The organism is Halovenus halobia (genome assembly GCF_051414135.1).
Lineage (GTDB): Archaea > Halobacteriota > Halobacteria > Halobacteriales > Haloarculaceae > Halovenus > Halovenus halobia.
Genome location: NZ_JBLKOA010000007.1, coordinates 1 through 113,203, shown reverse-complemented (window position 1 = coordinate 113,203; position 113,203 = coordinate 1). Strand labels below are relative to the sequence as shown.

The window sequence follows — 113,203 nt, the reverse complement described above, 5'->3', positions numbered from 1 at the left end:
GTTTCTTTGACCTCTCTGACAATCGGATTCCCGTCGTACTCGTCGAGGCGGTCTGTGATTTCGGTCAGGTCTCTGACACCGCGGGGCTGAAGATATCGGAGACATTTGAGCCCGATCTCGTGCAGTTCCTGTGTTGGGGCTGCTGTTGCCTGTTCGGCGACGCTCGACGCGGCGGCCGCCCCGGTACTATACCAGCGGGCACGTGCGTCGAACAGCGGCACCGAGGTCTCATTGTAGGACCTGTCTAATAACCGCCATTTCGTGTGAATTCGAAATATCGTCAGTATCCCACTGTGAGACAGTCTCGATTGCTGAATCCACGGCCGCATCGATCTCGTCCCAGTACTGTTCCGGAGTCCCGTTCCGGGTGGCGAACCGTTCAGTGTAGAACTGGTCGAACAGTTCCCGAACCTGTTCAGTCTCTTCGCCTTCGCTGCGTACAGTAGTACACCAGCGGTTGAGCGTTTCTGAGTGGATGTCCAAGTACAGAGCGCTGAGAATCGCATTCAAGCTGGTCTGTAAGGTCGTTACGTGTTCTGAACGGTCACGGTTGGAGTCGTGGTGCAACTGTCGTGCCAGCGTGAGCACCCACGCGAGGTGGGCCACAGCAGTTTCGATGGTAGCGGAGACCGCTGGGATTGGGATCGGCTTGGAGTACTGACCGTCCATCACCCGCGCACTCTCTGTTGTTTCTGAGAAAATTGCTTTCTGCAGGTAGTAGGAGGCACATGGGTGGTTTAGTGCTGCGTAGACGAATGCGATCTCTTCCGGTGTGCTGTCCGCGAGCGGCACATTGACGAGTTTCTCCGTGCCTACTACCTCTCCATTTGCGTCGATCCACGCCCGGAGTCGCGTGCCACGAAGGACCTTTAGCATGACGCGAGGAACGGCGTACTCGGTAACGGACTCCTGGTAGTCACCGAGGTCCCTGTGCCAGATATCCTCCAGATAGAACGCCTGAACCCACGGATTTTTGTTGATATAGTGGTCGTCCCCACCGTTCAGTTTCTTCTTTGTACTGTCCGGGATGTACAACTGCCTCGTCGTGTCTTCGGTGGACATTACGTCGCCAAGACGGCGGTCGTGAGAGCGCAGGCGTTCCAATACATCGCTCTGGTCGTCAGTTATCGGTCGGAAGATGATGGTTTTCGAGTCCATCATGAACTCTTGGTCCACCCACCCGAGATGGACTGGCTGGTTCGCAGTCGTACTCTGGAGGTCTCGACTCCGGTGCACGGTCGGGATACTTGCTCGGCCATCACCACCGAGAGTATTGACTATGGCAATCGTTTCGAGGTTTACCCCAACGAACCCCAATCCGACGTCGAAGACGTGCTTGAATTCGGTCTCTTCCAGCAGGAGTTCTCGAATGTCGGACCACGAACTGTAGAAGGCGATGCTCTTGCTGACGATGTACGAGATGACTCCTTCGTTGTGAACGAGTTCCAGTGCTCGTTCGTAGAACCACTCACAGGAGTCGTTCGTCCCCTGGCACTCGTAGTTGGCTTCGTTCTTCAGCAAGGGTTCCGCTTCCGGGCTCACGGACGCCCCGTAGGGTGGATTGCTAATGATGACGTCAAACCCGCCGTATTCCATGAATACGAGCGGGAATTCGAGCGGCCAGTGGCACGCGTCCAGCTTGTCTTCTCGGAAGTCTTGTCCGGCGTACTCTCGCTCGATGAGAACACTCCAATCGTCTGGGTCTGCAAAGTGCTCTCGGAGTTGGCCGAAGATCTTCTCAACACCCTGCTTGTTGAGTGTCGGGCTGTCCAACCGTGCTTTGTATTTGTACGTGGTGAACCCCTGGCTTTCCAGATATTCGTCGATGGATTCAGGTATCCCATCCGAGATTTTGATGCTGAGTGTCGTGGAGGTTTGCGGGGCCGCGTTCAGACTGTCCCACGCTTCGTTCACGTCATCAACGTGGTCGTCGATTGTGAGACGGTTGTTGTTCGAATCACTCTGTGCTCCTGCGTACCACTCGTCGAGGTCTTCTTTCAGGTCGTCATGCCGACGTTCAAGCTCACGCTTCGTCTCTTTCTCGGGGTCACTGGATTCCCGATAGTCACGAACATCCTCCCCGTACTGACGTAGTTGGTCCTCCATCGTGGAAGACCCTCGGGTGTGCTGCTGGCCGGTTACTGCAGCGGTTTCAGTAAACCCGAGGAGGCTGTTTCCGGTTCGGATGTTGAATGTGATGTCCGGCAAGGGTGGGATTTCGTCACGTTCGTCTACGGGTGCACCGTCGGTCGTCTCTACCGGAGTCGCGCTGATCAGCCAGAGCCACAGCCGTAACTTACAGATCTCCGTTGCCCCTTTCAGGATGTCCACACCGAAGATGTTCTGTGCAATGATTTGCCGGCGGAGTACGTACTCATCAGTGTTCGGTCGACACATCGACCGCCACTCGAACAGTGTGTTCGCGACTGCGAGCGCAAATGAACCACTCCCAACTGCGGGGTCACACACCTTCAATTTCTGTAGCCTCGAATCTAGGTACTCCAAGATTTCTGGGGAGGTCTCGTACTCCTCGTAAAGGACGTCGAATCCGTCCTTCTGGTCAGATTCGATTGACCCAATTTGATTTTCACTAGGCCGGTACAGGTCGTCAGGATTGAGGGCTGTCGGTGCCTCCCCCTGCTCAATGTCTCGGTCAATCTTCTCCAGTAAGCCTTCCCACAACGCTCGGCGGGCTTTGAAGTCGGTTATGTCTTCACCGGTGTAGTACGCACCGACCTCACTGTTCCCCTCGGAAAGCAGGTCGTTCCGCTCGGAAGCATCTAACTCACTAAGCCGGACGTCATCGCCGACTTTACTCACCGAAATGACGAACTTCTCGTAGATATACCCCAAGACGGCCGGGGTGAGATTTCCGACAGTATCCGCTTCATCTTCGTCTGTTCCTTCCAGCCCGTCCAGGAGCCAATTGTACTCATTAAGTTCGCTGATTAGTGCTTCCCAGTCAAAATCCTCAACAACGAGTTCTTCGTCCTCAGAGACAATGGTCCCGTCCCTCGTGGTGAGGTCCTCCGGCTGGAAGAGCCCCCCGTTCAGGTGTGGAATGTGGAGCCAGTACGAGCCGGTGAATTTGACGTCATTGGCGTCTCGGGAGTTCAGGCGGTCGAAGAAGACCGTTCGAAGCAGCGTCCAGAAATCGTCGTGCTCGTCCACAAGCGTATTGAACACGCGACCTGTTGTCCCCGGAACCATCTTCTTGGAGTCGTTCACCGGGATGACGACGCCACGTTCGACGAGGAAGTAGAGGAAAATCAGGCGGTCGATGATTCGCTGAGCGGACAGAAGCTCCTCCTGCTTGCTGAGCGTGTATCCGTTTTCAGTGGTGAGGGAGCTTGCGAGATCGGACCGGTGGTCCCACAACTCCCGGTAGAAGCGGTCAACAACGTCCGTGTAATCGAAGAGAGCGTTGATGTCCTCAGAAACCTGTTCCAGTTTATCGAGCTTGGTTTGTGCCGTCGTACCGGTGTGGATAGTGGGATTGTAGATGAACTGAAAATTTCCACGGGACGCGCGAAATACCTGTACTCGATTGGTTTCTGGGTCGAAAAACCAGAAGTACTGTAGACGAGTTCTCCGCTTCAGTTCCTGTGCGATCTTCTTCGGCGTATCCTGCGGGACATCTGCCATCGGGAATTCGAAGTATGCGATACGAACAGAGCTCTGAATACTGAAGCGGTACGTGACCTCGTGGTCTGAATCGTACGTTACGGTGTCCGAGGTAGGTTCTTCGAGGTATTCAGCATTGACCAAGTGACCGTAGCCATAGCCGTCAGGTTCGTCGCTCTGTGGCGTAGCGTCCAACGTCTTCGGATAGTTCGTAGTATCAGTCATTTACTGTGGTATTTAATGACCGCCTTCACCTCGCTCTCTCCGGACGTACTCACCTCTTTTTCGGACATTTGAATAATTGTTTGCCATTCTGGTGACCTTCGAGGCTCATTGTCCGGGTTCGATATCTAACCCCTTCTTGAATTGACGACAGACTGTCTTCCAGGATGTTCCGTTGGGGAAGCGTGTACGTGTCCGCCTCCAGTTGCTCACGAACCGCTGAAAGTCTCTCTGTCATATCGGAGGTAACACGTCCTCTCCTTGGCCAACTAACTGTGAGACAGCACGGCCTTATTGACCTGCCGCAACTCTCAGTCTACGTCTGTACCGAGAGTTCGATACCGAGTGGTCGAGTCAAGACTCGTACACCTGGCCGAGGCCAACCGAACCGACCAGTTCAGTCAAGCGAGAGCGCTCGACCGCAGGCTGGGCAGCGTTCGGTGACGATTGTCACCTGACACGCACAGTCCGGGCAGTGGTCTCGGTAGCAGGCACGGTCGCCCATACGTAAAGTTTCCCCTCGTGTGACAAAAAACCTGCTGTCAGCCCGAATATATTCGCAACTAACTGTTAGGCTCGGCCCGACAGTGAACGAAATATGGGTGACCGACGCGAAACACTGGTAGCGGTCACGGAGCAACTACAGGAGTACGACGTGATCACCGACGCCTTTCTTGCCAAGAGTTTCACAGACCGCCTGCTGATTGTCGACGTAACAGAGGGTGAGCAGCTACCAGCGGACGCGCTGGAACTGATTCGCGAACACGACTTCCAGGCTATCGACAGTCTCGACACCGACGACAAGCGACCCCGCTCTGCTGTGGGCGACGTCGGTGGAGCGACCCGACACCACTTCGTCGACATGCAGACGCGAGGCACACACCAGTCCTACGTAGTGAGTTGATAGCGGACGCGACGGACTTCGTTTAGGTAATAGCGGTATCTGTGTGTAGCCTCTTTGTGGTGGTACAGACGAACAGTACCAGCAGGGACTCGACCGCCGAACCCGAACGTATTCAGGACAACAGTATTCTTCATTATTAATAATCCCCTATCTTGATTCAGCGAGAGAATCCCGCCCTTCCCGTGAGTGACGAGTGTTCCGACGCTCAGTCGGAACCGAGGAGCGAACAGGGGCATGGCAAGACCGACGGTCTTGCTGCACCCGAAAATCTTCGATTTTCGAGGACGGGAGTGAATCGCGTAAGCTCTGTGCAGCAAACCACTCGGTTTCTCCCTGCTGAATACATCACGTCACAAGAATTATTTGTCTTGGGTGTATCGTATCTGCTAAGGCCAAATGGAGTATCATCTGCAAACCGGGTCGCACACAGTGTACGCGCTTCAGTATCACTTCGTGACCGTCACAAAGTACCGTGCCGATATTCTCACGGATGAGCGGCTGGAGCGTGTCGCTGAAATCGCCCACGACATTGCAAATGACTTCGAGGCCGACATCAAGAACGTGGACGGCGGAACCGACCACGTTCACATTCTGTTTCGGACCAAACCAACCACAGACCTCACGAAGTTCATCAACTCGCTCAAAGGCGTCACGTCCCGCCGGATTCGGTCGGAGTATCCCGAAGTAACACAGACGCTCGAAGATGCGTTCTGGCAACCGGGGTACTTTCTCGCCACGACCGGCCAAGTGAGCATTGACGTGCTGATGGACTACGTGGACGACCAGTAGCATGACCGCAACAACCACGAAAACGCTGGAAGCTACGCTCGCCCCGCCGACAGCACACAAAGAGCGGAAACTGTGTGACCTGCTCGAAACCTACCGTGAGGGACTTCACGAGGCGTTCGACGCCGGGTGTGACACGATGAACGCAACCAGCGACGTGGTGACGCCCTACGACCTCCCATATCAGGCGAAAGCGGCTCTGTGCAACTACGTCCCACAACTTCACGACACCTACGACGCACAGGAGTTGGACGACGACCACCCGGTTCGGCTCACCAACCAAGCCGCCGAGTTCGACCACTCGGCGGCGCGTGACTACGAGTTCACATGGTGGGCACCGCAACCCGGTCGCGGGACGAATTTCTGGATACCGCTTCGTATCAACCCCGAACAAGACGGTCTGTGGCACGACCTCGTACACGGTGACGCATCGGCGGGACAACTCCGACTGCAACGCCACCGCACGTCGTGGACACTCCACGTCACCGTTGAGTTCCCGGTCGAACAACCGGACTACGAACCGACAGACGACGATGTAACACCAGTCGGCTTCGACATTGGCGAAGCACACCTGCTCGCGGGCTGTGCCTGCGAGCAGGGGACTCCGACTGACCCACTGCTCATCAACGGTGGTCGCGCTCGTCACCTTCGCAAAGAGATGTTCACGACGCTCAAGCGACTCCAAGAGCGTGACGCCGCACAGTGGCGGATAGACGAGCGATTCGACCACTACCAGAACGCACTCACTGAAATCATCGAGAAGGCGTCTCGACGTGCCGTCGAGTACGTCTGTCGATTCGAGAAGCCAGTCCTTGTGCTGGAAGACCTTTCGGACATCCGCGAAGACCTCGATTACGGCGAGTGGATGAACCGACGGCTCCACGCATGGGCGTTCGCTCGGCTTCAACAGCGTATCGAGGACAAGGCACGAGAGGCAGGGCTTCCGGTCGAATACGTCCGACCGGAGTACACGAGCCAGACGTGTCACGAGTGCGGCCACGTCGGGCACCGGAACGGCGACGAGTTTCGGTGCCAGAACGACAAGTGTTGGGTATCGGAGTACCACGCAGACATCAACGCGGCGGTCAACATCGCTGACCGCCACGACCCGTGGGGTGAGAGCCTGCCAGTGAAATCGGCGGGCGATGACATCTCACGGGATGGGAGCGCCTGTGACAGCGCCACGACCCACCGAGAGACGAGCGAGAAACCCTCGCAGATGACGCTCTCGACTTTCCACGGGTCGGAACCCTCTGCCAGCAACAGCGAAACGTAGCTGGTATTCCCATGCCGGGAAGCCGCGCCGTTCACGGCGCGGAGGATGTCACCTCTAAATGTGAGGTGATACCGATGGCAACAACAGACGCAGAGCAGGCACAGACGCGTCTGCTCGGTGAAGAGCGTACCGTCGTCGTTGACAAGGAGTGGCTAGCCTACTGGCTGGTCGTACTCCGGTTCGTTGGCGGCTGGTGGCTCCTACACGCTGGGCTGGATAAATTCATGAACTGGCCGTTCGAGGCGGGCTGGTTCGTCGGCGGCGCAGCGCAGGGGACCAGCCTCGGCCCGTTCGTGACGCTGTTTAGCGACGGTGCCCTGTTGACGTTCGTCAACATCGCGATTCCACTCGGGCAGACGATGATCGGACTCGGGCTCATCCTCGGGGCACTTACCAGAACGGCTGCCTTCTTCGGTGCCGTTCTGATGGTGTTCTTCTACTTCATCAACGGCGAGACTGGCGCGTGGGCACACGGGATGGTGACGGGTGAGTTGCTTGGGTTGCTCATCTTCGCGATGATTGCAACCCTCGGTGCCGGACGCGTGTTCGGCGTCGACGCCTATCTAACCGAGACGCGCTTCGTCCAGAACCACCCGCGTCTGCAGTACCTCATGGGGTGATCACAATGACAGAACAACCACTCGCGACGAAAGTTGCACAGTACGCTGGCGGCGGGCTAGTCGTGTTTGGGCTCGTCGGAATCGGGCTCCTCGAACTGGTCGCTGGCGCGGCCAACCCGGTCACCGCCGAGGGTGTAGCCGTCCAGGAGGCGCTGGTCCCGCTGAAGATTCGGGCCTATATCATCCTCGCTGGCATCCTCATCTGGGGATTGTACGCGGTGTACAGAATCACAGCATCCCGGATGGAGACAGTCGGCGAGCAGCGCCGGCAAGTCGACACTGGACAACCAAACCACGTTGACGACTAACGATGCCGAGTCCGTCAGTCGTCAGCTGGTTCTGCCCGCGTCGTCATCTCGACTTCTGGCGCGTCAACCTCTAGTTCGTCGAGCGCTGCCTGTGCGGCGCGTTTCCCTGACACCAACATTGCACCGAAGGTAGGCCCCATCCGTGGGAGGCCGTAAGTTGTCGCCGTCGCCATCCCCGTGACGACCAGTCCGTCGTGTGCAACGCCGGTGTGTTCGACGACAGCGTCCTCGCTCTCGCCGACCCACATCGAGTCGTGGCCGGGCGAATCGTGACCGGGAGCACCGTACTGGTCGGAGTCCGTGTCGTCCATTCCGGTGTTGTGTTCATCTGCGTGGCCGATTCCCGGTGCGTCGAGGACACCGCGTTCGTGGAGTTTCGTCACCGCAACGGCCTCGTGACCGGTCGCGTCGATGACCAGATCAGCCTCGACAGCAATCGGGTCGACGCAGGTTATCTCTCGTGGGAGTGCGTGAACCGGCGTCCAGTTCATCACGATGCCGCCGACGCGGTGGTCCTCGCGGATCACGATGTCGGTGAACTCCGTCATGTTCTGAATTTTCGCGCCAGCGTCACATGCGGCCTTGATCAGTCCAGAGCAGGCTTCCGGACCGTTGGCCACGTACAGCCCTTCACTGTCCTGTGACTGTTTGTAGGAGACATCAAGTTCCTCGAGGATCTGTTCGGCTGGGTCGCGGACGGTGACCTTGTTCATCAGGAAGCCACCGAGCCAGAAGCCGCCGCCGAGGTAGTTGTTCTTCTCGACGACCATCACCTTCACGCCACGCTCGGCGAGTTCCTTGGCCGCCACAAGCCCCGACGGGCCGCCGCCGACGATGATGACGTCTGATTCTGAGAAGTTCATGAACTCCTCTGTCCATTCCTGCCCAATTGCTCGTGTTACCTCCGCTTCGTCGACATCACTGAACTGGTCGAAAGTATCTTGGCTCATACTACTAGGTACTAATACTGAGTGGTAATAGTACTTTTGCCATCACGAACCAGACGACGCGACCGCTGGTGTGGGAGTTCACCAGAGGCTGGTGCACAGATTCGAGGGCAACTGTGAGGTTGCCTATCGGGGAGTTGAGCGCTGAAAGTACTGAATAACAGAGCCGGTCGACAGTTAGTTGACGAACCGTTCGTCGGCGACAGTGTCCTCCTGAATATCAGTGTCGAGGTCAATCGCCTGGACGAGTTCAACGAGTTCCTGCACCTGGGGGAACGTGTACACTGTCAGGTCGACGTCGGCCTCGGCAGTAGTGATCTGTGAATCCAGCACAAAGACGATTTCTTCGTCCGGCCAGCCACCCATCTGTTCGATAATCTTGTGGCTCGGCCCGTAGCTAAAGGTGGGTGTCCCCATGTTGATTGTCGTATCGAGGACGTTCGCCCACCCGTCGATGTAGCCGGAGGTCATGATGTTGCCAATCTCTTGGATTGCCGACCGTTCCATGTCTGAAAAGCCCGACTCCGCGCTGGTATCCCCGGGCACCATCGACTGTGCCAGTTGCTTGCTGTCGGCCGGGTCGAGCAGAAAGAGCACGTAGCCGTACGGCGGTTCGGTCAGTTCCACAAAGATACCAACGGCTGTTTCGTCGCCGAGATGCGTCTTCACATCGTCCATATGAAGGACGTTGATTTTCGCCACCTCGATTTCGGCGTCCATTCCCGACATCTGGCTGAGACTGTCGGCCACCTGCCGAGAGCCTTCTTTAGAGACTTTGTTGAAAATTTCTAGTTTCCGCACGTCGACCTTGAGGCCCATACCAGCTATAAGGTTGTCACCCAGTGTAAATTCTCCGCTTACAACCGACAAAATAATCCAGCCCTAACTACAGGTCTGCGTCACCGTCTCTGATTGCTGCCTCCGCGGCCGCAAGCGTCCCATCTGCGTCGAATTGCTCGATGATTTCTGCAAGTTCGTCATCGCTTGCGTCCTGCAACTCGCGAGCGTGGGCTGTCATATTCGGCACCGCTCGAATGACGTTGTCGATGATTGGGACTGTCGCCGACTGAGCTGACCGCGAAAGCGGGTTCAGGTCGATGACGAGTTCGATTTTGTCCATCTCACCCAGCGCCTCGGCCCGGTCACCGTCCTCCAGCGGAACGAGCACAACGTCGGCGTCACCAATCCCATCGGCGTCGACTTTCGCCCGTTCGTGGTCTAGGCCCGGAATGCGCCCGTCGGCAGTCAGGCCTTTGACCTCGGTGATGCCGTGGTCGCGCAGGTGTGCAGCAATTGTCTCCATCCGCTCGTCAGTCCGGTTGAACAGGTTAATTTCGATGTCAGCCCCTGTCGCTGCCGCGAGTTCACCCATCTCGCCGGGGACCAGCGCCGCGACATTCCCGTTGATGGAGAGCACAGGGTGGTCGGCGGCCAGCAGGTACGCCGCCGCGACGCGTTCAGCGGCGTCGGCACTCGGAATGGTTTCCTCGCCAAGCAAATAGTCGAAGGCTTCGCCGCGGCCCTGGGCGATCAGTCCCTGCTGGCTGGTGATTCCAGCCGCTACCCCTTCCTCGATTCGGTGGCGAGTCAGCAACGACTCGTATCGCGGGTGACTCTCCGGAATATCGATATCGCTCATAGCCACAGTTCAGCACTCTGCCTCGAAAAGCCGTCGGTTCTCAGTATTCACCAGCTTTCAGTCTCGCGCCGCCAGGGTCGATAGCCGTCACTTCTGGGTCGTAGCCCGCGTCGGAGAGCCCGTGGTCGAGCGCAAAGACTGTCTTGCCGAGCATCGCCATCGCTGCCGTTCCGTCAGCGTTGATAACGTCCTGTATCACGTCGCGAACGTCCTGGGTCAGCAGCGCCGATTCCCGCGAAAACTTGCGGGAAGCACGCATGAACGTCGACATTGTCGGCTCGCCAACCACCGTCGACAGGGCCTCTGTGCCGGCTTCTGAGAGTGGCTCAGTGTTCCCATCCAACACGTCCGCGGTCTCTAGTTCGCCGATAGTGTGGTACTCGACACGCCGTCGCGCTGGAATTTCGTCGATAGTGTTGTCCTGAGGGCCGCCAGGGTCCAATCTGAGCGACACGCCGCCGCGGGCCTGTCCCACGACATCGCCGAGGCCGGTTCCAGCTTGCACCTCGGCACCGTGGGCGACTGTGATGAGTTCGTTCGCCGAGAGCCGTCGGTCGAACACTTCGTTGACCGACAGCGCCGCACCCAGCGCCATTGCGCCAGAGACACCAAAGCCCGACCCGAGCGGAAGGTCAGTCACGCCACGGACCGCAGCACCGGCGTCCAGTGCCTTGAGGACGCGCTCGACAGCCGCCATCTCGATTTGGTCGCCGTTTAACACAACCTGTGGGTCGTCCGCTGGCCGCGCTGTCACGGTGACTCCCTCTGTCAGTGCAACCCCCCCACCGCGCGAGCCAGCTTTCGTCGGGTCCGGGTCCGGATTGCTGGTGAAAAATCCAGTAATATGTCCCGGCACGAAAGCCTGCGCCACGTTCGTCATATCGGCTCTCGGCAGGCCAATGGCTTAAATTGGGCGTCTCGGGACGCGGAGAAACCTGTTGGCCAGACGGACGGTACCCCGGGAACTTATTTGTGTATGCGTTGCAGTTGCCTGTATACATGCCAACTGTCAGCGTTCGGATTCCCGACGATGAGAAGGCCGAGTTAGACACGGTTGCAGAACTGCTCGAACAGGACCGCAGTACGACAATGCGACAGGCACTCAGAGAGGGTGTCAAGACACTGCGGACCAGACACGCAGTCGAGCGCTACCAGAGCGGTGATGTCTCACTCAACGAGGCAGCAGGGCTGGCTGGCCTCTCCATCGCAGAGTGGCTCGAACTGGCACAGGACCGCGGCCTGACGACCCAACTCGACGAGACTGACCTGAGTTTCGACGCCGAGCGTGCGGGGGACCTGTGAATGATCTTCGTTGACGCGACCCCACTGTACGACCTCGGTCAAATCGGTGAACTCGACCTGCTGGCTGTCTTCGACGGTGACCTCGTGATTCCCCAGGCAGTAATCGACGAGATCACCGTCGAACCAGCAGCGACGAATCTCGCCAGATTCCTCGACGAGAACGCTGTCGAAACGGCGCCCGACGTGGGAGAATTTCTCGACGACGCGGCACAGTTACTGGACACCGAATCAGAGACCAGTGACGCGGCACTCATCGCGGGTCTGCTCGCGGCACGGGACCGCGGCGAGGAGAGCGGCTTCGTCTCTGACGACAGGCGACTGCGGGCTGTCGCGGATGGACTCGGAGCCACCGTTACGAGTACATTTGGCGTGACGACCCGCGCGGCCGTCGACAGCAAATACTTCCCGGCGACACAGGCCAAGCGCGTGATTCGCCGGACCGACCACCACGGCGTCCAGATGACGGGTCGCCTGCGCGAACAAGCAATCGGAGAGGTCGACAGCTAGCCAGCCAGCAACTCCCGGACAGCCTCGCGGTCGATGGTCCCCGACTGGGTCCGTGGAATCGAATCGACAACCCGCATCTGTCGCGGGATTTTATAGCCAGCGAGTTGCTCACGGCAGTGGTCCTCGACTCGCTCAATCAGTTCTCGGGCGTCAGTTTGGTCACTCACGAGCGCTGCTGCGACCCGCTCACCCCACTCCTCATCAGAAATACCCACGACGGCAACATCCTCGACGCCGGGAGCAGAGCGAATGACGTCCCCCACAGTCGCTGGGCTCACCAGTTCACCGCCAGTGATGATCGTATCGTCGACTCGACCCACCACCCATAGTCGGCCGTCTTCGTCGCGGTAGCCCAGATCACCGGTATGCAGCCCGTGTTCAGAGAAAGCCACCTCAGTCTGGCTAGCGTCGAGATAGCCCGGCGTGACCGTCGGCCCGGAGACGACTAACTCGCCGCGCTCACCTGCGGAGCGGAGTTTGCCGTCGCTCCCGAGGACAGTGACAGATGTTCCGTACAGCGGTTGTCCAACGGTGCCAGGGTGGTTGTGGTGGTCGCCCGGCCGCGCTGTCGCAATCTGTGAAGCCGTCTCGGTCATGCCGTACGTTGGATAGACGGGAATTTCTGCCTCGTCTGCTCTGTCGAGGAGTTCCGCAGACGCTGGTGCCCCCCCGAGCAAGACTGTCCTGAGATCCGGCACTGACACGCCAGCGGCCAGCAGTCGAGTGAGTTGTGTCGGGACGAGCGAGACGCCAGTAATCCCGGCAGAATCGAGCACTGTTGCCGTCTGTTCCGCGTCGAACTTGGGCTGGACAACCAGCGTCGTTCCGTACAGCGCCGACCGGATAACTGGTGCCAGCCCGCCCATATGGTACATTGGCAGACAGCACAGCCACCGGTCCGAGGGCGTGACGCCGAGTCGAAGTGCCGACGCGAACGCGCTCGCTGTCAGGTTGCGGACTGTGAGTCTGACACCCTTGGGCTCACCGGTCGTTCCCGACGTAAACAGCACCAGCGCCGTCTCAGCCGGGTCGTGGGGCTCTGCGTCAGCTGGTGGAGAGCCTGTCGGGAGTTCCGCAGTGTCGGGCTGTGATGGCTTCTCCACAGTGTAGCGGCGATGGTCGGCAGTCTCGACGTGAGATTGGTGCTCCTGTGCCTCAGCAATCAGGCTCTCCGTCTCAGACGCGCAGAGCACGATATCGGGAGTGAGCCGGTCGAGCCTGTCGGCGAGTTCGGACGCCGAAAGCCGCGTATTCAGCGGCACCAGCTCCCACCCAAGCCGCAGCGTCGCATGAATTGTACTCACGAAGGAAACACCGCTCGGAAGTGCAACTGCAACCCGCGCGGTGTCGTCCGGTCCGACAGCAGCAAGCGAAGCAGCCATCTCGTCGACGGCACTGTCGAGGTCACGGTAGGACCACGTGCTCTCAGCGAGTTCGAGCGCGGTTCGGTCCGGCGTCGCTGCTGCTCGCGTCCGGAGTAAGTCCGTCCCGAACATCTCAGATCGGTGGCTGTTCGATTCCGAGACCTGCGGTCTGGGGCACAGTGATTTCGCCATCGGTGACGGGGGCTGGGTCGCGAGCGAGGTCAGTGGCGAGTCGTTCACCAGTCGCCAGTCCACAGGCGCGCACATCTGGAATTGCGGCAGCGACGTGGACCGCCCCAACGCGTGCCACGACGGCGTCGATAGTCGTCGAGACGACGGGGTCGATACCAGCCTCGCGACAGGCGTGGGCGGCTTCGATAGCTCTGTCTGGCCCGCCCAGCACCATCGGCTTGAGAACGATTACGTCAGCGGCGTCGGCTGAAATAATATCGGCAACGCTGTGGGTTGCCAGAGACTCGTCCAGTGCGATGTCGACGCCGTTGCCACGGAGGCTGGCGTGCGAACTCAACTCTGCGGTTGGGAGGGGCTGTTCGACGTAGGCAACGTCGAGCGCAGCCAGCCCTTCGATGGCCCTGCTGGCCTGGTCGTGGGTCCACGCGCCGTTGGCGTCGACCCGAAGTTCGACATCGTCGCCGACAGCGTTGCGAACGGCGCGGATTCGTTCGATATCCTCTTCGACACCGTTCGTGCCCACCTTGATTTTCACCGCGGAATATCCACCCTCGACGGCAGCGCGGGCACGCTTTGCCAGTGCCGTCGGTTCGTCTGCGCCGAGCGTGGCGTTGACCGGCACCGAGCGAACAGTCCGCTCCTCGGAAGCGAGAGATTGGTACAGCGGTTTCTCCGACGCATTCGCTCTCCCGTCGGCGAGCGCGAGCGAGAGGCCGTGTCGCGCCGCTGGCGCTTCGAGTTTTCGGAGTGCAATCCCCCAGTCGAGTTCGGTCGCGATCGATTCCGCTCGGTTCAATCCCTCGCGACACTCTTCGTACGATTCTGTCCAGCCGACGAGTGGCGTCGCCTCTCCAACGCCGGATAGTCGGTCAGTCTCGACGCGAACCAGAAAGCCCTCACGGGCGTCGATCGTCCCGCGGGCAGTCTCCAGCGGCGCAGCGAGTCGGACGCTGAACTCTTGGATATCGAGCATTCAGACCACCACCGGGGCGATCAGTCCAGCCCCAAAAAGCACTGCGTAGACGGCCAGCAACTGCCCGGTCCGTTCGAGTGCAGGGTTGAGCGCGTCGCCGTTGCGCTCGGTCAGCACAACGCGTGCCACCGAAAGCGCAATCGGCACCGAGGCCAGCGGTGCCACCACCGTCGCGGCGTAGTCGAATCCGAGCCACAGCACCACTGGGACGGCGTAGGCGATGGCAACCAGTCCACAGAACTCGACACGGGAGAGCCGGTAGCCGAGCAAGACTGCGAGTGTTCGCTTTCCAGCTTTGGCGTCGGTTTCCCTGTCGCGGATGTTGTTCACCACCAGAATACAGGTCGCGAGTGCGCCCGCTGCTGCCCCCACGAGGACCGATTCGGGCGTGACTGTTCCGGCCGGGAGACCGGTCACGAAGGGCTCGACTCCCAGCGCCGAAACCGCCTGCACGTAGTATGTTCCTACGACGGCAACAAGACCGAAGTAGACGAAGACGAACAAATCGCCGAGTCCGTAGTAGCCGTAGGGGTAGGGACCGCCCGTGTAGAGTAGGCCGGCAACAATGCTCGACACGCCAACGACGAGAATCGGCAGGCCGCCGAGAGCAACGAGATAGAGGCCGACGACCACCGCGAGGACGTAGGTGGCAATCATCGCCCGTTTGACTGCTGGTGGGTCAATGAGACCACCGGCAGTCACGCGGGTAAATCCTTCGCGGTCGTCGGTGTCGGCGCCGTTGACTGCGTCGTAGTAATCGTTCGCGAAGTTGGTGCCAATCTGGATGAGCAGGGCACCGACGAGCGCCGCGAGGGCTGGCAGTGGTGCGAACACACCGTCAGCAGCAGCGAGGGCAACGCCGAGCACGACCGGTGCGCCACCTGCTGGCAGCGTCTGTGGCCGTGCGGCCATCAGCCAGGCCCGTCGTCGCGTCACCTCCGCGGTCGCTGTCATTAGCGATAGATATGGGCGGGAGACTCAAAGCAACTATGGTTACACGAATATGCGCCGGCCTCAGTCGGCGGCCACTTCGCCGGAGCCAGTCACCGCATTCGGGTCCTGAATCCACAGGTCACCAAAGAGGTCATCCTGCTGGAGTCGGACCTGCCCGCGGTGTGAGAGAAAGAGCAATCCGAGATACGTATTGACTCGTGACCCCCCAGTGGAGTCGACTTCACGGAAGAGTACCTCCGCCCGGCCTTGCTCGTACTGTTCGCGGACGGCAGCGTGGACGTCGTCGATAATCTCGTCGATGTCCTCGCCGTGAGTCTTGCCGGTCACTTCCTCTTCAGTTGGTTCGTCGTCCATCCGGAACTGGTCACCGGAGCGATAATCGAGTTGCTGAGTTTGCTGGCGGCGTTGCCCGCCAGAGTCGCTGGTGTCGTACTCGCGGGACTCTTTCCACCACTGGTCGCGCTCGGCCTCGCGCAGGTCCCGGACGAGTTCGTCGAGTGTCTGTGGCGTCCCGCGGGCACGCTTGCGCTCGAGTCGACGGTCCATCTCGGCTTCCAGCGTGGCAAATGGGTCTGGCTCTTCGATTCGGTCGTCACCGCCCATCGCCTGCTCCCACGGCTCTTGCTGTGGTTCGTCATCGTCGTCTTCGAGCATGCCGTCGCTTTTCATCCGCAGGAGAACGCTCGCGTAAAACAGTGCCCGGCCAGAGGTCCGCAGGTCAGCCTCGTCGAGTCTGTTGAGGAACTTGTCAGTCACGGCCACGATGTCGATATCCCACGGGTCGATTTCGTCGTCTTTCGCGAGTTGGACGAGAACCTCGACCGGTTCAATTTCCTCTTCGTCCTCGTCTTCGGCCTGCTCTTCGGCCGAGTCTGCTGTCTGGCCGTCAGCACCCGGCAGGCTCTCCTCACTCGGGCGCTCGCGGTCATCGTGGCCAGTGATATCGAGGGGAATCTCGTCGTCAGTCATCGGGTATCACCATCGTGACTCGGCGCAGTTACTCGTCGGTCCGACGCCCGAATAATATGTCTTCTGGCGGGCTTAGTCATCGGCCGGCACCTCCGGGTCGTCAGAGAGGTCGATACCCGTCACTGCGGAGACGTTGTTGTCCTGCATCGTGACGCCAATGGCGCGCTCGGAGCGGTCGAGCATCGCCGAGCGGTGGGAGACGACGACGAACTGTGCGTCGCCCGCAAGTTCGTCGACCATCTCGCCGACGAGTTCAGCGTTGGCGGCGTCGAGGAAGGCGTCAACCTCGTCAAGTGCGTAGAATGGTGCAGGGTTGTGTCGCTGGATAGCAAAGATGAACGCCAGCGCAGTCAGTGATTTCTCTCCGCCGCTCATCGCATTGAGTCGCTGGATGGGTTTGTCGCCCGGCTGGGCCTTCATCGTCAGGCCGCCGTCGAAGGGGTCAGACTCGTTTTCGAGATGGAGTTGACCGGTCCCGTCCGAGAGGCGCTCGAAGATATCCTGGAACTGCTCGTCGATAGCCTCGAAAGAGTCCATGAACGTCTCTTTTTTCATGTTCTCGTAGGTCTGGATTCGCTCACGGATGCCGTCGGCTTCCTCGACGAGCGTGTTGCGCTTGTCCTGCAGGTCGTCGAGTTCGTCGCTGACAGTATCGTACTCCTCGATAGCGAGCATGTTGACCGGTTCCAGTTCCTCCATCTCGCCTTCGAGGCGGTTGATTTCAGCCTCGACAGTGTCGTGGTCGGGAATGTCCTCGGGGTCGTACTCGCCGACCTTCGCTTCGAGTTCGTCAATTTCCCACTCGAGTCGGTCGCGTTCCTCGCGCAGTTCGGACAGCTCAGACTCGACGGAGTTGACTGCCTCCTGTGCCTGGTCGCGCTCGCGGTTGGCCTCTGCCAACTCCTCGCGGAGGTCTTCGCGCTCGGCTTTGAGGTCGGCGAGTTCGTCTTCGAGTTCGGCGACTTCCTCTTCTTTCTCTTCGAGTGCTGCTTCTTTCTCGGCGATGGCTTTCTCGAACTCCTCGATGTCGTCTTCGGCCTCCTCTTTGCGTTGCTGGGCGGCTTCGATGTTCTCGTGGAGGTCTTCGATCGCCTCCTCAGCGTACTCTTTCTCCAGGGTGAGTTCGTTGAGTTCGGCGTCGAGTTCGTCCTGTCGCGTCTGGAGGTCGTCGATATCCTCACGAATCGACTCTGCCTCGGCGGTCAGTTCGGGGAGTTTCGAGTCCTCAACTTCGGCTTCGAGGTCGTCAATTGCCTCCTCTATCTCAGCGATGGTCTCGTTCTGTTCGGCAATGGCAGCCTCGAGTTCGTCCATCCGCTCTGAGACCTCAGCACGCTCAGTTTCGATCGCCTCGAGTTCGTCTTCGAGATTGTCGATTCGCTGTTCGGCCGACTCGATTTCTGACTCACGTTTTTCGATTTCGCTTTCGATTTCTCGAACCTGCTCGTTGGCGTCACCTTCGCGGTCACGGGCGTCTTCGAGTCGACTCTCGACATCTCGAACCTCCTCGCGGACAGACTGGCGCTCGTCTTCGAGGTCGTTGATTTTCGCCGCCACTCGTTCCAGTTTCCCGTCACTGCCCGAGAAGGAGTACCGCGAGCCACTTTTCGAGCCACCAGTCATCGCACCGGATTTCTCGACGAGGTCGCCGTCCAGCGTGACGATGCGATAGTTGCCCATCAGGTCACGGGCCGTCTCGATATCCTCGACAACCAGCGTATCTCCGAGCACGTAGGAGAACACGCCGGCGTACTCTGGGTCGAAGTCGACGAGATTGTACGCAAAGTCGATAACGCCGTCCTGACTCGGCGGTGAGGACAGCGACCGATTTTGCATATCTGTGATTGGGAGGAAGGTTGCACGGCCAGCGTTACGCGATTTGAGGTACTCGATACAGCGCTGCCCAATCTGGTCGTCATCGACGACGACGTTCGCAAGCCGCCCGCCAGCGGCCGTCTCGCAGGCGGTCGCGTACTGTCCGGAGACACTGCCCAACTGTGCGACTGCGCCGTGGACGCCGTCGATGCCGGCGTCGAGAATCGACGTGACCGCCCGGCCATAGGAGCTATCGCCGGACTGGTCAGCCTTCGCTTCGAGTTCGGCGTACTCCTGCTGTGCGGCGTTGAGGTCGTCTTCGATGTCGTCCAGTTGGTTCTGTAGTTCGCGTTTCTCGGCGCGCAGGTCGTCGACCACCTCGGCGATGGTCTCCTGATTCTGTTCGGCCTTGTCGAGTTCGACTTCGAGGTCTTCAATCTCAGCCTCTAGGTCTGGAATCGACGCCTCGACGTCCTCGATTTCGGCTTCGAGTTCGTCCTGCTCTTTCGAGCGTCGCCGTGCCTCGTCGAGCAGGCGGTCCTGCTCGCGCTGGAGCTCGTTTTTCTCAGATTTGGCGGCTTCGACCTGTTCTTTCTTGCTCTGGAGGCGGTCTTTGACCTCCTCGAACTCCTCGCCGATTTCGTCGATTTCGGTCTCGACCGATTCGAGTGTCTCTTCCTTGTCCTGAATATCGGCCGCAATCGAGGATTTCGAGACCTTGAGTTCGCGAATCTCGCCTTCGAGGTCGTCGATGGTCTCCTGCTTACGGTCGATTTTGACGAAGGCCTGTCTGCGCTCGTTTTCCGCGTCCTCGACGCGGCCTTCGGCAGCGTCGATTTTGTCCTGCAAGCGGGAGATGTCGCCTTTGATCTCCTCGATTTCTCGCTTGATCGCGAGTTGTTCATCCTCGCCTTTGCGTTCGATTTCCTCGTTGAGGTCGTCGAGGTCGTCTTCGAGACGCATGACCTCACCTTGACGCTTGTCGAGGGTGTCCTGTCGCTCTGTCAGCGTCTCTTCCAGGTCGTCAATTTCGTCCTCGATACCAGCCTGCTGCTCGCGTTTGTCTTCGAGTTCGGCCGCCCGGCGGTAGCCCTCGTAGGTTTCTTTCTCTTCGCGAAGGTCCTGATACTGGAGGGCCGTGTCGCGCTCGTCTTCGAGTTGGTCGAGCCGGTTGGCCTTCTCGTCGATACGGAGTTGGGCTTCTTCGATTCGGTCCTCGACCGTTTCGAGTTCACCCAGCGCGTCTTCTTTCTTTGCGTCGAACTCGGCAACACCAGCAATCTCGTCGATTATCTCCCGACGAGCACCGGGCGTCATGTTGATGATTTCGGTCACGTCGCCCTGCATGACGACGTTGTATCCCTCGGGCGCGATGCCCGCCTGCGCGAGCAGATCCTGAATGTCCGAGAGGTTCACCGAGCGACCGTTGATGTAGTAATACGAGTAGTAGTTCTCTTCGGTCTCCTTGACTCGGCGTTTGATACTCACTTCGTCGATGTCGCCAACGTCGTCAGTTCCGGCCGCGTTGACGACCTGATTGCGGTCGAGCGTCCGGTCGTTGTTGTCGAGAATGACCTCGACGCTCGCTTCCCGTTCGCCCTCGAAGGAACCGCCTTCCTGGTGGCCGGGATTGTAGATCAGGTCAGTGAGTTTCTCCGCGCGGATGCCCGACGTTCTGGCAAGTCCGAGCGCGAACAGAATTGAGTCGATAACGTTCGATTTCCCCGAGCCGTTGGGGCCGGTGACCGTCGTAAAGTCCTCGTAGAAGGGGATACGGGTCTTCCGGCCGAAACTCTTGAAATTGTCTAAGACGAGCTCTTTGATGTGCATAGGCTGGGGGCCGTGGGCCCGTCAGGCGACGATGATATCGCTGTCGGACTCCTCGGCGTTACTCTGGCTGTCGTCCTCTTCCGTGTTAGTTGCTTCGGCCTCCGTTTCCGCTGGAGATTCGCCTGCTTCGATCAGTTCGCCGCCGTCGTCGAGGTCAACTCCTGCTGACGGCTCGGCAGTATCGATGTCGGCTGTCTCATCAGCCTCGTCGTTCGGGCCAAAGCCGAGGTCTTCGTCGACGGCATTTTCCAGTTCACGAATGCGAACCTTGCACTCGACAAGTTCGTCAGTCAGGCCTTCGACCGACGCTTCCAGTTCCTGCACGCGCGATTCGAGCTCTTCGACTCTGTTGGGGCACATACATCCAGAATTTTGTTCCGATTACATAAGCGTACGTCAGACACACATTTTCGAAACGACAGGAACGGGAGCCTGGCCACTCCCGGCGACACCGGTCTCCGGTCGTCCCAGAAGCCTTTAGCCACCGGACGACGAATCGCGGATAATGGCGCAAGTACAGGAAACAGGCGACCTTTCTGTGGTCATCGGGCTGGAGGTCCACGTCCAGCTCGAAACCGACACCAAGATTTTCTGTGGCTGTTCGACCGAGCCGAGCGAGGAGCCGAACACCCGGACCTGTCCGGTCTGTCTCGGCCTGCCCGGTGCGTTGCCCGTCCTCAACGAAGGAGCTGTCGAGGCGGCTGTGAAGGTCGGGAAGGCAATCGACGCCGAGATTCCCGAGACGACTGATTTCCACCGGAAAAACTACTACTACCCCGACCTGCCGAAGAATTTCCAGATCACCCAGTACGATTCACCGATCTGCCAGGATGGTGAACTCTCCTGCACGGTCGAGGGTGACCGCCGGATCATCGGCATCGAGCGCGCACACCTCGAAGAGGACCCCGGTAGTCTCGCCCACCAGGGCGGTTCGATTGACACGGCGGAGTACACGCTCGTCAATTACAATCGTGCCGGGACGCCGCTGATGGAGATTGTCACGGAACCGGATTTCCGCGGAGCAGGGGAGGTCCGAGCCTTCCTCGCGAAGCTGGAAGAAGTTCTCGAATATCTCGGAGTCTTCGACGCCGAACGGGATGGGAGCCTTCGTATCGACGCCAACCTCTCTGTCGTCGACGCTGACGAGATGGATTCTGACGGCACTGTCGACGACGAGGTGCTGGAAGCAGCCAACCGGACAGAAGTGAAGAACATCTCCAGTCACAAGGGCGCAGAGAAGGCCCTGGCCTACGAGGCACAGCGACAGAAAAACGCTGTCAAGCGTGGCCGTGAGGTCGAACAGGAGACACGGCACTGGGACGAGTCCCGTGGCATCACTGTCTCGATGCGCTCGAAGGAAGAAGAGAAGGATTACCGCTACTTCCGAGAGGCAGACATCCCGCCGCTGCAGGTCTCAGACTGGAAGGAGAAAATCGAAATTCCAGAACTCCCCGACGCGCGCCGTGAGCGCTTCCAGTCAGAGTACGAACTCAGCGAAGAAGCAGCAGACAAACTCACGAGCACGAAACAGGTCGCGGACTTCTACGAGTCCGTTGCGAAGACGTTCGACCCCAGTCTGGCAGCAACGTGGGTCGCCGACGAACTGCTGGGTGAACTCAACTACCGCGACATGGCGATTACCGACGTCGAGGACCGCTTCGACGAAATCGAGCGCCTGATCGAACTGGTCGACGAGGACGCAATCACCACCAAGAACGCCCGCGAGACGGTGCTCCGGTCGATGCTCGATGATGGAAAAGATCCCGACGCAGTCGTCGAGGAGGAAGGACTGGGCAAGACTAGCGGCGACGAGGTGCAGGCCGCAGTGGAAGCAGCTATCGAAGAGAATCCCGACGCTGTCGAGGACTACCACGACGGCGACGAGGGCGCCATCAACTTCCTCGTCGGACAGGTCATGCAGGCGACTGGCGGGAGTGCCGACCCCGGCGACGTGAATGGTCTCCTGCGCGAAGAGTTAGAAGAGTTGGACCGTGACTGAGCAGGGGTGGGATTCCGAATCCTACGACGACGACCACGATTTTGTCTACGAGTACGGCGGCGATGTACTCGAACTCCTGGAGCCACAGCCTGAGGAGCGAATTCTGGACCTCGGTTGTGGCACGGGCCATCTGACTGCAGAGATTGCGAGTCGGGCCGATTCAGTGGTTGGAATCGACGCTGCTGCCGAGATGGTCGAGCAGGCCCAGCAGCGCTATCCAGCCCTCGACTTTCGCCAGGCTGATGCCCGTGAGTTCGAGTTTGAGTCTGAGTTCGACGCCGTGTTCTCGAACGCAGCGCTGCACTGGATTCCAGACGAGGACCACGAGTCAGTGATTCAGCGAGTCCGGGACGCGCTCACTGATGACGGTCGCTTCGTCGCGGAGCTGGGCGGCCACGGCAACGTCGAACAGATTGTGAGCGCGACACTGGCTGAACTCGATAAACGTGGCTACGACGGCGCGAATCCGTGGTATTTCCCACAACTCGGCGAGTACGCCAGTCGGCTCGAAGCCCACGAGTTCGAGGTGACGCGTGCGGTGCTGTTCGACAGACAGACTGAACTCGAAAACGAGTCCGAAGGAGTAGCCAACTGGCTCAGCATGTTCGGTGACCGCTTCTTTGGCGAACTGTCCAAGCCCGAACAAGACGCGGTCATCGAGGCTGTCGAAGACAGGCTTCGGCCCACGCTGTACGATTCCGAGACGGAGACGTGGACGGCAGATTATCGCCGCCTCAGGTTCGTCGCTGAGTGTGTCTGAACTGCGCAGTTACTCCCGACGCGCCGGGTAGGACTGTTTTTGACCTGTAGACTTGCGAGCGAGGATACGCGCACTTGCCCGGCTTTTGTCGTCTGGCCGTTGTTCAGTCGTCGCGTCGTAGTGAATGACAGTCAAATCGAGGCAGGCGTTGAGTAGTTCGTTCGCGCCGAAGCGGTAGCGGTCAGAACTCGGGCCGGACGGCGTTCGGTCAGTTGAGCGCAGATGGTGCTCGACGAAGAGATAGCCACCGTCGGTCAGCGCTTCCTTGATATCGGGGAATCGGTCGACAGCGCGGTAGAAACTGATTGTGATGAGGTCGTAGCGGTCGGTAGGAAAGCCGTACTCGGCGAGGTCGGCCTGAACGAGATTGAGTCGGTCAGCAGCGTCTCGTTCGGCCGCGCGTTCGCGGGTGATCCGAAGTCCGCTCTGTGACTGGTCAAGGGCGTCGACGGTGTACCCCGACTCTGCGAGATAGACGGCGTTTCGTCCGGTTCCGGTCGCCACGTCGAGTGCTCGGCCGGTTGGGATTTCGGGGAGGTAGTCACGCAGCATCGGCGACGGGTCGGGGTCGGTCGGGTAGGCACCGCTCTCGAATCGTTCGTCCCACGTGGTCATACTCGTCGTATGAGTCGGCCGGTAAAAAACGCTCTCGCGTCAGGAAGGCTGGGCCGAAACCGTCGTGCCGGTCTCGAACTCCCCGAGCAGTGAGCGGAGTGAGTTCGCGCGCTCCGAGAGGCTGCCGACATTGTGGCTGATTTCCGAGACAGAGGCAGTCTGTTCTTCGGCGGCAGCGGAAACAGTTTCAGCCTCTTCGGCGGTCGATTTACTCAACGTTGCCACCCGGTCGAGCATCGAGACGACCTGTTCGGCGCTGGTGGCCTGTTCGTCGGCGGCACTGCTGATTTCCTTGACGCCGTCGTTCGTCGCGTCGACCTGTTTCTCGACAGCCTCGAAGGCGTCGACGGCCGCCTCGACAGACTCGCTGGCCTCGCCGATTCGGTCGTCAGCAGTGCGAATCTGCTCGACGGTGTCGTTAGTTGTGGTCTGGACATCCGCAATCAGCGTCGCGACTTCGTCGGCAGACTGGCGTGTTTCCTCGGCGAGTTGTTTGACCTCGTCGGCCACGACTGCGAAGCCATCGCCTGTGCCGCCACCACCACTGCCTGCACGTGCGGCCTCGATATTGGCATTGAGTGCGAGCATATTCGTTTGCTCGGCAATTTCGCCGATCAGTTCGACGATATCGTCGATTTCGTCCATCAGCGTTTCGAGTGTGCCGACGTTATCGAGTGCCGCTGTGACTGTCTCCTCGGCCGTTTCGATCTGGTCGATAGCAGTCTGTGCGGTCTGTGCGCCCTCGGCGGTGACCGTCGCAGTCTCGTCTGCGGTCTCGGCAACGGTGTCGGCAGACGCTGCGGCCTCCTCGATTGTCGCCGAGAGGTCAGTCATCTCACCGGAGACGGTGTCAAGTTCGTCCTGCTGTTCGGTGGCGTCTGCCGCGATCTGCTGGACGGAATCGCTGACCTCAGAACTTGCGCGTTCGACTTCACTGGCGCTGGTGGCTGCCTGTTCGCTCGCATCACCAACCTCGTCGGCGAACGATTGGAGATTCTGAATCGTCTCCTCGAACTCCGCAAGCATCGTGTTGAACGAGCGGGCGATTTCTGCCATCGCTTCGTTCTCGCTGTCAGGGTCCATCCGCTGAGTGAGGTCGCCGTCAGCCGCTCGTTCGATTGTCTCACTGAACGACGCCGCCTTCTGTTCGAGGTGCTGGCTCAACTGTTCTGCCTGCTCGCGCTGGGCTTGGGCGCTTTGCTCCGCTGCCTCGGCCTCTTCTTTTGCCTCCTCGGCGGCCGCGCGCTGCTGTTCAGCCCGCTCGATTGTCTCGCCCAGGGAGCGGGCGGTCTCTTCCAGCCCACGGTATATCTCGCCGATTTCGTCGTGGCGCTCGACGCCAAACGAGATGTCGTACTTCCCCGCGTCGACCTGCTGAATCTGCGTGTTGATATCCCGCAGTGCGCGGTACATCTCGCAGTAGCCCAGAAACCCACTGATCGCGATGAGCAGTGAGATGAACATTGCTGCGGTGAGGACGTTATCAAACAGGACAACTGCGATTCCGGGAGCGATGCCGATGGAGACGAGCGCGAGGAGAAAAATCCGCGCGCCGAAGTTCGACCGAAGCCATCCGGGGAGTCGCGGTTCGATTGCCATCGGGACGGCCCCGACAGTGTACAACACTACCTCGAAAAATCCGCGGTCGTTCGCAGTCGGTGTCCCGTCTGCGGTCTCAGTTCCCGTCGCCATTGTGGATCAGAGCCCCAGTCATTGCGTCAATAGTTGGGGGTTAGCTGCGTCATTGATAAGCCTGACCGCAGATTATCAGAAGTTAGAAGCGGACCGGCGAGTGAGCGAATCGCCGGGCGGGGGTACGAAAGCTTTTAGACTGTCTCCCACCCTACAAGACGCTACCAATCCGGTGATTTTGGGAGTGAAGCTGATTATTACTGAGAAAGACAACGCGGCCCGGCGAATTGCGGAGATACTAAGCGATGGGTCTGCGGAGGTGGAGCGACACAACGGCGTCAACGTCTATCGGTGGGGTGACAAGCGCGTCGTTGGGCTCTCTGGACACGTCGTCGGACTGGATTTCCCCGAGGAATACGCCAACTGGCGGGACGTCCAGCCAGCAGAGCTAATCGACGCAGAGATTGTCACCGAACCGACCCAGGAAAACATCGTTACGACGCTCGAAGCGCTCGCGCGACAGGCCGACGAAGCAGTCATTGCCACTGACTACGACCGCGAGGGTGAGTTAATCGGGAAGGAAGCGTACGAACTCGTCGACGAGTATATCGACGGCCCGATACAGCGCGTCCGGTTCTCCTCGATTACTGACGGCGAGGTGACGAAGGCCTTTGCAGACCCCGACGAACTCGACTTCGATCTGGCGGCCGCGGGTGAAGCCCGACAGATAATCGACCTCATCTGGGGCGCGGCGCTGACGCGGTTTCTCTCGCTGTCGGCGCGACAACTCGGCGACGACTTCATCTCTGTCGGTCGTGTCCAGTCGCCAACCCTGAAGCTGATCGTCGACCGCGAACGAGAGATTCAGGCTTTCGACCCCGAGACGTACTGGGAACTGTTCGCCGACCTCGCAAAGAACGGCGACAGCTTCGAGGCGCAGTATTTCTACGAGGACGACGACGGCACCGAAGCCGAACGCGTCTGGTCGGAATCGGCAGCCCAGGCAGTTGACAAGGAACTTCGGAGCGCCGACAGTGCTGTCGTCGACTCGGTGAGCCGACGGACACGAACAGACAACCCGCCGGAGCCGTTCAACACGACAGCCTTCATCGGCGCTGCTGGCTCGCTCGGCTACTCTGCACAGCGAGCGATGTCCCTCGCCGAGGAACTGTACACCGACGGCTACACGACGTACCCGCGAACGGACAACACAGTCTATCCGGAGGACCTGGAGCCAGACGAACTGCTCGACGAGTTCACTGGGAGTGCGCAGTTCGGCGACGACGCCGAACGTCTGCTCGCGGCCGAGGAAATCGAGCCGACCCGCGGCGACGAGGAGACGACCGACCACCCACCAATTCATCCGACTGGCGAACTCCCCGCCCGGAGCGACCTGAGCGACGACGAGTGGGAGATTTACGAGTTGATCGTCCGGCGCTTTTTCGCAACAGTCGCCGAATCGGCCACCTGGGAACACCTTCGAGTCGTTGCCGGCGTTGGCGACAGCCAACTCAAGGCCAACGGCAAGCGACTGGTCGAGGAAGGCTATCACGCGGTCTATCCCTACAGCAGCACCAGCGAGAACCACGTTCCCGACGTCGAAGAGGGCGAAGAGCTAGCGATTACTGAGGTTCGGCTTGACGAGAAGGAGACACAGCCACCGCGGCGGTACGGCCAGTCACGGCTCATCCAGAAGATGGAGGAGATGGGGATCGGAACAAAATGTCTGACCGCGGACACCCCTGTTCTACGCCGAGACGAGGACGGGAAGATGGTTCGAACTCCGGTCGCAGAGTTGTTCGAGAGTGAAAACCGTGTGGTTGCGGACGGAGATACGGATATCGCTGTCGCCGGCACAGACACAACGACAGTTTCGTTCGACGAATTGAATCGACGGACCGTCGAACGCGAACAGACACTGGTCAGCAAGCGGGAACTCGACCCAGACGAACGCGTCATAGAGTTCACGACACGGAACGGAACGTTCTCGGTAACTGAGGACCACCCACTATACGTACACGCTGCAGACGAGATTGAGGTCAAACCAGCTAAGGAGATCTCTACCGGCGATGAACTGCTCACCACTCGTCGAAGTGTCCATCGCGGTAAGAGTGACAAAATCGCCCTATCGTGGAACGAGTTTGCGAATGATTGTGATAAATCCTCGAAATTGTACGGCACAGATTGTGACGAGGAAATCGCCCAACACCGGACAGAAGCGAGCATAACGCAGAGCGAACTCGGGGAACAGCTTGGGATTGACAGGTCTGCAATCAGTGATTACGAGAACGGGCGACGAGACGTACCAGTCTGGATACTTGGAGAACTCGGCGTTCGTCCAGAAGAGCTGCACGGTCTGAATTACGAGACGACGATTGACAATCCGTTTCCGCTCCGATGGTCGCCAGAGTTGGCACGAGTGGTTGGGAACTTACACGGAGATGGTTCGATCCACCGGAATGAGCAGGAGAACACGGTTGATATACGGTACCACAATACTGACAGACGACTTGTTGACCGTTTTGTTTCGGACATCGAGACGCTGTTTGGAACAACGCCGACTGTCAGCGAGCGCCCCGGCCGAAAAACACACCACAAGTCGAAGTATCAGGTTCACCTCTCCGCCGCTGTCGGTCGAATCCTGTGGCGGGTTCTCGGCGCGATTACGAAGGCTGGATATCCGGAGATACCTGATTCACTTGAGCCAGCCTTCATCGGAGCAATGTTCGACGACGAGGGGCACGTCTCTCGCGAACGGAAAGCATTCATATCGAACACGGACCACGAGTTACTCGCTGGCATTTCGGAAATGCTCTCCTCTCAGGGAATTGAGACCAAACTGGCTCCCGAGCAGCACAAATTACACATACGGGGTCGGAAGAACTTCGAGCGGTTCTTCGATATCGTCCCGGTCGCGGCAGACGAGAAGTATTACCGTGCACTCGACGGTTTGGAAGAGTACACCGTGGCGGGTCGGAAAGCACGGCTGCTGGAGGTCACAGCAGAGCAACCACAACAATCCGACGCGCTGGCAGCCGAAATCGGGTTGTCGCAGGGACGGACGAACGCACTCATCCGTGAATTCAAAGAGCAAGGATATATTCAGAAACAGGTCGAAGGTAGCAACCGGAGTGAAGACGGATCGAGAACGGTCCGTTATGCTGCTGTGAACTTCCAAGACTCGATCTACGCGACGCTACGTGGATACCCACACGCAGCGGAGGTGACTGCTATCCACGAGCGCGATTACACGGGTGAAGTGTACGATCTGACGATTGACGAGACGGCACCAAACTTTGCGGTCGAAGGAGGGAACGTCGTCCACAACTCGACGCGGCACCACACCGTCGAGAAACTGTACGACCGTGGCTATCTCGAAGACGACCCGCCACGACCGACGGCGCTGGCAGAGGCAGTCGTCAACGCCGCCGAGGAGTTCGCTGAGATGGTCGTCAGCGAGGAGATGACCGCCGAACTCGAAGCCGATATGACTGCCATCGCCAGCGGCGAGGCGACGCTCGATGAAGTGACTGACTCCTCGCGAGAGATGCTGGAGCGAGTATTCGAGGAACTCCACGAGTCCCGCGAAGCGGTCGGCGACCACCTCCAGGAGTCGCTGAAGGCTGACAGGCGACTCGGTCCCTGCCCCGAGTGTGGCAGCGACCTGCTCGTCCGCCAGAGCCGACAGGGCTCGTACTTCGTCGGCTGTGATGGCTTTCCCGAGTGTCGGTTCACCCTGCCGCTGCCGTCGACCGGCGAACCACTCGTCCTCGAAGACACCTGCGACGACCACCAGATGCACCACGTGAAGATGCTCGCTGGCCGGGATACGTTCGTCCACGGCTGTCCGCGGTGTGCCGCCGCCGAGGCCGACGAGAGCGAGGACCGCATCATCGGAGCGTGTCCGGAGTGTGGTGAAGGCGTTGCTCCGGAGGAGCAACGAGACGGAGACGGTGATAGCGAGGCGCAGAGCGCCTCGAACCGTTCGAGCGGGCACAGCCCGCGAGAAGAAGCCGTCGACGAAGGCGGCGAACTGGCGATCAAACAACTGCGCTCCGGGTCGCGGCTGGTTGGCTGTACCCGCTACCCTGACTGTGAGTACTCACTGCCGCTGCCCCGTCGTGGGGATATCGAGGTCACAGAGGAGTACTGCGAGGAGCACGACCTGCCGGAACTGACCGTTCACGACGGCGACGACCCGTGGGAACTCGGCTGTCCGGTCTGTAACTATCAGGAGTATCAGGCCGAACAGGCAATCGACAGTCTCGAAGATATCAGCGGTATCGGCGAGAAGACTGCCCAGAAGCTGGCGGAAATCGGCGTGGAAAGTCCGGACGACCTCGGTACTGTCGACCCCGACGAAATCGCCAATCAGGTCCAGGGCGTTACGGTCGACCAACTCGAAGACTGGCGTCAGCAGATTGCGGGCTGACGCCGGTACAAAGAGACCGACTTAAGTTACACGACCAGAATATACAGGTATGGAATCACGTACGCGAACAGCAGACGCGACACCGGGCGAGACGGTCACCGTCGCCGGGTGGGTACACGAAATCAGAGATCTTGGCGGTATTGCCTTTGTCATCGTCCGGGATAACTCCGGAAAGATTCAGGTCAAATTCGAGAAAGACGAGATGGACGAGGACCTCGTCGAGACGGGACTGAACGTCCAGCGCGAGAGCGTCGTCACGGTCACTGGCGCTGTCGAAGAGGAAGAACGCGCCCCGACTGGCGTCGAAATCGTTCCCGAGGAGATGGAAGTGCTCTCCGCGGCCGACCCCGAACTCCCACTGGACCCCTCCGGAAAGGTCGACGCCGAACTTCCGACCCGCCTCGACAACCGGACGCTCGACCTCCGGAAAGACGAGGTCAAAGCAATCTTCGAGATTCGCGCGGAGATGCTGCGCTCGGTCCGTGAGGCCTTCCGCGACCTCGGCTGTACGGAGATTAACACGCCGAAAATCGTCGCCACCGGAACTGAGGGAGGAACGGAGCTATTCCCAATCACGTACTTCGGCGAAGAGGCGTTCATGAACCAGAGCCCACAGCTGTTCAAACAGCTGATGGTCGGCTCCGGCCTCGAACGCGTCTTCGAGATTGGCCCGATTTTCCGCGCTGAGGAGCACAACACGCCGCGGCACCTCAACGAGGCGACCTCTATCGACTTCGAGTCTGCCTTCATCGACGAGTCTGGCGCGATGGACGCTTGCGAGGAAATCGTTGTTTCTGCCTACGAAGGCGTCGCCGAGAACGCACAGGGTGCCCTCGAAGCGCTCGGCATGGAAGAGGAGTTCACCGTCCCCGAGCGAGAGTTCCCACGGCTCACCTATCAGGAAGCCATCGAGCGAATCAACGCAACGGGCGAACTCGACGAGCAGCTCGTCTGGGGCGACGACCTCTCGACGGAGGCCGAGCGTGCGCTGGGCGAGGACGTGGGTCAGCACTACTTCATCACCGAGTGGCCCAGCGAGATCAAGCCGTTCTACATCAAGGACAACGACGACGACGAGGAGCTGTCGACTGGCTTCGACCTGATGCACCCGCGGCTGGAACTGGTCTCTGGGGGCCAGCGTGAGCACCGCCACGACCACCTCATCGAAGGGTTCGAGCAGCAGGGGCTCGACCCGGAAGCCTTCGAGTACTACACGAAGATGTTCCGGTACGGCATGCCGCCACACGCCGGCTGGGGACTCGGTGGCGAGCGACTCGTGATGACGATGCTCGGACTGGACAACATTCGGGAAGCTGTGCTGTTCCCGCGGGATCGTCAGCGTCTGAGCCCGTAGGGCGAAGACCTGAGAGCCAGTGGGAGAGCGAGGGAACGAGCGATCCCACAGGACCGGCAGCGCTTGAGTCCGTAGCGAGGGGCGCGAACAGAGTGAGCGGCCCTCGTCTGCGAGCCGAAATGAAGTGAGCAGCTGGAAACACTCGTTCTCACCACCAGTACCCGAAGGACTTTAACAGTGCAATCGACTACGTTTGAGCATATTATGCAGCATGTGAAGGTTCCCGACGACCGAATTGGCGTGTTGATCGGTCAGGGTGGCGAGACGATGCGAGAGATTGAAGAGCAGGCTGAGGTGCGGCTGGATATCGACTCTGAATCGGGCAACGTCAGCATCGAGAAGGTAGGCGACCCGGTACTGGGGCTGAAAGGCCCGGACATCGTGAAAGCAATCGGTCGTGGGTTCTCGCCAGAGGACGCGCTCGCGCTACTGGACGACGACATGATGATGTTCGAGTTGATCGACATCGAGGCAGCCTCACGGAACAAAAACGACCTGCGTCGCCAGAAGGGGCGGTTGATTGGCGAAGGTGGCCGCACACGCGAACTCATGGAAGAGTTGACCGGTGCGTCGGTCGCAATTTACGGCTCCACACTCGGCGTCATCGGTGGCCCACAGCAGGTTGAAGCCATCCGAGAGGCGGCGGAGATGCTGCTCGAAGGAGCACCCCACGGCACAGTCTACTCCTTCCTCGAGGACAAGCGCAACGAACTCAAACACAAGGGGATGGAGTACCACCCCTACCAGGGATAACACGGCAGAGAAATCACGTACGCTTATACTGTACGGCAGTTTATCTCGCGGTATGACAGACCGGACCGACCCGTTTGCAGAGATTGAGGACCTCGTAGAACAGTTTACACAGCTTGGCGACCAGCTCGGCGAGTCACTCGCTGGCGAACTGCCAGTAGATGTCATCGACACCGACGACGCTATTCTCGTCAAGACTGACCTGCCCGGTCGAGACCCATCGAGTATCGATGTGCAACTCGACGACAGCCGGACGCTCCGAATCGAGACTGAAGCTATCGATACCACCGGCGAGGGCAGGTTCATCATGCGAGAGCGAACGAAGCAGGCAGCCAGTCGCTCGGTGACGCTGCCGGCTGCCGTCGAAGACTCGGCAACCGAGGCGAGTTACGACCGCGGCGTCTTGACTGTCCGACTCCCGAAACTGGACGGTGACGGTGAGGGAACCGATATTCCAGTAAACTAACTGGTCAAACCACCGGACAGAACTGAGGCGCGGAAAAAGGTTCAAGTTCGGTCATCCAGTGTATCTATGGTACGTGTTTACCCCCAGAACGATTTCGCCACACTCTCGTAAGTTGCTCCTGACCTCACAGTAGAGCAATGCAGACGACAGAGTGTTCTCCAAGGGACGGTCTCCGGCAGGGAGACCGTCCCGTGTCGTCTGCACTGTCCGGGGGGAGTTGAGATGGTCACTGATGAGAAAGTAGAGCAACTGCTTGAGCGGATCACTGCTCTCGAAAATCGCGTTGATGAACTTGAGCAGGAGAACGCAGAGCTCAAGCAAGAGAATCAGCAACTCCGAAAAGAGAACAAGCGGCTCAGAGCCAAGGTCCGATGGTACGAGGGGCCGCACACACCACCGAGCAAGGACCAATCGGAGCAAGAGGAGTCGTCCTCGTCCGGCGGGGACGAGGACGACGAACAGCCACGTACTGACGGTGGCACGCCTGGCCGAAAGTCCGGACACGACCCGGAATGGCGCGACGCTCCTGACCCAGATCGAGAAATCGAGGTTACCTGTGACTGCTGTCCAGAGTGTGGCGAACTGTTTGACGAGTCGGCGGGCGTCAGCCCCCGACTCGTCGAGGAAATCCCGGATCCACAGCCACCCGAAGTCACACAGTACAATCGCCACCACTACGAGTGTCACTTCTGTGGGTCCGAGACTGTTGCCTCACACCCCGACTGCCCCGATGAGGGGCAGTTCGGGGTGAACGTCATCGCACAAGCGGCGCTCTCTCGGTACGATCACCGCCTTCCCTACCGGAAGATCAGCGACCGCTTCGAGCAACTCCACGGACTGGAGTTGTCGGGCGCATCCACATGGCACGCGACCGAGCGCGCCGCGCGCGCCGGTCGCTGTGAATACGAACAAATCCGTCGCCAGATACAGCAAGCCGACGTTGTCCATATCGACGAGACCGGAATCAAACGAGACGGTGAACAGGCGTGGATCTGGACGTTCACCACCGAGATACACACGCTGTATGCAGTTCGAGAGAGTCGTGGAAGCGATGTTCCCAAAGAAGTCCTCGGCGAGGACTTCGTGGGAACGGTCATCTGTGATGGCTGGACGGCGTATCCGGCCTTCAGCAACCACCTCCAGCGGTGTTGGGCGCACATTCTCCGAGAGGCTGAAGATGCCGCCAAGCAGCAGGCGGAAGGCGAACCGATCTACCGCGCTCTCAGACAGTTGTACGTCGCTCTCCAGACCCGGTTGGAGAGCGACTTGACAGTCCGTGAGCGAGCAGAACTCCAACGCGTGGCGCGGAGAGAGCTAGAATCGCTGATAGAGCGGTCAGTCCCCGACGGACCAGTGGCAACACTCCTCGGAAAGATCGAGGGAGGCCTCGACCACTGGCTCACCTTCATCGGTGAGCCAGCGGTCTCTCCGACGAACAATGCCGCAGAGAGCGCGCTTCGTGAGCCAGTGGTTCTCCGGAAAATAATCGGAACGCTCCGTAATGACCGAGGAATGTTCGTTCACGAGACGGTCTTGTCCCTCCTGGCGACGTGGCGCCAGCAGGGACGCAATCCATACGAAGAGCTTCGCCGAGTCGTCAGCAGCAATGAGATGATCTCACGGGCTCACGCTGTGCCAGCTGTCGAGACCTCGGGGTAAACACGTACTATCTATGTAGACCAACGTGACCAGTCATCTCTTTCTACAGGTGAATCCGGCAGCCGTCGGGTACACCGGAGCCTTTGCGCTCACCGGCCTCACATGTCTGCTCGCAGTCGCTCGAGCACTGGAGGTAGAGGCCAACGCGGTCCGCCGTGGACTGGTCGGCTTGCTCGGAACGACCGGCGTCTGGGCGTTCATGAAAGTCGTCTATTTCACTGTCCCCGACCCCTTTCGGCGACCGGCCTACACCGTCGGACTCGTGTTTGGCTTCGCAACAGTCTGGGCGTGGCTGTACTTCTGCTCAGCCTACACCGGTCGAAACTACCACGAAGACCCGACATTGCGGACCATCGGAGCCAGTATCTTTGCAGGGGTCGTTGCGGTCAAGCTGACGAACCCGGTTCACGGGCTCTACTTCACGACGTCAGTTCAGACGACCCCGTTCAACTATCTGGCAATCGAGCACGGTGTCTTCCACTGGACTGTCACCGGATTTTCCTACGTACTGGCCGGAATGGGGATGTTCATGCTGTTTGAGTTGTATCACAACTCGGGCTACGACACGCGACCGCTTGGTGTGTTGACCGGGTTGCTCGCGCTGCCAGTTATTCTGGATATCGTCGCGTTCCTGACCGAGTCACTGATCAAGGTGATTTACGCGCCGCTGGGGGTTGCGCTGTTCGTGCTGGGCGCACTGTTCGTCTACGAGCGGCGCTTTCTCGCGGTGCAATCGACTGGCGACGACGACAGTGCCGTAATATTTCTCGACGAGCGCGACCGAATCAGGGATAGGACGCCGGCAGCAGTGGATTTTTTCCCCGACCTGGCCGACGCCGTCGGGCAGCCACTCGACAGAGTGTTGCCCCGGGTCGCAGCGATAAGTGAGCAAGAAACCGAAACGATGGAGTACGAGATTGACGGCGAGAGTCGGTACCTACTGGTCTCGGCGAGTTCGGTCAGAGTCGGCGACTCGCAGGGCCGGGTTATCGTATTCTCGGATATTACGACGGCAGAACAGCGTCGTCGAGAACTCAGACGGCATAACGAGCAACTCGAAGGGTTCGCAAGCGCGCTGGCACACGAACTCAGGAATATGCTTCAGATCATCGAGTGGCGACTTGGCATTGCCAGAGACCGGACAGAACAGGGAACCGTCGAAAACGAGTCAGTCGATAAAGCCATCGGCGCAAACAAGCGACTGGCCGCACGGGTGGATGACTTCACGACGCTCGCGAAATACGGCCAGACGGTCGAACGACTGGAGGAAGTCGACTTCAAAACAGCCGTCGACGACGCGTGGTTCAACGCAGAGACTGGCGAGTTGGACCTCGTCATCGAGAACAGCGGGACAATCGACGCCGACCCGGGTCGGCTTCGAGAGTTGCTTGGCAACGTCTTCGTGTTCAACCGGCTAAACGAGGCAGAGACGGTCACTGTCGAACTAACTGAGACAGGCTTCGCGGTCACCGACGATGGCACCCCACCGAATGGCAACATCGAGGGCTACTTCGCCTTCGGTGAGTCCGTCCCGACCGCAGAGGCAGGCATGAAGCTTCCCAACGCGAAGACGTTCGCCCGCGTCCACGGCTGGGAAATCGACATCGACACCTCGTATCAGGACGGCGTTCGCGTGCTCGTCACGAAGGCGCGGACAGAGATTCAGGAGTCGCCGCCGGAAGCGCAATCAGACTGACTCAGGCGAGCCCGACGGCCGAGAGGAACGTAAAGAGCAGGTCGCCGTAGGTGAACGAGATGATGAGTCCGAGAAACAGCGGAACGAGGAACGGAATCCCGGGCGAAATCCAGACAACCTCCGAGTCACTGAGCGTCTCCAGCCCGTCTCGCAGTCCCTCTGGCGTCGTCCCGTAGGCCGAGCTCTCGATATCGTCGAGAAACGCGTCTGCGCCCCACGGGTCATCGTAGTCGACCGCTGCTGGTGGCTCGGTCTGGTCGACACCGCCGTCAGTTTCGATCATTCCGTCACCGGGTGAGTTTGGCTCGTCAGGGAGTGTCTCGGGGTCACGGTACAGTTCGGGGTTCGCTCTGAGTTCGTCGAGTGTGATACCACGCCACTGGAGATACATCCGCAACGCATCGAGGTCGAGCCGTCGCCAGGAGAAATACGCGCTGAGCCCATCCAGCGAGAGGTCGTCAATCAGTCGCCGGTCGGGGAAATCGAGGAGTGTGCCGTACTCCTCGATCGCCTCCTCGGACTGAATCGGCTTGGCGACGAACATCCCGGGAGAGACGTAGCCAGTAAGCGCGTTTTTGCCGGCGAGGAGAACTGGGTACGCCGCGCCAGCCAGCACCGTATTCGAGAGAATCGTGAGCGAGAACACGCCCACAGTGGTCTGGACAACCGGGATCGAGGCGAGCGCGCCGCCAACACCGAGTTCGCCGAGGCTGTACTGCGGGTAGGTCGGAAAGAGCACCGCCAGCACAAAAAACGCCTTCGCGTCGGCACCGCCAAAGCCGCCAATCAGCCAGAAGAGGTAGGTGAGCGGGATAATGAAGCCAATCGAGATAGCAACGCGAATGTAGAACTGTCGTTGCTGGAAGCCGGTGAAGTCGCCGGTTGTGACGACGTACAGCTCCCAGATGAGCAGGACAACAGCGAGGATGGCCACCGGAATCCACGTTCGGTTCGGGACCCGGCGGGTCGCAACGTCACGCCAGGCGAGGTAGCCAAAAAACGGGAGGACGAGCAGACGGAGCAGGTCTGGAATCGTAGCGATAGCAAGCACACTCCTCGATGTGACGCGAACTGAGTTATCCTTTTTGACTCGTCAGTTCGTTTTCGCGTCGTTGGTGTCGTCCTCGCTCGGTGGCTCGACACCTTCGGCAGCGGCGACCGCGTCGGTCTCTTTCTCGGTGTTGACGTGCCACCGGTCGAGGTCGTTGTCGAAGTCGGCGAGTTTGTTCGAGACGCGAATTTTCAGGTCGTCGTCGTTGACGTTGACCTCGAAGGTATACTCTCCACCCTGTCCGCGGCTGACCCGCTGGAGGTTCGCACTCACGAGGTCGTTATCGAAGTAGTACGGCGACATCTGGGTCATCACGTTCTTGTAGACGGTGCCCTCGACTTTCCGCATCGCTTTCCGTCCCGCAGAGTCTGCGGCCCGGGCGACGTAGTCGATGCTCTCACCCCACTTCCCGACGGCCTCGTCGGGTTCGTCGAGGTTCTCGTAGGACTCGGCGAGTTTTTCGCCAGCCTTCTGGAGGTCCTCGTCAGGGTCTTTCCCCTCCTCCTCCCCTTTGCCTTCGCTGACGCTTGCCTGTTCGGCGGTCTTTTCGTTGACGTCTTCCTTGAGACGTTCGTGTGCTTTTGGTCGCCACTCCTCGAACTCCTCGAGTGCCGATTCGTCGACATCGTGGTCTTCGGCGAGTTCTTGCAGTGCGCGAGTCATGCGCTCGCCGTGTTCGACGACCTCGACCCAACTGCCACGGCATTTGTAGCCAGAAACGCTCTCTTCTATCTCAGCCATACCGGATTGGTTACCGTTAGACGCAGGAACGAATAAGCTTTCCTCCCGGTCGACCCCAAGGAGTTTTGGCCGGCCGGCCAGAGGTGGCTGTATGCGTGTCGTCCTGACTGGTGGTGCTGGTGAACTCGGCCGCCGTGCCGTAACTCGACTGGTTGCCAATGACCACGACGTGCTCGCGGTTGACCGCGACGAGGCCGGCCTCGGCGACCTTCCCGACCCCGTCGAGTGCCGGACTGTCGACCTCCGTGACGAGGCCGCCGTCGAGGCGTGTCTGGAAGACGTACAGCCCGACGTGGTGCTCTCGGCGGTCGGCTGGTACGAACTCGGCGCGCTCGAAGACTGCTCGCCCGATGCACTCCGTGAGCATCTGGAGACGAATCTGCTTGCGGTTCATATTCCCGTTCGGACTCTCCTTCCGAAACTCCGCCGTCGCGAGGGACGAGTCGTGGTCGTTGGCTCGATGGTCGGCAGCGTCCCGCTGCCCTATCACGGTGCCTATTCCGCAGCAAAGGCCGGTCTCGACGGCTACACGACTGCACTCCGGCGAGAACTCGGCCCGCACAATGTCGACGTGTCGCTGATCGAACCCGGTCCAGTCCGGACGGGATTCAACGAGCGCGCGAGCGAGGCGCTGGACCGCATCGACAACAGTGCGTACGATGCCCAGTACCGCGCCTTCGAGTCGTACTCGCCCGACTCGACCGACCCCGAGGCCGTTGTCGACGCGATGGTTACAGCAGCGACCGGCGACCAACCGAACGCGCGCTATCGAGTCAGTACACGCTCGCGGTGGTTGCCACGGCTACAGTCAATTCTGCCGCCTGCGCTGTATGACCGACTTATTCGGTCGGGGTTGCCCGGCGGCGTGCTTCACCGACTGGTCGACCGTTAGAAGGCGTTTTCGACGGCTTTGGCGACGGTCCGGGCTTTTTCCGCCAGCTCTTCTGAGAGTTCTCCCGCGGAGACTGCCGCGGCGAGTTCGTCCTCGTCGACCAGTTCTGTCGTGCCGTCGGGGCGTTTGATTACGTCGACGTGCAGATCGACGTATCGGACGCTGTCTGGGAACACTTCGACTGGTGTGCAAATATTCACGTAGGTGCCTTTCGAGGTGCCGTCCTCGCCGCGGTAGACCGTGGGATACCACCACCGCCCTTCCTCGAAGTTCGTCGTTGCCGTGTCACCGGGTTCGCGCTGGGTGCCCAGCGCGTCGTAGCTCCCGCGAGAGCTGATCTCTCGCGTGACTGTTAGTTTGCCGTCGTCGCCGCGTTCGGTCACCTCGCCGGGGCCGAGGTCGATCAGTCGGCCGTCGGGTTTGCCGTGGCCAATCGAGACGCGGTCGCCCGTCCGCGGACCGAACTGCTCGGTAACGACGCCGAATGGGAATTCCTCGGGGTCCGAGCCAAGCCCGGAACAGACTCCCTCGACGAAATCGACGGCCGTGCTCGCCGCGTTCGCGCCCGCCTTGGTTCTGTGGTGGCCCGGCATTGTCGTCGTGACTTCGCGGCGGTGCTCGTCGAGGGCAAACCGACTCTCACGGCCAAACCACAGCCAGCAGGTTGCCCGCTGGCGCGTGTGGGCCGTCGGCGCAGCCTCCGCTGGCGAGTCGGTCTCTGGGAGGGCCTCGTCGAGCGTTGTTGCTCGCTGGCCGAGGTGCTCGACAGTCGAACTCAGCTCATCGAGGTCGGCGTGGTCAGCAACGGGTTCCCAGTCGATTCGCCACCCCTCGGGTGGCTCCTCGGGAAGAATGTCGGCCAGTTCGGGGCCACCGCCACCTGTTGTACTGCCGCGGCGCAACGTTGCCAGCCCACCAGCAACGCGAATATCCGTGTCGAGTACCGGACGGCCATCACTCCACGGCGGTCGGCACTCGGTCACCTGGACACGGAGGGAGTCACCCTCATCGACGCGGCTATCGACGTTCGAGAACGGTAGAAAGCCAGTCGCTCCGCCGGCAGTTGGAAGTTGGTTGTCGAACAGTGAGTTTAGCTGTTGTTCCTCGGGGAGACACCGAACGAGTGCGCCACTTCCGACTGTCTCGGTCACTTCGCCGGCGAAGACGCCGCCACGGGGGAGGCGGGCGCGCCAGACGAGTGTATCCAGCCCCAGCCCGCGGAGTCGGTCGATTGCGGCTGTAAGGGCATCCGGCTCACCGTGGACGGTGACGCCCTGTCGGTCGTCAGTCGTCTCGATAGCGACCGTTGCTGGCCCCATCGAAAACTCCTGTTCGAACCGGTCTTCGATGGCTCTGGAGGGCTGGACGACGTCCTCGAAAAGCTCAGTCAGCGCAGTCGTGTAGATACCGCGGACGCGGACAGTCATTGACCGCAGGTCCGGGCGGCTGAATCAAAGGTGTGCCGACTCAGGCGAAGGCGTTCAGCATTAGCACGAAAATGCCAAGTAGCGTGCTGAAGGCGACGACAGTCTTCGGGTCGACGCGTACACCACGGTCTTCGTCAGAATCGAAATACCGGACGAGACCGGCACTGGACATCAGCCCGCCGTCGGAACTGGAACTCATACGTATATGTGGATGGTGGCCAGTAGTAAACGTTTCGACGGCGTCTCGCCAGCTCAGATTACCGCAAGTGGGAGCATCACTGCCACGCCGACGGCGATTCCCGCGACGAGTTCAGGTTTCCCACCCGAGGGCACATTGTCGCCCAGTTCGAGGGCTTCCGGGATGAATTCAGTAAGCACGAGATAGATCATCGCGCCGGCGGCAAAGCCAAAGCCGAAGGGAAGAAAGTCCCGAGCAACGCGAACGAACGCGAAGGCCATGACGGCGCCAATTGGCTGGGGAAGGCTGGAGAAAATCGCCCACCAGACCATCCGCGGTTCGGAGACGCCCATCGAGCGCAACGGAATCGAGATTGCCGTCCCCTCCGGAACGTTGTGGATCGAGATGGCGACGGTCATAAACACAGCGAGAACAGGCACAGTCAGTCCGAATAGCTGGAGTCCGCCTTCGAGACCCAAATCTGCGAAGGAGACGCCAACCGCGACACCCTCCGGAAAGCTGTGGACCGTCAGAATGCCGAGAATCAACAGCAGCTTCGTGAAGTCGGCTTCCTCGTACTGTCGCGGGTCGACCTCGACATCGACGAGAATCTCGTGGGCAACGACGACGAGAAGCACTCCGACAGCCATGCCAGCAGCAATCTCCAGCGGCCCGCCTGCTGCAAGCCCCTCGTCGACCAGCCCGAACAACGACGCCGAAACCATGATTCCCGAGGACAGTCCCCAGAGGACGACGTTCCAGCGGTCGCTGATCTCGTCGAAAAAGAAAAACGGAATCGCACCCAGGCCGGTTGCAATTGCGGTCAGTAACCCGGCGGCGAAGACAAACCCGATGTTTGCAACGACACTCATCTGTGTTCACCCTGTTGTGGCGAACTGGTGGGGTAAGTAGCTGTCCCCAAAGTTGTGCGGTCGGCGGCGTGTCGGCTCACGATTCGTCCCCGCGCAGAGATTTTCGGCGAATCTTCCCCGTCGAGGTTGTCGGCAGTTGGTCGGTGAACTCGATCTGGTCGGGGTACTCGTAGGCAGCGAGATTCTCGCGAACGAGGTCACGAATCTCAGCCCGGAGCGCGTCTGGATCCTCGACTGTCCGTGCCAACTGGACAACCGCTTTGATCGCTTCGCCGGTGGTCTCGTCGGGTACACCGACGACGCCAACCTGCTCGACTGCGGGGTGGTCGAGAATCGCCGATTCGACCTCCATCGGGCCGACGCGGTATCCCTTGGTGAGAATGACGTCGTCGGCCCGGGAGACGAACCAGATGTAGCCGTCCTCATCACGCTTGACGAGGTCGTCGGTCAGGAACCAGCCATCGTCAGTTTGTTTGGCCGCTGTCTTCTCTGGCAGGCCGAGATACTCGTCGAAGAAGACTCGCCTGTCTCCGGGCCTGACCGCGAGTTCCCCAACTTCACCGCGCGAGACCGGTTCACGAGTCTCGGGGTCGAGCACCTGGACCTCGTAGCCCGGCAGTGGTTTGCCCATGCTCTCGGCACGCGTCTCGAACCACTCGCCGGCGTTGGCGACACAGAGGTTCAGTTCGGTCTGGCCGTAGAACTCGTTGACCGAAACCGAGGGGAGCTCTGCGTCCGCCCACTCAAGAATATCTGCGGTCATCGGTTCGCCCGCGGAGGCAATCACCGACAGCGAGAGGTCGTACTGCTCGGCTGGGTCCTCGACAGATTGGAGCAGTCGGAGCGCGGTCGGCGGCATGAACGTGTGGGTCACGTCGTGGCGTTCGAGACAGGCAAACACCGCCTCGGCCTCGAAGGACTCTCGGGGCCAGCCAACAATCGAGCAGCCGTGGTGCCACGCAGCGAAGAGGGTCCCACCCAGCGCCGCACCCCACGCCCAGTCTGCCGGCGTAAATAGCGTTGCGCCGTCTAACTCCCGGTCAAAGTAATTGAACGCGGCGGCCGCGCGGCCGAGCCACAGCGCGTGGCTGTGGATGACACCTTTCGGCGGGCCGGTACTCCCGCTCGTGTACATCACCGCGCTCTCTGTCTCGGGCGTGGCGTCGTAGATATCGATTCCCGTCTCGCCACGGTCGAGTACCGAGTCGAAGGCCGCGGCGTCACCATCTGCGCCGTCGAGCTCGATGACGTGTTCGAGGTCCGGACAGTCATCGCGAATCGCATCGATATCCTCGCGGACGGCCGGGTCGATGACGACTGCAGTGGCCTCGCTGTCAGCCAGTCGGTACTGTAGTGCGTCGGGACCAAAGAGCACTGTCAACGGAACGGAAACGGCACCGAGTTTCCAGTTCGCGAGATGAGTGATCGGATTTGCTGGCCGTTGCGGAACGACGACACCGACGCGGTCACCCGGGTCGGCGCCGAGGGCAGCCAGTCCAGAAGCGAGTCGGTCAGACCGGCGGTCGATCTCCCCGAAGGTCAGTTCGGTAACATGACCGCCACCATCGGGGTCGTATCGGAGCGCGACCGTCTCGGGGTCGTGTTTCCGGCAGAGGTCCTGTGCGGGGTTGTACGACGCGGGCAACTCCCACTCGAACTCGCGACGGGCCTCCTCGTAGCTATCGTAGGCTCCCATCACCTGCCAGGACATATCTGTGGCTGTGCGAGCGCGGACAAACCGCTGTCGGTTCGCACTACTATTTTTGGGTGTGACCGACATAGGGAGAGCTATGACAACTGCGACGCAGGAGCGCGAACGAGAGCTTATCCGGGAGACAGTTCGGGAGTTCGTCAGCGAAGAGGTCGAACCGCGGGCCTCGGCGGCTGACGAACACCAGGAGTTTCCCGAGCAACTGTGGGACGACCTCGCAGAGTTGGGATTCACGGGATTGACCGTCCCCGAGGAGTACGGTGGGTTCGACGCTGACCAGTTGACCTACAGCGTCATCAACGAAGAACTCGCACGGGGGGACCTCTCGCTGACGACGGCGCTGTCGGTCCACTGTCTCGCAACGTCGTGCATCCGCAACTTCGGTGCCGACCACCACCGCGAGGAGTATCTCCCGGCGATGAACGAGGGCCGACCCGTGGGTGCGTTCGCTCTCTCCGAACCCGGCGCAGGCTCGAACCCCGCAGAGATGACGACGGAAGCCCGCCCCGACGGCGACGAGTACGTTATCAACGGCACCAAGCAATGGATAACCAACGGCGAGCGTTCAGGGGTTGTGATTCTCTTTGCAAAGACCGACCGCGACGACCCGGACTCGATTACGCAGTTTCTGGTCCCAAAGGACACCGATGGCCTGAGTGTCGGCAAAAAAGAGGACAAACTCGGCCTCCGGGCCAGCGACACGACGACGCTGGTCTTCGAGGACGCACACATCCCCGCCGAGAATCGACTGACCGAGGTCGGCGACGGACTCAAGGCCGCGCTGTCGACGCTGACCGGCGGGCGAATCGCAATCGCGAGTCAGGCAGTTGGCCTGGCACAGGCCGCACTCGACGACGCGCTGGAGTACGCAGAGGAGCGCGAACAGTTCGGCACGGAGATTGCCAACCATCAGGCGGTGGCTCACAGTCTCGCAGAGATGCACACCCGCGTGCAGGCCGCTCGGTTGCTCACTCGGGACGCAGCCGAGAAAAACGACGACGGCGTCGACCCACTGTCTGCGTCGATGGCAAAATACTTCGCTAGCGAAACAGCCGAGTCAGTCACGAGTGAGGCGATTCAGATTCACGGCGGCTACGGCTTTACGAAGGACTACGATGTCGAACGGTACTACCGCGACGCGAAGGTGACGACCATCTACGAGGGAACGACAGAAATCCAGAAAGACATCATCAGCCGCCACCTGCGCTCTTAATCATCAGCGGGCAGCACGTCTCTGAACTCGAACTGGGCGCCGCCCGTCGTCTCGGCAAGAGTAACCTCCCAGTCGTGGGCGTGGGAAATCTCGCGAACAATTGCCAGTCCCAGCCCCGTCCCTTCGCCGTCGGTAGTGAATCCGTCCTCGAATATCTGGTCGCGATGGTTCTTCGGGATGCCAGGACCGTTATCTGAGACTCGAAAGCCAGTCTTGGTGGCCGTCTCAAGTGGCTCGACGCGGACGGTGACCTCCGGCCCTGCGTGTTGAATCGCGTTGCGAAACAGGTTCTCGAACAGTCTGAGCAGTCGACCCCGATGGGCCGCAATCTCCAGCTCAGCCTCGACCCGCAGCTCACTCTCCTCGGTCGAGACGTTGTCCCACGCCGCCTGGGCAACGTCTGAGAGCGCAACCGGCTTCGTCTCGACACCCTCGTCGCGCTGGCGAGTGAGCGTCAGTACGTCCTGAATGAGTCGTTCCATCCGCTTGAGCGACTCGTATATGTCGTCGAGATGGTGCTCAGTCTGTGGGTCGACATCGGCGATTTCGGGCAGCATCTCTGCGCGGCCAAGCGCAACGTCCATCGGATTCCGAAGGTCGTGACTCACCACGCTCGCGAACTTCGAGAGTCGCTGTTCGCGCTCTTTCAGCCGCGTAATATCGTGGAAGACAGCAACGACAGCGTCCGTGTCTTCGGTAGTCGGCGGCAACAGCGCCAGTCGACACTCTGTTGGGACGGGAGGGCCGGATTGTGGCGTGATTTCGACTTCGAGTGACTCTGTCGCGTCCCTGTCGCCGTCGATGACGCGGTCGAGTGCCGCCTGAACTCGCTGGGCTTCCGTGTCCCCAAGCAGTTGGTCGAGTGGTTCCCCGATCAGGTCGAGTGTATCGGCGCCAAACTGCTCGCGAAACTGTTGGTTGACGTACCGGAGCTGTCCAGTCTCATCGAGCGTGCAGAGCGGCGAGCCAACCGCCTCGATGATGGCACCGTAGCGTTTCAGTTCCTGCTGGCGCTGGTTCCGGGCCGAGATATCGCGAACGACGCCGAGCACACCACCGTAGCGCCCGTCGGCGTCACGCCGAATCGAGAGGCTAATCTCCGCGTCGAAGGAGTCGCCGTCGCTGGTTTCGAGCGCCGTATCGATGACGACACCGTCGCGGTCTGCGGCCAGTCCCGACCGGAGGCGTTCTCGAACTGAGGGGTAGGCGTGGTCCGGAAAGAGTGTACTCGCGTGTCGGCCTTCGAGTGCCGACTGCTCAGCACCAAGCGCGTCTGCGAGTGACTGATTGCAAAGGGAGACTGCCCCGTCGGTATCGAGGACGAACAGCCCGTCCTGTGTGTTCTCGACGAGTTCGGTCAGTCTGTCGAGACGGTCCTGCTGGGCCAGTTCAGCGGTGACATCCTCGAACAGTTCGAGGCGGTTGCCACTCGGCAATTCGTAACTGTCGTGACGATACTGTCGGTGGCCGTCCGGTCCAGGCACGGTAACCAGCCCGCCGGTCCGTTCGGCGGGCGAGTCCGACAGTTCGAGGAGTTCTGTCACGGACTGCCCCGAGACAGCGAGCGACTGAGAGACCCACTCGTACAGCGAATCCGGTCGAGCGTCGTCCTGCTCGTCAGCGAATACCGCCGCCGGGTCGTGACTCGACCACTCAACTGTCCCGTCGGGAGTGACAATGAAGGCGACAACCGGCGGCGTCAGCGCGTGCGAGTCCGCGACGTGCGCTGCCGACACCGGGTCGCTCGTAACGGTGCGGATTTTCTCAGCAAGTCGCTCAGCGCTGTCCGAGCGTTCACGCTGAACAATCGTTCCCACCGCAGTCAGCGCCTCACGGCCGATGTCCATCGGGTCCGCACGTGTGAACAACACTGTCGGGGGCGACTGCTCGTCCAAAACGTCGCTTGGGTCAGTTACGACGAGACAGTCAGTCGTTGGCGGGCAGGCGTCGGGAGCGTCGACGACAGTGCCCTCGGCCGCTGGCAGGTTCGACTGCTCGGCCAACAGGGTGAGTACTGACTCCTCTGTGCAGGCCACCTCAATTGTCCGGTCTCGGAATGCTGTCCCCTCACTCACAGTCGGCTCACCTAACTGTTCGGGCCGCATCTCCCGCTCCCGAATAAATTATCTACCGATAGTTGGCGGTCACGGGTGATAACGATTGGTGGTTTATGGCGGTTGCCTCACACGTCATGGGGATGTTTTTGTAACTGCTGGCCGAAATTTGTCCCAGCGCGTAGTTTATGAGAAATTCCTTCGCTCGCACGGGTATGATTCTCGTCGGGGTTGCGACGCTGCTGGTCTACACCGGAATTGCGCTCGCCGGCTTCCAACTGTTGCAGTATCTCGCCGCGAACCAGCCGAATCCACTCGTTTTGGTGGTAACGTTCGCAGCCGTGGCCGTGCTTGGCGCGTACGTCGCCTATCGACGCGGCGTCGTTCGCCTCGCAGCCAGCCTGAACGCGACAGAACTTCCCAGAGACCGGGCCCCGGCGGTCTACAGGCGACTGCAGGGGCTCTGTGCCCAGATGTCGGTCGAACAGCCGCCAATTCTCCTGACAGACCTTGACTCACCCAACGCCCTGTCGGTCGGCGGGCCGCGTCGCGGCGCAATCATTCTCGACCGAGGGCTGCTCACGATACTCACTATTGAGGAGTTAGAGGGCATTCTCGCCCACGAACTGGCACACATGGAGCAGTACGATACATTTCTCAACACGCTTGCGATTACCGTTACCCGCCTTCTCGTCGGAGTTGTCTATCTGTTCTTGCTTCCGGTCTTGCTCGTACTCGTTGGCATCGACCGCGCGACGGACTGGATTGCCGGCGAGCCCCAGCGGCGAAGTATTGGGCTCGCTGACCTCTTCCAGTACGGTATCAGTATCGTCCTTGTCAGTGTGTTGAGCGTGTTCACGCTACTATTTCTGGCACACTCGCGCCGACAGGAGTACCGCGCTGACCAGCGCGCCATCTCGGTGACGAACGACCCCCAAGCGCTTGCCCGCGCACTCTCGAAGATTCACCGCGCAACCGAGCACAACCGCGACCTCGCCTCGCTGTTGTACACCCACGACGACCAGCACCGACAGCGCCACCCGCTGTTTTCGACACACCCCCCGCTCGAAGACCGAATTGACCGACTCCTTGCGGAACAGCAAGAGCCGCCAGCCCAGCCACCCCGTCAACCACGGCGCTGACCGAGTAGTCTATACCGCGGGAGGCCGAGTCCGGCAGTATGGACCTGCTGGGACGGCTCTCTGAATCGACTCGAGTCGGGGTGTTCGTCGACGGCCCGAACGTGCTCCGTGACGAGTTTGACGTCGACCTCGATGACTTGCGCGAACTCGGCACCGAGGAAGGGACGGTCGCTACGGCGCGATTGTATCTCGACGAACACGCCACGCCGTCGCTCATCCAGGCGGGCGAAGCGCGGGGGTTCGATGTGATCACTACCAGCGGAGATGTCGACGTTCGGTTGGCTGTCGACGCGACGGCCGCGGCGGTCGATGGGTCCGTCGACGTGGTGGTTGTCGTCTCTCGTGACACAGATTTCAAGCCAGTTCTGGAGCGGGCCGCCCGCGAGGGCGTGCGGACCGTCGCCGTCGCACCGGGAGAGCACGGCCGCTCGGACGCGCTGCGAAACACTGCCCACCGCTCGGTCACGCTCTGAAGGCGAACGGCTTTTTGAGTCCCGAAGCGCAGGAGACTGTATGAACACGGACCTCGATACGCCAGTTCTCGACAACCATCTGCATCTCGACCCGGTCAACGGCGAGGGTGCCGACCACGCCGAGGACTTCGCCAACGCGGGCGGAACCCACCTGCTCGTGCTCAACAAGCCCTCGTGGTATTTCGTCGACGAGGTTGCTGGCCCCGAGGCGTTCCGAGAAACCTTCGAGATTACGTGCGAGGTGACCGCCGAGGCCTCTGAACGCCTTCCCGGGCGCGCCTGGCCAGTCCTCGGTGTCCACCCGGCGCTCATCTCACAGTTAGTCGAAGACGGCTACAGTCCCGAAGAAGCGCGAGACCTGATGCAGGCTGGTCTCGACATTGCGGCGGAGTTCGTCGCCGACGGACCGGCACTGGCGATCAAATCTGGTCGTCCGCACTACGATGTAAGCGACGAGGTCTGGGAGGCCTCGAACGACGTGATGAAACACGCCTTCGAGTTGGGTGGTGAGGTTGGCTGTGCTGTCCAGTTGCACACCGAAGGCGGTGAGGATTTCCGCGATGTCGCGGAGTGGGCAGAAGACCGTGGCCTGCCCCGCGAGCAGGTTGTCAAACACTACTCGGGCGGCTACGTCGACGGGCCGATTCCGAGCATCATCTCGAACAAAGACGCGCTGGAGGATGGCGCACAGCACGGTGACTCCTTTCTGATGGAGACGGACTTTCTGGACGACCCCGACAGACCGGGGGCAGTGCTCGGGCCGAAAACTGTCCCGAAGCGAGTGCGGTGGCTGCTCGAAAATGGCTACGAAGAAGCCGTCCACCGGGCACACGTCGAGACGCCAGCGCGGGTCTACGGAATCGATACGGAAGCGACGCTCGGGGAGTGAAGCTTACTCGTCGTCTTCGGTCGTCGTCATGTCGAGGTCCTTGTCGCCGAAGTAAATCTCCATGCCGTCCTGTGCGACTTTCTCGGCGAGCACAGCGCATTTGATTCGCATCGGAGAGATGTCGACACCGAGCATCTCGACGATATCGTCGCGGTCCATCGCTTCCAGAGTCTCCGTCTCCATACCCTGCAGTTTTTCGGAGAGCATCGAGGCGGACGCCTGTGAGATGGCACAGCCGTCGCCGCGGAATGCGACGTGTTCGATAGTCGTTTCGTCGTCGTCGAGAACGACATCCATCTCGATGGTGTCGCCACACATTGGATTCTCGCCGACGTGGGTGAACGTTGCCTCCTCGATCTCGCCGTAGTTGCGAGGATTCTTGTAGTGATCGAGGATTTGCTGTCGGTACATATCCGAGCCGCCGATTCCCATTGTTGTTCCTCAGTTGGGTCGTTTCGGAAAAAAGGCTTCCGAGTGAGTCGCTGACATGGGGAAGACGATAGAATTAACTGAAGCCGTAGGGTACGGACGGATGCGGGCCCGTAGCTCAGTCTGGTAAGAGCCCCCGGCTCATACGGTAGCGAGGATGTCTCGATGCCTGGGTTACCGGGTATGCGGTGGTTCAAATCCGCCCGGGCCCACTGCTTCTGCGAGGAACGAATGTGACGAGCGAAGGAGTAACGACCGGCGGATTTGTCCAGGAAAGTCGCAGCGCGAGCAAAGCGAGGACGGAGCGAAGCGGAGTCCTCGAAATGCGAGCGGTGAAACCGCGAGCAAAGCGAGCGATCGTCTTTCCGAGGTTCAAATCCGCCCGGGCCCATCCACCTTTTTCCGACTCGGGTGCGCTTCGCGCACCACTCGTCGCAAAAACGTGGGCGAAAAAGGCCGGAGACTCGCTGCGCTCGTCTCCGGTACGGGAATAGTGTAAGCAACGTGACCACAGCTCAAATCCGCCGGAAGAGCAGAGCTCTCCCAAGCCCTCACTCACTTCGCTCACGAGAACGCCCGGGCCCACTGCTTCTGTGACGAACGGTAGTGAGGAACGAAGCAGTAACGACCGGCGGATTTGTCCAGGAAAGTCGCAGCGCGAGCGGAGCGAGGGCGGAGTCCTCGAAATGCGAACGGTCGTCTTTCCGAGGTTCAAATCCGCCGGCAGGGCTCTGCCTTCCCGAGCCCTCGCTCACTTCGCTCACGAGAACCCTCGGGCCAACTCAACTTCAACACTGCACTCTTTATTACCCTCGAGTGAAGAAACACAGTGACCCCTCTTCTGCTGGCAATTCGAGAATCATACCAGACGTGCTAAAAGCGAAGACACAGAGATTTCAGGTATGAATCGGCGGACATTTCTCAAGACTGCTGGGGCAGTGAGTGCACTCAGTGGGGTCGCTGGCTGTCTCGGAAGCGACGACAACACCGATTCGAACGCCAATGTTGTCCTCGCGGAACCAGATCGACCGTTCGAGAGCAGCGACGTTCCCTATCCCGCGTGGGGCGAACAGATTCCCGATGCGACCGTCCCAACACCAGAGCAGTCTCAATCGGTCAGCCTGCGTGCTGTCTCGGAACCGGCGCTTCTCACGTTCTTTTACAGTCACTGCCAGACAGTCTGTCCCGTGCTCATCGCAACACAGCGAAATGTTCAGGCCCACGCACAGAACAACGGCTACGGTGACGCCGTTTCGTTTTTCCCGGTTACGTTCGACCCTAGCCGGGATACCGCTGACCGTCTCCAGACCTACGCCCAGGAGATGAACATCAACGCCGAGAGCGACAACTGGCGGTTTCTGCGGCCAGCGTCCACCGAGCGAGCCAAGACTGTCGTCTACGAGCAGTTTGGCGTTGCCTTCCAGCGCACTGAACCGGAGGATATGGACATGTATATGTTCACACACACGCCGCTCACACTGCTCGTCAACGCCGACGGGTTCGTTGAGCGGGCCTATCGCTCGAAGTCACCGAACGAAGACCAGATTATCTCCGATTTACAGAGGGTGAGAACCGCGTGAACCGCAGGCAGGTTATCGCCGCAACTGCGGGGCTCGGGCTGACTGGCGGAAGTCTGTTGATTGCACGACAGGGAGTTCCCGGGACGGAGTCACGGAGTGAAGACCAGCTTCCGATCCGGGTGGAGACGCTGGATGCCCGCGGCTCCGCGGCAGGCGAGACGGCTGTGCCCACGCCAGAGACTGTCACCGTCGTAGACCTGTTCGCCACGTGGTGTGCACCGTGTGACGACCAGCTTGCCATCCTGAATACAATCCAGGCTGAGTACGACGAGGTGTCGTTCATCTCCGTGACGAACGAACGTCCGAGCGAGACGCTGACCAGAGCCGACATTGCCGAGTGGTGGGACCAGAACGACGGTGCGTGGACAGTTGGTCTCGACCCCGGGAGTGAACTGGTAGCCGCGTTCGGGGCGGGTGGTCTCCCCTACATTGCGATTACCGACGAGGAGGGGCGTATCGAGTTCGGTCACAGCGGGCTCGCAGGTAAAGAGACGCTTCGGAAACAACTCGACTCACTGGTCTAGTATGGCTGAACCTGCCGTTTTCGGCGCGCTTGCCTTCGCAGTGAGTGCCGGCGTTGCGACCTTTTTCGCCCCCTGTGCATTTCCGCTGTTGCCGGGCTATGTCGGCTACTACCTGAGCGAAAGCGACGGAGAAACCGGTATGCTCCCGCCTGCTGTGGCCGCCGCTGTCGGTGCGCTTAGTTCACTCACTGTCGTTGCGGTACTCGTCCTCACGGTTGGTCGGCCGATACAGACTGCACTTCCGGCGCTCGAACCAGTCGTCGGAGCAGGTCTGGTCGTCTTCGGCATTGTGACGCTTCTGGACCGAGGGCCGGAACTCCGCGTTTCACTTCCGGCACGACCGACATCGGTGGCTGGCTTCGGCGTGTTCGGTGCCGTGTACGCAGTCGCCGCAGCAGGGTGTGTCGTCCCGCTGTTTTTCGGCGTCGTGACCCAGGCGCTCGCCCTGCCCGTTCACTCTGGTCTGCTCGTTTTGGGACTGTACGCACTCGGTGTAACGGTTCCGCTCGTCGGGGTGACGCTGCTCGCAGGTGCTGGAATCGACTCCTGGCGCTCGCTCGGCCAGTACTCACACCGAGTGAGGCAGGTCGCCGCCCTTGTGATGATTCTCGCTGGCTGTGGGCAGATATATCTCGCAGTATTCAGACTCGGAGTCGTGTAGTGGGTACCCGGTCACCCGGGGACACTGGATGGGTACAAATAGTTAACACGTTCCTAACCGTATCCCAGAGAGTGACAACAAGCTTCGAGCGCAAACAGGTCGCCAGCAGAGACGAGGCCGCAACCGTCCGTCGAGACATGGCAGACGGTGTCGCCGGTGGCGTCGTTCGACTCAGCAGTGAGGGCGAGTCGGTTGATGTCGAGTTGTCCGATGAGGTCGGCGTCGAACTCGAATTCGAGGTCGAAGATGGGGAGATGAGTGTAGGGGTCGAACTGGAGTGGCCAGACACCTCCGGCCCGGAAGAAGAGCCCGTTGAATCGCTCGAGGAGATGAGCAGCGAGGGTGCGGAGTTGGCCGTCGGGCCGGGAGAGACGCCAGAAAGCCTCGCGCGGTTCGAGGTGTTTCAGGACACCGCTTCGGAGTGGCGCTGGCGGATGGTCCACAGAAACGGAACCGTAATCGCGACCGGCGGCGAGAGATACACCCGCAAACACAACGCGCTGAAAGGGATTCGAAGCGTGAGGCAAAACGCACCCGGTGCAGAGGCGGGTGAAGAAGGTAACTGAGAGATTGCCACTGCGTCGGGGCTGAAACCGTCAACGGCACGGACACACCGCGTCGTCGGGACGACACAGGGGCGAGACATCGACACCTCCGGCCCTCGGGAGGGGTCATCCGTCAATCTGTTCAGTCATCAGTTCGTCACCAAGTGAGAATTGGGGACGTTTTTATAACCAGCCTGTGCAAAGTCTTTGATATGTACGACCGAATTCTGCTGTCGACAGACGGAACAGTCGCATCCGAAGAAGCAACGGCTCACGCAATCGACCTGGCGGCCGCGAACGGTGCCACGCTGGACGTCCTCTACGTCGTCGACGAGGATGTCGTGACAGCCTACAGCGGCGACGAGTACGTCGACGAAGCCGAAGGTCCCGAGCACGGCCTCGAAGAAGTCGGTGAGGAAACTGTGAGTGAAATCGCGGAGCGCGCGTCGGCGGCCGGTGTCGACTGCGAAACCAGCCTCAGGCACGGTCAGCCTGCCGAGACAATCGTCAGGTACGCGGACGAACGGGACGCCGACGTACTCGTGCTGGGGACGAAGCGCAGACCGGAGGAGTACCGCACGTTACTCGGTAGTGTCACCGACCGCGTGCTTCGGCTGACGACCCGCCCCGCCACGGTGGTAAAGACAGAAGTCAGCGAATAAGCAGAGTCCTTCCTCAGCCGCCGCGGGGTCGAACCGTTTTGACCCTCGCGAAAGACTTCTTGTCCGCTGGACCGACACGCTCGGTATGGAGAAAGTAACGCTCAGCGACGCGTTCAATTCCTTCGAAGAGCATTGGTCACCGCGACTGGCTGGCGAACTCAACGGACAGGCAGTCAAGCTCGCAAAGGCCGAGGGTGAGTTCGTCTGGCACCGTCACGAAGACGCCGACGAACTATTTTTCGTGGTGTCGGGGAAACTGCGTATCGAACTCCGAGACGAGCAGGATATCGTGCTCGAAGAGGGCGAATTGGTCATCGTCCCGCAGGGCGTCGAGCACCGACCAGTCGCCGAGAGGGAGACTGAACTGCTGCTGTTCGAGCCGACAGAAACGCGCAATACGGGCAACATCGAGAGCGAAGAGACCGAAACCGACCTCGACCGAATCGAGTAGGTGCGTCGCGACGGACTCGCCGTGAGGAGTTCTACCCACTGAACGACCGTCTCAGCCACAGCCCCAGCACCGAACAGGAGTTCGATATATGGGATTCCATCGGTCGGCCTGTACGCCCACCCGCCGGCTCGAACCGTCGGTATTTTCATCACTGACCCACCCGTACCATCGAGTATGTTCGACGAGGAGGAACTCGCGGAGATACGTGAGCGTCGGGGGGAGTGGGAATCCGAACGGCTCGACCCGGTACTCTCGAAACACGGGGAACGACAGGAGCGCTTTGGGACAGTCTCGAATATGGACGTCGAGCGGCTGTACACGCCCGAGGACGTTGCCGACATCGACTACGACGAGGACCTCGGCTTTCCGGGAGAGCCGCCGTACACGCGCGGTGTGTATCCGACGATGTACCGCGGCCGGACGTGGACGATGCGCCAATTTGCTGGCTTTGGCACCGCCGAGGAGACCAACAAGCGCTTTCACTACCTGATCGAGGAGGGCCAGACCGGGCTCTCGACGGCCTTCGATATGCCGACGCTGATGGGGATCGACTCTGACCACCGGATGGCAAACGGCGAAGTCGGTAAAGAGGGGGTCGCCGTCGACACGCTCCGGGATATGGAAATCCTCTTCGACGGCATCGACCTCGACGAGATTTCCACCTCGTTCACGATTAATCCCAGTGCCGTCGTCATCTACGCGATGTATCTCGCGCTCGCTGACGAGCAGGGCGTCGACCGCGCCGAGGTTCGCGGCACCCTCCAGAACGATATGTTCAAAGAGTTTATCGCACAGAAAGAGTGGGTCGTCCCGCCAGAGCCCTCGCTGAAGATTACGACCGATGTGATAGAGTACTCAGCCGAAGAGACGCCGAAGTTCAAACCCGTTTCTGTCTCAGGCTATCACATCCGTGAGGCTGGCTCGACTGCCGTCCAGGAACTGGCCTTTACGCTCGCCGACGGGATGGCCTACGTCGAGGACTGTCTCGACCGCGGGATGGATGTCGACGAGTTCGGCCCGACGCTGTCGTTTTTCTTCAACTCTCACAACTCGCTGTTCGAGGAAGTAGCGAAGTTCCGGGCGGCCAGGCGTATCTGGGCGCGGATTATGGCCGACTGGTACGGCGCGGAGAGCGAGGCCGCCCGACAACTCAAGTTCCACACCCAGACCGCCGGCCAGTCGCTGACAGCCCAGCAGCCGATGAACAACATCGTTCGCGTGACGATTCAGGCACTGGCAGGCGTCCTCGGCGGCACCCAGAGCCTCCACACCAACAGCTACGACGAGGCCCTGGCACTGCCGAGCGAGGACGCCGTTCGCGTCTCGCTGCGCACCCAGCAGATCATCGCCGAGGAGTCCGGCGCGGCCGACATTGTCGACCCGATGGGTGGCTCCTTCGCTGTCGAAGCACTGACCGACCAGGTTGAACAGGAGGCGATGGAATACATCGAGGAGATCAAATCGCTCGGCGACGGGTCGATGCGGGCGGGCGTGCTCAAGGGCATCGAAGATGGCTACTTCCAGCGCGAGATTCAGGACGCTGCCTACGAGTACCAGCGCCGCGTCGAGCGCGGCGAGGAGACTGTCGTCGGCGTCAACGAGTACGAAATCGAGGAAGATACCGAGCCAGAGATTCTGACTGTTGATGAAGACACGCAAGAACGCCAGCGCGACCGCCTCGCCGAGGTCAAAGCCGAACGAAACAACGAAGCCGTCGAAGAGGCACTCGCGGAGGTTGCCGAGGCGGTGGATAACGACGAAAATGTTGTTCCGGCAGTTGTCGACGCAGTCAAAGCCTACGCCACGATGGGAGAGATTATGTCAGTCTTTGAGGAGCAGTACGGGACCTACCGAGAGACAATCAGTGTCGCCGACTGATCAGGCAAACAACTTACCAGCCCCGACCGCAGGTACGTCGTGCGGTTTCTCCCGTCACGGTGCTCGGCTGCAATCGTGTTGTTGACTGCGATTAGCGGCTTCTTCTCGAGCAGTGAACTGGCAGTCTTTTCGGTTGCACGGCATCGCATCGACAGCCTCGTCACCGAGGGCCGAGCCGATTCAGTCTGTCGCCGGTAAGACAGCCGTTGGCAGCGAGTGAGCCACGGTGACCTATCTCGACGAGCAACTCGGGCTGGCGCTGGCAACTGACGGTCCCTACGAGACTATCGCGGGGCTGGTCACACACCAGATTGGGCGGTTAGCCGAGGAAGGCGACCAGATTGAACTGCCAGACGCCGTGCTGACTATCGTCGCAGCGGGCGACCGATGAGTCCGACGCGTTCGTATCGATACGTCAGACCAGAGCGATAACTGAGACGACATCGCCGCAAAGTATATACCCCGCTTCTAACTTTTTGAAAGACAATGAGTACACGCGTAGTCGATCAGGTCGACTCTTGGGACGACCGGTCCTTTGACGGCGGGTACCGCGAACTGCAGGACCTCGCTGACAGGGAGTTTTCGGGCGTCATCCGCGCCGGTGGGGCGGAACTCTACATGACACGCGGCGTCGTTGTTGGTATCCAACGCGGCGATATCGAGGATTTCCAGTCAGGCGGAACAGTCTACCAGTCTCCGACGGACGCACTCCCGCTGTTGGCGGTCATGCAGGAGCGAAGTGACGAGGTGCGCGCGAAATATTACACCGAAGACACCAGCATCTCCAAGGTCAACAAGACACTGTCCGACGGCGGCTTTACTGGCTTTATCGAGCTCTCCGAGAACGTTCTCAGTGGTGACTACTATCTCGTCTATCACGCCGGCACGTCGATGAGCGTCGCCTACGTCGGCAATAACAGCCGACTACTCGAAGGCGACGAAGCCTTCGAAACGGCTGACGACGAGGTTGGCATCTACGAAGTACGCCCGGTCGATATCGACCCGATCGACATTCCCGAACCAGAAGACGACGCAGCCAGTGCTGGGGTGACCGCTGGGGAGACAGACGAGCCAGCGGCCACAGAAGCCGACGAACCTGAGGAGACGGACACTGAGGAGACACAGACGGACTCCACGGCGGCGTCTGCAGATGACGCAGAATCCACGGAGCCAGCGACAGAGGCGGCCACAGCGCCTGCAGACGACACCGAAACGGCGCGGGCCGACAACGGATCCGCGTCCGAGTCTGTCGACCGCTCACAGGGCGAGCCTGCTGCCGAAGCCACCGAGAGTGAGCCAGAGCCCGCCGAACAGACCGAGTCAACGCCGGCTGCGCAGACCTCCCAGACACAGGCCCAGCGCCAGGACCGCCAGCCGGCCGGGCAGGACCGCGCGCGCCGGCGCCGAACTGAAGAGAACTCTGCCGAAACGACACAGCCGACCCAATCAGAGCCGCCGGATCGCCCCGGGCCCGAACAGACGCAGTCCCGCGAGCGCCGGGCCGGAAACGGGGCGTCGGCGGGCCAGACGGGTCGCTCTCGCCAGCCCCAATCGTCACAGGAACCCGCCAGAACAGAACGGCGTGGTCGGCAGACCCAGCAGTCGAGCCGACAGGATGTCGAAACGCAGGCTATCCCGTCGCTCGACCCTGACCAGACCGCAGTTCCCGACGCTGCAAGCGAGTCCGAAGAGCCCACACCGACGGCAACTGCTGTGAGCGAGCCAGCCCCAGAGACTGAGCCGACACCCGACCGGACGGAGCCGACGCCGGACGGAGCCGCGTCCGAGCCAGCGCCAGAACCCGAGTCGACACCAGAGCGAACAGAGTCGCGCCCACCTCGTGAGGAACCTGCGCCGACAGCACAGGAGCCGGCCGAACCAGCAGCGGAGCCAGAGCCAGCAGGTGTCGACCCCGAACGCGTCGAAGAACTCGAATCCGAACTCTCCGAGAAAGACGAGGAAATCGACCGGCTCGAAGGCGAACTCTCCACAGTTTCCGAGGAGCGCGATAACCTCGAGACCGAACTGGAGACGCTGCGCGAGGAGCGCGATGAACTCCAGAGTGAGGTCGAGGAACTACGTGACGAACTCCACAGACTCGAAGAGGAACTCGGCGCGGCGACAGACGCTGACCGACGGCTGAGCGCCGAGGAGGCGCTCTCGGGCACGGATATTTTCGTTCGCTACCACTCGAAAGGGCAGGCGACACTCGAAAAAGCCCACGGTGGGAGCACGCGCAAGGAGGATGTCAACGAGAATCTCCGTCTGGAGAAACACACACAGTTCGACGCCAACACCGTCGCAGTCGGCGGCCAGTCGTACCACGAATTCCTCGAATCGACGCTCGAGTACCAGTTCGTGCAGTGGGTGATTCGAGACCTGCTGTTCGAGATTCGTGACACGGGCCACCAGAAAGCGCTGGTTGACCTCTACGACGTCCTGCCGCGTATCGACCGGGCAGAACTGTCCGGTGTCATCGACGTGACCTACACCGAAGACGGCCAGGAGACACAGAGTCAGGAAGGGTTCGACATCGTCCTGCGGGACCGCATGGGTAACCCACTGCTCGCGGCCAACCTCAACGACTCCCGCGAGGCCACCACGGACTCGATGATGGAACGACTGATTACGTCGGCCGAGCGTGTCGGCCAGTCAAGCGGTGGCTTCTCGGGTGCGTTCTTCGTAACCGAGAGCTTCTTCGACCCCGGCGCGCTGGAGATTGCCAGCGACGCGACACAGGGTGGCCTGCTCAGTCGTGACAAACGCAAAAGCTTCGTCAATCTCTCGCGCAAACGAGGCTATCACCTCTGTCTGGTCGAAGCGAGAAACGAGAACTTCCATCTGGCGGTCCCAGAGCTCTAGCGCCGAAACACTGTTCCGTTAGCCTTCGACTTCTGCGACTTCGTCGATTTTCATCCCGTCGAGTTTCTCGCCGATGTGGTCGATTTTGCCGTCCAGATCCTCGACGAACTCTTGGGTATCTTCCGTCGTGATTGCGCCCTGGCTCGATGGCTCGATGAGGTTTTCCTCTTCGAGGACGCGCAGGGAGTACCGGACCTTGTGGTGCGGGTAGCCAGTCTCGTTGGACATCTTGACGATCCCGATCGGCTCGTTTTCGATTACCATCCGAAGGACCTGAAGATGGCGTTCCAGCATATCCACTTCTTTTTCGAGTCTGTCTATCATGACAATTGTTAACTTGTGGTGGCCGGATTTAAAGGTTGTTGTCGTACAGCGACAATACAGCAGAACGAGTCGCTGATATGGCAACATTCGACAAGGCCCTGTATAAAAGCTTCGGCAGTGGCGGGCTGTGACGGACCGTAATCGGTTTACCCCATTGGCGGGAATTGGGCCGTGATGACCGTTACTATCGTCGGCGCGCAACTCGGCGACGAGGGCAAAGGTGGGATCGTCGATCTGTTCGGCGAACCTGCCGATGTCGTCGCCCGGTATCAGGGCGGTGACAACGCCGGCCACACTGTGGTACACGAAGGGGTTGAGTACAAACTATCGCTCGTTCCTAGCGGGGCAGTCCGTGGGAAAATCGGGGTGCTCGGCAACGGCTGTGTCGTCAATCCGAGAACACTGTTCGACGAACTCGATACGCTCGCCGACCGTGACTTGGACCCCGATGTCCGGGTCGCCCGGCGTGCGCACGTGATTTTCCCCTATCACCGCGTGCTCGATGGGATCGAGGAAGATGTCAAAAGTGAAACCGACGACGAGGTCGGGACGACCGGTCGCGGAATCGGCCCAACCTACGAGGACAAGGCCGGCCGGCGCGGCCTCCGTATCGGTGACCTGACCGACGAGGACGTGCTTCGGCGGAAACTCGAATACGTCGTCCCGCAAAAGCGTGCGCTCGCTGAGGATGTCTACGGCGTCGATGTCGGCGAGAAGTTCGATATCGACGCGCTGTTCGAGGAGTACCGCGAGTACGGCACCCGGCTCGCTGACGAGGATATGCTCGTCAACGCCGGAGACTTTCTCGCAGACCGCCTCGACGCGGGAGACAACATCATTTTCGAGGGTGCGCAGGGGACACTTATCGACATCGACCACGGAAACTATCCGTACGTCACCTCCTCGAATCCAACTGCTGGCGGCGCAGCTACCGGCACTGGACTCGGACCTGACGTTATCGGCGGCGGCGAGATAATCGGTATCGTGAAGGCGTATCTCTCCCGCGTCGGCAGCGGACCGATGCCGACCGAACTTGCCGGTGTCGAAGGGGATACACCCGGCTACGAGGGCAACGCCGGCGAACGCGAGGAAACACTCGCGACGGAAATCCGCGAGGCGGGCGGCGAATATGGAACCGTTACTGGTCGACCGCGACGTGTCGGCTGGCTCGATATGCCGATTCTCCGTCATGCCACCCGCGCGAGTGGCTTCAGCGGACTCGCGGTCAACCACATCGACACGCTGGCTGGCTTCGACGAACTCAAAATCGGCCACTCGTACACCCTCGACGGCGAGGAAGTGCTGACCGTCCCTGCCACCACCGGGGAATGGGCCCGGTGTGAGCCAAACCTCCGGACCTTCGAGGGCTGGGACGACGCTGACTGGGAGGCCGTTGCCGCCGACGGATACGACGCACTGCCGGAGAACGCACAGACGTATCTCGACTACATCAGCGACGAACTCGACACGCCAATTTATGCTGTGGGTGTCGGTCCCGGCCGCGAACAGTCTGTTGTCCGCGAGCGCCCCTTCGAGTAGCTACCCGGTCGGCAGTTCGAGTTCGACAACCGTTCCGCGGGGTGTTCGGTCTCGCACGGTAATCGACCCGCCAGAGCGCTGTACGGTCCAGTAGACCAGCCAGAGTCCGAGGCCGCTGCCGTGATAGAGGTCTTCGATTGCCCGCCCGCTTTCGAGCACATCTCGGTCCATCTCTGCCATTCCGGGACCGTTGTCGGCAACGCGGAGGACGACGGACTGCTCGTCTTCTTCGAGCGAGAGGTCAACGCTGGGGTCTGACTGGTCGTTGTGGGCAACGGCGTTCGTGACCAGTTCATCGACCGCCTTGCGAAGGCCAGTAACAGCCGAGACCAATACCTCCCGGTCGGGGATGTCAAGCGTGACTGCAACGCCGTCATCGACGTTGCTGGCGCCCTGCGTCAGGACATCTGTTGCGTCGATCGACACTCGGTCAGGTTGCTCGCTCAGTACGTCGGTAATCGCGCGGGACTTGGTGCTCGTTGTCAGCAACTCTTCGGCGTGGTTCTGGATTCCCTCCGCAGAGTCCGCGACTGGGCCACTCGCGCCGGCAGCAATCCGTTCGGCCTCTAAGCTAATGACGGTCAGGTCGTTGCGGAGGTTGTGCCTGAGCACTCTGTCCACGACCCGGAGCTGTCTGGCACGCTCCTCTCGCTCGGTTACGTCTCGCAGGACAGCGACGAAGCCCGCGTTGTCATCACCAGTACCAAGGGGGTAGTACCGAACATCGAGAATACGCTGGCTGCCATCCGCGTGGTCTCGCGTCATCTTGTACTTGACCGTCTCGCCGTCGAGTGCGCGGTCGACGTTGTCCGTCACTATCTTGTCAGGTGTCACGCGCTGGGAATTGACTCCGCGAATCGACTCCTGGTCGAGGCCGTGATAGGCACAGTACTGTGGATTCGCGAAGAGGTATTCACGATTCTCGTCGACGGCACAGATAAGGTCAGTCGCGCCGTCGACTGCCCGTTTGTACTGTTCTAGTTCTGCCTCTCGGTCTTTGAGGTCGGTCACGTCACGGTAGAGTGACAGCGTGCCAGCAAGTGCCCCTGTCTCGTCGTAGTATGGGTACTGCTGGGCGCTGAACGTTTTCTCGATGCTCGTCTCTGAGAACTGGACGGAGAGTTCGTACTCGATTGCCTGTTCAGTGTCGAGCACTTCCTGTCGTTTCTCGGCGACGTGCGCTGCGGCGTCGTCATCGAGATACAGCGACTCGTCTGCGCCGATAATATCGCTGCTGTCGTAGCCCGCGTACTCGCTGAGAGCCTGGTTCGCAAGCAAGTGCTCACCGTCACAGTTCTGGATCGCAATAGGGTCCGACACGCGCTCGACAATCTCACGATACTGCTTGAGTTCGCGGGCGTGTCTGGCCAACTCTGCGCTCATCTCGTTGAACTGAGCGCCAATCTGTTCCCACTCCTGTGACCCCCCGACAGAAATTTGTGTGCCGTACGAGCGCTCCGCCAGTCGGTCGAACCCTGCCAACAACTCGTCGATCTGATTGAGATTCGACCGCTTGAACCACGCTCCGAATCCGAACAGACAGAGAAGTACGAGCCCGCCAGCACCGAGTTGGAGGCTGGTAACGAGCTGTGTCTCTGCTGCGCTGTCGTCGACTTGTGTCGCCGTCACTGTCCACCCTGTCGGGCTGATGGTGGCATTTGCCGAGGTGTACTCGGCGTGGTCGTCGAAGGATTTGGAAGCGTACAGTTGCTGGCTGCCGGCGACGATTCTCACCTCGTGGGCTGTGCCGCCGATTACCGACAACGAGTCGAGAAAGTCGCCGTCACGGATGTGCAACGCAGCGGTCAGCACTGCAACAATCGAGTTGTCTTCTCTGACTGGCGTCGAGATGGTGACGACCAGGTTTCCTGTTTCAGCTTCAACTGGGTCACTCACGTAGGTCTGGCCAGCGAGTCCTTCTCTCACGTAGGTCCGGTCGCTGAACTCACTCCCAATCACCTCTGCCCGGCGGTCAGCAGTGAGTCCCGCTGATTCGATGGCTGTCATTGTCCCGTTGGCGCGAACGACCGAAACTCCGTGGAACGGTGTTTGTTCGACGAGTCGTTGTAATGTTGCTCGACGCTGTTGGCTAGCGTCCAGTACTGCCGGGTCGGTCGCAGCCAGTTCGACCGTTCGAGCGCGTTCTGCCAGCAGCGTCTCGACCTGTGTGGCGGTGGCCGTTGCTGCCGTCTCGGCGGATTGCTGTTCGCGGTCAGAGACTGCGCCGTCGTACAGCTGGAAGCCTGAAACGACCGCCACACCGAGCACTACTGCGACAATCGCGATTACGACGGCAAACGCACGGCGAAGTTTCATGTCGGGACTGAACCGCCACCGGATCTGTTCGGGGGTCGGTTATAGCGGTTTTCTGTGACGCCGCATATATAGTTACAGCCCACTGTGACCTGTTTGATAACGGCGACGTCGCTCACGAGAAACGGCGGCGACAGCGAGCGCAAATGCTTTGTCTTGGCCCTCGCAACGTGTGCGTATGCAAGAGGACCTGATGGAGATTCTGTGCTGTCCGCTGGATAAACACGAACTCGACCTCGAGGTCACCGAGCAAGATGACGGCGAGATTCTGACAGGAACGCTCACCTGTACCGAGTGTGGCGAAGCCTACCCAATCGAGGACGGGATTCCGAACCTCCTCCCGCCAGATATGCGTGAGGAGTCTCCAGCCTGAACGTTTTTCTACTCGCCGGACAGAGATTGAGTTGTGCCAGATACGTTGCCGGTTCACGTCAGCCGAGAGAGCCTCCACAGTCTCGAGGTTCCGGCTTCCTACGAGACGACTGGGACCTTCGACATCAGGCTGATCAACCACGCTGAATCCCTCCACGTCCACGTCCATCTCGACGACCCGCTCTCTGAAGTCGCCCGTCTCGACGCCGGCAACCACTACGTTGAAACGGAGTCCGAGCGGTACGTCCGCGTCACTGTCGACACTGACCGGCTCGACGGCGAGGACCAACTGGGCAAACTCAAAGTTGCGACGGCCTATGGCTCCGAGACACGGTGGGTTGACGTGACTGTTAGCGAACCCGAACCGGAAGCAAACAACGTCGCGGTTGACGAGTCACTCGCCACCCCACAACCCCGCACGGACGACGAGGCGTCTATCCCACCGGTTGTTCCGGTTCTCGCCGTCGGCGGACTAGCACTGTTGTTGTTCGCCGTTGCGGCGGTGTTCCTTGAGGGGACAGCAATGTGGCTCGGTGCTCTCGTTCTCGCGGGCGGCGTGTTGACTGCCTCGTTTTTCTTACTGCGCGATTAGACGATGCCGCGGACGAGACTGCCGATGACTGGCGCGATAAGCCCGACAGCGACAGCAATCCAGACGAACTGTCCAGTCGCGAGTACCTCCCCCAGCACACCCCCAAACATGAGTGTGCTCACCCAGACGAGCAGGACGACCACACCGAACCCGAGGCCACCGAGCAGTGCGCGCTTGAAACTGGTCGCGACGAGTCCGACCAACGCGCCGCCCGCGACGAGACCCAGCCAGTGGAGACTGGCCAGTCCGAGTCCCGCAACTGTTGCGACAATCAGTCCGACCCAGTGAATCAGTGGCTCCTCGCGGAGTCGGCCAAGACCGGGGACGGAACTCATTGGTCACCTCCGACGTATTCCGTCTCAACGTCACCGTCGATTTCACGGCTGAGTTGGCGGTACTCGCCGTTGGCCCAGCGGCGCAGTTGACTACTGTAGTTCTCTGAGTAGTACCGTCCGGAGTTGCCCCCGGGCAGGATAGCCCGGTACTCACCGTCGAGGTCAACCTGCATCTCCCAACTCCCACCCCACGGGCCTCGGGTGCCGAAGTTTCTGACGGTCCACCCCGAGCCACTCCGGGGAATCGACTCGTAGCCCAGGAAATCCAGTTGGGTCAGGTGTTCGATCAGCCCCGTGTGGGACATGTCGCCGTAGGTTTCCTCACCGTTGTCCTCGATTGTGTCGAGTGCTGTCCGGAGTGCACGGCGAATCACCGGTGCTCGACCCCCAGGACCGAACCAGTCGCTGTCTGCCGGCAGTTCGAGCACTCGGCCATCCGAGGGGTAAAACTCCTCGTCGAGTCCGGCCTCCTCGAAGTCCTCACCGAGTAGTTCGTCGCGGTAGGCGTTCGTCCAGCGCTGGAAGATGAGCGCGGCCTCAGTTTCGTGGTCCATCCGGTAGTCCCACTCGTCGAGCGTTGCCGCTGCGTCCTGTAACTCGTCATCCTCCGCACGAACCGCGTCGACGATAGCGTCGACGATTGTCGCGGCCCGACCGTCTCGCACGTCGCGTCCGACAGTCCCGAGATACGAGCGGTCTACCGCCGCACCTGATTCGACACGCTCGTCGAGTAAGTCGTAGATTCGCTCGGCTCGGTACGGGTCGGAGTACGACTCCGCGAAGTAGTACGGCAGTTCGTCGTCGGGGATGATCTGTTGGTTTGCGGTCGCGAGATACTCGGGATTGAGCGCGTGTGGCTTCTCCGCGAACGGAACGAAGCCGTCCCAGCTCGGCCGCTCGAACGGCTCGAAGCCCGCCCACTCTCCTTCGGGGCGCGAGCCGTCGAAGACGCCGTCACCGTCGAGTGCCTCCGGACTGTCCCACGAGACCGTCTCGCCCGGCGGCTGTCTAATTGGGTGTTTCCCGACAGTGTAGTACAGCGTATTGTCGTCCTGGTCGGCATAGAGGAAGTTCTGTGACGGGATGTCGAACTTCTGGATTGCGTCAAGTGTCTCATCGAGCGATTTGCTCCGGGTCAGTTCGTACAGTGCAATGGTGGTCTCGGTGGCAGCGTGGCCGGTCCACGCGACGCCGACTTCCTGTTCGGCCTCCTCGATAACTGGCCCGTGGACCGTGGACCGGACCGTGACCGTCTCGTTCTCGGCGCCGTCGACTTCGATCACCTCCTCGCGAGTCTCGAACTCTCGGCGCTCGTCGCCGTACTGGTAGCTATCACCGTCGCTGTCGTAACTGTAGAAATCGATTACGTCGTTGTTGGCGTTCGTAAAGCCCCAGGCAGCGAAGTCAGTCTCGCCGATGACGACTTCGGGCACGCCCGGGAACGCGACGCCGCGGACGCGGTGGTCTGGTCCGTCGAGATGCATCTCGTACCAGACCGGCGGTGCCTGCAGACCCAGATGGGGGTCGTTGCACAGAATCGGAGCGTCACCATCTGCCAGGTCCGAGTTGACGACCCAGCTATTCGAGCCGAGATTTTCCTGTGGCTCGTAGGCACTGAGATACTCGACGAGTTCTTTGTCGACAGTTCCCGATGGCCGCTGTCGGGATTCGATTGGTCTCTCGCCTGTCGAATCGCTGTATAGCTGTTCAGCCTCGTCAATCCGGTACTGCTCGGTTCGGTACTGCTCGCGGATGATCGGCACGTCGTGGTCCATCCGTGCCTGGTAGAGTTCGTCGACGAGTTCCGCATCAAATTCCTCCTCCAAAAGCGCCCGGCGAAGGCTCCAGAAGCTACCCGTCAACTGCCAGGCGATAATCTTCTCGATGAGCATCGAATCCGCGGGCGTCCACGGCTCTGGCTCGTAGTCGAGCAACTGGAAGCCAATCGACAGCTCCGCGTCCTCGAACCCGTCGGTGACTCCCTCGGCGAAGGCGTCCAGAATCGGTTCGACAACCGTGCCCTCCAGATGTGTTGCGGTGGCCTCCGCAGCCTCTTTGAACTGCAACTGGCGGTGAAACCGGTCAGTCTCGACGGCAGCCTCACCGACGACTTCGGCGACTTCGCCCCTGAAGAGTCGCCGCTGGAGGTCCATCTGGAACCCCCTGTCGATTGCCTGTACGTGTCCGGCCGCGTAGTACAGTGCCTGCTCGTCATCGGCTTCGATGTTCGGAACGCCTTCCTCGTCGTACCGTACTGTTGCCTCCCCGTAGGGACTGTCGACGGTGCTCGGGCGGTCCGGAGTTGCGGCCCCCCAGACACCACCCGAAAGCGGTGCGAACTGCTCGAGGATATCCCCGACTGGCGAGAGTGCGCCGCCGAGGACAGACGCACCCACAATCCCCCCGAGAACGGCACGTCTGGTCCGTTCTTCGACCATACACCCACTGTCTGCCCGGGGATACGTAAGTTATTGCACTCCCGAAAACGGCCGCCGCTCTGTGACGTGCTGTCTCCATTACATTTAAACCCGTCAGCTGATGACAGCAGAACGCCTTATATACCGGGTCGAGCCCGTGACCAGCCTGAGGATTCCGGTATATTTAAATATCTTTCGGGAGTACAAATATTTAGCTATTACCCCGGGTATTCCGCCGGTTGACCCGGTTATATCCACCAATGAGCAACCGAAACACGCGGACACGGACGAACGAACAGGAACAGACTGAAGAGCAGACGGACGCCTCGCTTGACTGTCCGGAGTGCAGCGGGACTGTCGTCGCCGACGACGAACACGGCGAGACGGTCTGTACGGACTGTGGTCTCGTCATCGAAGAGGATTCAGTCGACCGCGGCCCGGAGTGGCGAGCGTTCGACGCCAAGGAGAAAGACGAGAAATCCCGCGTCGGTGCACCGACGACGAATATGATGCACGACAAGGGGCTGTCGACGAATATCGACTGGCGAGACAAGGACGCCTACGGCAACGCGCTGTCGGGCAAACAGCGCAAGAAGATGCAGCGCCTGCGCAAGTGGAACGAGCGCTTCCGAACCCGTGACTCCAAAGAGCGCAACCTAAAACAGGCACTCGGCGAAATCGACCGGATGGCAAGTGCCCTCGGTCTGCCCGAGAACGTCCGCGAAACGGCGAGTGTGATTTACCGCCGCGCGCTGGACGAGAACCTGCTGCCAGGCCGTTCTATCGAAGGCGTCTCGACGGCGTCGGTCTACGCCGCCGCCAGACAGGCTGGCGTTCCTCGCTCTCTCGACGAGATTACGGACGTGTCCCGCGTCGAGAAAAGCGAAATCGCCCGTACGTACCGCTACGTCGTTCGAGAACTCGGTCTGGAAGTTGCGCCGGCCGACCCCGAGAGCTACGTGCCGCGGTTTGCCTCCTCGCTGGGTCTCTCCGAGGAATCCGAGCGCCGCGCCCGCGAACTGCTCCAGAACGCCAAGGAGAAAGGCGTCCACTCCGGCAAGTCGCCGGTTGGACTCGCCGCGGCCGCCGTCTACGCCGCTGCCCTCCTGACCAACGAGAAGACGACCCAGGCAGCAGTCAGCGAAGTGGCGGACATCTCCGAAGTGACTATCCGCAACCGATACCACGAACTGCTGGAAGCCGAGCAGGACATTCCGATTGCCTGAAGCGTCAGGCCCGATACCTGCGACTGAAGGCGTATTTTCGCTGCTGTTGTAACAACACTGAATCACTCGCGCTCAACAGTTCCGCCCGCGTCTTCGACCAGCCGCTGTACTCGCGCTGATTGACCTGCCGGGACCGCAGCCAGCACCGCTACATGCTCGCCGTACTCCACCGACTCGACGGTCGCCTCGTCATACAGTTGTGAGAGGAGTGACTCCGCGCCGTACGGGAGCGTGAGCGCGACTCGTGTGGTTGGCAGCGCTTTCTGGACTTTTTCGACGAGTTGATTTTCCCACGACGCTCGTTTTGCGTCAGTCTCCGGTGGGTTCGTCTGGAGGACCGTCCCGTTGAACTCCGTCTCGTCGATACCAAGCGCAGGTTCAGCCTCCGTCGAGTGAATGACGACGAGTAGGTCTGCACACTCCACCGCGGCGATCGCACCCGGCACTGCTGCGGTGAACCACTCCGGTCGCCCGGGGACAAATCCAGCCGTGTCAGTCACCGCAACCTCGTGCGGTCCAATGTCGGTCACCGCTGTTCGTGGTGTTGCCGGCCGGAGTACGGTGCTCTCAGCACGCTCGCCCGTGAGTGCGCACCAGCAGTCCGTGGTTGGGGCACCCACCGAACCGACGACGGCAACACGTGCGTCGACGCTCTCGTAGCTTGTTTCGACCTGCCGACGCTGGCGCTGCTGGCACGAGTCGAGGGACGTAGTGAGCCTGTCACAGGCGTCGGATAGCTCTGAGACGCTGCCACTCTCGCCGGTTGGTCCTGTCGTGGCTTCATTGCGCTGTCGTCGCCGTGCCGCGCGCTCTTCGATCTGTTGGCGTCGCAGTTCACGTGCGGTCTCGGCCGCTGAATTCCCGCCATCGGCGAGGTGCTCGTAGTACAGGTCTCTGCGGTCGAGCAGCTCGACTGCCGGCACCGCGTGACCGAGGTCGTACACCTGGCCGGAGTGGGCCAGCCCGTCGACCACAACTCGCTCGGCCCCGGTCCTGTCTACGCAGTCGGCGAGTTGGTCGACCAATCCTTGTGGGAGGTGATACTGGTTGTCTTCGTCACCATCGACGGCGAGCACGTTGGCGACAGACAACTCGCGTGCGGCGACGACAGCCTCGACTGCCGGGCGAATCGAGCCGTGCCGTGTCGCGAGTACTGTCGTCGTCGTCATACCCACGATAGGGCCTCGAGCACTATGACCGAAGCGGTGAAACGTCCCGAGTCAAACGCGAGGGTATGTATCTCGGGGTGGACGGCTGTCCTGACGGCTGGATTGCGGTGGCGTACACCGACGAGGAATACGTGGGCGCGCAGTTCTATCCCACTCTCCGAGACCTGTGGCAGGACAACCGCTCGGCAACACGCATCCTCGTCGATGTGCCAATCGGGCTGCGAGCTGACTCCAGCGAGCCCCGACAGTGCGACACCGAGGCTCGCAGGCGGCTGAGTCCACAGCGCCACCACAGTGTGTTTCCGACGCCGATTCGGGCAGCCGCACACGAGGACAGTTACGAATCCGCAAAGGCAACGCAGGAGGCTCGAACAGAGGGGAGTCTCAACCGCCAGAGCTGGGGCATCGCGTCGAAGATTGCCGAGGCTGATACGCTGCTCCAGGAGTCGGAGCAGGCCCGTGAACGACTTCGAGAGTGCCATCCGGAGGTCTGTTTCTGGGCGTTCGCCGGCCAGCCGATGCAATACTCGAAGACGGGCCAGCCTCGGCGGGCGTACTGGGAACGCGTCACCACGCTCCGAGAGCAGGTGCCAGACGTGTACGACCATATCTGGTCCGCTGCGGAGGGAATATCTGATACTGACGCGTCGACTGACGACCTTGTCGACGCGTTTGTGGTTGCACTCACCGCGCGAGGTCCAGAGTCAGCGTTTCGGACCCTTCCCGAGTCACCCGGGCGCGACGAGACCGGGCTCCCGATGGAGATAGTGTACCGCGAGACGTAACGCTCGGAACCACACACTCATTGTGTTTCGGTCGAAAACTCTGCATGGTCGAGCAGGCGTACCGGTGTACAAACTGTCTGGAGAAAACAGTCACCCGGACGTTTGACGTCTCGCACCTCTCAGTAACCTGTGAGGGCTGTGGCGAGTTCGCCCGCTTCGTCAACGAGGCTGTCTACGAGCAATATCAGGCGTTCGAGGAGTCACCCCCGGAGCATCTGGCCTGGGAGCAGTTGAGCCGAGCTGAGAAGTTTCTCGTGAGCAACGGCGTCGTCCGCGAAGGGCGGTCTATCGAGGACTTTGAAACCGAGGAGTGAATCCCGATTCCTTTTGATGTACGCCGAGGTAGGGAGTGTATGAACCTGTCTTTCGAGGAGTTCGTGCTCGCGGCCGTCACTGCCGACCTGAGTACGGAACCGGCGGCCCGCGAGCACGCCGACGCCGTCGAGTACCGGATGGACCTCGCCACGGAGGGTTTCGACGGACTCGCGGCCTACGACGGAGAGCTTCCATTGATTGTCACCGACCGCGTCGAATACGAGGGTGGTGAGTCGGCGGACACAGCGGACCGAATCGACCGCCTCCGTCGGGCCGTCGACCAGCCTGCAGTCGCTGGGGTCGATGTGGAACTCGCTGCCGTCGAACAGTGCCAGCCTGTCATCGAGGCCGCCAGCGAGGCTGACGTGTCGGTTATCGTCTCCGCTCACGACTTCGAGCGCACGCCGGAGCGGAGTGACCTCGTCTCGACACTCGAAACGGCTTGCGAGCACGGTGCTGTCGGGAAACTGGCAGTCACCGCGCAAAACCGAGCCGACGTCTTGGACCTGCTCTCTGTCACCCACGACCAGACCGAGGCTGGCAACACCGTCGCGACGATGGCGATGGGTGAGTCAGGGCGACACTCTCGTGCCGTTGCACCGCTTTACGGGTCGCGGATCGGGTACGCACCGGTCGACCCTGCTGACGCGACGGCCCCCGGACAGTATACGCTGCAGCGACTTCGCTCGCTGGTCGAGGAGCTGTCGTCGACGGCCTGAAACGGCGTTTTCTCTGCTTTGCCGGCCCGAGCCGCAGGGACGGAAGATTCAACACCGAGGACCGTTCCATTGTAGCTAATGGCACAAGAGGACACCAACCGGTCACGAAAACGCCCGTGGTTCGCCGTCGGGCTGACGATGCTCGTGCCCGGCCTCGGACACCTGTACCTGCGGCTGTGGGGCCGAGCAGTCCTCTGGATTGTGATGACTGGGCTGGGGCTCACTCTCGCCGCGCCCGCCGGGGCGCTGCCCAATGCCTTCGCTTTCGAGGCAATGCTCGCCGCCCTCAGCGCTCTCACCGTCGGAGCTGTGCTCGACTTTTTCAGTTCACTTCCCCTCGAGTCGGTTGTGCTGTTGTGTGGCGTGCTCGCACTCTGCATCGTCGATGTCTATCTGATGGCGCTACGGCGCAACGCGTTGGTTGACCGGGCTGAGCGCGTTGCTGCCGGCGAACAGCCCCGTCAGTGTCCCAACTGCGGCCGCGAGGTCGACCCGGATATCGACTTCTGTCACTGGTGTACGACCGAACTCGCGGCTGAGAAGGAGTAACGGTCTTTGTCCGGCCAGCCAAAGACACGGTATGCACCCGCAACTCCGTGACGCGATACTCGCAGTCGCCGGACTGCTCGGCCTCGCGGTGCTTGCGGTCCGAACAGGCGGGGTCGGTCTGTTGCTGGCCCCGTCAGCTATCGTGAGTGGCGTCGTCGGTGCTGTCGTCGTCGAAGTACTGTTTCTGCGCTACCCGTCAATGCTGCTGGTGCGCTGGGAACAACCCGGCGTTGCGATACTCGTATTCGTTGTCGTTCTGGTCGGTGGCTTCCTTGCCGCCATCGTCGCGCCGTGGCTGCTCGCCGTCCCGGTCTGGGGACTGGTCGTGTATCTCGTCCTGTTGGGCTGCGTGCTGGCCGGGGCCGGAAACCCTGTCGCAGTACTGGCTCGGACAAACAGGTAGGTCGGCGTTATTTCTCGATGATACTCTCTTCGACTGCCTCGCCGAAGTGCCGAGCGGTGTCCTCGTAGTAAATGAGTACCTCGTCGCCAACTTCGAGGTCGGTAACGGCTTTGCGACCCTCGTCGGTTCGTAGTTTGATCGTTTCGGCGTTCTGGATGAGTGTCTCGATGCGGTCGCCGCTCTCTGTCTCGGCTTGGACGCGGAACATCGGACGTTTCTCGATTTTCGAGCGACCGACGATAGCCTCGCGGGTGTTGCCGTTGACATCGACAATCTGAACCTCGTCGCCGCTTTTGAGTTCCGAGAGATAACTGGTCTCCCCGCCCGGCGAACGGACGTAGGCGTGGACTGCGCCGGCGTTGACGCGGAACGGCCGGGAGGCGACGTACGGTGAATCTGCTGTCTCGGCGTGGACAAAGAAGAGACCTCGCGACATTGATCCCACAAGCATCCCTTCGTCGTGGTCCATCAGCGACCCGGTGTCGATACAGACGCGGTCGGCCGAACCAGTCTGTTCGACGGTCAGGACCTCGGCGTACTCGAGGTCAAGCGTCTCGCGCTCGACTTCGTCGCGGACCTCGACGGTCTTGCGGATTTCGTCGGGGTCGTCGGTATCGAGCAATACGGCGTCGGCACCGATTTCGAGTGTTTCGTAGGCAGTCCGTGCCTCTTCGGCGCTGCGAACGCCTGCAATGAGGTCCGTCTCCTCGCCGATGCGGGCGATCAGGTTTTCGAGGGGGATGATCTGCCAGTCGCTGCCGATAATAATCGTGTACTCGGCCTCGCGGGCAACTTCCTCTGCGAAGGTTTCGTACTCGGTGTCGAGAATTTTGACGTAGCCACCGTAGGGCATCTCGTCGCCGCGACGAAGTGCGGAGAGGTCGGCCGACCCCGAGTAATCCGAGGGGAGTTCGACCGTTCCGTCGCCTTCACCATCTTTGCCGACGATGGTCGCGTCCGGGTCAGACGCCTCCTCTTCGGCTTCCATGACGTGGACATCGCCGCCGCCGAAGGCCGCGACGTTGACGTCGCCGAGTTCGCGGACGCGGTCGACGTCAGCCTGGTCGACGAGGACCCAGTCGACACCGGCTTCGAGACCGGCTGTTATCCGCTTCTTGCGTTGCTCCCAGTCCCCAACCTCGTCGTCGGCCTTGAGCCAGACAGCACGTGTCATGTGGATAGGATTGCGTCGCCGTGGCTTGAACGTGGCGGATTACTCCCGCAGTGCTTCGGTGACGACCGCTGACCGTGGCGGATACCCCCGACGGGCACGGTATTGGTCCAGTTCGACCAGCAACTCCTCGGGGAGGGCGACCTCAATCTCGACCGAGTCGGAGTTATCTGTAGTCATACCTCGACGGTCGACAGCGACGAAAATAAACTTTCTGTGGCTGTCTGACACGTGACTGACGGCCCAGGGGTCGAACTCGAAAACCGCCAGCCGTGGCAGACGTACAATGAGTATTTACTCCAACACTCCCGACTCAAAGCGCCGTTTCAGCCCAGTTGTCGCCGTGCTATCTCGGCTAAAACGGCTCTTTGTTCGTCGAGTAGAGTTTTTAATACGGCTGGTATAGGTGCTGGTACGAGCCATGAGTAGTATCTTCCCATTACGGGAGACAGTCACCCGTGACGACCAGGGTGGCCCCCGCCTTGTCGACCTCTCAGAGGAGACTGCTGACGAAGTCTTCGAGGCACTGGCCGCCAGCACGACCCGAGAGATATTTCTCGCGTTGCACGACGACCCACAGACTGCCTCCGACCTTGCGGACCGGACCGATACGTCTGTCCAGAACGTCCAGTACCACCTCAACAAACTCAAAGATGTAGACCTGGTCGAATCAGTCGACATCTGGTACTCCGAGCGTGGGTCGGAGATGGACGTGTACGCACCAACAGACGAATCGCTGGTTATGTTCGCCGGCGAAGACAAAGAACGCTCGCTCAAGTCGATACTCAGCCGGTTTGTCGGGGCTGCAGGACTCCTCGCGCCGACAAGCTTGCTCGTCGCGTTCGCGGCTAGTCGGTTCTCTTCGAGCCCTGAATCGACACCAGTCAACGAACTCGGTTCAGGCAGCGGCATCGACGTAGAGACGGCAAACGGGACCACCGAGACGGGTGGCAACGAGGTCGGGATTGCCTCGGAGGATGCGGCCACGAACGATACCGAATTCACGACGGGCGACGCCGACGTCGTTATCGACCAGAACCTGACGGACGCGCCAGTGCTCGTGACCGACGGCGGGAACGCGACACAGATTTCCAACGAGACAGTCACGTCCTCCGTGGACGCGGTGGGTTTCGACCCTGCCCTCGCGGCGGGCCTCGGGTTTTTCTGCGGTGGACTGTTCCTGTTGACGGCGCTGTGGATCTGGTACGGCTCACCCGAGTAAGTATCTCGTTGCCCTCTGCCGAGAGATACCGACCAGCCGAGGACACGACGCGGAGCACAAACGCCTCACCACCGACAAGCGAGCCAATCGTCACAGCCAGTACCGTCGCTGGAATAAGCGAGAGGAAGCTAAAGAATGCAATCGCCCCTGCAAGGAAAGAGAGATCTCTGCGTTGTCCCAGATAAATAACTGTCCGAATCAGCTCCGTCAACTGGGCTAGTTCCATCGACTATCCCGCGTGTATACCCACTGGACGCGTATGAGAAAACACTCAGTACTTCGGGTAAGGCCAGCGTATTCCCACAGTACTATGTGGGGTCGTTAAATATATTCAGCCGACAGAGGTCTCAGAACAGATGAGCGACGATTCGTTTCGAGCGCGGGCGACAGCAAACGCCTCCGGTATCGCTGCGACCATCGTGACCGGGACGTGGCTCGCGCTGTTGATGCTCGACTTCCCGAGCGAAATCTGGCTCGCAGTGATGCTCTTTGGCTACATCGCGGTCGTTCCCGTTATCTCGATGCTGTTCGACGAGGACGATGCAGAGGCCACGACTGACCAACAACCCGCCCGCTCGGAGGCGGAGTCTGACTCCGAGGACGCGCTGGAACGACTTCGTCGTCGCTACGCTGAGGGAGAACTCACTGACGAGCAGTTCGAGCGCAAACTCGAACGATTGCTGGAGACCGAAACGCTGGAAGCTGCCGAAGACCAGGCCCGAGCGCGCAATCGAGCGGCACAGGCAGAATCGGACGACCCCATAGCCGAGCGAGAATAGTCAGAGCTGTTTTTCCATCTCGACGTGGGAGATGCCGGCTTCCTCGAACTCGTCGCTGGTCACTTCGTAGCCGAGGTCGCGGTAGAACTCGATGACGTGTGTCTGTGCGTGCAATAGCGTCCGCTGACAGTTCTGATTTCGCGCCTCTGACTCGATCAGTCCCATCAGCCTGCGACCCAGACCCTCGCCACGGTAGGGCTCTCTGACGGCGACACGCTCGGGTTTGCCAGTACCGTCGCCGGTGGTCCTGAGCCGCGCGGTACCAGCGGGTGTGTCTGTCTCGGCATCTGTAATGACGAAATGAATAGACTCCTCGTCACGGCCGTCGTATTCGATGTCTTCGTCGACATCCTGTTCGTCAACGAAAACCGCTCGCCGTATCTCGAAGGCGTTCTCAAGTACGCCGTCGCCCGGAATCCGTGTGACCTCGTATGTCATTGCTCCGGCCTACCGGACGGACTACACTGACTCTTTCGACCGATTTGCCAGAGGGGCAAACCAAGATGTGTTACGTTTGTTCCACGCCGAGTTAGAAGAGCTATCGGCTACTTATCCCTGCGAACCTGTGAGGGGCCGTGGGCGTACGGAAATGGTGTCTCTCAGAGAGTCTCACACGCATGTCATTATCTCGAACCGTGTTCCATCTGACTCGCTGTCTGTCACAGCAATATCCCAGCCGTGATTATCGACAACAGTTTTGACGATATGTAATCCGAGCCCGGTGCCACTGTCCGTCTTCGAATACCCCCTTTCGAAGACCTGTGTCCGCTTGTTCTCCGGAATACCCGGACCGGTATCTACAACGTAAACTCCCTCCTCGTCGTCCAGGTCACCAATGGTGACCGTCACTTCGGGACCACCGTGTTCGACCGCGTTTCGGATGAGATTCTCGAAGAGTTGTGAGAGTCGCTGTTGGTCGGCACACAGAGTATGACTGGTTTCAACGAGGAGCGTCGCATCGTGGGTCTCGACGTTTTTCCAGCACTGCTCAACGATGGTTTCCACATCGACCATCTCCTTGTCGTCAGTTGCCTGCCCGCCACGAGTGAGAGGGGTTCCCTCCCGGGCACTCATCAAGAGGTCATCTACGAGTGCTTCTAATCGGTCGTGGGCCTGCGCCACTGCATCGAGATGCTCACTCTCGTGTTCTTCTCGAGCCATCTCTAAATTACCCTCAGCTACGTGCAATGGATTTCGAAAGTCGTGTGCGAGAGTGCTGGCAATCTCTTCTAATTGCTCATTCTGGCGTGCTAATTGTTGTTCTCGCCGTTTTCGTTCCGTAATTTCGGTGGAAATCCCGGTCAGCATGCGCGTCCCATCTTTTGTTTGGACACGACCATGTGCCTCGATCCACCGAATATCGCCGTTCTCAGGATGGGTTCGAAACTCGACTTCGTACAGATCAGTCTCTCCTCGCTTGAGCTCTCCATAGAGTTGTTTTATTTTGGGGCGGTCGTCAGGATGTACTCCATGCTCCAAAAACGACTCTGTGTCTCCGAACTCTGCCATTCCAACGGCAAAGAGTGATTCGACGGGACCCCGGAGCGTTGTCGATTCTCCGTCTCCAGGTTCACGTTCCAGATTGTTGTATTTGTCACATCTAATGCAAATCTGACATCATTCTCTGGATCCCAACCAGTCATAGTCGATTGTCCTTTATTTCTGTTGGCATATATTTCTTTTTTACGTGTATCTGAATATTACGACCGCTCGCTGACCTGAGCGACTCCTTGCGCTGAAACTGGGATGTGAGTCCGTGCGAGATATGCGCCCTGCATCCAACAGGACTGTTGACACTTATCTCGTTGCTGTCAGGAATCTTATGCGGAATACAGAGGATCAGTGCAGCACAGCGGTCTTGCTATCAAAGACGCCTACATCTCGCGCACGAGTCTTGTAAATGGACGGTACCCCAGACCATGACTGAGGCCGATGGACAGACGAGGTTTTCTCTTAGCCGATGAGTGAAAACAAGGCATAAGACCCCACGAGCGACAGCGTCGGCGTGATTACCCAGAGTGTCGCGACGCGAGCTGCCGCTGCCTGATGGAACAGACCTTCGGCGGAAAGTTCCTCTGGATCCCTCTCCCCAACACTAGACACTCCATCCTCAGATACGTCCTGCCTGTCCGGGTCAGGAGTCTCGCCTTCAGCCAGTTCGCCCACAGTCGGGCCCGCAGGCACCTCCTTTTTGCCTTCAACTGGGTGCAGTTTGAGTGCACCAGTTGTAAATTGCGGAGCGGATTCATCGGCAGGAGACTGTGTGATTATTTCGACAAGCGTCCGCGCTCGGCTTGCACGGCCCCACCCAAGTCCAATAATACAACTGGTCGTACTCACGGCGAGACTGGCTGGAATTCCGAGCCACGAGAGGACGGTGATAATCGTCGCACCCACCGTCGAAACAATGAGCGCTGCCAGAATCGGCATCTCAGTGATATCGCTGCCAACGGTCGCCAACGTCCGCCGGGCAATCGTGAAGCCGCCCACGCTGATGGCCCCGGTTGCGAGCAGAATCGCCGGGCTGGGGTCAAGGGAGCCGTTACCGACAAGCGGGGCGACTGCGTTCGCCGCGTTCGAGGCCCCGGCACTGAACCCCATGTAGCAGGCAATTGCCACCACAAGTGCCGACCCGATCAGATCCCGAGGCGAGACGGTATCGTTGACCGATAACCGTGGGAGTCTCTTCTGGGTATCGATTGCGATCAACGGGTTCGTAAGGCGACCAAATTCGAATTTGGCGTCGAGGTGCGGATACAGATATCTGCCGATAAACGCACCTGTGAAGACGGCGATCAGTGGGGCGACGATCCATGCCGACAGGATGGTAAACATCAGCGCAGTGTTGAGCGTCCCCGTTGCCAATCCGAGTCCGACAATTGCTGCGACAGCTGTCATCGAGGTTGACGCCGGAACACCGTAGAGGTTCGAGATCAGGAGTGCAAGCCCGGTAAAGAAGAGGACGCCAACGCTCGCTTCGGGCGTAAAGGCTGTTGCATCGACAATTTCGGTACTCATCGTGGTGATGACCTTCCGCCCGATCGTCCAGGCTCCGAGGAATGCAAACACGGTAAACAGTGCCCCGGCAGTGACTTTTCTGACGGCCCGACTGCCAACTGCCGGACCGAAGGCAACACCGGTTGATGACCCGCCGATATTGTACCCGACAAACACCGCAACCAGCAATCCCACGAGAATTAGTAACTCTGCCACGTGCGTGTTATCGGTTCGCACGCGAAAAATAGTGCCGTTTCGCTGCTGAACTGTTGACGACGACCGACAGACAGTACATCGAAGATTTTGCACCTCACAACGGAACTCCCGGTAGTCTCTACCGATTCGTCTCCACACGGGTTGCTCAAAGATCAGTAATCGAGATGTGGGTTTTATTCTCAGCACTTGCTGGATTACCTTCCCGGATTCTGTCAGAAAGCGCGGGACCGACTCAGAGGTTCGATTTGGCACTTCTGAGAGTTATTCAGACTAGGTGGCGGCAGTCGCAACCTATCCCGTGCCGACACTTTCATATTTGTGTAAAGTATCCTTTACTGTAAAGGGTGCTTTACACCCTGATGCCAATGACAGAAGACCTCACCGCGAAACAGCAAGTTCAGAAGCGCGAACAGTACAGCAAGTGGATAAATCGGTCCGTTGGGTTCGGTGTTGCCAGTTTCTTCGTTGCAACGGCGATATGGATGGTCACCGAAGAACAGCTTGTACTCTTTGCTGGATTGGGGCTTTATTGGCTCGGTGCCATCGGAATGGGTATCGGATACTGGTACTCACCAGTTTCGATCAGAGACGAATTCGAACAGCAGACGGAGTGGGAAGCAAATCAAGCGATATCAACGTTCATCGCCGCTGTCGTTATCATCGGAATTCCGGCAGATGTTGTCCTCAGCACAACTGGCGTGTATACTGCTCCCGCAGCCATCCGAGGAGCGATCTGGGGATATCTCCTATTGACGTTTATTTTCGGAGTTGCTCACTGGTATGTAAAACGACAGTACAAATAGCTGCGACGTATCTATGAACAACAAATTAGATGTTTACCGAGAAAGGGCCGGGTTGAGTCAAGGGGACTTGGCCACAGCCGTTGGCGTCTCACGTCAAACAATAAATGCAATCGAGCGTAACCGCTATGATCCATCATTAGAGTTGGCGTTCAAACTTGCTGCTTACTTCGATTGTCGAATCGAGGAATTGTTTGATCCCGACATCGAACCGGTCGGAAAGTGACCGATACGCGCTCTGTATTCAGCAGCGTCGACTCCTTCCAGACGGTTGCTGTGACAAATAGCGTGCAAGACGTAGAGGGTGTATACAGCAGAGAGAATATCATGATTTCAGGGCCAATAGTGGGAATAGATCGGCGAGTTTGATAAGCCGTTGATTATTTTGCTAGCGAAAATCACGTTGAATTGTGAGTTCTTTCCTAACTAGTTTGGTACTGCTTTGAGTGCTATCTAGTATATAATATTCAATACTGTGAAGACATCAGTATTAGACCGTCTGGGTATAGATCGGCTGGTAACGAAGATTACTGTCCTGTTACTTACTGTCTTGTTAATATCCGGTGCGGCCGGTGGCATGCTAGTTCTACAGACCGATGAAGCGGTCTCGACAGATGCTCAAGAGTCGGCAGTTTCAAGCGCGGAAGTCCAAGCCAATGCGGTGAATAGTTGGGTTGTTTCACTCCGGAGTACGGCACACTCCCTTGGGTATGCAGAAGCGATTCAGGACGGTGATACAGACCGAATTTCTGAGTTTCTTGAACACGAAGTAGGCGAAGAAAATGTTGCTCACAACATCGAAGCGGCCCACTATATCGATACCTCGACCGGGATCATCATCTCCAGTTCGGCGGACTCCCGTGTCGGGGATTCGATTACTGACATCGGGTATGCGACTCCAGAAGCACTCGCCAGCGTCAACAGTGAACAAAGTGAAACGGCGAGTGAGGGTGACCACGGCTCTGCAATATCACAGCCATACAATTCGTCTGTCATCGGCGGTCCTGCCGTGGCTGCCGGTGTCTCGGTTGACCAACCTGACCGCGCGTTAGTTGTTGTCGGTGATACAGCGGCCTTCGCAGGTAACCTCCCGAAGCAATCCGAGAGTTCCTTCCTCAAGATTGTGAACAGTGAAGGGACCGTCGTGATGAGCCAGCGTCAGGGGCAGATACTCGAACAGAACACCGACGCAGAGGGTATCAACTCTATGGCTGTGAACAAGGGTATCGGGGGCAAATCCGGGTATATGCGGATGCAGATGGGAGAGATGGATATGACGATGGGGTATGCCCCAGTCGAAACGGCTGACTGGTCCGTCATGTACCACGAACCCGCTTCCAGCGCCTTCGCGGTCAAACAGGCTGTCAATCAGAATTTCGCCATTGTCATTGGAGTCATGGGGCTCGGCCTGCTGGTTGCTGGGTTTATTATCACGCGGATGGTCGTCCCGCCGCTCACACGCCTCACAGACAAGGCACAAGCAATCGAAGCGGGCGACTACGACACGGAAATACAGACCACCCGCTCTGATGAATTTGGCACGCTATTCGGGTCTTTCGCCACCATGCGCGACGCATTACGCGACCGGATTGCGGAATCCGAGGACAAAGAGCAACAGGCACAACAAGCCAAAAAAGAGGCGCAGGCGGCTGAAAAGAATGCTCAACAGGCCAAACAGGACGCCGAGGAATTGGCTGCAAGCCTCCAATCGGCGGCAGAAGAGTACCGGGATGGGATGGCCCGCGCTGCTGACGGCGACCTCACGGTTCGGCTGGATGTTGATACCGACAACGACGCGATGGCAGACATTGCGACGAGCTTCAACGAGATGATGGGCGAGATTGAGGAGACAGTTGCCCGGATTAGTACGTTCAGTACCGAGGTGGCAGAGGCAAGTCAGCGAGTTTCTGCCGCATCAGAACAGATTGACGACTCCAGCAACGAGGTTGCCAAGTCGGTGACGGAAATCTCCTCTGGAATGGCCGAACAGACTGACAGCCTTGAAAGAGCGTCCGACGAGGTAAATAACCTCTCAGCCACGGTTGAGGAAATCGCGTCATCAGCTGAAGAAGTAGCTAGTCTGTCGGAGACTGCCGCTACAGAAGGTCTCAAAGGACAAGAACAGTCCTCTGAGTCCATCAAGAAGATGGAAGCAATCAAATCACAAACCGACACGACAGTAGAGGAAATCAGTGCGCTCAACGCAGAGATTGCCCGCGTCGGTGAGGTTATCGATCTTATCGACGAGATAGCAGAGCAGACCAACGTCCTTGCACTGAACGCCTCTATCGAAGCGGCACGGGCTGGTGATGCGGGCGATGGCTTTGCAGTTGTCGCAAACGAGGTGAAGCAACTGTCCGAGGAGACCCAAGAAGCCACCGAAGACATTGAACAGCGGATCGAAGAGGTGCGCCAGAAGAGCAGTGACGCCGTTGCAGGCATGCAGAAAATGCAGGACTTGGTGACGGAAGGGACCGACACCATTGAAGAGAGCCTCACATCACTGAATGAAATCGTCGATAAGGTTGAGGAAGCCAACGGTGGTATCCAGTCGATCAACCAAGCCACTGACCAACAGGCTGAGTCGGCGCAGGAAGTTGTCTCAATGATCGATGACATCGCCGCCATCAGCAAACAGACAAGCAATGAGGCCGATGCAGTAGCCGCGACGGCCGAAGAACAGAGTAGTTCGAGCACAGAAGTGTCCGAGGACGTGCAGGCGCTTGCTGCACAGTCTCAGCAGCTTCAGGAAGTCGTCTCTGGCTTTACAATTGAACGGGATGACCCAGCAGTGGGTGAGGACGCTAGCGCAGCTGTCGTAGCGCCAACCGACGATGACTAATCCGTAGCATCGACAGTGATCAGTTTCGGGAACAGCGAGCATCATATACAATGTGGTCTCTCCGATTCACGGAGTTGATCGAGATTCAGTACCTTTTTAAAATATGTCAGTTGGACTATCTGATTACTGAAATGTATCCAAACTATGACTGCGAAACGCTGTAGCGGACATTGCTTCTGGCCTTAGCCATTCCCGGAGTTCCTTGAGAAGTTGTCCGAGTAGTGTGGACTACCGCTTTGTGCGTTGGGATCTTTGTACAAGATACGCCCCCTGTATTCAGCAGAACTGGTGAAACCTACCAACGTGCGAGGGCTTCAACAAAGCCTACTACGAGAAAATCTAGTGATCAGTCGCCGTCGGGGCTGTAGTTCGGTGCTTCGTCAGTAATCACAACGTCGTGTGGGTGACTCTCCTGCTGGCCAGCAGAGGAGACGCGAACGAACTCCGAGCGCTCCTTGAACACTGCAATTGACTCCGCGCCGACGTAGCCCATCCCGGACTGCATCCCGCCGACGAGCTGGCGGAGTTCGGATTCGAGTGTGCCCTTGTACGGCGTTGCGGCCTCGACACCCTCGGGGACGAACTCCTCGTCATCGTCGTCGTCCTTGAGGTACCGGTCGCCGCCGCCGGATTGCATCGCACCGACGCTGCCCATCCCGCGGTACTGCTTGTATTTCTTGCCCTGCATCGTGATGACGCGACCGGGCGCCTCGTCGGTCCCCGCGAAGTACGACCCCATCATGACGGCGTCTGCGCCCGCCGCGACAGCCTTGATTGCGTCACCGGAGTATCGGATTCCGCCATCGGCGATGACCGGCACGTCGTGCTGGCTGGCTACATCCGCGACCTGTGCGATGGCGCTAATCTGGGGCATCCCAGAGCCAGTGACGACTCGTGTCGTACAGATTGAGCCCGGCCCAATACCGACCTTCACGCCGTCGGCGAAGTCGATGACATCTTCGGCAGCCTCGCGGGTGCCGATGTTGCCGACGACGACGTCGGCCTCGACCTGGGACTTGATTTCCCGGGCGCTCTCGATGACGTTCGAGTTGTGTGCGTGCGCGCAGTCGATGAACAGGATGTCTGCGCCAGCCTCGTCGGCGGCCTGAGCGCGGTCGGTCTCGAATGGGCCAACCGCTGCGCCGACACGCAGGTGGCCGTTGTGGTCACGGACAGCGCGGTCGTACTCTCGGCGCTGGAGGATGCCGGCCATCGTCATCAGGCCGGTGAGGTGGTTGTCCTCGTCGACGATTGGGACGCGCTCGATTTTGTGCTCGTACATGAGTTCGAGCGCTTCTCGCGGCGAGACATCTTCGCCGGCGGTGATGACCTCGTCAGTCATCGCTTCGCGCACTTCGTCGCGCTCGCCAACTTCGAGGTACGGCCGGATGTCTGTCCCGGAGATGATTCCGAGGACGGCGTCGTGGTCGTCAACGACCGGAGCGCCGGAAACACCGGCTTCGCTCATCATCTGGTCGACCTCTCGGACCGTCTGTTCGGGTGACGCCGTGACGACATCGCGGATGATGAGTTCGTCGGCCTGTTTGACGCGTTCGATTTCGGCAACCATCCCGTCGAGGTCCATATTTCGGTGCAGGACGCCGAGTCCGCCGTGTCGGGCCATCTCGATGGCCATGTCGCTCTCGGTGACGGTATCCATCGCTGCCGAAAGGACCGGAATGTTCAGCCGGACGTTCGTCGAAACTCGTGTTGTTGTGTCTGCTTCGTCGGGTTCGATTGCACTCTTCTTTGGACGGAGGAGCACGTCATCGAAGGTCAACGCCTCCGGAACTCGCAGTTTCTCTGAGAAAGGCTCGGAAGTGTTCGCCATGTAAGCCGTCGGATGGCGGCGCTCAAAAACGTTGCGAGATGGACTCCTGTACAGGGTTTCCTGCCGTTTCGACCGCGTGACGGGCTCTCACTGTTGCTGCATTCTGGGGTGATTTGTACAGAGATGTGCACAAACTTCCGGAGTCGGGGAACGATTGCCAACCCTCGACGCCGATTCGTGGCGTGTGTGTCCGCTTCTCACGCAATCACTTTAACCAATAATATAGTATAATGATCCATGGACTCCGTTCGTCCCACTAGCGGAGGGAGCGTTCAGCAGACGAGTTTCCCGACCAGCGACGCGAAGACATTTACACTGGGACGTAATTTCACAACGGAGTGGTCGAATTTTTGGCCCAACTGGCACTCGCATGAGGGCAGGCGAGCGCGTCCCGGGGTCAGCACCCGGGGCAGCGAGTACCCGCGGTCCGGGCCACGGGTGAGGGCCCGCCTTCGTGTATGAGTAGCTCCAGACACCCGCGCGCACTCAACGTCGAGCAGTGGGTAAGCAGTTCGACTCGACTGCTCGTGCTCGTGATGGCGCTGCCGCTAGTCGACGGTGTGTTCGTCGCGCTCATCCTCGGTGGCGCACTCGAGACGATTGCCGGCATCGTTCAGGTTGGCTTGCTGGTGTTCGGCGGGAGTGCAATGGTTGCAGTCATCCTCGCAGAGATGGACGAGAGCCCACGTGAGCAGGCCAAAATCGTATCAATTGTTGGGGTTGGTCTGGTCGCCGCCGCGGGGATTCAGGCAGCGCTGGCCCCGACGCTCGAGACGATGCTGAACATCGCTATCTTCGAGCGCTTCGCGGCACTGGTCATTCTCTCGGTTGCGGCCTCGACTGCCAGTTCCCGCGTTGGCGAGTATCTCCCAGGGCCAGCGGTCATTATTGCCCTCGGTCTCGTGGCGAGTCTGTCACCATCCGGTATCTCGCTAACTATCCAGACCGACCTGGAACTGATTGCTCGCGCAATGGCCGCCGCTGGCGTTGGTGTTGCTTTCGCGCTAACGCTGGCGCTGTCCAGCCCATGGCTGCGCAACGCGGTCGAACTTGACCGCTTCCGATTCGGGAGTGCGGTCGCGCTGGGTGTCCTCTCGCTGTCAATTATCGGGATTCTCCCCAGCGAGGCACCCGTTGCCCTGCTCGTGCTTGCGGTGACGGCACTGCTGGCGTTCGACCCAAACCGCGCACAGGAACGCGACGCGGTCTACCATCCCGACGATATCGATATCACCGCAGCGATGTCCGACGGCGGACAGGAGGCGGCGCTGGAAACCGACGGGCGGTCGGACCCCAGCGAGCAGACCCAGGCGCCTGACCCAGAACCAGAGCCCGAGGACCAGCCTCGGTTGCCGTGGCTGTAGAGCAGGAGCGATACCACTTAGGACCGCCAGCGCCAGATACCGATATGGCTGACAATCGTGTCGTGCAGGGTCGTATGGTCACGCCCAACAAACTCGCGGAACTCATCGAAGGCGACGACGTGATGGACGCCGAACCCATTGCCGACGCCGACCGCGAGTGTCCCGACTGTGGCGGCGACGTCCTCGAAGTCGGATATATGCCGTCAGCGATGGAGTTCGTCACGGGCTGGAAGTGCCAGAACTGCGATTGGGCAGAGACCGACCGAGACTGACTGTAACCGAAATCCCTTTAGGAGGAATCACCCAATGTGTGCGTGCGGGCTCGTGGCCTAGTCCGGGAAGGCGGCTGACTCCAGAGGCTACGTGCCAGGGACGATACTCCAGCTGATATACCGAGCGGGTGGCTGATCACCACCCGCGTTGACGACCCTCTGGAGTACCGAGGCACACACCGGAGATATCAGCCGATCGGGGGTTCAAATCCCTCCGAGCCCACTACTTTCTCTCCGAGCGCTAGCGAGGAGTGAAATCTGGACCGCGGAGGGATTTGAACCAGGGAACGGAGCGAAGCGGAGTGACCGAGGTTCACAATCCCTCCGAGCCCACTTACTTTCGGCGAACCATACGGTGAGCCGTAAGTCCGTCACGTGAGGCGGATTTGAACCCAGAGGACGAGCGGAGCGAGTCCTCGCGGTTCATAATCCCTCCGAGCCCACTACCCCGAACAACGCCAAAGAGTGAAATCCCTCAATTCAGCCGTCGTAAGTCACCCATAACAACCACCGGACGGTCCTTTTACTATTGTATGGCGGACCAAACAACGAGCACTGAGAACCTCGACAGAGACGCTGTCGCCAAGCGACTGACTGACCTTGCGGACGAACTCCGGTCAGGTGAAAACACGACTGTCCGTGTCGGCAACAAGGACGTGGCACTTACCCCACCGGAGATACTGGATTACCGAATCGATGTCGTCGAGAAACAGTCACGATTCCGGGGGAACCGGGAGACTGTCAGGATCGAAATTGACTGGAAAACCTGACGAGGCAGTCCGGTAGTACTCTCGGCTCCAGACGCCGCGTACAAAAGCCGAAATCTATTATTTTCACAGAACCAGTTCTCGTCCGTTTTAGTCGTCGTCAGGAGTCCCGACCACATCGCCGTCATCTTCGACGGCGAAGGAGGCCACCGGCGCGTTCTCGTAGGCTGTCGCGCCAGGATACCGATGTGTAATCCAGCCGTCGTGGTCAATGGCCAGTTCGACCTCTTACTCGGGGTTGCCGTCCAATGGGACGACACGTGCGACGACATCGCCGGCCGCCACCTTGCTCATTCGGCTATCAGGGCTCAGCGAAACGCTCGCGCCGTGCTGACGTGCATTCCCACAAACACTGGCGACTCCGCGCTTGCGGACCCGTCGCCTCTCCGTTCGAGCGTCCCGCTCCACCGCGTGTCGAACTCGTAGCACTCACCTTCGACCGTGTCGGTCCACGCGAGTCGAACCTCGTCGCTGAACCCCGCGTACTCGCCACCGTCGTATACGATGAGCTTCTGACTGTCGACGACCCAGTCGGTCGTCCGTTCTGTCTGTGTTCTAAGTCCGTCTCGAATTGCACCTCCGCCGGCGAGTCGGTCGGAGATGCCGAACTTCACCACGGAGTCATCGTCGGCAAAGAACTCACCGAGGGGCTCACCAGTACGGAGAGCGGCGTAATACGCCCGGATTCTCTTCTCGAAGTCCATAGGGAAACAACGAGTTTCTGCGATATATTTCTGCGGCCATCGCCAGCAGTGACACCGTTCAGCCGTGGAACGGAGGTCAAACTGCCTTGTTACGCGGTGCCCTCGATTGTCTGCTCCCACAGCCCCGGCAGGTCATCAATCTGGCGCCACCCAGCGGCCTCGTCGATGTCCTCCTCCACGACAGTGAGAGCCTCGAAGTAGTCGTCCAGCACCTCGGCGCGTTCCATCGCCAGCGGCGGCGAGCAGTAGTCTTCCTCGATCCAGACCGCTTCGCCAGTCTCCGGGTCGAACCGCGCCCGGTTCAGGGCTCGGGTCATGGCACTCCCAAATGGCTCGAAACTCTCAATTTCGCCGCTGTTGAGCCGTTCGCGAAGCTCTGGCAGCCGCTCCTGGACGGGGCGGGCGCGGACGAATCTGTTTGCCATACGTCTCGTAAGCTCGTGGCGCTAATCAAGGCTGTTCTGCTTCGTGTCCACAGCTCCGGGCCTAGCAATCTCTGCTCGTCAGCGCGAACCTGCCCAGAGGATGGGGAGTGAGCAGGCTCTCCAATTCTGGTCGAATCTCAGTTCAGCAACACGGAGCAGTGGAGATAGATGAGTGCTGTCTCTCTCAAAAACCAACGGTTCTTTTTTTGTTACTGTCACAAACGGCGTACCGGGCGTAGAAGACGGGTTCTACACAAGCTCGTCTTTTTCAACGTCTCAGGGGATTAATGCGGCGGTGCTTAGTATCAGCCCTGTCCCGGGACCAAGTAGACCACAGGGTTCCGTACAATCAATACAGCGGACAGTACCCTGGAGTGACGACTCTCCACATTCGGGACATGCATCGGACCAAGTGCCTTGCCTGTCGCGTGAGAGAGCTTGACTCTAACACGAATTCAATAACTGTTCCATATTATTGTTGTATATGACTCGAACATCCAAATGTTTGGCTGAAGGAGTATTAGAAAAGACTGAACAATGCTTTCTAGCCGAATTGATTGTCTGCATATCTTGGAACTATCGGATAATCCAGGATTAGTGGGTTTTAGTTCTGCATATGCGTCCCGTATTCAGTAGCGCCGGACTTTCCCATCCCGTTGCTGTCACAAGGAGCACGCGGTATCTCGCGGGTAGCCGAAATCTATTACGAGGCTGGTTGGCCACGACCAAGCATGACACTGTTAGTATTTGGGAGCGACGCGCTCAACTCTGACATCGTTGACCCCGAGGCCCACCCCAACCTCGCGCTGGCCGCCCACCACCTGTCTGGATCATAAACAGTGTTGAGGGCGAGTCGAGTACATGCAAACTCTGAACGAGGTCGTCGGCAGTTGGACTGACCAGCTTTTGAAATAGTCTTCAGTGTCGTAGCAAAATTGACGCTCTGTGTGGAAATAAATAGTAGTAACGTATAAAATAAGATTAATACCAAATATCCAAGTAGCTATTCGTCTGCTATATGGTTATGAACAGAATTTCGGGTGGTTATCGTTATCTGACACTCCGTAACCGATTAGTTCTTCGTAGCATATAAATTGCATAGCAGCTATTACTCATGCGAACCACATGTTAATCTACCGCCGTGTAGAACGGTTGGCAGACTCAAACGACTTAATTGTAGATATTGGGACAAAAGACGGTAAACATCTTCGTAACATTCCAGGCACTACTATTGGGGTCGATCTTGAATTAAACTATCCCTTACAATCAGAGCGCACATCGTACATACATGCAGACGGACGAAGGCTCCCATTCCAGGACGACTCCGTCGACTATGTCATCATGAATCAGGTTCTCGAACACGTCGACGGGCGCCAGTCGTTACTTCGAGAGGTGGCTAGAGTACTCAAACCGGACGGCGTCAGCCTGGTTTCTTTCCCAAATAGACTGGGACTGAACCGTCCTCACGGATTGCCGCGGTGGCTCTCGATGGCGCCAAAATCGCTTGGCGTCCACGTCGCAAGACGGCTCCTCTCGTCCGAGCAGTACGATTACTACCGCAAATTTATTTTCCCGCTGTCCCCTGTGGGTGCCCGCAAACTCCTCTCCGAGCAGTTCCACAGGGTCGAGTACATCACCGTCGACGAATCGAGCTGCAGCACCGATATCTACGGCGATTCGCTCGGGTCGCGACTCTTCGTGTTCTCGCTCCCACTGATTGCGAGGCTGAGCGAACTCCGTCGGTTCGAGCGGGCGTTTGAGGCGCTCTGGCCGTACGTTGGATACGAGTGCACCCTTCCCGCCTCTGAGACTACCGCTCGATGACTGTTTCGTAGTGGCTGTTCAGTGCCGCACAGATCGAGTCCCAGGAGTGTTCTTCTTTTACGAACGTCCTGGCATTCTGCCCCAACTGCGCGGCGTGGTTGGTGTCCGTGAGTAATACCTGTATGCGTTCCGAGAGCATTTTCATGTTGCGCATGGGGACGAGATACCCGTTCGATCCGTCTCGGATTAACGAGGGCACTCCGCCGCTGTCCGTGGCCACCACCGGCAGCCCCCAAGCCATCGCTTCCAGAACGACATTTGGCGTCCCTTCACCCTCGATTGAGGGGAGCACAAACACCGATGAAGACTGGTAGTACCGATCCACCACCTCCGGCTCAACTTCGCCTTCGAACGTGACGTTCGCGCCTGTTTCAGTGGCAATTTTTTCCAGACGCGCACGCTCCGGTCCGTCTCCGACAATTGTAAGTTCTGTCTTCATGTCAGCGACCGCCTGCAGCAGGTACTTGAGACCTTTCTTTGGTGCTAGCCGCCCAACGTAGAGGACCCCGCTCCCGTCAGCGGTTTGGTCAGGAATCGAAACCGCATTGCCAAGGACTTTGATCTCGCAGTCAATTCGCTTGAAATCCGAGCGCACGTCGTCGCGAATTTCTGCTGACTGTGCAAGAACCAGCGTATCTGCCAGCACGACACGCATCATCCACCGTTTCCACCACACGTCGTTCATCAGGTAGTAATCGCCTCCCCGAATCCACGCGAAGTAGGGGAGACCAGTGAGTGTGTTTGCTATATAGCCAAGAAAGCCGACGGGATAAAGCATCATACACTGGAGTACGTCAAGTTCTGACCGTCGACGGAGCACGGCGAGTAAAGCGAACGCAAGGAAGGAGAGATCACTTAGAAACGGGGTTAGCTGGCAGTGGCGGACCCGCTTGACTTCGTACGGCACGTCGCTGTCGTCGTGGCTGCCGAAGCGTTTGGTGAATACGGTGACTTTGTGGCCGCGTCGGTGTAACTCGGTTCCCAACCGTTTCGTCTGAGTTTCCATCCCGCCAATGACATCCGGTGGAAAGGTTTTTACAACGATTCCAACGTGCGTTCGGTCGCCGGCTGTCTGCTTGTTAGCCATTAATTGCCCTCGTTGTGCTGAGTTCTATCTCTGTGCCGCCGGAAGTTACGACACCTTACTTGTATCCGAGATGCTTGAGCCGCTCCTCGAGTTCGTCTTGCTCTTCATACTCGACGTCCGACTGCTGCTCAACCTCGCCGATGGTGTATTGTTCGGCGAGTTCCTCACCGAGTGCCCGGAGGTCCGCCGCAACATCTTCCTCCTCATCTACGATATTCTGGGACTCATCTGGGTCGGTTGAGAGGTCGTACAGTTCCTCTTCTTTCCAGTGTTTTGCTCCGCACTTGCGACAGGTGACGGCGTCGTCGTGTATGTTCCCGAACTCCCCATCAGGTCTGTAAATATACTTGTACGGTCCGCTCCGGACAGCACGACGTCGCTGGCTACTGGCCATCTCTACGATTAGTCCCTCCCGTTCTGGGGCGGAGTCGTTCTCCTCGAAGACTGGCAGCAGACTGCGCCCGTGGAAATCGAAGGACTCCTCGTCCAGACCGAACACGTCTGCGACAGTCGGTGCGATGTCGAACGGCTGCACGAACTCGTCGACAACACCCGTCTCTCTGCCCGGAGCGTGGACGATGAACGGAACACGAATGACCGGTTCGTACAGCCCATCGTGTGAAAAGTAGATTCCGTTATCGGTGAGCGACTCGCCGTGGTCGGCGAGGACGACGATGAGCGTGCTGTCGTCCTCACCGCGTTCCTTGAGTGCGCTGACGAGTTGGCCAATCTTTTGGTCGGCTTCGGTCACGGTGGCGTCGTACCGAGCAAGCCAGCGAGCAACGCCGACCTCCCGGTCGCGGTCGTCGAACCAGTCATCGGTGTACGGTGCCGTCGCAACAGCAGAACAGTTCGGCGGCTCTGGGTCCGTGATATTGTCGAGCGGCTCGTCGGTCGGGTAATCGTGCTCGGCGAGATACTCCTCGATGAGTTGCTCGTCGGCATTGTACGGGGTGTGTGTGTCCGTCAGATGAACGTATCCATAGAATCGCTCTCCCCGTTGACGGGCTGTGTCGAACTGTTCCAGCACAGTATCGATGGTGTTTCCTTGTTGTTCGTCACCGGCTGCCCGGAGTTTTTCCTTTATTCCTCCGACTGTCTGCTCGAACTGGTAGTAGGTATCGCTGATTAGGTCTGCGACTGTCGGATGGACGCGTTCGAGCGTCCCACGGAGCTGTGAGCGTATCGCGTCGTCCTCAAAGAGGACGCGCTTGTCGTGCGAGGGCCTGAGTGGTGGGAAGTAATCGAAGCCCCGTTTGTGCCACATCCCGAATACGCCGCCGACCCAAGCGGAGTAGTACCCCTCCTGGTCGCTCAGCGCCTTTGGAATCGTCTGCAATGACTCTGCACGCTGCTTTTCGACGTTAGTGACTCGGCTGCCGTGATTGACAACGACGTTCGTCGGATGGGCACCCGAGTGAATCGAGGTGACCGACGGGTACGTCGAGTTAGCACAAGCGTAGGCATTCTCGAACCGAACGCTATCGTTGGCCAACTCGTCGATGTGCGGTGAGATATCGTGCTCGTAGCCGTAACACCCGAGACGATCAGGACGTAACGCATCAACTGTGAGTATCAGAACGTTTTCGATTGACCCTGCTACAGACATTTATAGAGGTACATCCTTTCTGAGAAGATAAGTTGTTCGCAACACACCAGGCGCCGACCTGCTCGTTCACAAATAATAAGAGCTATACCGGGCTTGGACTGAAATATGACAATGTCTACTGGTCGGCTGTTCATCATCGGAATCGATGGTGTTGATCTGGCCGTGGCTCGGGACCACGATCTCCTTCTTCAGAACACCGTCGAGTGGGACCTCAAGGAGTATCCCAAGCTACACACGCTTCGAATCTGGCCCAGTATGTTTCTCGGTGATCTGCCGCATAAAAACGATGATCTCCCGGATCCAATCGCTCACAGCCGGTCGGATAGAGACGAGGAACGGCTCGAACGTGCAAACTGGACATCGTCAGGGATGCGCATTCTGAGCAAGATCTCACATCTTCTGCTCCCGGAATCTATCAGAACGCCTATTGGGGCGTTTCTTAGAGACCGTGGTTTCACCAAAGCCCACCACGAACGTGAGGACTGGCCCAATACAGTGTTTGACGGCGTTCAATCTAAGGCGATTAATCTCCCAACGTACAATCCGCTCCCGGTACAGCATGAACTCAAACAGGGGTGGAAGACCCGTATTCGCGAGGGTGATGCGGGACTCGAGGAGCTGGAAGAGTTGGCCCAACAGGAACGCGATGCTGTCGCTGAGGAACTCGACACCGTCCTCAACCACGGCTACGATCTGGTTTGGGCGTACGTCTTTTGTACCGATATCTTCGGCCATCTGGACTACGAATACGGCTATCCGCGGACCGTCGAGCGCGTGCGTGACGAGGTCATTGACCCCGTCCGCGAACAGCTCGACGACGACGACGAACTCGTTATCGTGACTGATCACGGTATGGGGCTGGAAGACGGTGTCGGTGAGCACCGCCCGCCGGGCTGGCTGACGACCACGGTTCCTGACACCGACCTCCCAGCCAGTCCGGAGAGAGTCCGTTTCTGGATTGAGACCTTCCTCGGAGACCGCTCTCAACAGAAAGAGGATGTGCTCGAAGATCTTGGGTACATTTAATTACCGACGGCGTACCTGAGATAATGAAACTCACGAGGAAGGTACTTGTCTCGGCATTCTCCGATGTCGTTATCACTCTTGTCGGATTTCTCGGGACAATCTACTTCGCACGGGCGCTCGGTGCCGGCCCGCTTGGAGTGTTCGCGCTTGGTATGACCGTCGCTCAGGCGTTTCTGGTCCTTGATTTTGGGGTCGGCAAAGCGGCGATGAAGCGAATTAGTGCCGACAACGAACCAAGCGCGCACTTTACCGCGGCAATAATCGTCTACGGCCTCATTCTGATTGCCTCTGTCGCGGTTATCCTCTTCTTTCGTGACCAAGTCAACTCCTACATCGGTGGGGAGTTCGCCGTCATCGTCGCCCTGATTTTTGCGTTCCAGCGGCTCTACCAAATCCTGAATACCGCAATAAAAGGCGAGAATAACGTGCACGTCCGCGACAGTATCGATAGCGTCGAACGTATCGTCCGGGTGGGCGCACAGGCGCTTTTCGTCTACGCGGGAGTCCAGACGCTGGGACTATTCCTCGGCTACGCAACGAGTTTCGGTATCGCCGTTGGCTTGGCTTTCTTGTACTATCTGAAAGCGGTATCACTTAGCGTCAAACCCCCCTCGAAGGATCACTTTCGCAGCATCTATAATTTCTCACGGTACGCCTGGCTAGGCCCGCTCAAATCTCGTGCGCTCTCGTGGACCGATATTACCATCCTTGGGATATTTGTCGCAAGTTCGACAATCGGTGTCTATCAAATTTGTTGGACTATCGCGATGACGTTTCAGATATTGGGCAAATCCATCAGCCGTAACCTCTTCCCCGAGGTCTCGGAGGAGGATGGACTGAACAATACGGGGCGAATATCCTTGCTCACGCGCCAAAGTTTCGTTTATGCCGGTCTCTTACCGATTCCTGGGATTATCGGGGCAGTCGTCGTCGGTGAACGGGTGCTGGGCGTCTACGGCCCAGAGTTCAGAAGCGGATCAGCTATCCTCGTTGTTCTCGCCTTCGTTTCGCTCCTCCGGTCATACGAAGGATCCGTCTACTCGGTTGTCAATGGGATTGACGAACCACAGATATCCTTCATATCTGATATCATATTTGTCATTTGTAACGTCGTCCTGAATCTCATTCTTGTCTCTACATTCGGTGCTATCGGTGCCGCATTCGGGACGGTCGGAGCGCTCTTTGCCGGGCTTGCGACGGCGTTCTGGCTGGCTAACAAAAAGGTCGACTTCGTCTTTCCTGCTCGCGAGATTGGTCTGCAGTTTTTCGCTGCGGCAATCATGGGCGGCATTGCGCTCGCCCTCAAGCAGTTGCTGTCGCCGCTGCATTTCGTCGAGCTGCTGTTCATTGTCGGTGTCGGAGCGGCTACATACTTCATGATTCTCCTTCAACTCTCTACGGAGATTCGGGAAACGGTTCTCAGAATCGTGCCGTACGGTTCGTAGGTGCAGCCCTGATGCCGATTACATGTACCCCAAATCGCTGAGATGCTCCCGCAAATCGTCGTCGTCAATCGTCTCTGCGAGTGGCTCCTCAGACAGTGCTCCAAGCTCTGTTTCGATAATCTCGCGCAACGTATCGGTGACCTCTGAGTGTGACTCGATGAGATTGGTTTGCTCTTCTGGGTCCTCTCCCCAGTTGTACAGTTCAGCCGACCCGTCAGTTCTCACGATGAGCTTGTGTTCGTCGTTGCGAACGACCTGCGTTGGAATCCCCAGCCCGCTGTCGTCGAAGTCTGGGTGATGACTCGTGATTCCGTCCGGCGCTACAGCTCCGAGTTCGGCAAACACGTGCTCGTGCCGTCGGTGATCATCGAACGGGACTAATGATTGGGCGTGGTCACGCTCTGGAACGGTCCCTGACGCGAGCTCGACGATCGTCGGGTACAGATCGGTCAGTGAGACGAGCTCATCCGTTTCGTCGGCTGGCGTCTCCATGGGCGCTCTAACTAGCAACGGGACGTGTAGCACCGGTTCGTACAATCCGTAGTAGTGTTTCTCCATTCCGTGCTCCCCAAAGTACTCCCCGTGATCTGCGGTTATCATGAGATACGTGTCGTCGAGCTCACCGCGCTCTTTCAGCCACTCGACAAGTTCTCCGACCCGCCTGTCTAGGTAGTGAATCGCGCCATCGTACCACGACCGAATTATGTCCCACTCTCGCTCGGTTGGCTCGAACTCATCGCTTATAACTGGATACTCGTAGGAGAGCCGCTGTAACCGATTCCAGTCCGCGTTTGGCAGGCGCTGTCTCTCTCCGTACGTATCCCTGCCGAGCTCTTCGATGAACTGGTATTTCGGTCGCTGTAATTCCGGACAGAACTGCGATTTGTGCGGACGAGGAGGATTGTACGGGTGGTGTGCGGTCTTGGCATTGACGAACGCGAAGAACGGCTCGCTACCGGACGCTATCCACTGTTTCAACGACTCGAACTTAAAAAGTGCCTTCTTATCAGGGCCGCTCGTCGCTGAAAAGATGCTCTGTCTCCGAAGCGCCGGGTCGGACAGCAGCCCAGAGAAGAAGTCCCAACTCGGGGAAATCCTGTACGTCTCTTTGAATTTATCAACCCCTCTCGCGTAACCGCGTCCCTCCCGCAGGTGCGCTCCAGCACTCATCCCGAACGTTCGGTATCCCGCCGCTGAAACGCGTTCTGGCAACGTCGTGATTTCTGGAGACAACTGCTGGGTCCCGCCGTGGACGCCGGATTCTGACGGCAACCGTCCGGTAAACATCGCGCCGTGGGATGTCCCCGTCCAGTTTGAGTTCGCAAACGCGTTTCGATAAAGCGTCGTGTTGTCCTCTTCGATGAGCGATTCAAGATGTGGTGTAGTACGCCGCTCGTGACCGTGTATCGACAGATGATCTGCCCGGACCGCATCTAAAATAATGAGTATAATATTTGGCTGTCCCATTGTAGCTGACTGCGTCGGCTATCAATTTAAGACATATGATTATCCAACTCCAAGGGAATACTCCCAGAACCAGAACCATTACGTCCACCCTACGCAGACAGTCAGTAGAGACACCCATCACATGATCACTCTCACCTTGAGCCTCGATACGGAGTTGGCGTGGGGACGAACCGGGGACCGAAATGCCACGAGGCTAGCCGCAGACGAATCTGCTGGTCGCGACGCAATTAAGCGGATTCTTTCGGTCTTCGACGAGTACGACATTCCAGCGACCTGGGGAATTGTCGGCCATCTGTTGCTAACGGAGTGTGACCGGAGCCGCCACTACACTGCGCCGTATATCGACGAAATAGATCCGTATTCGAACCGGGCAAGTGATCCGCTGTACTACGGACCCGAGATTCTCGACTGGATCGAAGACGCTGCTACGAACCACGAAGTCGCAGGTCACTCGTTCACACATCCACAGTTTGGCGAACTCGACCGCTCAGCTGCACACTCGGAGCTCGATGCGATGGTTGGTACCTTCGAGGACGCAGGCGTCGATATCGACTCGCTGATCCATCCACGAATCGATCTCGCACACCTCGATCTGTTGCCTGAGTACGGGATCAAGTGCTATAGCGGATCGAGCGAGACAACGAACTACACAATTAAACAAGGGGTGCCGAAGCTGCTCCGCTGGGACTCAGAGCTTGTTGGCGCTCCGACCGTCGAGGCTGCGAGAGACGAATACGGAACGCTCTGTGTTCCACGCTCTCGCTCTCTGCGTGACGAACGCTGGGGATGGCTGAATCCGTATCGGGTGCGCCGAACGATCAACAATGCTAACGACGGCATCCTCCACCTCACGTTCCATCCACACAACTTCATCTACGACCGATTTCTCCGGTGGACGCTCGAACGGGTAGCAAATATCATCGCAACCGCCAGATCGAAAGACAAGCTCGAAATAAAAACCTTCCGAGAAATCGAGTGCGCCGAGCCCTGAAACTCTCCAGCCGTCCGTCTCTCTCTTTATCACACGATTTTATTACATTCTCGCGGCAATGGGCACACGATGAGCATGAGAGTGTCGATCGACCAATGGGTCCATTTTCTCTTAGATTTTCCATCTCGGACGTATCAGTATCTCCGCTGGCGCGCCTCAAACCTGCGTGACCGTGTCTGGATGCGCTCACAGAAAGTTGCGTACTATCACCGATTGACTGGTACCGAGGGGGTACAGGACGACTCAATCAGTATCGAGCCCGCAACAGATTCGGACCTGACCGATATCCCCGGCGAACACGACATCGAAGAGTATCGTCAACTGATAGCCGGTGACCACGTTTTACTGCTCGTCCGCGAAGACACCACGGTTATCGGCTATCTCTGGGTAAGTTTCTCCAGTGTCCCTGTTCAGGAACTCGGAGCGACGATAGACTTCGATGGAGACGGGTACATCTGGCACGTCCACCTGCTGGACCAGTACCGGGGCCGAGGGATTGGAAAACAGATGATTCGTCGCGCGCTCGAACTCGGCTCGGAGCGCTCGGGCTGCGAGCGAGTGTTCTGTATAACCGGCTGGTCAAACCTGCCGATGCGCCGCGTGCTTGAAAAGACTGGATTCGAGGGGCCTGAACATATCTCGTACTCGAAACTTGGTCTCCGTCGGAGGTGGTCGATTCACGATAAAGAACCTGGGCCGTTTGCGGACGTGTTGGACTCGTCGATCGATCGATCGATCAGTCGGTAGCGACAGTTTCGATGGCGTTGCGCTCTCCGTTTTCGTACTCCTGGACAATAGTGTGATACCACGCAACGAAGTTTAGAATCTTCCACAGTGTCAGACCGTAGTCGTCGCCGCTTTTGTGGTCGTTCCAAATTCGGAATACCTCCTCTGTGTCAAGATACGGTGTTGCGCCGATCTTCGACTCGGTCATCCACTGCAAGATTGCCTCGTGGTCACGCCGAAACCAGTCGCTGATCGGCACTCCCAGCCCGTGTTTCTCCCGCTGTAGGGTCTGCTCCGGAAGGATGTCTTGCATCGCGCGTTTCAGGATCGGCTTGTAGCCGTTCTGTTTCTGCTCGCTTGGAAGATTGTACCCAAACTCGACCAGCGAGTGATCGAGAAACGGGACGCGAGCTTCGAGCGAGGCTGCCATCGACGTACTGTCTACCTTGTACAGCAGATCGTCGGGAAGCCAGTACTTGATATCGAACGCCAGCATCCGCTTGTAAAACTCGTTTTTTTGGGTATACTGTTCAGTCGACCGAATCGCATCCAGCAGACCGCTCCGCTCCGGATCGCTGTCGATCTCCGTGTACCGTTCGATAGGTATCTGGAAGCGCTGTGCTACGCCGAGTATCGCTCGCTCGTTACTCTCTAACGCGGAGACGTACCTGAGCGTCTGCTTTCGAAGCGGTGCGTACGGTTCGAGACGCTTCGCGAGTCGGAACGCGTGTTTGGGCAACCAGTCGAACATGCGCTGGTGCCGGGGTATCTCATCGAAGTACCAGTAGCCGCCAAACAGTTCGTCGGCGCCCTCGCCGCTGAGGACCACTTTGAGTTCCTGACTTGCGTACTCCGACAGCGCCATTGTTGGGAGGACTGCTGGATCGGCAAGCGGTTCCCCGAACTGCCGAATCACATCTCCGAAGATATCCATTGACTCCAGATCGACGGTAATCTCGTGGTGGTTCGTACCGAAGTGGTCTGCGACGTGTTGCGCTTGCTCACTCTCGTCGAAGGACTCGGCTTCAAACCCGATAGAGAACGTGTCGATCGGGTCGTCCCGAAGCTCGGACATGATTGCCACGATTGACGACGAATCCAATCCACCGGATAGAAACGCCCCGAGCGGGACATCCGCCATCAGTCGACGTTCGATTGAATCTTCCAACCGGGACCGCAGTATCGATGCGTGTTCGCCGAGAGAACCGGTACGCGGGTTTGGGGAGAGGTCCCAGTACTGGTCTTCCGTCCGACCTTCTTCGGTGATCAGAAGACTCGTTCCTGGCTGGAGCTTTTTTATCTTCTCGAACGGCGACTGCGGCCACGACCAATACCGCAGTGTGAAGTAGTTCGATACCGCGTGGTCATCCAACTCTGGTTCGACACCCGCCGCGAGCAGGGCCTTCACCTCGCTAGCCCAAAGAAACGGTCCGTCTCCCTCGGTCACGTACAGCGGTTTGATTCCCAACCGGTCTCTGGCCAAAAAGAGTGATTCCTGTTCGCGATCCCAGATCGAGAAGGCAAACATTCCGTTCAGATACGTTGGCATTTCCGTCCCGTGTTCCTCCCAGAGATGAACGAGGACCTCGGTGTCCGCGTCTGTCTCAAACTCGTGGCCGTTCGCTTTCAAATCACGGCGGAGCTGCTCGTAGTTGTAAATTTCGCCGTTAAAAACGACAACAACTGACCCATCCTCGTTGGTGATTGGCTGGTCGCCCCCATCGACGTCAACGATTGCGAGCCGCCGCATACCCATCATCAGCGACGAATCGTCGAGCAGAAACTGTCCGTCGCCGTCAGGCCCGCGGTGCTCGAGACACCCAAGCATCCGACCGAGGACTGCCCGATTGGCCAGCCCAAGCGCACCAGCGATTCCACACATTGATAACACACAGTACGGCGCAGTGTTGTAATCAACCCTGCGATAGTACAGATTCGAGTACGCTCTCCAGTCGGGCCGCTCTTGTCTCGTAGCTGAATAGCTTGGGATCGTGTGACGGCTCGGACGCATTGACTGCGGCGAGAAGTTGCTCTGTCATCTCTGCACGGTCCCCTGGCGTGTACAGAAAGATCGCGTCGATGTCCGCTGTCGCCGACTCGATTGCGGGCACGGCAGAAGCTACGATCCGTAGATTCGAGACGAGATACTCGTAGAGTTTGAGGGGTGAGGTGTACCGTGCTGCAATAGGATCGTTGTCGGTCAGTGGAACGACGCCGACGTCGGCTGCCCCAAGATACTCGAACACCGTCGTCTGTGGGACGTGGCCAGTGAATGTGACCCGATCCATCGGTGCTCCCACCTCGGCCGCATGGTCCAGAAGTGACTTGCGTTGATCGCCGCCCCCGACGATCAGCAGGTGCGCGTCCGGACGCGAGTCAGCCACCTCCTCGAAGGACTCGATCAGCAGTTCAAGTTCGTTTTTCCACGTTGACAGCGATCCTGCGTACAGAATCACCTCCGCGTCCGCGTCGATCCCGAACTTCTCCCGGAGTTCCTGTTTCGAACTCGCCGATACCTGCGTGAGACTCGCCGCATCAGGCACTACTGCCTGAATTTGTATCCCGATATCCGCCAGATCCGTCTCGACTCCCTCGGAAATGGCGACGACAGCGTCGGTCGACCGAAGACGACTTTGTTCTGTCTCGACAGACAGTTCCTCGATTTTGCTGTAGACCTTGTGTGCCTCGTAGACGATTGGTGGACGAACGGCCCGCGGGATTCGCCGCGCTGGCCTGAGAAATGAGATATCTCTTGTAAATATAACATCGCTTCCGACACTGCTGGCCAGCGAGAGGAGGTAGTAAAGTATTCGATCGACGGTCACCTGACCCACCTGCGCAGGGACACACCGTAACTCAAACTGTACGGAGAGATTGTGTGAGTCGGCGTACGCGAGCGGATCGCCAACACTGATGAGTGTCACCCGATGTCCGGTCTCGGCGAGTGCGTTACACGTATGGATAATTTGGTTCGCGTGCGCCTGTTTCGAGTCGAACGCCGTGAAATACACGTATGTAATGTGCATAGTTATCGGAATCTTCTAGCAGCTTGGCGGAGTAACTGCACTGCCCGTGAACTCTGACGTGTCCATCGGTACGCACCGACCAGCTCGCCGCCATACTGGGATTTGTAGTCGAACCCACCGTCGCGAAAGTCGATGTCGCTCCCGCCAAAATCGTACCGATCCCACCCTTCGTCCAGTCCGCGTCTAATCATGTGCCTGTGCATGAGTTCGCCCGAGCTGTATTGATAATTGTCTCGTGTTACCGTCATCAGATAATGTCTGATAGTGGACTGGTACTCGTCAAGTAAGTAGAGGTGGTGTCCTTGTCGCTGTCCGTCGACAATGTTAGTCAGCAACACGAGCTGGTCTGTCAGCTCTTTTCCGAGCTCGGCGAAAAACGCACGCGAAAGCACCGGTGTTCCCAGTTCGTTCATCTTCTGACAGTAGTCCTCGTAGAAGGTGTTGACGTTCGATTCAGTGAGTTCGAGTTCCCGAACTTCGTGATCGGTTTCGACTGCCTTGCGGATGTCGTACCGCCGATCCTTAGCCATCCCCGCGAGAACGTCCTCCCAATCCCCTGTCAGTCTGAGCACGAACTTCCCGTCGATGCTCGCCTCGTATCCCCGTTCTTCGAGGAACTCCCCCAGAGAGAGCAGCATGGGCACGTCCGTCCGAACTTTGTGCTCGACGATCTGTGAACCCATGAGCGTCTCTACTTTCTCGAAAATGACATCCAGCACCGCTTCCCACGACGTAGAGAGTACCGGTCCACCTCGACCAGGGTTTACCGAAACCAACCGGTCGACTGGAAGCGGATCTAACGGGTCCAAAAAGTTCGGAAGCGCACCAACGGGGTTTCCGTCTTTTTCGACGACGATATGCCGAGCCTGCATATCGAGACCGGTCTCAATTGTTCGTAGCCAGCCCGGATGATGGTAAATGCTTGCCGTTTCCGCGTGCTGAAGCAGATGCCGGTACTGCCCACTGTCTAAATCATCGATAGTACGGTAAACAACCCTATCGAGGGCACTCATTGATTGCTACCCACTGGTGAAGTGTACTTGTCAGTATCGATCCTCCCCGTAACCATTTCAAGGCGACGAACCGGACCACAACCGCACTCTATTCCATGTATCCCAACTGTCTGAGGTGTTCTTTAATTGACGGCTCTTCAGTCTCCACAGTTGTAATTTCATCCTTTTGTTTGAGTTCGTAGTCATCCGTTGATTTCCCCTCCGCAACAGCCCACGGCACCCGCTTCACCGTCGGCAGCGGCACCCACGATGGATGTCCGTACAGCCCCCACTCACCGATGAAATTCCCGTGATCGGCAGTGACAGCGACAGTTCCGTCGATATTTTGTATTAGAGTTTCGACATGGTTAAGTACTGTCTGCAAGTTCTGTCCATAGTCTCTAAACACCTGCTGCCGATCGAATTTCCCTGTTTTCACGCCTTCCCAGATTGCTTGGTTGTCTACGCCCGACGCGTACCGGTCCAGACAGTGGAGAAACGGCGCGTGCGGCTGGAGATAGTGAACGACGTGACGTTTCTGTGGATTCTCGCGATACGCACGGATTGCCTCGTTTGTCACAGCTTCCGGAAAGACACTTCCGCTTTCAGGATCTCTCGCGTACTTCCAGACCTCCTCCACAAGGTGGAATCGATCCAAATCGAGCAAGTGCGTATACGCGTTCGCAGTTACGTAGACCGTCTCCGCGACTGTCTCGTCGTCGGCCTGGCCGAAAGTCTTGAGCAACCACTCATCACTCGAACTCCCACACGAATACACCGCCTCCTCAGACTGGAACATCGGTGCGACTGCGTGTGCCGGCGCGTACTCCTGCCAGAGGTCCCACCGACAAGCATCGAGTACGATGAGCATGTCCCAGTCGTGTTCATACGGCCGTCGTCCGTAGTTGACCCGTTTCCCAAGTTCAACCCAGCCGTGTCGCCATTTTGTTCGGGCTATCTCCGGCGCGTATGAAAACAGCTTATCGAGGGCCCTCATTGGATACGTTGCTGTAGAGGAATGGGGTATATAGGTCTTCACACACCGGATCGAAATATTGATACTGTTTGCATTTCTGCGTCAGACTACTTTATGAAGATATTATTTATCACCTCTCATTTTGGCTCCTCAGAAACTGTTGGGTTTATGCCACTCGTCGCGACGGAACTCTCGAATCGAGGGCACGACGTCTCGGGGGTCCAGTACAAACAAGGTGAGACCATCGGTTCGATCCCGATCGACACACTCAGTACGGCCGCCGTTCGGACACCGTACTGGGCAGGTCAGTGGCTGCTCTACCGAAAATGGGAACCGAAGGTCAAAGCGTACGTTTGTGGCAAAAATCCCGATATTGTCATCACCGACCGCAGGTGTATGGTACCAACAATACGTGGGGCAGTCTCGGCTGGGACGCCGGTTCTCGGCGTCGTTCCAGGGTTGGGATTTACCCGGTTCAACCCCCGATACCTTCAGCCAGATAAGACGCCAACATTCCGACATCTCCCCCGTAGCGCACAGCTCCAATATCCATTCGTCCGGTCGCTGCACAACCAACACGACCAATGGCTGAAGAGAGCCGACAACGTTCTTGTCGTGAGCGAATTTCTCCAGACGTGTCTGCGACGGACATACGGGGTCGACTCAGAGGTCGTTCGCACTCCGGTCGTCCCCGAAACCATTCGGGTCGACGACCACCATCGGAACGCTATCGCGATGATCAACCCGCGCCGAGAGCTCAAAGGCGTCCACATCTTTCTCGATATTGCCGAATCGATGCCCGACAGGGAGTTTCTCGTTGCAGGTGAGTTTGGTTCAGAAGAACACAAGAACCGCGCAACTGCGCTTCCGAATGTCACCTGTCTGGGCTGGGTCGAGGATATGCGAGCAGTCTACAGCGAGACGTCACTGGTCATCGTGCCCTCTCTCGTTGAGGAAGGCGGCCCACGCGTTATCTGTGAAGCCTTTGTCAACGGAATTCCCGTTGCCGGCACAACAAGAGGGGGTATCCCCGAATTTATCGGAGACGGCGGGGAGACAGTCGATCCGCCGCAGGATATTTCGCAGTGGATTTCAACCATTGAGGAGATTATAACCAATTACGAGCGGTACTCACGGAACGCTGCCGACCGCGCCAAACTGTTCAATATCGATACCGCAATCTCAACCATTGAGACGGTCTGTCGAAACGCAATACAGTAGTGTGCTGGCGATCTCGGCAACACATCACAGCACTCGAAGTATGTCCGTGGTTGTTCACATCAGTCGCTTCGTCCGCTGCCAGGGGTCGCTCCTTTTTCACGGACTTCCCACTCATCACTACTCACGGCTTCGCCGTTCGTATTCGAGACTTCACGCTGTTCGACCTCGCTCTCCTCGGAGAAGGTCCAGGCGCGGGAATCGAACCCGCGTCTTGGGCACCACAAGCCCAAAGGATACCATTACCCCAGCCCGGACACGCACCTACAGGTAACCGAGTGGAATAAATATACGTTACGTCTCGTGCCGGAAGATTTTATCACACGCCGCGGCGACGTGGTGGTATGAAACGTGGCGGGACCACAGAGCAGAAACGACAGGCCGGGGAGAGCGCCGCTGACCTCGTCGAGTCCGGCACGACTGTCGGTCTCGGCACCGGTAGCACGGCAGGCTACGCCATCGACCGCCTCGGCGAGCGCATCGACGAGAGCCTCGATATCACGGGCATTCCGACCTCGTATCAGTCACGACAGCGCGCCCGCGAGGCCGGGATTCCGCTCGTAACACTCGAAGACGCGAGCCCCGACATCGCCATCGACGGCGCGGACCAGTTCGCCGGCACGACACTCATCAAGGGCGGCGGCGCGGCCCATGCCCGCGAGAAAGTTGTCGATAGCGCCGCCGACCGACTCGTGGTTGTTGCCGACCCGACGAAAGAGGCAGAGATGCTCGACCATCCGGTACCGGTGGAGGTACTGCCGGACGCTCGACCGACTGTCAGCGACCGCATCGCCACACTCGACGGCGAGCCAACTCTCCGAGCCGCAGAACGGAAAGACGGCCCGGTAGTCACCGACAACGGCAACCTCGTGCTCGACTGTGACTTCGGGCGTATCGAGGAGCCAGCCACTCTGGCGAGCAATCTCGCCTCGATACCGGGCGTCGTCGAGCACGGGTTGTTCGTCGGCGTCGCCACAGAGATTCACGTGGGCACGGCTGATGGGGTCGTTGTCCAAACAGAATGAAATCCCCTGGAGGGGGAAAATCGCCTTACAGGTCGCGCGGCTGGACCGTTTTCCGGTCGTTAGATTCTGCGCGTCGGGCGGCGTCTTCGAGCAGTTCCTCGACTTCGTCGTCGAGGGCACTGTAGAAGTCCGATGCTACGTTCATGTCGTCGAGCTCTTCTTTGACGGCGGCTTTGACGATTAGGTCTGCCATACAGGCGAGCTTTTTCGAGGATAGTTTATAAGTTTTCCCGTTTCTCTCCGGTTTCGCCGCCTGTGCGGCCCGTTTCGCCGGTGATTTCTGCCGACGAGGGGTGTAAGCGAATCGACAGCGACGAGTATACGGGGCACCTTCCCGCCATATGCGCGATTTGCTCGATGCGGTGGCCGCGGGCGACATTGCTCCAGCGGCCGCTGAAGCACAGCTCCGCGGCTACGTCACCAGCGACGCTGGCCGGTTCGATACCGCCCGAGAACACCGGGCGGGCGTCCCCGAAACTGTGCTGGCCGCTGGCAAGACTCCCGCAGAGGTCCAGACACTTGTCGAGACGAGTCTCGCCGGGACGGGCCGAGCAGTTGTCACGCGGGCGGACCCAACAGTGGTGGCGACACTCGAAGACCAGTACAGCGAGGAGGCCGGGACGTCGATGACCGTCGACGACCGCGCACAGACTGTCGTGCTCAAGACTGACGAGTTCGAGACACCCGAGTTAGACGCAACTGTCGGCGTCGTTACCGCTGGGACGTCAGACGCGATGCCCGCCGGCGAGGCAGAAACGATTCTTCGGGAGATGGGTGCGACTGTCTCCCGAACCGACGATATTGGTGTCGCCTCACTGGACCGGACGCTCGACCAGGTGCCACAACTGCGCGAGCAAGACATACTCATCGTCGCAGCCGGACGCGAGGGTGCACTCCCCACCGTGCTTGCCGGCCTCGTTGATGTGCCAATTATCGGGCTCCCAATCTCGACCGGCTACGGCCACGCCGGTGAGGGTGAAGCGGCACTTTCGGGTATGCTGCAGTCCTGTACGGCGATGAGTGTCGTCAACATCGACGCGGGGTTCACCGCCGGTGTACAGGCCGGACTGATTGCTCGACAGTTCGACCAGATTCGCTCCTGAACGGGGTGGAAACTGGATGGGAAAAAACCTTACTCGGGAAGACCTAACATAGTAAGGTACTGTGCCTATTTGTGTACCTCTCGTATGAATTAGTACTGGCGGAAGCCAGTATGAATACGATGCCACAGTGTGACCATTGCGACGCGCACGTCTCAGACCGGTTTGCTCGAGTATTTGCGGACGAATACGGCCGCATCCGAGCATGCCCGAGTTGCTCGGCGAACGCTGGAATCGCCGAGGCAGCACGAGAGCGCGCTCGCGAAGTGTGAACGTATCGATCCCGCGGACCCCACCTGGCTGGTACGATCCGTTTCCTGCGGACGGGAGCGATACGGTGCGAGACAGGCGATAGGCGGATTGTCTGACCGCCCTGTTTTCGCCCGTGTTTTATACTATCCGAACAAGGAGAGACCTGTATGAACAGCGCCCCACGCGACGCAATCGAGTTCGGCACCGACGGCTGGCGCGCTGCTGGCGACGCGTTCACGATGGCCCGAGTCCGCGCCATCGGCGCCGCCGTTGCCGAACTGCTGGACGCAAGAGAGACTGATGGGTCGGTTGCAATCGGGTACGACGCCCGTGACCGCTCCCGCGAGGCCGCCGAACAGCTTGCCGCCGTCGTCGCTGCCACAGGCCGGCCGGTGACACTCAGTGCTCGTGACTGCCCGACACCGGTGCTTGCCTGGACCGTCCGAACTGGCCCCCACGCCGGCGGATTGATGGTGACAGCCTCACACAACCCTCCCGAGTACAACGGTGTGAAATACATCACCGGCGAGGGTGCGCCTGCGCTCCCTGCCGTGACTGACGAACTCGAACGCCGTCTCGCCCCGACGAGCCTCCCCGACGACCCCGCAGGCGAACTCACCGAGACGGATTTCACCGACGCGTACGCCGACCACGCCCACTCGTTCGTCGAGACAGACCTGAGTGGACTCAGTATCGGCTACGACGCCATGCACGGCAGCGGCCGCGGCGTCACCGATTCGATTCTTGCGGACGCGGGCGCGGACCTCACCCGACTGCGCTGTCAGCGCGACCCGAACTTTGGCGGTGTCTCGCCGGAACCAGTGCCCGAGTACGCCGACGAACTTGTCGAACTGGTCGACAGCGGTGCGGTTTCACTTGGCTTCATCAACGACGGCGACGCCGACCGTCTGGCCGTCGTCACGCCCGAACGGGGCTTTCTCGACCCGAACGTGCTACTGGCGGTGCTGTACGAGTACTTGCTCGACCAGGGCGAAACCGCCGGTGGGGTCGTCCGGACAGTGTCGACGAGCAGTCTCGTCGACCGCGTTGCTCACGAGGCAGGACAGGAGGTCCACGAGACAGCAGTCGGATTCAAGTGGGTTGCCGAGGCAATGGAGAGCCACGGCGCGCTCGCTGGCGGCGAAGAAAGCGGCGGCTACGGTATCGGGAGACATCTCCCAAACAAGGATGGCATTGTGCTCGCGCTGCTGCTTGCGGCTGCCCACGTCGAGCGCTCACTGGACGACCGTATCGACGCGCTGTTCGAGCGCCACGGGCAGATTATCCAGAGTCGCCGGAGTCTCGACTGTCCCGACGACCGGAAAGCCGCGGTACTTGCGGAACTCGACGACCGCGTTCCGGACTCGGTGGCTGGCGAGACTGTTGCTGGAGTTCAGACCGTCGACGGATTCAAAATCACGCTCAGCGACGATAGCTGGCTGCTTGTTCGCCCATCTGGCACAGAGCCAAAGCTCCGCGTCTACGCTGAAGCACAGTCCGACGAGCGAGTCTCGGAACTGCTCGACGCTGGCGAGGACTTTCTCAGTCCGCTGCTAGAGTAGTGTTACTCCGGTTCCCAGACCGCGCGGAGCCGGTCATCTTCGGCAGTCCCGACGCGCTCGAACCCAACAGCCTGCCAGAACGGCTCGACCTTGGGGTCGAATGCCGCGACAAGTCGCTCGCGAGACCGCTGTGCTGCTGCGACCAGTCGGCGACCGAGACCCTGGCCGCGTCGGCCCGGCCTGACGGCAATGGCCGTGATTTCTGCCCCTGAGAGCACAAGTGCACCCAGTACTGTGCCCTGTTCGGTGGCTACTGCGACAAACACGTCGTTGCGTTCGATAGCTGTCTGGATGTGGTCGCTGTCAGTCTGGAGCGCAGCCGCGTCGAGAATACTCAGCACCGCAGCGTGCTCTGTCGAGTCGGCGCTGCGAACGAGCATCTATCCGCCCTGAATGAGTCTGACAACCTCGACGCGCTCGATATCGTTTGCGACTGGCTGGTCTTCAGGCACTGGTTGGCCCTCGACTAGCACCGACACTTCGTGTTTGCTCACGTCGAAGGGAGCCAGCAACTCCGCGTAGGTCTTGCCGGCAGCGTCGAGTTCGTGGCTTCCTTCGCCAGCCAGCTCGACTGTCACCGTCATCGGGAACTGCTAGACGCCCACCCAGTTTGAGTGTGTCGGCTCGGGGCACAACGTTAACACTGCGACAGACCCTTGTGAGCGTATGCGACACGACGAGTTCAGCCGGTCGGAGATTCCCTCGGAGGGGGTGGAAATCGGGGGTGAAGATGACTGTGCCCACGAGACGTACCGACGGTTTGGCAGCGACGGCGGGGGGAACATCTACTTTCGCTGCACGGGCTGTGACCAGGTCATTCTCAACTACGACACCACTGAGCCAGAGACCCACGACGGGGTCGACCCGGACCTGACTCCCGACAGCAATACCGAACCGAAGGTTGACCCGCTGATGATGGGACTCTCGATGGACGACACAGACTCGCGCTCGGGGGACAGCCAACAGACTGGATTTCTGGCTCGGATTCGCTCGGACCTCGACCGACTCCTTCCGTGGCGTCGTGACTGAGCGACGTGAGAAAGCGAAAAGACCGGGAAAACGGATACCCGGACTGTTGGTGGCACGGCGGCCAGACGTGAGTCCCCAGCATGCCGGACGTGATCTGGCATACACGTCGCCCGGCATGTGTACAGAAGCGACGCTGGTGGATGAGTTCAGTCCCGCCGTATCGCGGCAGTTTAAGTATTGTTCCGCGAGAGTGGAATACTCGGACTAAATAAAAGGAGTCGATCCGCAGGGAGACCCGGTCGTTAGGCCATGCCCTTGCCCTGCAGCTCGCGGGCAATGATGTTCTTCTGAATCTCGGTGGTACCCTCGTAAATCTGGGTAATCTTCGCGTCGCGGTAGAAACGTTCGACATCGAAGTCATCCACGTAGCCGGCACCGCCGTGAATCTGCAGCGCTTCGTTGGCAACGTCAACAGCCACACGGGAGCCGTATTCTTTGGCCATGGAGGCGAGTTTGGTGAGGTTTGCGTCAGCGTCGTTCTCGACAGCCCACGCAGACTTGAGCGTCAGCAGGCGTGCAGCCTCGATTTTGGTGAACATGTCCGAGAGCTTGTGCTGAATGGCCTGGAACTCACCGATAGGCTGACCAAACTGCTCGCGCTCTTCGGCGTACTCGAGCGCGCGCTCGGCAGCACCGCGGGCAATACCGACACCCTGTGCGGCCACACCCGTCCGGGTGGCGTCGAAGAACTGCATCTGCTGGAGGAAGCCAGCGCCGCGCGTTCCAACCAGGTTCTCCTCGGGCACGCGAACATCGTTGAGGATGAGTTCAGCAGTGTCAGAGGCTCGGATACCGAGTTTGCCGGTGATTTTGTCAGCCTCGAAGCCGTCGCGGTCAGTCTCGATGATGATCTGCGAGAAGCCGTTGTATCGGCCAGCGGCGTCAGGGTCGGTCTCACAGAGGGCAACGACGTAGTCCGCGACGGTGCCGTTGGTAATCCACATCTTGTTGCCGTTGATGACCCACTCGTCACCGTCTTTCTCTGCGCTGGTCGAAATCGAGGAAACGTCAGAGCCAGCGTGCGGTTCGCTGATGGCCGCGCCGGAAATCATCTCACCGCGCGCGACTGGCTCGAGGAATTTCTCTTTCTGTTCGTCAGTCCCGTACTCGGTGATATTCTCCGTTCCGAAGGAGGTGGAGACGAGACAGAGTCCGATGCCGGGGTCGGCAGCGAACAGCTCCTCGCTGATGATCATCGTTTCGAGCGTCGAGTAGCCCGCACCACCGTATTCGATCGGGATGCGTGCACCGAGCAGGCCCATGTCGGCGGCCTTGTCGATGACCTCGTGCGGGTACTTTTCTTTGCGGTCGTATTCGGAGGCGACCGGTTTCACTTCGTTCTCGGCAAATTTGCGCACTTCCTCGCGGATCTGCTTCTGTTCCTGTGTAAGTCCGAACTCCATACTAACAATGCAGCACTCGTGTACACATAACCGTTTTTACACGCTTATGAACGAGTGCTGAGTTGTTTTACGACTCCTCCGAATCGACGGCTTTCGCACAAAACTGTATGTGTCAGTAGTCGCAGGGTTACCACACAAAAAAACAAAAATGAACGGATGTGCGGTTTGACTGAGGACGAAAGACAACGTTGAAGCCACGTGCGAGGAAGTGTACAAGTTGTACTATGGAACTTGAGGACATCAATACGATTACGGTTCTCGGTGCCGGGACAATGGGTCACGGTATCGCCGAAGTAGCGGCACTTTCGGGATACTCCGTGAACCTCCGCGACATCAAAGAGGAATTCGTGCAGGACGGCTACGAGCAGATCACGTGGTCGCTCGACAAACTGGCTGAAAACGAACGCATCAACGAAGACGAGGCTGAAGCAGCCAAAGACCTCGTGACACCGCTGGTCGACATCGAAGAAGCGATGGCCGACTGCGATGTTGTCATCGAGGCAGCGCCGGAGAACATGGACATCAAAGCCGACGTGTACGAAGAAGTCGTCGAGTACGCGCCGGAGCACACTGTCTTCACCTCGAACACGTCCAGTCTCTCGATCACTGACCTCTCGGAACTGACGGACCGACCCGAGAAGTTCTGCGGAATGCACTTCTTCAACCCGCCGGTCCGGATGGAGCTCGTCGAGGTCATCCGCGGCGAGCACACTGACGACGAAACGATGGACCTCATCGAAGACCTTGCCGAGGACTTCGGCAAGACGCCGGTCCGCGTCCGCAAAGACGAGCCTGGCTTCATCGTTAACTCGATTCTCGTTCCCCTGATGAACGAGGCCTGCTGGATTGTCGAGGACGACGTGGCGACAATCGCAGAGGTCGACTCGACGACGAAATACGGCCTCGGACTGCCAATGGGCGCCTTCGAGCTTGGCGACCAGGTTGGGAACGACGTTACCTACCACGTCCTCGAGTACATGCACGAGGTACTCGGTGCAGCCTACGAGCCGTGCCCACTCCTCGAGGAGACAGTCGAGAACGAACACCTCGGCAAGAAGACCGGCAAGGGCTTCTACGACTACGAGGATGGCGACGGCGCAGACGTGCCGGCCGACCAGGTCCGTGACGATGTCCTCGACCGACTGTTCGCTGTGCTCGCCAACGAGACGGGCAAACTCGTCCAGAAGGACGTTGCCCCGCCAGCCGACATCGACGAAGCAGTCACGCTCGGTGCCGCGTTCCCGAAAGGCCCAGCAAAGCTCTGTGACGAAGAAGGACTCGACAACGCCGTAGAGACCCTCGAAACACTGCACGAGGAGAGCGCCTCGGAACGTTACGAAGTCAGCGACGGACTCCGAAACGCTGCCGAGGAAGGCGGCTTCTACGGAGCTGACGAGGACGAGGACACCGTCGAGTTCGAGGCCGTCCGTGTGGAGTACCCCCACGAGATGGTCGGACAGATCGTTCTCGACCGACCGCACCAGCTCAACACGGTCAACCCCGAGATGCTCGACGAGTTCGCCGAGGCCGTCGATATCCTCGAAGACGACGAGGACGTGCGAGCAATCCTCATCACGGGTGCGGGCGACCGCGCATTCAGCGCGGGCGCAGACGCGATGGCGATGGCTGGCTCGGCCAACCCAATCGACGCTATCGAACTCTCCCGTACCGGGCAGGAGACGTGGGCCAAACTCGAAGACGCCTCTGTGCCGACGGTCGCAGCCATCGATGGCTTCGCGCTCGGCGGCGGGATGGAGCTCGCTGCCTGTGCTGACCTGCGAATCGCCACGGACCGCTCCGAACTCGGCCAGCCTGAGTTCAACCTCGGGCTGCTGCCGGGTTGGGGTGGCACGCAGCGACTCAAAAACCACATCGGCGAGAGCCGCGCGAAAGAAGTCATCTTCACGGCCGACCGCTACGACGCCGAGACGATGCACGACTGGGGCTTCGTCAACCGCCTCACCGACAAGGACAGCTTCGAGGAGGACGCTGTCGAACTCGCTGCTGACCTGGCTGCTGGCCCGCCACTGGCCATGGAGTACAGCAAAAAGGCGATGCACGCTGGCCGTGACGACACCGAAGCAGGCCTCGAAACCGAGGCCTTCGCCTTCGGCCACCTCATCGCCACTGACGACGTGATGGAAGGCGTCACGAAAATCCAGAGCGACGAGGACCCGCAGTTCGAGGGTAAATAAGGACTCCCGCGGTTTCGATTTTTTATTTGCGGATGGCGGTATAGGTCACGTCAACGTCGTAGCTGACAGTCACCGCTCCAGAGGCAATCTCGGTCCGTGGAGCTGGGCCGTCGCCACCGGCCTGTACACGGTCGAATGCGACCGGCGAGTAGCTTCGCTGGCTGGCGTCAACGTTCGAGGGGGCAGTAATCTCCAGTCCGCCCTCATCGGCAATCACACTGGCCTGCTGGCTGGCGTCATCCATTGCGTCCCGGATGGCTTCCTCCCGGAGTTCGGCTCGGCGCTGGTCGGACAGCGTCAGCGAGACGCTGTCAATTTCCGCGCCTGCTTCGGCGGCGGCATCGGCCATGGCTCCGGCGAGGTCAGGGTCGTCGGCCGTAATCTCGTATCGGTGGGTCCCCTCGTAGGTTGGGACCTGCCGGTCCTCACGCTGGTACTGCTCGGAGATGCCGTAACTGGTCGTCTCGTACTCGACACCCAAGTCGTCGAGTGCGGCCGTCAGGTCGGCGCTGCCGGTCGCGAGTTCGTCCCGGACTGTTCCGACGTCGTCAGCCTCGGCGCGCACGGTGACACGGACGACTGCCTGGTCAGGTTCTGCCTCGGCGTCGCCGGTCGCGGTGACGTGTATTGTCCGATCAACCGTGTCGGCCGCCGCTGTCGAGTTTTCGGGGGTGGTCTGTGTCGCTGCAGGTGTGTCGGCCCCGCCGAAGGCGGCGACGGCACCAGCGCTGACCACCAGCAGGACGATTCCGAGTGCAATTCCGATTCCGATGCTGTTTCGTTGCATGTGCTGAGGGACGCGGTACTGCGGCATATATCAATAGGATAACTAAAATCGCTGTCTCAGTCGTGTGAACGCCTGCCGTCGGCGAGCTAGAAAGACAGGGTTTATTATTCACTACATCTCACAATGAATTGCAGGCTCGGTTGGTGTAGTCCGGCCAATCATTTTGCCCTTTCGAGGCGAAGACCAGGGTTCAAATCCCTGACCGAGCATGCGTTTTTCGAGCGACCAACGAAAGCGAGAATCAGCTACGCATAGGATAGAAATTAGTATCCTCAACAGTACAACGTGGGTCGCTCCGGGAACGGTTAGCTCTCAGCAGTGGGGCCTGTCGTTTCAGTCTGCTCGTACGTATTCTCGAATTCTTGGATGAGCTGGCCCATTTTCGCGTACCAGTCGTTGAGCATCCGTTGCATGTCGTCAGCGATACTCGATGGGTCGGCCGCTTTGTATACGTGGTAGTACCCACCCTGGTCGTAGTTCACCTGTTCTTTCTGGATGAACCCAGCTTTCAGAAGCCGTTGGACGGCGCGGTACGCAGTCGAACGCTCGCGGTCTACCCTGTCCGCGATTTCGTCGATGGTGAGCGACTCTCCGGCCCCAACGACTTCTTGGAAAATTTCTTTATCGAGCTGTTTGAGCCCGTGGAAACACTCGAGGAGGCCCTCACACTCCATATCCTGCCGTAACTGTTCAGACATCGAATCTGGCATCGTTCTTGGATGTAAGTATGTATGGTTATAATAAAAGGCTTTTGTATAGATTGCACAATTTTACACTACCCTGGTGAGATAGCAGCCCACGCGGGCTCTTTGAAGTCGGTGTGGCTCGTCTGTCTACGGTCGGTGATCACGCCGTATGTTCGTCGACACAGACGACGAGCAGTTGCCCTCAACCGTTGACGGTGGGACAGACCGTGTTATTCGTCAGTGTCACCAGCCTCAGCTTGCTCATCGGCAGACTGAGACTCTTCGTCTTCACGCTCCGCTGCGCTCTGCAGGAGCAAATCAGTGCCAGCTGCCGCAACTGTTCCGACACCGATTGCGCGCAACTGTCGAAGGTACGCGGGCCATCTGTTCTAGTTTAGTGGAGAAATACCACGCAATCTGCTGATTGGAGACCGTCGCAACTACCTGTCTGAGAAACCCGGTGGGAGTTATGCCCTACTCACCACCGGATTCGGTGATT

General features: G+C 59.3%; 106 protein-coding genes, 4 tRNA genes and 1 pseudogene (1 of these 111 cut by a window edge). 62 read left to right on the top strand and 49 right to left on the bottom strand.

Annotation, left to right across the window (positions count from 1 at the left end):
• Both ACMGFM_RS14845 and ACMGFM_RS14840 read right to left on the bottom strand, forming a co-directional pair.
• On the bottom strand, positions 1-221 hold the 5' portion of the coding sequence (locus tag ACMGFM_RS14845) for a hypothetical protein (RefSeq protein WP_436903441.1). It extends 49 nt beyond the left edge of the window; the window shows 221 of its 270 coding nt (coding positions 1-221); the start codon lies at positions 219-221; its stop codon lies beyond the left edge, outside the window.
• A gap of 7 nt (positions 222-228) precedes the next feature.
• A complete protein-coding gene (locus ACMGFM_RS14840) occupies positions 229-3,849 on the bottom strand; it encodes an Eco57I restriction-modification methylase domain-containing protein (protein WP_436903440.1) in 3,621 nt (1,206 codons plus the stop codon).
• A 595-nt stretch (positions 3,850-4,444) separates the two neighbouring features.
• Between ACMGFM_RS14840 and ACMGFM_RS14835 the strand changes: the two genes are divergently transcribed.
• From ACMGFM_RS14835 to ACMGFM_RS14815, 5 genes are all read left to right on the top strand, one after another.
• The gene (locus ACMGFM_RS14835) at positions 4,445-4,750 is read left to right on the top strand and encodes a hypothetical protein (protein ID WP_436903439.1); all 306 of its coding nucleotides are present in this window, start codon (positions 4,445-4,447) and stop codon (positions 4,748-4,750) included.
• Between the two features lie 396 nt (positions 4,751-5,146).
• Positions 5,147-5,539, top strand: coding sequence for an IS200/IS605 family transposase (gene tnpA, locus ACMGFM_RS14830; protein ID WP_436903438.1), 393 nt, complete (start codon positions 5,147-5,149; stop codon positions 5,537-5,539).
• Between the two features lies 1 nt (position 5,540).
• On the top strand, positions 5,541-6,812 hold the full coding sequence (locus ACMGFM_RS14825; protein WP_436903437.1) for an RNA-guided endonuclease TnpB family protein: 1,272 nt from the start codon (positions 5,541-5,543) through the stop codon (positions 6,810-6,812).
• 74 nt (positions 6,813-6,886) lie between these two features.
• The gene (locus ACMGFM_RS14820; RefSeq protein ID WP_436903436.1) at positions 6,887-7,432 is read left to right on the top strand and encodes a DoxX family protein; all 546 of its coding nucleotides are present in this window, start codon (positions 6,887-6,889) and stop codon (positions 7,430-7,432) included.
• A gap of 5 nt (positions 7,433-7,437) precedes the next feature.
• Positions 7,438-7,740: a hypothetical protein gene (locus ACMGFM_RS14815; protein WP_436903435.1), complete on the top strand. Its 303-nt coding sequence runs from the start codon at positions 7,438-7,440 to the stop codon at positions 7,738-7,740.
• Positions 7,741-7,754: 14 nt separating this feature from the next.
• Here ACMGFM_RS14815 and ACMGFM_RS14810 read toward each other — a convergent pair whose 3' ends face one another.
• From ACMGFM_RS14810 to ACMGFM_RS14795, 4 genes are all read right to left on the bottom strand, one after another.
• Positions 7,755-8,690, bottom strand: a complete 936-nt coding sequence (locus ACMGFM_RS14810) for a sulfide-dependent adenosine diphosphate thiazole synthase (protein ID WP_436903434.1) — start codon at positions 8,688-8,690, stop codon at positions 7,755-7,757.
• Positions 8,691-8,864: 174 nt separating this feature from the next.
• Positions 8,865-9,506, bottom strand: a complete 642-nt coding sequence (locus tag ACMGFM_RS14805) for a chemotaxis protein CheC (RefSeq protein WP_436903433.1) — start codon at positions 9,504-9,506, stop codon at positions 8,865-8,867.
• A gap of 67 nt (positions 9,507-9,573) precedes the next feature.
• Entirely contained in the window at positions 9,574-10,326 is a 753-nt protein-coding gene (locus ACMGFM_RS14800; RefSeq protein WP_436903432.1) for a 4-phosphopantoate--beta-alanine ligase, read from the bottom strand.
• A gap of 40 nt (positions 10,327-10,366) precedes the next feature.
• Complete coding sequence (locus ACMGFM_RS14795) at positions 10,367-11,206, bottom strand: pantoate kinase (protein ID WP_436903431.1); 840 nt, start codon at positions 11,204-11,206, stop codon at positions 10,367-10,369.
• Positions 11,207-11,325: 119 nt separating this feature from the next.
• Here ACMGFM_RS14795 and ACMGFM_RS14790 point away from each other — a divergent pair, with 119 nt between their 5' ends.
• Together ACMGFM_RS14790 and ACMGFM_RS14785 are read left to right on the top strand one after the other, a co-directional pair.
• Positions 11,326-11,628: a UPF0175 family protein gene (locus ACMGFM_RS14790; protein WP_436903430.1), complete on the top strand. Its 303-nt coding sequence runs from the start codon at positions 11,326-11,328 to the stop codon at positions 11,626-11,628.
• A complete protein-coding gene (locus ACMGFM_RS14785; RefSeq protein ID WP_436903429.1) occupies positions 11,629-12,135 on the top strand; it encodes a PIN domain-containing protein in 507 nt (168 codons plus the stop codon). It abuts the gene before it with no gap.
• Here the strand turns inward: ACMGFM_RS14785 and menE are convergent.
• The 6 genes from menE to ACMGFM_RS14755 form a co-directional block, all read right to left on the bottom strand.
• Entirely contained in the window at positions 12,132-13,631 is a 1,500-nt protein-coding gene (menE, locus tag ACMGFM_RS14780) for an o-succinylbenzoate--CoA ligase (RefSeq protein ID WP_436903428.1), read from the bottom strand. The two genes, ACMGFM_RS14785 and menE, sit on opposite strands and share 4 nt — an antisense overlap.
• Before the next feature lies 1 nt (position 13,632).
• Complete coding sequence (gene menC, locus ACMGFM_RS14775) at positions 13,633-14,664, bottom strand: o-succinylbenzoate synthase (RefSeq protein ID WP_436903427.1); 1,032 nt, start codon at positions 14,662-14,664, stop codon at positions 13,633-13,635.
• Positions 14,665-15,618, bottom strand: coding sequence for a 1,4-dihydroxy-2-naphthoate polyprenyltransferase (locus ACMGFM_RS14770; RefSeq protein ID WP_436903426.1), 954 nt, complete (start codon positions 15,616-15,618; stop codon positions 14,665-14,667).
• Positions 15,619-15,678: 60 nt separating this feature from the next.
• Positions 15,679-16,587, bottom strand: coding sequence for a segregation/condensation protein A (locus ACMGFM_RS14765; RefSeq protein WP_436903425.1), 909 nt, complete (start codon positions 16,585-16,587; stop codon positions 15,679-15,681).
• Positions 16,588-16,659: 72 nt separating this feature from the next.
• Positions 16,660-20,232 carry a chromosome segregation protein SMC gene (gene smc / locus ACMGFM_RS14760; RefSeq protein WP_436903424.1) on the bottom strand — a complete coding sequence of 1,191 codons (3,573 nt, stop codon included), beginning with the start codon at positions 20,230-20,232 and terminating at the stop codon, positions 16,660-16,662.
• A gap of 21 nt (positions 20,233-20,253) precedes the next feature.
• Complete coding sequence (locus ACMGFM_RS14755; RefSeq protein ID WP_436903423.1) at positions 20,254-20,592, bottom strand: DUF7518 family protein; 339 nt, start codon at positions 20,590-20,592, stop codon at positions 20,254-20,256.
• A gap of 145 nt (positions 20,593-20,737) precedes the next feature.
• On the opposite strand from ACMGFM_RS14755, the gene gatB reads away from it, so the two are divergent.
• Positions 20,738-22,231 (top strand): Asp-tRNA(Asn)/Glu-tRNA(Gln) amidotransferase subunit GatB, encoded by a 1,494-nt coding sequence (gatB, locus tag ACMGFM_RS14750; RefSeq protein WP_436903422.1) that lies wholly within the window; start codon positions 20,738-20,740, stop codon positions 22,229-22,231.
• A complete protein-coding gene (locus ACMGFM_RS14745) occupies positions 22,224-22,991 on the top strand; it encodes a methyltransferase domain-containing protein (protein ID WP_436903421.1) in 768 nt (255 codons plus the stop codon). The genes gatB and ACMGFM_RS14745 overlap by 8 nt, the downstream gene beginning before the upstream one ends.
• Before the next feature lie 9 nt (positions 22,992-23,000).
• Here the strand turns inward: ACMGFM_RS14745 and ACMGFM_RS14740 are convergent, their stop codons facing one another.
• Positions 23,001-23,606 (bottom strand): class I SAM-dependent methyltransferase, encoded by a 606-nt coding sequence (locus ACMGFM_RS14740; protein WP_436903420.1) that lies wholly within the window; start codon positions 23,604-23,606, stop codon positions 23,001-23,003.
• 39 nt (positions 23,607-23,645) lie between these two features.
• Positions 23,646-25,298 (bottom strand): methyl-accepting chemotaxis protein, encoded by a 1,653-nt coding sequence (locus ACMGFM_RS14735; protein ID WP_436903419.1) that lies wholly within the window; start codon positions 25,296-25,298, stop codon positions 23,646-23,648.
• 184 nt (positions 25,299-25,482) lie between these two features.
• Between ACMGFM_RS14735 and ACMGFM_RS14730 the strand changes: the two genes are divergently transcribed.
• The 6 genes from ACMGFM_RS14730 (at position 25,483) to ACMGFM_RS14705 (ending at position 35,595) form a co-directional block, all read left to right on the top strand.
• A complete protein-coding gene (locus ACMGFM_RS14730; protein ID WP_436903418.1) occupies positions 25,483-29,670 on the top strand; it encodes a DNA topoisomerase I in 4,188 nt (1,395 codons plus the stop codon).
• A 49-nt stretch (positions 29,671-29,719) separates the two neighbouring features.
• Positions 29,720-31,024, top strand: coding sequence for an aspartate--tRNA(Asn) ligase (gene aspS, locus ACMGFM_RS14725; protein WP_436903417.1), 1,305 nt, complete (start codon positions 29,720-29,722; stop codon positions 31,022-31,024).
• A gap of 204 nt (positions 31,025-31,228) precedes the next feature.
• On the top strand, positions 31,229-31,777 hold the full coding sequence (locus ACMGFM_RS14720; protein ID WP_436903416.1) for a KH domain-containing protein: 549 nt from the start codon (positions 31,229-31,231) through the stop codon (positions 31,775-31,777).
• 52 nt (positions 31,778-31,829) lie between these two features.
• Positions 31,830-32,240, top strand: a complete 411-nt coding sequence (locus ACMGFM_RS14715; RefSeq protein ID WP_436903415.1) for an Hsp20/alpha crystallin family protein — start codon at positions 31,830-31,832, stop codon at positions 32,238-32,240.
• A 222-nt stretch (positions 32,241-32,462) separates the two neighbouring features.
• Positions 32,463-33,899, top strand: coding sequence for an IS66 family transposase (tnpC, locus tag ACMGFM_RS14710; RefSeq protein ID WP_436903414.1), 1,437 nt, complete (start codon positions 32,463-32,465; stop codon positions 33,897-33,899).
• A 25-nt stretch (positions 33,900-33,924) separates the two neighbouring features.
• On the top strand, positions 33,925-35,595 hold the full coding sequence (locus ACMGFM_RS14705; RefSeq protein WP_436903413.1) for a sensor histidine kinase: 1,671 nt from the start codon (positions 33,925-33,927) through the stop codon (positions 35,593-35,595).
• A 1-nt stretch (position 35,596) separates the two neighbouring features.
• Here ACMGFM_RS14705 and ACMGFM_RS14700 read toward each other — a convergent pair whose 3' ends face one another.
• Together ACMGFM_RS14700 and ACMGFM_RS14695 are read right to left on the bottom strand one after the other, a co-directional pair.
• Entirely contained in the window at positions 35,597-36,646 is a 1,050-nt protein-coding gene (locus tag ACMGFM_RS14700) for an A24 family peptidase (RefSeq protein ID WP_436903412.1), read from the bottom strand.
• A 42-nt stretch (positions 36,647-36,688) separates the two neighbouring features.
• The gene (locus ACMGFM_RS14695; RefSeq protein WP_436903411.1) at positions 36,689-37,387 is read right to left on the bottom strand and encodes a DUF5828 family protein; all 699 of its coding nucleotides are present in this window, start codon (positions 37,385-37,387) and stop codon (positions 36,689-36,691) included.
• A gap of 91 nt (positions 37,388-37,478) precedes the next feature.
• On the opposite strand from ACMGFM_RS14695, the gene ACMGFM_RS14690 reads away from it, so the two are divergent.
• A complete protein-coding gene (locus ACMGFM_RS14690; RefSeq protein ID WP_436903410.1) occupies positions 37,479-38,279 on the top strand; it encodes an SDR family NAD(P)-dependent oxidoreductase in 801 nt (266 codons plus the stop codon).
• Here ACMGFM_RS14690 and ACMGFM_RS14685 read toward each other — a convergent pair.
• From ACMGFM_RS14685 to ACMGFM_RS14670, 4 genes are all read right to left on the bottom strand, one after another.
• Positions 38,276-39,706 (bottom strand): ribonuclease FAU-1 family protein, encoded by a 1,431-nt coding sequence (locus tag ACMGFM_RS14685; protein WP_436903409.1) that lies wholly within the window; start codon positions 39,704-39,706, stop codon positions 38,276-38,278. The two genes, ACMGFM_RS14690 and ACMGFM_RS14685, sit on opposite strands and share 4 nt — an antisense overlap.
• Before the next feature lie 40 nt (positions 39,707-39,746).
• Entirely contained in the window at positions 39,747-39,905 is a 159-nt protein-coding gene (locus tag ACMGFM_RS14680) for a preprotein translocase subunit Sec61beta (protein WP_436903408.1), read from the bottom strand.
• A gap of 53 nt (positions 39,906-39,958) precedes the next feature.
• Entirely contained in the window at positions 39,959-40,756 is a 798-nt protein-coding gene (locus tag ACMGFM_RS14675) for a ZIP family metal transporter (RefSeq protein WP_436903407.1), read from the bottom strand.
• A 76-nt stretch (positions 40,757-40,832) separates the two neighbouring features.
• Positions 40,833-42,467 (bottom strand): acetate--CoA ligase, encoded by a 1,635-nt coding sequence (locus ACMGFM_RS14670; RefSeq protein WP_436903406.1) that lies wholly within the window; start codon positions 42,465-42,467, stop codon positions 40,833-40,835.
• Between the two features lie 79 nt (positions 42,468-42,546).
• On the opposite strand from ACMGFM_RS14670, the gene ACMGFM_RS14665 reads away from it, so the two are divergent.
• Positions 42,547-43,680 carry an acyl-CoA dehydrogenase family protein gene (locus ACMGFM_RS14665; RefSeq protein ID WP_436903405.1) on the top strand — a complete coding sequence of 378 codons (1,134 nt, stop codon included), beginning with the start codon at positions 42,547-42,549 and terminating at the stop codon, positions 43,678-43,680.
• Here ACMGFM_RS14665 and ACMGFM_RS14660 read toward each other — a convergent pair.
• Positions 43,677-45,755: a PAS domain-containing sensor histidine kinase gene (locus ACMGFM_RS14660; RefSeq protein ID WP_436903404.1), complete on the bottom strand. Its 2,079-nt coding sequence runs from the start codon at positions 45,753-45,755 to the stop codon at positions 43,677-43,679. The genes ACMGFM_RS14665 and ACMGFM_RS14660 overlap by 4 nt on opposite strands.
• Positions 45,756-45,949: 194 nt before the next feature.
• Between ACMGFM_RS14660 and ACMGFM_RS14655 the strand changes: the two genes are divergently transcribed.
• Genes ACMGFM_RS14655 through ACMGFM_RS14645 form a run of 3 tightly spaced genes read left to right on the top strand, consistent with a single transcriptional unit; the run spans position 45,950 to position 48,238 of the window.
• Positions 45,950-46,876 carry a M48 family metallopeptidase gene (locus ACMGFM_RS14655; protein WP_436903403.1) on the top strand — a complete coding sequence of 309 codons (927 nt, stop codon included), beginning with the start codon at positions 45,950-45,952 and terminating at the stop codon, positions 46,874-46,876.
• A 38-nt stretch (positions 46,877-46,914) separates the two neighbouring features.
• Positions 46,915-47,349: an NYN domain-containing protein gene (locus tag ACMGFM_RS14650; RefSeq protein ID WP_436903402.1), complete on the top strand. Its 435-nt coding sequence runs from the start codon at positions 46,915-46,917 to the stop codon at positions 47,347-47,349.
• Between the two features lie 40 nt (positions 47,350-47,389).
• Entirely contained in the window at positions 47,390-48,238 is an 849-nt protein-coding gene (locus ACMGFM_RS14645) for a TatD family hydrolase (protein WP_436903401.1), read from the top strand.
• 3 nt (positions 48,239-48,241) lie between these two features.
• Here ACMGFM_RS14645 and sufU read toward each other — a convergent pair whose 3' ends face one another.
• Positions 48,242-48,670, bottom strand: a complete 429-nt coding sequence (gene sufU / locus ACMGFM_RS14640) for a Fe-S cluster assembly sulfur transfer protein SufU (RefSeq protein ID WP_436903400.1) — start codon at positions 48,668-48,670, stop codon at positions 48,242-48,244.
• A gap of 104 nt (positions 48,671-48,774) precedes the next feature.
• Between sufU and ACMGFM_RS14635 the strand changes: the two genes are divergently transcribed.
• The 11 genes and pseudogenes from ACMGFM_RS14635 (at position 48,775) to ACMGFM_RS14585 (ending at position 57,830) form a co-directional block, all read left to right on the top strand.
• A tRNA-Ile gene (locus ACMGFM_RS14635) sits at positions 48,775-48,879 on the top strand.
• 690 nt (positions 48,880-49,569) lie between these two features.
• The gene (locus ACMGFM_RS14630) at positions 49,570-50,247 is read left to right on the top strand and encodes an SCO family protein (protein WP_436903399.1); all 678 of its coding nucleotides are present in this window, start codon (positions 49,570-49,572) and stop codon (positions 50,245-50,247) included.
• Complete coding sequence (locus ACMGFM_RS14625) at positions 50,244-50,771, top strand: TlpA family protein disulfide reductase (RefSeq protein ID WP_436903398.1); 528 nt, start codon at positions 50,244-50,246, stop codon at positions 50,769-50,771. The genes ACMGFM_RS14630 and ACMGFM_RS14625 overlap by 4 nt, the downstream gene beginning before the upstream one ends.
• Position 50,772: 1 nt before the next feature.
• Positions 50,773-51,432 (top strand): cytochrome C biogenesis protein, encoded by a 660-nt coding sequence (locus tag ACMGFM_RS14620; RefSeq protein WP_436903397.1) that lies wholly within the window; start codon positions 50,773-50,775, stop codon positions 51,430-51,432.
• Between the two features lie 71 nt (positions 51,433-51,503).
• Complete coding sequence (locus ACMGFM_RS14615; RefSeq protein ID WP_436903396.1) at positions 51,504-51,998, top strand: amphi-Trp domain-containing protein; 495 nt, start codon at positions 51,504-51,506, stop codon at positions 51,996-51,998.
• A gap of 191 nt (positions 51,999-52,189) precedes the next feature.
• Positions 52,190-52,639, top strand: a complete 450-nt coding sequence (locus tag ACMGFM_RS14610) for a universal stress protein (RefSeq protein ID WP_436903395.1) — start codon at positions 52,190-52,192, stop codon at positions 52,637-52,639.
• 85 nt (positions 52,640-52,724) lie between these two features.
• Positions 52,725-53,090 (top strand): cupin domain-containing protein, encoded by a 366-nt coding sequence (locus ACMGFM_RS14605; protein WP_436903394.1) that lies wholly within the window; start codon positions 52,725-52,727, stop codon positions 53,088-53,090.
• Between the two features lie 174 nt (positions 53,091-53,264).
• Positions 53,265-54,968, top strand: coding sequence for an acyl-CoA mutase large subunit family protein (locus tag ACMGFM_RS14600; protein WP_436903393.1), 1,704 nt, complete (start codon positions 53,265-53,267; stop codon positions 54,966-54,968).
• Positions 54,969-55,007: 39 nt separating this feature from the next.
• Positions 55,008-55,139 (top strand): annotated as a pseudogene (locus ACMGFM_RS14595) (hypothetical protein); the annotation flags it as partial.
• A gap of 55 nt (positions 55,140-55,194) precedes the next feature.
• Positions 55,195-55,359: a transporter associated domain-containing protein gene (locus tag ACMGFM_RS14590; protein WP_436903392.1), complete on the top strand. Its 165-nt coding sequence runs from the start codon at positions 55,195-55,197 to the stop codon at positions 55,357-55,359.
• Positions 55,360-55,454: 95 nt separating this feature from the next.
• The gene (locus ACMGFM_RS14585) at positions 55,455-57,830 is read left to right on the top strand and encodes a DUF7527 domain-containing protein (protein WP_436903391.1); all 2,376 of its coding nucleotides are present in this window, start codon (positions 55,455-55,457) and stop codon (positions 57,828-57,830) included.
• An 18-nt stretch (positions 57,831-57,848) separates the two neighbouring features.
• Here ACMGFM_RS14585 and ACMGFM_RS14580 read toward each other — a convergent pair whose 3' ends face one another.
• On the bottom strand, positions 57,849-58,154 hold the full coding sequence (locus ACMGFM_RS14580; RefSeq protein ID WP_299277645.1) for a hypothetical protein: 306 nt from the start codon (positions 58,152-58,154) through the stop codon (positions 57,849-57,851).
• Between the two features lie 174 nt (positions 58,155-58,328).
• Here ACMGFM_RS14580 and ACMGFM_RS14575 point away from each other — a divergent pair, with 174 nt between their 5' ends.
• Positions 58,329-59,693, top strand: coding sequence for an adenylosuccinate synthase (locus tag ACMGFM_RS14575; protein WP_436903390.1), 1,365 nt, complete (start codon positions 58,329-58,331; stop codon positions 59,691-59,693).
• Here the strand turns inward: ACMGFM_RS14575 and ACMGFM_RS14570 are convergent, their stop codons facing one another.
• Positions 59,694-62,009 carry a PAS domain-containing protein gene (locus tag ACMGFM_RS14570; protein WP_436903389.1) on the bottom strand — a complete coding sequence of 772 codons (2,316 nt, stop codon included), beginning with the start codon at positions 62,007-62,009 and terminating at the stop codon, positions 59,694-59,696.
• 175 nt (positions 62,010-62,184) lie between these two features.
• Between ACMGFM_RS14570 and ACMGFM_RS14565 the strand changes: the two genes are divergently transcribed.
• Positions 62,185-62,379 carry a methytransferase partner Trm112 gene (locus tag ACMGFM_RS14565; protein WP_436903388.1) on the top strand — a complete coding sequence of 65 codons (195 nt, stop codon included), beginning with the start codon at positions 62,185-62,187 and terminating at the stop codon, positions 62,377-62,379.
• 33 nt (positions 62,380-62,412) lie between these two features.
• A complete protein-coding gene (locus ACMGFM_RS14560; RefSeq protein ID WP_436903387.1) occupies positions 62,413-62,970 on the top strand; it encodes a DUF7524 family protein in 558 nt (185 codons plus the stop codon).
• On the opposite strand, the gene ACMGFM_RS14555 is transcribed toward ACMGFM_RS14560, so the two are convergent.
• Both ACMGFM_RS14555 and ACMGFM_RS14550 read right to left on the bottom strand, forming a co-directional pair.
• Positions 62,967-63,305, bottom strand: coding sequence for a hypothetical protein (locus ACMGFM_RS14555; RefSeq protein ID WP_436903386.1), 339 nt, complete (start codon positions 63,303-63,305; stop codon positions 62,967-62,969). The genes ACMGFM_RS14560 and ACMGFM_RS14555 overlap by 4 nt on opposite strands.
• A complete protein-coding gene (locus tag ACMGFM_RS14550) occupies positions 63,302-65,743 on the bottom strand; it encodes a penicillin acylase family protein (RefSeq protein WP_436903385.1) in 2,442 nt (813 codons plus the stop codon). The genes ACMGFM_RS14555 and ACMGFM_RS14550 overlap by 4 nt, the downstream gene beginning before the upstream one ends.
• A gap of 239 nt (positions 65,744-65,982) precedes the next feature.
• Here ACMGFM_RS14550 and ACMGFM_RS14545 point away from each other — a divergent pair, with 239 nt between their 5' ends.
• Positions 65,983-66,948: a transcription initiation factor IIB gene (locus ACMGFM_RS14545; RefSeq protein WP_436903384.1), complete on the top strand. Its 966-nt coding sequence runs from the start codon at positions 65,983-65,985 to the stop codon at positions 66,946-66,948.
• A 62-nt stretch (positions 66,949-67,010) separates the two neighbouring features.
• Here ACMGFM_RS14545 and ACMGFM_RS14540 read toward each other — a convergent pair whose 3' ends face one another.
• Positions 67,011-68,117 (bottom strand): hypothetical protein, encoded by a 1,107-nt coding sequence (locus ACMGFM_RS14540; protein ID WP_436903383.1) that lies wholly within the window; start codon positions 68,115-68,117, stop codon positions 67,011-67,013.
• 65 nt (positions 68,118-68,182) lie between these two features.
• On the opposite strand from ACMGFM_RS14540, the gene ACMGFM_RS14535 reads away from it, so the two are divergent.
• From ACMGFM_RS14535 to ACMGFM_RS14515, 5 genes are all read left to right on the top strand, one after another.
• Complete coding sequence (locus tag ACMGFM_RS14535) at positions 68,183-68,902, top strand: DUF429 domain-containing protein (RefSeq protein ID WP_436903382.1); 720 nt, start codon at positions 68,183-68,185, stop codon at positions 68,900-68,902.
• Between the two features lie 44 nt (positions 68,903-68,946).
• Positions 68,947-69,216: a hypothetical protein gene (locus tag ACMGFM_RS14530; protein ID WP_436903381.1), complete on the top strand. Its 270-nt coding sequence runs from the start codon at positions 68,947-68,949 to the stop codon at positions 69,214-69,216.
• 39 nt (positions 69,217-69,255) lie between these two features.
• Positions 69,256-69,936, top strand: a complete 681-nt coding sequence (locus ACMGFM_RS14525; RefSeq protein ID WP_436903380.1) for a type I 3-dehydroquinate dehydratase — start codon at positions 69,256-69,258, stop codon at positions 69,934-69,936.
• A gap of 78 nt (positions 69,937-70,014) precedes the next feature.
• Positions 70,015-70,485, top strand: a complete 471-nt coding sequence (locus ACMGFM_RS14520) for a DUF7575 domain-containing protein (RefSeq protein ID WP_436903379.1) — start codon at positions 70,015-70,017, stop codon at positions 70,483-70,485.
• A 31-nt stretch (positions 70,486-70,516) separates the two neighbouring features.
• Positions 70,517-70,888, top strand: coding sequence for a hypothetical protein (locus ACMGFM_RS14515; RefSeq protein ID WP_436903378.1), 372 nt, complete (start codon positions 70,517-70,519; stop codon positions 70,886-70,888).
• 7 nt (positions 70,889-70,895) lie between these two features.
• On the opposite strand, the gene ACMGFM_RS14510 is transcribed toward ACMGFM_RS14515, so the two are convergent.
• The gene (locus ACMGFM_RS14510) at positions 70,896-72,062 is read right to left on the bottom strand and encodes a 3-dehydroquinate synthase II (protein WP_436903377.1); all 1,167 of its coding nucleotides are present in this window, start codon (positions 72,060-72,062) and stop codon (positions 70,896-70,898) included.
• A 39-nt stretch (positions 72,063-72,101) separates the two neighbouring features.
• Complete coding sequence (locus ACMGFM_RS14505; RefSeq protein WP_436903376.1) at positions 72,102-72,239, bottom strand: CopG family ribbon-helix-helix protein; 138 nt, start codon at positions 72,237-72,239, stop codon at positions 72,102-72,104.
• A gap of 241 nt (positions 72,240-72,480) precedes the next feature.
• On the opposite strand from ACMGFM_RS14505, the gene ACMGFM_RS14500 reads away from it, so the two are divergent.
• Both ACMGFM_RS14500 and ACMGFM_RS14495 read left to right on the top strand, forming a co-directional pair.
• Positions 72,481-73,281 carry an ArsR/SmtB family transcription factor gene (locus ACMGFM_RS14500; RefSeq protein WP_436903375.1) on the top strand — a complete coding sequence of 267 codons (801 nt, stop codon included), beginning with the start codon at positions 72,481-72,483 and terminating at the stop codon, positions 73,279-73,281.
• Between the two features lie 356 nt (positions 73,282-73,637).
• The gene (locus tag ACMGFM_RS14495; RefSeq protein ID WP_436903374.1) at positions 73,638-74,060 is read left to right on the top strand and encodes an SHOCT domain-containing protein; all 423 of its coding nucleotides are present in this window, start codon (positions 73,638-73,640) and stop codon (positions 74,058-74,060) included.
• Here the strand turns inward: ACMGFM_RS14495 and ACMGFM_RS14490 are convergent, their stop codons facing one another.
• The 3 genes from ACMGFM_RS14490 to ACMGFM_RS14480 all read right to left on the bottom strand — a co-directional run bounded on the left by ACMGFM_RS14490 (position 74,061) and on the right by ACMGFM_RS14480 (position 77,273).
• On the bottom strand, positions 74,061-74,498 hold the full coding sequence (locus tag ACMGFM_RS14490; protein WP_436903373.1) for a GNAT family N-acetyltransferase: 438 nt from the start codon (positions 74,496-74,498) through the stop codon (positions 74,061-74,063).
• 171 nt (positions 74,499-74,669) lie between these two features.
• Positions 74,670-75,641: a sensor histidine kinase gene (locus ACMGFM_RS14485; protein ID WP_436903501.1), complete on the bottom strand. Its 972-nt coding sequence runs from the start codon at positions 75,639-75,641 to the stop codon at positions 74,670-74,672.
• A gap of 372 nt (positions 75,642-76,013) precedes the next feature.
• Positions 76,014-77,273 (bottom strand): inorganic phosphate transporter, encoded by a 1,260-nt coding sequence (locus tag ACMGFM_RS14480; protein WP_436903372.1) that lies wholly within the window; start codon positions 77,271-77,273, stop codon positions 76,014-76,016.
• 365 nt (positions 77,274-77,638) lie between these two features.
• Between ACMGFM_RS14480 and ACMGFM_RS14475 the strand changes: the two genes are divergently transcribed.
• The 3 genes from ACMGFM_RS14475 to ACMGFM_RS14465 all read left to right on the top strand — a co-directional run bounded on the left by ACMGFM_RS14475 (position 77,639) and on the right by ACMGFM_RS14465 (position 80,915).
• Positions 77,639-78,076: a hypothetical protein gene (locus tag ACMGFM_RS14475; protein ID WP_436903371.1), complete on the top strand. Its 438-nt coding sequence runs from the start codon at positions 77,639-77,641 to the stop codon at positions 78,074-78,076.
• A gap of 13 nt (positions 78,077-78,089) precedes the next feature.
• Positions 78,090-78,299 carry a helix-turn-helix transcriptional regulator gene (locus tag ACMGFM_RS14470; protein WP_436903370.1) on the top strand — a complete coding sequence of 70 codons (210 nt, stop codon included), beginning with the start codon at positions 78,090-78,092 and terminating at the stop codon, positions 78,297-78,299.
• Between the two features lie 351 nt (positions 78,300-78,650).
• Positions 78,651-80,915, top strand: coding sequence for a methyl-accepting chemotaxis protein (locus ACMGFM_RS14465; RefSeq protein ID WP_436903369.1), 2,265 nt, complete (start codon positions 78,651-78,653; stop codon positions 80,913-80,915).
• 346 nt (positions 80,916-81,261) lie between these two features.
• Here ACMGFM_RS14465 and guaB read toward each other — a convergent pair whose 3' ends face one another.
• Positions 81,262-82,746 carry an IMP dehydrogenase gene (gene guaB / locus ACMGFM_RS14460; RefSeq protein ID WP_436903368.1) on the bottom strand — a complete coding sequence of 495 codons (1,485 nt, stop codon included), beginning with the start codon at positions 82,744-82,746 and terminating at the stop codon, positions 81,262-81,264.
• 458 nt (positions 82,747-83,204) lie between these two features.
• On the opposite strand from guaB, the gene ACMGFM_RS14455 reads away from it, so the two are divergent.
• The 4 genes from ACMGFM_RS14455 to ACMGFM_RS14440 all read left to right on the top strand — a co-directional run bounded on the left by ACMGFM_RS14455 (position 83,205) and on the right by ACMGFM_RS14440 (position 85,152).
• Positions 83,205-84,110, top strand: coding sequence for a DUF5794 domain-containing protein (locus ACMGFM_RS14455; protein WP_436903367.1), 906 nt, complete (start codon positions 83,205-83,207; stop codon positions 84,108-84,110).
• A gap of 44 nt (positions 84,111-84,154) precedes the next feature.
• A complete protein-coding gene (locus ACMGFM_RS14450) occupies positions 84,155-84,382 on the top strand; it encodes a DUF5795 family protein (RefSeq protein WP_436903366.1) in 228 nt (75 codons plus the stop codon).
• Between the two features lie 46 nt (positions 84,383-84,428).
• Positions 84,429-84,605, top strand: a tRNA-Trp gene (locus ACMGFM_RS14445).
• Positions 84,606-84,915: 310 nt separating this feature from the next.
• A complete protein-coding gene (locus ACMGFM_RS14440; RefSeq protein WP_436903365.1) occupies positions 84,916-85,152 on the top strand; it encodes an amphi-Trp domain-containing protein in 237 nt (78 codons plus the stop codon).
• A 305-nt stretch (positions 85,153-85,457) separates the two neighbouring features.
• Here ACMGFM_RS14440 and ACMGFM_RS14435 read toward each other — a convergent pair whose 3' ends face one another.
• Both ACMGFM_RS14435 and ACMGFM_RS14430 read right to left on the bottom strand, forming a co-directional pair.
• Positions 85,458-85,853, bottom strand: coding sequence for a hypothetical protein (locus tag ACMGFM_RS14435; protein WP_436903364.1), 396 nt, complete (start codon positions 85,851-85,853; stop codon positions 85,458-85,460).
• Between the two features lie 89 nt (positions 85,854-85,942).
• Positions 85,943-86,278 (bottom strand): hypothetical protein, encoded by a 336-nt coding sequence (locus ACMGFM_RS14430; RefSeq protein ID WP_436903363.1) that lies wholly within the window; start codon positions 86,276-86,278, stop codon positions 85,943-85,945.
• Positions 86,279-87,403: 1,125 nt separating this feature from the next.
• Here ACMGFM_RS14430 and ACMGFM_RS14425 point away from each other — a divergent pair.
• On the top strand, positions 87,404-88,102 hold the full coding sequence (locus tag ACMGFM_RS14425; protein WP_436903362.1) for a class I SAM-dependent methyltransferase: 699 nt from the start codon (positions 87,404-87,406) through the stop codon (positions 88,100-88,102).
• Here the strand turns inward: ACMGFM_RS14425 and ACMGFM_RS14420 are convergent.
• On the bottom strand, positions 88,089-89,189 hold the full coding sequence (locus tag ACMGFM_RS14420; protein WP_436903361.1) for a glycosyltransferase family 4 protein: 1,101 nt from the start codon (positions 89,187-89,189) through the stop codon (positions 88,089-88,091). The two genes, ACMGFM_RS14425 and ACMGFM_RS14420, sit on opposite strands and share 14 nt — an antisense overlap.
• A gap of 55 nt (positions 89,190-89,244) precedes the next feature.
• Entirely contained in the window at positions 89,245-90,798 is a 1,554-nt protein-coding gene (locus ACMGFM_RS14415; RefSeq protein ID WP_436903360.1) for a sulfatase family protein, read from the bottom strand.
• Between the two features lie 111 nt (positions 90,799-90,909).
• Between ACMGFM_RS14415 and ACMGFM_RS14410 the strand changes: the two genes are divergently transcribed.
• Positions 90,910-91,824, top strand: coding sequence for a hypothetical protein (locus tag ACMGFM_RS14410; RefSeq protein WP_436903359.1), 915 nt, complete (start codon positions 90,910-90,912; stop codon positions 91,822-91,824).
• A gap of 23 nt (positions 91,825-91,847) precedes the next feature.
• The gene (locus ACMGFM_RS14405) at positions 91,848-93,269 is read left to right on the top strand and encodes an oligosaccharide flippase family protein (protein WP_436903358.1); all 1,422 of its coding nucleotides are present in this window, start codon (positions 91,848-91,850) and stop codon (positions 93,267-93,269) included.
• Between the two features lie 18 nt (positions 93,270-93,287).
• Here the strand turns inward: ACMGFM_RS14405 and ACMGFM_RS14400 are convergent, their stop codons facing one another.
• Complete coding sequence (locus ACMGFM_RS14400; RefSeq protein WP_436903357.1) at positions 93,288-94,736, bottom strand: sulfatase; 1,449 nt, start codon at positions 94,734-94,736, stop codon at positions 93,288-93,290.
• A gap of 121 nt (positions 94,737-94,857) precedes the next feature.
• On the opposite strand from ACMGFM_RS14400, the gene ACMGFM_RS14395 reads away from it, so the two are divergent.
• The gene (locus ACMGFM_RS14395; RefSeq protein ID WP_436903356.1) at positions 94,858-95,727 is read left to right on the top strand and encodes a polysaccharide deacetylase family protein; all 870 of its coding nucleotides are present in this window, start codon (positions 94,858-94,860) and stop codon (positions 95,725-95,727) included.
• A gap of 69 nt (positions 95,728-95,796) precedes the next feature.
• Positions 95,797-96,474: a GNAT family N-acetyltransferase gene (locus ACMGFM_RS14390; RefSeq protein WP_436903355.1), complete on the top strand. Its 678-nt coding sequence runs from the start codon at positions 95,797-95,799 to the stop codon at positions 96,472-96,474.
• Here ACMGFM_RS14390 and asnB read toward each other — a convergent pair.
• The 4 genes from asnB to ACMGFM_RS14370 all read right to left on the bottom strand — a co-directional run bounded on the left by asnB (position 96,464) and on the right by ACMGFM_RS14370 (position 101,510).
• Positions 96,464-98,335 (bottom strand): asparagine synthase (glutamine-hydrolyzing), encoded by a 1,872-nt coding sequence (asnB, locus tag ACMGFM_RS14385; RefSeq protein WP_436903354.1) that lies wholly within the window; start codon positions 98,333-98,335, stop codon positions 96,464-96,466. The two genes, ACMGFM_RS14390 and asnB, sit on opposite strands and share 11 nt — an antisense overlap.
• A gap of 31 nt (positions 98,336-98,366) precedes the next feature.
• Complete coding sequence (locus ACMGFM_RS14380; protein WP_436903353.1) at positions 98,367-99,479, bottom strand: glycosyltransferase; 1,113 nt, start codon at positions 99,477-99,479, stop codon at positions 98,367-98,369.
• A 2-nt stretch (positions 99,480-99,481) separates the two neighbouring features.
• Positions 99,482-100,351 carry a GNAT family N-acetyltransferase gene (locus ACMGFM_RS14375; RefSeq protein WP_436903352.1) on the bottom strand — a complete coding sequence of 290 codons (870 nt, stop codon included), beginning with the start codon at positions 100,349-100,351 and terminating at the stop codon, positions 99,482-99,484.
• A gap of 229 nt (positions 100,352-100,580) precedes the next feature.
• Positions 100,581-101,510, bottom strand: coding sequence for an alkaline phosphatase family protein (locus tag ACMGFM_RS14370; protein ID WP_436903351.1), 930 nt, complete (start codon positions 101,508-101,510; stop codon positions 100,581-100,583).
• A gap of 105 nt (positions 101,511-101,615) precedes the next feature.
• Between ACMGFM_RS14370 and ACMGFM_RS14365 the strand changes: the two genes are divergently transcribed.
• Positions 101,616-102,668 carry a glycosyltransferase family 4 protein gene (locus ACMGFM_RS14365; protein WP_436903350.1) on the top strand — a complete coding sequence of 351 codons (1,053 nt, stop codon included), beginning with the start codon at positions 101,616-101,618 and terminating at the stop codon, positions 102,666-102,668.
• 183 nt (positions 102,669-102,851) lie between these two features.
• Here ACMGFM_RS14365 and ACMGFM_RS14360 read toward each other — a convergent pair.
• Positions 102,852-102,922: transfer RNA gene (locus ACMGFM_RS14360), tRNA-His, on the bottom strand.
• 87 nt (positions 102,923-103,009) lie between these two features.
• Between ACMGFM_RS14360 and rpiA the strand changes: the two genes are divergently transcribed.
• On the top strand, positions 103,010-103,690 hold the full coding sequence (gene rpiA, locus ACMGFM_RS14355) for a ribose-5-phosphate isomerase RpiA (protein ID WP_436903349.1): 681 nt from the start codon (positions 103,010-103,012) through the stop codon (positions 103,688-103,690).
• Between the two features lie 25 nt (positions 103,691-103,715).
• On the opposite strand, the gene ACMGFM_RS14350 is transcribed toward rpiA, so the two are convergent.
• A complete protein-coding gene (locus ACMGFM_RS14350) occupies positions 103,716-103,883 on the bottom strand; it encodes a DUF1931 domain-containing protein (protein WP_299279568.1) in 168 nt (55 codons plus the stop codon).
• Positions 103,884-104,031: 148 nt separating this feature from the next.
• Here ACMGFM_RS14350 and larB point away from each other — a divergent pair, with 148 nt between their 5' ends.
• The 3 genes from larB to ACMGFM_RS14335 all read left to right on the top strand — a co-directional run bounded on the left by larB (position 104,032) and on the right by ACMGFM_RS14335 (position 106,604).
• Positions 104,032-104,793 (top strand): nickel pincer cofactor biosynthesis protein LarB, encoded by a 762-nt coding sequence (larB, locus tag ACMGFM_RS14345; protein ID WP_436903348.1) that lies wholly within the window; start codon positions 104,032-104,034, stop codon positions 104,791-104,793.
• Between the two features lie 119 nt (positions 104,794-104,912).
• On the top strand, positions 104,913-105,062 hold the full coding sequence (locus tag ACMGFM_RS14340; protein WP_436903347.1) for a DUF7563 family protein: 150 nt from the start codon (positions 104,913-104,915) through the stop codon (positions 105,060-105,062).
• A 147-nt stretch (positions 105,063-105,209) separates the two neighbouring features.
• Positions 105,210-106,604, top strand: a complete 1,395-nt coding sequence (locus ACMGFM_RS14335; protein ID WP_436903346.1) for a phosphohexomutase domain-containing protein — start codon at positions 105,210-105,212, stop codon at positions 106,602-106,604.
• A 2-nt stretch (positions 106,605-106,606) separates the two neighbouring features.
• Here ACMGFM_RS14335 and ACMGFM_RS14330 read toward each other — a convergent pair whose 3' ends face one another.
• Together ACMGFM_RS14330 and samp2 are read right to left on the bottom strand one after the other, a co-directional pair.
• The gene (locus tag ACMGFM_RS14330) at positions 106,607-106,984 is read right to left on the bottom strand and encodes a GNAT family N-acetyltransferase (protein WP_436903345.1); all 378 of its coding nucleotides are present in this window, start codon (positions 106,982-106,984) and stop codon (positions 106,607-106,609) included.
• Positions 106,985-107,188, bottom strand: coding sequence for a ubiquitin-like small modifier protein SAMP2 (gene samp2, locus ACMGFM_RS14325; protein ID WP_436903344.1), 204 nt, complete (start codon positions 107,186-107,188; stop codon positions 106,985-106,987).
• An 82-nt stretch (positions 107,189-107,270) separates the two neighbouring features.
• On the opposite strand from samp2, the gene ACMGFM_RS14320 reads away from it, so the two are divergent.
• On the top strand, positions 107,271-107,633 hold the full coding sequence (locus tag ACMGFM_RS14320) for a hypothetical protein (protein ID WP_436903343.1): 363 nt from the start codon (positions 107,271-107,273) through the stop codon (positions 107,631-107,633).
• Between the two features lie 242 nt (positions 107,634-107,875).
• Here the strand turns inward: ACMGFM_RS14320 and ACMGFM_RS14315 are convergent, their stop codons facing one another.
• Entirely contained in the window at positions 107,876-109,036 is a 1,161-nt protein-coding gene (locus ACMGFM_RS14315; RefSeq protein WP_436903342.1) for an acyl-CoA dehydrogenase family protein, read from the bottom strand.
• A gap of 224 nt (positions 109,037-109,260) precedes the next feature.
• Between ACMGFM_RS14315 and ACMGFM_RS14310 the strand changes: the two genes are divergently transcribed.
• Positions 109,261-111,231: a 3-hydroxyacyl-CoA dehydrogenase/enoyl-CoA hydratase family protein gene (locus ACMGFM_RS14310; protein ID WP_436903341.1), complete on the top strand. Its 1,971-nt coding sequence runs from the start codon at positions 109,261-109,263 to the stop codon at positions 111,229-111,231.
• A gap of 22 nt (positions 111,232-111,253) precedes the next feature.
• Here ACMGFM_RS14310 and ACMGFM_RS14305 read toward each other — a convergent pair whose 3' ends face one another.
• The gene (locus tag ACMGFM_RS14305) at positions 111,254-112,018 is read right to left on the bottom strand and encodes an SIMPL domain-containing protein (RefSeq protein WP_436903340.1); all 765 of its coding nucleotides are present in this window, start codon (positions 112,016-112,018) and stop codon (positions 111,254-111,256) included.
• 134 nt (positions 112,019-112,152) lie between these two features.
• Here ACMGFM_RS14305 and ACMGFM_RS14300 point away from each other — a divergent pair.
• Positions 112,153-112,227 (top strand) — tRNA-Glu (locus ACMGFM_RS14300).
• 96 nt (positions 112,228-112,323) lie between these two features.
• Here the strand turns inward: ACMGFM_RS14300 and ACMGFM_RS14295 are convergent.
• A complete protein-coding gene (locus tag ACMGFM_RS14295; RefSeq protein WP_436903339.1) occupies positions 112,324-112,728 on the bottom strand; it encodes a helix-turn-helix domain-containing protein in 405 nt (134 codons plus the stop codon).
• Positions 112,729-113,203 lie beyond the last annotated feature (475 nt).

Bases quoted from the DNA above. Each gene is read 5' to 3' on its own strand.
- ACMGFM_RS14840 (WP_436903440.1), bottom strand. From the start codon at position 3,849: ATGACTGATACTACGAACTATCCGAAGACGTTGGACGCTACGCCACAG.
- ACMGFM_RS14835 (WP_436903439.1), top strand. From the start codon at position 4,445: ATGGGTGACCGACGCGAAACACTGGTAGCGGTCACGGAGCAACTACAG.
- tnpA (WP_436903438.1), top strand. From the start codon at position 5,147: ATGGAGTATCATCTGCAAACCGGGTCGCACACAGTGTACGCGCTTCAG.
- ACMGFM_RS14825 (WP_436903437.1), top strand. From the start codon at position 5,541: ATGACCGCAACAACCACGAAAACGCTGGAAGCTACGCTCGCCCCGCCG.
- ACMGFM_RS14820 (WP_436903436.1), top strand. From the start codon at position 6,887: ATGGCAACAACAGACGCAGAGCAGGCACAGACGCGTCTGCTCGGTGAA.
- ACMGFM_RS14815 (WP_436903435.1), top strand. From the start codon at position 7,438: ATGACAGAACAACCACTCGCGACGAAAGTTGCACAGTACGCTGGCGGC.
- ACMGFM_RS14810 (WP_436903434.1), bottom strand. From the start codon at position 8,690: ATGAGCCAAGATACTTTCGACCAGTTCAGTGATGTCGACGAAGCGGAG.
- ACMGFM_RS14805 (WP_436903433.1), bottom strand. From the start codon at position 9,506: ATGGGCCTCAAGGTCGACGTGCGGAAACTAGAAATTTTCAACAAAGTC.
- ACMGFM_RS14800 (WP_436903432.1), bottom strand. From the start codon at position 10,326: ATGAGCGATATCGATATTCCGGAGAGTCACCCGCGATACGAGTCGTTG.
- ACMGFM_RS14795 (WP_436903431.1), bottom strand. From the start codon at position 11,206: ATGACGAACGTGGCGCAGGCTTTCGTGCCGGGACATATTACTGGATTT.
- ACMGFM_RS14790 (WP_436903430.1), top strand. From the start codon at position 11,326: ATGCCAACTGTCAGCGTTCGGATTCCCGACGATGAGAAGGCCGAGTTA.
- ACMGFM_RS14785 (WP_436903429.1), top strand. From the start codon at position 11,629: ATGATCTTCGTTGACGCGACCCCACTGTACGACCTCGGTCAAATCGGT.
- menE (WP_436903428.1), bottom strand. From the start codon at position 13,631: ATGTTCGGGACGGACTTACTCCGGACGCGAGCAGCAGCGACGCCGGAC.
- menC (WP_436903427.1), bottom strand. From the start codon at position 14,664: ATGCTCGATATCCAAGAGTTCAGCGTCCGACTCGCTGCGCCGCTGGAG.
- ACMGFM_RS14770 (WP_436903426.1), bottom strand. From the start codon at position 15,618: ATGACAGCGACCGCGGAGGTGACGCGACGACGGGCCTGGCTGATGGCC.
- ACMGFM_RS14765 (WP_436903425.1), bottom strand. From the start codon at position 16,587: ATGACTGACGACGAGATTCCCCTCGATATCACTGGCCACGATGACCGC.
- smc (WP_436903424.1), bottom strand. From the start codon at position 20,232: ATGCACATCAAAGAGCTCGTCTTAGACAATTTCAAGAGTTTCGGCCGG.
- ACMGFM_RS14755 (WP_436903423.1), bottom strand. From the start codon at position 20,592: ATGTGCCCCAACAGAGTCGAAGAGCTCGAATCGCGCGTGCAGGAACTG.
- gatB (WP_436903422.1), top strand. From the start codon at position 20,738: ATGGCGCAAGTACAGGAAACAGGCGACCTTTCTGTGGTCATCGGGCTG.
- ACMGFM_RS14740 (WP_436903420.1), bottom strand. From the start codon at position 23,606: ATGACCACGTGGGACGAACGATTCGAGAGCGGTGCCTACCCGACCGAC.
- ACMGFM_RS14735 (WP_436903419.1), bottom strand. From the start codon at position 25,298: ATGGCGACGGGAACTGAGACCGCAGACGGGACACCGACTGCGAACGAC.
- aspS (WP_436903417.1), top strand. From the start codon at position 29,720: ATGGAATCACGTACGCGAACAGCAGACGCGACACCGGGCGAGACGGTC.
- ACMGFM_RS14720 (WP_436903416.1), top strand. From the start codon at position 31,229: ATGCAGCATGTGAAGGTTCCCGACGACCGAATTGGCGTGTTGATCGGT.
- ACMGFM_RS14715 (WP_436903415.1), top strand. From the start codon at position 31,830: ATGACAGACCGGACCGACCCGTTTGCAGAGATTGAGGACCTCGTAGAA.
- tnpC (WP_436903414.1), top strand. From the start codon at position 32,463: ATGGTCACTGATGAGAAAGTAGAGCAACTGCTTGAGCGGATCACTGCT.
- ACMGFM_RS14695 (WP_436903411.1), bottom strand. From the start codon at position 37,387: ATGGCTGAGATAGAAGAGAGCGTTTCTGGCTACAAATGCCGTGGCAGT.
- ACMGFM_RS14690 (WP_436903410.1), top strand. From the start codon at position 37,479: ATGCGTGTCGTCCTGACTGGTGGTGCTGGTGAACTCGGCCGCCGTGCC.
- ACMGFM_RS14685 (WP_436903409.1), bottom strand. From the start codon at position 39,706: ATGACTGTCCGCGTCCGCGGTATCTACACGACTGCGCTGACTGAGCTT.
- ACMGFM_RS14680 (WP_436903408.1), bottom strand. From the start codon at position 39,905: ATGAGTTCCAGTTCCGACGGCGGGCTGATGTCCAGTGCCGGTCTCGTC.
- ACMGFM_RS14675 (WP_436903407.1), bottom strand. From the start codon at position 40,756: ATGAGTGTCGTTGCAAACATCGGGTTTGTCTTCGCCGCCGGGTTACTG.
- ACMGFM_RS14670 (WP_436903406.1), bottom strand. From the start codon at position 42,467: ATGTCCTGGCAGGTGATGGGAGCCTACGATAGCTACGAGGAGGCCCGT.
- ACMGFM_RS14665 (WP_436903405.1), top strand. From the start codon at position 42,547: ATGACAACTGCGACGCAGGAGCGCGAACGAGAGCTTATCCGGGAGACA.
- ACMGFM_RS14655 (WP_436903403.1), top strand. From the start codon at position 45,950: ATGATTCTCGTCGGGGTTGCGACGCTGCTGGTCTACACCGGAATTGCG.
- ACMGFM_RS14650 (WP_436903402.1), top strand. From the start codon at position 46,915: ATGGACCTGCTGGGACGGCTCTCTGAATCGACTCGAGTCGGGGTGTTC.
- ACMGFM_RS14645 (WP_436903401.1), top strand. From the start codon at position 47,390: ATGAACACGGACCTCGATACGCCAGTTCTCGACAACCATCTGCATCTC.
- sufU (WP_436903400.1), bottom strand. From the start codon at position 48,670: ATGGGAATCGGCGGCTCGGATATGTACCGACAGCAAATCCTCGATCAC.
- ACMGFM_RS14630 (WP_436903399.1), top strand. From the start codon at position 49,570: ATGAATCGGCGGACATTTCTCAAGACTGCTGGGGCAGTGAGTGCACTC.
- ACMGFM_RS14620 (WP_436903397.1), top strand. From the start codon at position 50,773: ATGGCTGAACCTGCCGTTTTCGGCGCGCTTGCCTTCGCAGTGAGTGCC.
- ACMGFM_RS14610 (WP_436903395.1), top strand. From the start codon at position 52,190: ATGTACGACCGAATTCTGCTGTCGACAGACGGAACAGTCGCATCCGAA.
- ACMGFM_RS14605 (WP_436903394.1), top strand. From the start codon at position 52,725: ATGGAGAAAGTAACGCTCAGCGACGCGTTCAATTCCTTCGAAGAGCAT.
- ACMGFM_RS14600 (WP_436903393.1), top strand. From the start codon at position 53,265: ATGTTCGACGAGGAGGAACTCGCGGAGATACGTGAGCGTCGGGGGGAG.
- ACMGFM_RS14585 (WP_436903391.1), top strand. From the start codon at position 55,455: ATGAGTACACGCGTAGTCGATCAGGTCGACTCTTGGGACGACCGGTCC.
- ACMGFM_RS14580 (WP_299277645.1), bottom strand. From the start codon at position 58,154: ATGATAGACAGACTCGAAAAAGAAGTGGATATGCTGGAACGCCATCTT.
- ACMGFM_RS14575 (WP_436903390.1), top strand. From the start codon at position 58,329: ATGACCGTTACTATCGTCGGCGCGCAACTCGGCGACGAGGGCAAAGGT.
- ACMGFM_RS14570 (WP_436903389.1), bottom strand. From the start codon at position 62,009: ATGAAACTTCGCCGTGCGTTTGCCGTCGTAATCGCGATTGTCGCAGTA.
- ACMGFM_RS14565 (WP_436903388.1), top strand. From the start codon at position 62,185: ATGCAAGAGGACCTGATGGAGATTCTGTGCTGTCCGCTGGATAAACAC.
- ACMGFM_RS14555 (WP_436903386.1), bottom strand. From the start codon at position 63,305: ATGAGTTCCGTCCCCGGTCTTGGCCGACTCCGCGAGGAGCCACTGATT.
- ACMGFM_RS14550 (WP_436903385.1), bottom strand. From the start codon at position 65,743: ATGGTCGAAGAACGGACCAGACGTGCCGTTCTCGGGGGGATTGTGGGT.
- ACMGFM_RS14545 (WP_436903384.1), top strand. From the start codon at position 65,983: ATGAGCAACCGAAACACGCGGACACGGACGAACGAACAGGAACAGACT.
- ACMGFM_RS14540 (WP_436903383.1), bottom strand. From the start codon at position 68,117: ATGACGACGACGACAGTACTCGCGACACGGCACGGCTCGATTCGCCCG.
- ACMGFM_RS14535 (WP_436903382.1), top strand. From the start codon at position 68,183: ATGTATCTCGGGGTGGACGGCTGTCCTGACGGCTGGATTGCGGTGGCG.
- ACMGFM_RS14530 (WP_436903381.1), top strand. From the start codon at position 68,947: ATGGTCGAGCAGGCGTACCGGTGTACAAACTGTCTGGAGAAAACAGTC.
- ACMGFM_RS14525 (WP_436903380.1), top strand. From the start codon at position 69,256: ATGAACCTGTCTTTCGAGGAGTTCGTGCTCGCGGCCGTCACTGCCGAC.
- ACMGFM_RS14520 (WP_436903379.1), top strand. From the start codon at position 70,015: ATGGCACAAGAGGACACCAACCGGTCACGAAAACGCCCGTGGTTCGCC.
- ACMGFM_RS14515 (WP_436903378.1), top strand. From the start codon at position 70,517: ATGCACCCGCAACTCCGTGACGCGATACTCGCAGTCGCCGGACTGCTC.
- ACMGFM_RS14510 (WP_436903377.1), bottom strand. From the start codon at position 72,062: ATGACACGTGCTGTCTGGCTCAAGGCCGACGACGAGGTTGGGGACTGG.
- ACMGFM_RS14505 (WP_436903376.1), bottom strand. From the start codon at position 72,239: ATGACTACAGATAACTCCGACTCGGTCGAGATTGAGGTCGCCCTCCCC.
- ACMGFM_RS14500 (WP_436903375.1), top strand. From the start codon at position 72,481: ATGAGTAGTATCTTCCCATTACGGGAGACAGTCACCCGTGACGACCAG.
- ACMGFM_RS14495 (WP_436903374.1), top strand. From the start codon at position 73,638: ATGAGCGACGATTCGTTTCGAGCGCGGGCGACAGCAAACGCCTCCGGT.
- ACMGFM_RS14490 (WP_436903373.1), bottom strand. From the start codon at position 74,498: ATGACATACGAGGTCACACGGATTCCGGGCGACGGCGTACTTGAGAAC.
- ACMGFM_RS14475 (WP_436903371.1), top strand. From the start codon at position 77,639: ATGACAGAAGACCTCACCGCGAAACAGCAAGTTCAGAAGCGCGAACAG.
- ACMGFM_RS14470 (WP_436903370.1), top strand. From the start codon at position 78,090: ATGAACAACAAATTAGATGTTTACCGAGAAAGGGCCGGGTTGAGTCAA.
- ACMGFM_RS14465 (WP_436903369.1), top strand. From the start codon at position 78,651: ATGCTAGTTCTACAGACCGATGAAGCGGTCTCGACAGATGCTCAAGAG.
- guaB (WP_436903368.1), bottom strand. From the start codon at position 82,746: ATGGCGAACACTTCCGAGCCTTTCTCAGAGAAACTGCGAGTTCCGGAG.
- ACMGFM_RS14455 (WP_436903367.1), top strand. From the start codon at position 83,205: ATGAGTAGCTCCAGACACCCGCGCGCACTCAACGTCGAGCAGTGGGTA.
- ACMGFM_RS14450 (WP_436903366.1), top strand. From the start codon at position 84,155: ATGGCTGACAATCGTGTCGTGCAGGGTCGTATGGTCACGCCCAACAAA.
- ACMGFM_RS14440 (WP_436903365.1), top strand. From the start codon at position 84,916: ATGGCGGACCAAACAACGAGCACTGAGAACCTCGACAGAGACGCTGTC.
- ACMGFM_RS14435 (WP_436903364.1), bottom strand. From the start codon at position 85,853: ATGGACTTCGAGAAGAGAATCCGGGCGTATTACGCCGCTCTCCGTACT.
- ACMGFM_RS14430 (WP_436903363.1), bottom strand. From the start codon at position 86,278: ATGGCAAACAGATTCGTCCGCGCCCGCCCCGTCCAGGAGCGGCTGCCA.
- ACMGFM_RS14425 (WP_436903362.1), top strand. From the start codon at position 87,404: ATGTTAATCTACCGCCGTGTAGAACGGTTGGCAGACTCAAACGACTTA.
- ACMGFM_RS14420 (WP_436903361.1), bottom strand. From the start codon at position 89,189: ATGGCTAACAAGCAGACAGCCGGCGACCGAACGCACGTTGGAATCGTT.
- ACMGFM_RS14415 (WP_436903360.1), bottom strand. From the start codon at position 90,798: ATGTCTGTAGCAGGGTCAATCGAAAACGTTCTGATACTCACAGTTGAT.
- ACMGFM_RS14410 (WP_436903359.1), top strand. From the start codon at position 90,910: ATGTCTACTGGTCGGCTGTTCATCATCGGAATCGATGGTGTTGATCTG.
- ACMGFM_RS14405 (WP_436903358.1), top strand. From the start codon at position 91,848: ATGAAACTCACGAGGAAGGTACTTGTCTCGGCATTCTCCGATGTCGTT.
- ACMGFM_RS14400 (WP_436903357.1), bottom strand. From the start codon at position 94,736: ATGGGACAGCCAAATATTATACTCATTATTTTAGATGCGGTCCGGGCA.
- ACMGFM_RS14395 (WP_436903356.1), top strand. From the start codon at position 94,858: ATGATCACTCTCACCTTGAGCCTCGATACGGAGTTGGCGTGGGGACGA.
- ACMGFM_RS14390 (WP_436903355.1), top strand. From the start codon at position 95,797: ATGAGCATGAGAGTGTCGATCGACCAATGGGTCCATTTTCTCTTAGAT.
- asnB (WP_436903354.1), bottom strand. From the start codon at position 98,335: ATGTGTGGAATCGCTGGTGCGCTTGGGCTGGCCAATCGGGCAGTCCTC.
- ACMGFM_RS14380 (WP_436903353.1), bottom strand. From the start codon at position 99,479: ATGCACATTACATACGTGTATTTCACGGCGTTCGACTCGAAACAGGCG.
- ACMGFM_RS14375 (WP_436903352.1), bottom strand. From the start codon at position 100,351: ATGCAGGCTCGGCATATCGTCGTCGAAAAAGACGGAAACCCCGTTGGT.
- ACMGFM_RS14365 (WP_436903350.1), top strand. From the start codon at position 101,616: ATGCCACTCGTCGCGACGGAACTCTCGAATCGAGGGCACGACGTCTCG.
- rpiA (WP_436903349.1), top strand. From the start codon at position 103,010: ATGAAACGTGGCGGGACCACAGAGCAGAAACGACAGGCCGGGGAGAGC.
- ACMGFM_RS14350 (WP_299279568.1), bottom strand. From the start codon at position 103,883: ATGGCAGACCTAATCGTCAAAGCCGCCGTCAAAGAAGAGCTCGACGAC.
- larB (WP_436903348.1), top strand. From the start codon at position 104,032: ATGCGCGATTTGCTCGATGCGGTGGCCGCGGGCGACATTGCTCCAGCG.
- ACMGFM_RS14340 (WP_436903347.1), top strand. From the start codon at position 104,913: ATGCCACAGTGTGACCATTGCGACGCGCACGTCTCAGACCGGTTTGCT.
- ACMGFM_RS14335 (WP_436903346.1), top strand. From the start codon at position 105,210: ATGAACAGCGCCCCACGCGACGCAATCGAGTTCGGCACCGACGGCTGG.
- ACMGFM_RS14330 (WP_436903345.1), bottom strand. From the start codon at position 106,984: ATGCTCGTTCGCAGCGCCGACTCGACAGAGCACGCTGCGGTGCTGAGT.
- samp2 (WP_436903344.1), bottom strand. From the start codon at position 107,188: ATGACGGTGACAGTCGAGCTGGCTGGCGAAGGAAGCCACGAACTCGAC.
- ACMGFM_RS14320 (WP_436903343.1), top strand. From the start codon at position 107,271: ATGCGACACGACGAGTTCAGCCGGTCGGAGATTCCCTCGGAGGGGGTG.
- ACMGFM_RS14315 (WP_436903342.1), bottom strand. From the start codon at position 109,036: ATGGAGTTCGGACTTACACAGGAACAGAAGCAGATCCGCGAGGAAGTG.
- ACMGFM_RS14310 (WP_436903341.1), top strand. From the start codon at position 109,261: ATGGAACTTGAGGACATCAATACGATTACGGTTCTCGGTGCCGGGACA.
- ACMGFM_RS14305 (WP_436903340.1), bottom strand. From the start codon at position 112,018: ATGCAACGAAACAGCATCGGAATCGGAATTGCACTCGGAATCGTCCTG.
- ACMGFM_RS14295 (WP_436903339.1), bottom strand. From the start codon at position 112,728: ATGCCAGATTCGATGTCTGAACAGTTACGGCAGGATATGGAGTGTGAG.